Raw genomic sequence first — 115,343 nt, 5'->3', positions numbered from 1 at the left:
GCCGCCCAGCGACGAGCTGATAATGGCGCCGCTGCGACCAATGCCATGCATCCAGCACACGCCGGTGGCGCGCATTTCGGTGGGATAAAAGGCCGGGGAGAAGGCCTGCAATCCGGTTTGCGCACCGTTGATGCAGACGCCAGCGAAGAACACCAGCAGCGCCAGCACATTCGGGCCAAAGCTCCAGATGCCCTGCGACACCAGGCAGAAGCTGCCCAGCAGATAGAACAGGGCGATCACATATTTCGCTTTGAAACGGTCCATCAGCCCACCAACCATTAAGCCGCCAAAGGTGCCGCCCAGCTGGAATAAGCCCGCCACAATCGCCGCACGCTCCAGCGTCACGCCGCCTGAACGCAGGATGGTTGGCAGCCAGCCGTTAAGCAGGTAGATGACGAATAGCCCCATGAAGTAGGTGAGCCATAACACCACCGTGCCGCCTGCATAGCCGCGGCTGAACAGCTGCAGCACCTGCGCCTTTTTCGGGATGATTGGCGCATTGAGCACAAAGGCGGTGCCAGCGGAGAATTCGCCGCCCAAACGTTTGAGCACGGCGGCAATCTTGTCGCGACTGACTTTGCGCACCACCATATACATCGCCGATTCCGGGAGCAGCCACAGCAGCAGCGGTAACATCAGTAGCGGCAGCAAGCCCCCTAAACCCAGCACCGCTTGCCAGCCAAAGTGTGGCAGCATGCCGGCGGCAATGAATCCGCCCAATCCGGAACCGATATTAAATCCGCTGTACATCACGGTGATCATCAGGCTGCGACGGCGTTCCGGCATATATTCCGACACCAGCGTGACGCAGTTGGGCATCACTGCACCGAGACCGAGACCGGTGAGAAAACGTAACACACCCATTTCCAGCGGCGTGCGCGCGAAGGCGCTCATCAGGCTGAAGCAGGCGAAGACGGCAATCGACAGCAGCAGCACGCGTTTGCGGCCAAATTTGTCGGACCACGGACCGGCAATCAGCGCGCCAATCGCCACGCCAAACATCGCGGCACCGAGAATCGGCCCCATTTCCGCATGGCTGATGCCCCAGTCTTCAATCAACGCGGGCGCAATGAAGCCCATCGCTGCCGCGTCGTAGCCATCAAACATGATGATGATGAAACACAGGCTGAGGGTCAGCCACTGGTATCCGGTGATCGGGCGGGCGTCGATCCAGCCTTTTACATCGATAATGTCGTGATTGCTCATAGGATACGCTCTGATTTTTTTATTAATAACGTTATCGGGTTGAGATTTTATTCTGCCCTGACATTGGCCGGGGGCATCACTTTAACCCGATTGCAGGGGATAAGTTTTATAGTTTTTAGCTGTTAAAACAGCTTGTTGCATGTTTTTGTGTTCTTGCTTCCATAACCAAATTAGGGATGGCGTGCGAGTTTGTCTGCCATAAAATGGTTATGAAGGTATGAGTTTTGTTTATTTGGTGAGCTGTGTCGGAAAAATGAGAAGGCGTATCGAGGCTGAGGAATGGCGGGTATTGGGCACGGCAGAAGCGCTATTCAGAGCGGGCTGAAGAGCAGAATTTTGTCAGAGGGGGAAAAAGGGGGAAAGCAAGCGGAGAGCCGTTTGCGGCGCTCTCCGCCAGAGGTATTACATGCGTTCGACGGTTTTAATGCCCAGCGTATCCAGACCTTGCTTCAGCGTTTTCGCGGTTAACGCGGCCAGCTGCAGGCGGCTCTGACGGATGTTCTCGTCCTCGGCGGAGAGAATAGGGCAGTGTTCGTAGAAGCCAGAGAACTGGCCGGCCAGATCGTACAGATAAGCACACATCACATGTGGCGTACCGTCGCGCGCGACCTGCGTTATCACTTCTTCGAACTGCAGCAGACGCGTAGCCAACTGCGCTTCACGCTCTTCAGTCAGCACGATGTCACCGCTCAGGCTATCGGCATCAATGCCGGCTTTACGGAACACCGACAGCACGCGCGTGTAGGCGTATTGCATGTAAGGCGCCGTGTTGCCTTCGAAGGCCAGCATGTTGTCCCAGTCGAAGATGTAATCTGTGGTGCGGCTTTTTGACAGGTCAGCATATTTCACTGCGCCGATGCCGACCACTTCCGACAGATCCTTCAACTCTTGCGCTGACATCTCTGGATTCTTTTCGCTGACCAACGCATGCGCGCGTTCAACCGCTTCATCCAGCAAATCGGCGAGGCGAATAGTGCCGCCGCTGCGGGTTTTAAATGGACGACCATCTTTACCCAGCATCATGCCGAAGGCGTGATGCTCAAGCGGTACCGATTCCGGCACGTAACCGGCTTTACGCACGATGGTCCACGCCTGCTGCAGATGCTGGTGCTGACGGGAATCGATGTAATAGAGCACGCGATCGGCATGCAGGGTTTCGAAACGGTATTTGGCGCAGGCGATGTCGGTGGTGGTGTAGAGATAGCCGCCATCTTTCTTCTGAATGATCACGCCCATCGGTTCGCCTTCCTTGTTTTTGAACTCATCAAGGAAAACTACCGTGGCGCCTTCGCTGGTCACCGCCAGGCCTTTTTCGCGCAGATCGGCGACGATGCCCGGCAGCATGTCGTTGTACAGGCTTTCACCCATCACATCTTTGCGCGTCAGCGTCACGTTAAGGCGGTCATACACCTGCTGATTCTGGCTCATGGTGATATCAACCAGCTTCTTCCACATGCTGCGGCAATATTCGTCGCCACCCTGCAGCTTCACCACGTAATTACGCGCGCGCTCGGCGAAGGCTTCGTCGGCATCGTAGGTCACTTTGGCTTCGCGGTAGAAAGCTTCCAGGTCAGCCAGTGCGATCTCTTCGTGATGTTCGTTCTGCTGCTTTTCCAGATAGGCAATCAGCATACCGAACTGCGTGCCCCAGTCGCCGACGTGGTTGGCGCGGATCACGTTATGGCCAAGGAACTCCAGCGTACGCACTGCGGCATCACCAATGATGGTGGAGCGGACGTGACCGACGTGCATCTGCTTCGCTACGTTAGGCGCGGAGTAATCCACCACGACAGTTTGTGGCGCAACCGCACTCACGCCAAGACGCGGCAGCTGCAGCGCCTGCGCGGTTTCCGCCGCCAGCCATGCACGATCGAGGAAGATATTGATAAAACCGGGACCGGCGATTTCGACTTTGCTGGCGATGCCGTTAAGATCCAGATGCTGAATCACCTGCTCAGCCAGTTGTCGCGGTGCCTGACCGAGCTTTTTCGCTACGGCCATCATACCGTTTGCCTGGTAATCACCGAACTGTACCTTCGCAGACTGGCGAACCTGGGGTTCGCAATCGGCAGGCGCACCCGCCGCAATCATTGCCTGACTGACTTTGTCGGAAAGAAGAGCCTGAATATTCACCGCGTTACCTTCATATGCTGAAAAGGCCCGCCTGTAGGCGGCGAGCCGATGTCGTCATCCCGCAACTGCGCGGCGGGACGGAAAAATAAGAGGGGAAGTATACGTGAAATGTTAAAGTGAGTCAGCTATTCGGTATCTGATGACAGGCAACATCGGGCCCCCAGCGCCGATTAACGGCGCCGCGGGTGACGACGAGGATTTTTAACGCTTTTGTCTTCACGCACCTTCCAATGGCGGGAAATTGCAAATCCCATTAATGCAATCAGGACTGCGACAACAATGAGCATAGACATAAGGCCGTTCCTTGTAGTTGTGAAACCCAAATTTATAAGAAAGGGTTTCAAGCTGCAATTGTTTGCAATTTAAATAAGATTTATCTCATTGTATTAACTATCATCATTAAAAACATATATTTAGCCTACTTTCATAAAGTAACTGCTGGACCTGATTAGGTGATAAATCTGAAATGAATGGTCTATTTATGCGGTTTTTAGCCTTTTTGGCGCCTAAATCGGATGAATCCGACAATTTTGTCAAGCGGAATCAACGGTTAGCAAATTTCATATTGATTAGTAAACCTGAACTGAATTAGAGGTAAGGCATGATGCAGACCCACTTTCCTGTGGAATTGGATGATTTAAAACAAGACATGGCGCGTTTTGAACAATCGCTGATGAATTTTTCTGAGCGTTTAGGCATTAACCTGGCTGAACATGAAGCCGATCACGTCGCGGTGCGCTGCCACCAGTTTGCAACGGCAGAACGCTGGAAATCTGGCTTATTGCAGATCGGCACACAGTTTTCCGAGGCAATGATCAATGGTCGCCCGATTTGTCTGTTCAAACTGCATCAGCCACTGAACCTGGCGGGCTGGCAAATTGATGTGATTGAATTGCCGTGGCCAGGCGAAAAGCTGTATCGCCACGAAGGGTGGGAACATGTAGAGATTGTACTGCGTGGAGAACCGGAAACGCTGGGCATGCGGGCGATGGCGCTGCTTTCTGATGATGCGCTGACACAGCCGGGCATCTCGTTTAAAACCAGCGCGCCCAAAGGCGAGAACGAGCGGTTGCCCAATCCGACGCTGGCGGTGACGGACGGGCAAACCACCATTAAGTTTCATCCATGGCGACTGGAAGAGATTGTCGCCAGTGAGCAGGCTTAACGCCGCGCCGCGACCGCTTTTTGCAAACGCGCGACCGCCTGTTCCAGCGTGGCGCGCGTACAGCCAAAGTTGAAGCGCACGAAATTATCATCGCCAAAATCGTGGCCCGGTGAAAAACCGAGGCCGTGCTGCTCGAAATACGCCATCGGATTGGCAACATCCAGTTTGCTGGCGTCGATCCACCCCAAATAGGTCGCTTCCGGCGCGGCCATCTGCAATTCTGGCAGTGCATTCACCTGCGCCACCAGCCAGTCGCGATTGGCGCGCAGATAATCCAGCTGCGCTGCCAGCCATGCATCGCCATCGCGCCACGCCGCTTCGGCTGCCACCAGCGCCAGAATATCCACGCCAGGCACGATGCCTTCACGCACGCGTTTGAACCGCGCACGCAACTCCGGATTGGGAATGATCGCCAGCGACGCGCCCAATCCGGCAATATTGAAGGTTTTCGACGGCGACAGCAGCGTGATGCTCCGCTGTGCGGCATCTTCACTTAACGCCGCAAAGGGAATGTGCTGTGCGCCGGGTGACAGCAATAAATCGCAGTGGATTTCATCGGAGCAGACGATCAAATCATGCTGCTGCGCAAACGCCAGCTGCGCTTCCAGCTCGTCACGACGATAAACCGTGCCGCCCGGATTCTGCGGATTACACAGCATCAGCAGGCGTTCATTGCCCTGCATCGCGCTATTATCCAGATTCATCACCCAGCGATCGTCTTGTAAACGCAGCGGTAAATTTACCTGTGCGCGGTCGGCCAGCTTTGCTGCACCGCGAAACGGCGGATAGATCGGCGTGGGGGAAACGGTGGATTCGCCAGACTCCGTGAATGCGCGGACCGAAAGATTCAAACCGCACACTACGCCAGGCAATAACACAATCCAGTCCGGCTCAATCTGCCAGTTGTAGCGCTGCGCTAAACGCGAAAGGGTGATATCAATCAATCCGGTTGGCGTTGCGCCATAGCCAAATACACCGTGCTCAGCGCGCTGTTTAATGGCCTCAATCACACTCGGCGGTGAACGAAAGTCGCTGTCTGCGACCCAGAGCGGCAGCACATCGCGATCACCATATTTGTGCCATTTCAAACTATCGCTGTGACGACGGTCTATCCATTGATTAAAATCGAATGCCATAGTGCGAGTTCCACGTAAACTGTCCAATTAAGTAGACTAACTGAAGCATTCATCCCGAGCCAGAAGTCATGAGAAGGAGCATGGTATGACGAAACTGGAAATTTGTTGCTACGGCATCGACTGCGCAATGACTGCGCAGCTGTCCGGTGCCGATCGCGTGGAGCTGTGCAGTGCACCGCGCGAAGGTGGGTTGACGCCTTCAGCCGGCGTGCTGGAAGCGGCACGACGTGAAATTTCGATCCCGGTACATCCTATCGTCCGTCCGCGCGGCGGCGATTTTTGCTACACCCACTTTGAGTTTGAGTCGATGAAATCGGACGTTGCGCTAATGCGTGAACTCGGTTTTCCCGGCTTAGTGATTGGCATGCTGGATGAAGATGCGCATGTCGATATTGCTCGTATGCAGCAGATTATGAAGCTGTGTGATGGCATGGACGTCACCTTCCATCGCGCCTTTGATTTATGCCACAGCCCGAAACGCTCACTTGAGGTGCTGGCTGATTTAGGCATCGCGCGGATCCTGACGTCTGGTCAGCAGCAGAGTGCCGAAGCAGGAATTGCATTATTAAGGGAACTAAATGAACACAGCACAGGTCCGATTATTATGGCCGGTGCGGGCGTACGTTTGAGCAACATCCAGAAGTTCATCGACAGTGGATTGCAGGAAGTCCACAGCTCCGCCAGCCGTTTAGTCGCTTCGCCGATGCGCTACCGTAAAGCCGGTGTTTCCATGTGCTCCGAAGCGGAAACCGATGAATTCAGTCGCTATTGCGTTGATGGTGATGTGGTTGAAGCCATGAAAAGCATGACGCAGTTGAGCGCCGTCCGGGTAGCCTGAATTCCCCCCCTGATTTTGCCGCGCAGCACGCCAGCTCAAATGACGTGATGTTTGCAAGTACCAACCCCAGTTCTTCTAACTGGGGTTCTTTTTATCTGCAATTCCCGCGGAGATAGCGTGATCGCGTAAATGATGCTTTGATTACTCTATGGCTTCATACGGATAACCTTCATGAAATCCATCCCTTATACCTTTTTAATGCTGCTACTCCCGTACTGCGGCGTCGCGCTGGCGGTCAGCACCGCGTGTCCGCCGATGAGCAAAAATATCACCAGCAGCAACAACTGGATTATGCTGGGCGGCGATGCCAAAGGCGCGGTGCGTCAGGTGGTGGCAGGCGAATTTGGCAAAGATGTGAACTCGCAAAAGCGCGTACTCGGCCAGTTTGATCAGTGCGGCGATTTGATGGTGGCTGACATCTCCTACGACAAAAATGAAGGCAATGTTCTATTGACGATGGAACAGCATATCGCCCGCGTTCAACGCGGCTGGGTGGCGGAATATGCCTACATGGTTAAAGTGATCAAAGCAGGGCAAGAGGAAGTGGTCGACAACCGCCAGGGCACCATCAGCTGGCAAATCGGCCAGCATGGCAACATCGTCAGCTCATCCGATAAATTCACCAGCATGGGCAAAGATGGCTTTACCGATACCACTTATCGCTATGACAAACAGTTCAGAGTGGAAAAAAGCGTGGCGCGCGGCAGCGATAATATGACCAACGGCGAAAGCAGCTGGCGCTGGAATCCACAAGGATTGGTAACCTTATCCACCAGCGCGCGCAGCAAAGATACTTATAGCTATGATAACCAGTGGCGGGAACTGCGTTTGAACAGCACCGCGACCACGCCAGTCAGCACGCTGCGCTCGGTGGATGAGTGTCAGCTGTGGGATGAAGTGGGCAACTGCACGCTCAGTTATCTGCATGAAACCGAAGTGTTCGCCAAAGGCACCATTGAACGCCATCTCAGCTCCGCTTATAAATACCAATACTGGAACGCACCCAACGAAACCGCCGCACAAGATTAAAGCAAAACGAACAAAACCCACAAAACCCACAAAACCCACATAAAGGCTGGAAACAAGGGCCGCGAAGTAAAGCTTCCGCCGCATGGATGCGGCGGCAGAGTCCACAGGGATGTGTCCACGACGCCTTTACGCAGCGGCCCTTGTTTTCAGCCTGAAACGCACCGGAGCAATTGAGAACATCGCATGACACTAATTTTATCTTTCCTCTTCGCCATCACCATCCTCACACTCACGCCCGGTTTTGATACTGCATTAGTGTTGCGTTCCGCCGCCGCGCAAGGCTGGAAACGTGCCTGGGCTACGGCATTTGGCGTTACGCTGGGTTGTCTGGTGTGGGGCGTTGCGGTGGGTTTAGGCTTGGGCGCGCTGCTGCTGGCCTCGGAAATGGCGTATAACCTGCTGAAATGGATCGGTGCGGCCTATCTGCTCTATCTCGGTGTCAAATTACTCATCAACCCACGCACCCAAGCGGAAGGAGGGCAGCACGCGCAGAGTAAAGAGCAAAGCTATGTTGCCTGCTTCACGCGCGGACTCTTTGGTAACCTGTTAAATCCTAAAGTCGGCGTATTCTACGTGACCTTTCTGCCGCAGTTTATTCCGGCGGGCGCGTCGGTGCCGCTGTGGTGTACGCTGATGGCGCTCACGCACATGGTGATTGGTTTGGTGTGGAATGCGGTGCTAATTGGCAGCAGCCAATACTTTGCGGCGCATCTGCGTCGCCCAGCGGTGCTGAAAGTAATGGATCGCCTGACGGGCTGCGTGTTTATTGGCTTCGCCGCGAAGCTGGCGCTATCGCGGCGTTAAACATTACGGCTTGCGCGCGACTAGCACGGCGCGCAGCGGGGCGGGATAACCTTCCACGGTTTTGGTGCTGTCGTTAGGATCAAGAAACTCGGCCAGCGACTCGCTGGTCATCCAACTGGTGCGACGCTGCTCTTCCACGGACGTCACCGCGTAATCCGCGATGCGCACATCGACAAATCCGCACTTCTCCAGCCAGCTCTTCAGCGCTGCGGCAGAAGGGATAAAGTAGACGTTACGCATCTGCGCATAACGCTCACCCGGCACCAACACCGCGTTCTCATCGCCTTCATTCACCAGCGTCTCCAGCACCAGCTCGCCGTCACTGACTAACTGATTTTTCAGCTGCATCAAGTGGTCGAGCGGCGAACGGCGGTGATAAAGCACGCCCATGGAAAACACGGTATCAAACGCTTGTAACGCCGGCAGTTGCTCAATGCCCAGCGGCAGCAAATGCGCACGACGATCGTCACCCAACAGCTTACGCACCGCTTCGAACTGACACAAAAACAGCTGCATTGGATCGATGCCGACCACCAGCTTCGCGCCCGCGCCAATCATGCGCCACATGTGATAGCCGCTACCGCAGCCGACATCCAGCACCGTACGATGCTGCAACGGCGAAATGTGCGGCAACACGCGATCCCATTTCCAGTCGGAACGCCATTCGGTATCGATCTCGGTACCGTAAAGCGAATAAGGACCTTTTCGCCACGGCATCAAATTGCGCAGCAGATTCTCAATGCCCAGACGCTGACGATCGGTCAGATCCTCAACATCCGCGCTCACGCTGTGCACTAAATCCAGCTTTTGCGGCGTCAGCAGCGGCAAATAATCAACTGACTTCTCCCAGTCGCGGAACTTACCGTGCAAATTTTCACGCTGCCATGCGGCGACTTGCGCCGGTAACACTTCCAGCCAGCTGGCGAGCGGGCCGGTGGCAATCTGCTGATAAAAACGGCCAAACTCAATCATTTCAACGCCACCAACGAACCAAAGTTAAAGCACTGGAACCACAACTCCGCATGTTGGAACCCGGCGGTTTTCAGGCGCGCTTTGTGCGCTTCAACGCTATCGGTCAGCATCACGTTCTCCAGCATGCTGCGTTTCTGGCTGATCTCCAGCTCGCTGTAACCGTTAGCGCGTTTGAAATCGTGATGCATGTTAAACAGCAACTCGCCGACATCGGCATCTTCAAAACTGAACTTCTCCGACAACACCAGCGCGCCGCCCGGATTTAATCCGTCAACAATCTTCTTCAGCAGCTCGAGGCGTGCCGGTGGCTCAAGGAATTGCAGGGTAAAGTTCAGCACCACCAATGAGGCGTTCTCAATGTGGATGTCCTGAATATCTGCTTCGATCACCTGCACCGGCGTATCCGCGCGGAAGGCGTCGATATGGCGACGGCAGCGCTCCACCATCGCCGGTGAATTATCCACGGCAATAATCTGGCAACCGGGCACATGAATATTGCGGCGCACCGACAGCGTGGCGGCACCCAGTGAACAGCCGAGATCGTAAACCTGGCTATTCGGCTGAACGAAGCGTTCCGCCAGCATGCCAATCATCGAAATGATGTTGGAATAACCCGGCACCGAGCGCTGAATCATATCGGGAAAAACTTCAGCTACGCGCTCGTCAAAGGTCCAGTCGCCCAGCTTATCGATGGGCGCGGAAAATAGCGTATCGCGATCAGACATAATGAAAAGGTCCGGAGAGAAAACGGAAAGGGCGCTATTTTGGCAGAAACGCGGGCAGGCTGCACCCTTTGCGTTGCGTCTAGAACAGGCTCGATTGCTGCGGCCAGTCGGGCAGATCGCGTAAGGTTGGTTCCAGCTGCTGTAACTGTGGCCACAACGCCTGAAGCAGCGGAAACACCTCGCCCATATCCGGCGTATGGATAAACAGCAGCGGATCGCTATCCCGCTGCCACGCTTGCAGCTTGCTGTGCCACGGCTGAAACAGCGGCACGCTCTCCGCCACGCTATCACTGCCAATGAAACGCACCATCGGTTGCGCACCGGTACGCACCACATGCAGCGGCACGCGCGGCTTTTGCGATCGAGCGTGCACCGCTGCGGCCGACTGTGAGGTGGAGGCATGCACCGGACGACTATCCAGCATCACCCGATTAATTTGACGCTCCAGCAAACCGCGATTCAGCGCGCGTTCAGCATCACCTTTGGCGAAAAATGCCTGATGCCGCACCTCGACGCCATAACGGAAATTGCGCGGCAAACTATCGAGAAAAGACCACAAATCGCCGAGCTGAGCCGGTGAAAACGCTGCCGGCAGCTGCAGCCAGTATTGACCGATGCGCGTGCTGAGCGGATCGAGCAGACGGAAAAACTCATTCAGCAACTCATCACAGTCGCGCAGCGCCGCTTTATGGCTGATGCTTTCGGGAAACTTGAAGCAGAAACGGAAATCGTCGTGCGTCATGTCGCGCCAGCGCAGCACCACTTCCGGCTTTGGCAGCGCATACAACGTGGTATTGCCCTCCACACAACCAAACAGCTGCGCGTAATCGGCTAAGGTCTCAATACCGAACTGTTTCCATTGCGCGTGCTGCCATTGCGGTAATCCAATACGAAGTGTCAACGCGAACTCCTGAATCCTTTAGGGCGGGAAAGGGCGGCTTAATGTAACCTGTTTTGATGTCGGCAGGAAAAACAGCGCGATAAAGCATAATGTTTTGTCCGCTTTGATCGGGCTCCACTTATCCTGCCTGGGTTTTTCCATTATAATAGTCGCCTTTTTTGCGACAGCATCTCAGAAGGTTACGCGGCCTGATGCTGTTTGGCAGCAGCGGCGAAGTTAAAAGGATACGTTATGCGTACAGAATATTGCGGACAGCTCAATCTGTCTCACGTGGGTCAGCAAGTCACTCTCTGCGGCTGGGTAAATCGCCGTCGCGATCTGGGTAGCCTGATTTTTATCGATATGCGTGACCGTGAAGGTATCGCGCAGGTGTTCTTTGATGCCGATCGTCAGGACGCTTTCCAGCTGGCATCTGAGCTGCGTAACGAATTCTGTATCCAGATCACCGGCACCGTGCGTGCACGTGACGAAAAGAACAAAAACAGCGATATGGCGACCGGCGAAGTGGAAGTGTTTGCCCACGAGCTGAATATCATCAACCGCGCTGAACCGCTGCCGCTGGACTCTAACCAGGTCAACAGCGAAGAAGCGCGCCTGACCTATCGTTACCTGGACCTGCGTCGTCCGGAAATGGCGCAGCGTTTGAAAACCCGCGCTAAAATTACCAGCTTCGTGCGTCGCTTTATGGACGACCAGGGTTTCCTCGATATCGAAACGCCGATGCTGACCAAAGCCACGCCTGAAGGCGCGCGTGACTATCTGGTGCCAAGCCGCGTGCATAAAGGCAAGTTCTACGCGCTGCCGCAGTCGCCACAGCTGTTCAAACAGCTGCTGATGATGTCGGGTTTTGACCGCTACTATCAGATCGTTAAGTGTTTTCGTGACGAAGATCTGCGTGCCGATCGTCAGCCAGAATTCACCCAGATCGACGTGGAGACCTCTTTCATGACCGCAGAGCAGGTGCGTGAAAAGATGGAACGTCTGATTCGTGAACTGTGGATCGATATCAAAGGCGTGGATCTCGGTGACTTCCCGCAGATGACTTTTGCGGAAGCGATGAACCGTTACGGCTCAGATAAGCCAGACCTGCGTAACCCAATGGAGCTGGTCGACGTTGCCGATCTGCTGAAAAACGTAGAATTCCAGGTGTTTGCTGGCCCAGCCAATGATGCCAAAGGCCGCGTGGCTGCCCTGCGCGTACCGGGCGGTGCAGCGCTGACGCGTAAGCAAATTGATGAGTATGGCGAATTTGTCAAAATCTATGGCGCCAAAGGTTTGGCGTGGATGAAGATCAACGAACGCGCGAAAGGCTTCGAAGGTGTACAAAGCCCGGTTGCCAAGTTCCTCAGCGCAGAAATCGTTGAAGACATTCTCAACCGTACTGGCGCCCAAGATGGCGACCTGATCTTCTTCGGTGCGGACCGCGCCAAAGTGGTGGCGGATGCGCTGGGCGCGCTGCGTCTGAAAGTGGGCCGCGATCTGCAGATTACTGATGACAAAGCCTGGGCGCCGCTGTGGGTGATCGACTTCCCAATGTTTGAGGAAGATGAAGAGGGCGGCCTGGCAGCGATGCACCATCCGTTCACGTCGCCGAAAGACCTGAGCGCAGAACAGCTGGCAACCGATCCGGTACAAGCGGTAGCGAATGCCTACGATATGGTGATTAACGGCTACGAAGTGGGTGGCGGTTCCGTACGTATTCATAATGGTAAAATGCAGCAGACGGTATTCAGCATCCTCGGCATCACCGAAGAAGAGCAGCGTGAGAAGTTTGGCTTCCTGCTCGACGCACTGAAATACGGTACGCCGCCGCACGCCGGCCTGGCGTTCGGCCTGGATCGTCTGACCATGCTGTTGACCGGCACCGATAACATCCGTGATGTGATCGCGTTCCCGAAAACGACCGCCGCCGCGTGCATGATGACCGAAGCCCCAAGCGAAGCGAATCCCGCTGCGTTGCTGGACCTCGGCATTATGGTGGCACCGAAGAAAGAAAAAACAGAGAACAAATAATGGGCTTTAAACATCCGGTTTCGGTGCTGGTGGTGATTTTTGCCCGCGATACCGGCCGGGTGTTAATGCTGCAGCGACGTGATGATGACAGCTTCTGGCAATCGGTCACTGGCAGCCTGGAAGCGGGCGAAACCCCGCGCCAGGCAGCTCAGCGCGAAGTGTTAGAAGAACTCGCCATCGATATTGCGCACGAAAAGTTAGTGCTGGACGATTGCCACAAGCAAATTGAGTTTGAGATCTTCCCGCACTATCGCCATCGTTACGCACCGGGCACCACGCACAATCGCGAACACTGGTTCAGGTTGGCTATACCCGCAGAACGCGACCTGCTGCTCACCGAGCATCTTGCCGCGCGCTGGCTCGAACCCGCCGCTGCCGCAGCCCTCACCAAGTCCTGGAGTAACCGCCAGGCGATTGAAGAATTTATCTGAATGCTTGCCGCCGCGCGTTTTTCCGGTGGCGAATGCATTAAGTTTTATGAATCTGGTGAGTTTTCAATGAACGCACCGAACAATATCGAACAGTCAGGCGTAATCGGCGCCGCGAGGTTGTTCACCGCCAGCGCACAGCAACCGGAGCGTACTTATGTACGTGAGGATTGCGAGCACTGCCGGGGGACAAGATCGCAAGTAAGATAGCCTGCACCCAGTAAAAGATCGGAGATAAAGTAAGATGGCTGGACACAGTAAATGGGCGAACACCAAGCATCGTAAAGCTGCTCAGGACGCTAAGCGCGGTAAAATCTTCACCAAAATCATTCGTGAGCTGGTCACCGCCGCGAAACTGGGCGGTGGCGATGCGGGTTCTAATCCACGTCTGCGCGCAGCGATGGACAAAGCGCTGTCTAACAACATGACGCGCGACACCATGAACCGTGCCATCGCACGCGGCGTGGGCGGTGAAGATGATTCCAACATGGAAACCATCATTTATGAAGGTTACGGCCCGGGCGGCTCAGCAGTGATGATTGAGTGCCTGAGCGACAACCGCAACCGTACCGTGGGCGAAGTGCGTCATGCCTTCACCAAAACCGGCGGCAACCTCGGTACCGACGGTTCGGTTTCTTACCTGTTCAGCAAGAAGGGCGTAATCTCCTTCGCGCCAGGTCAGGACGAAGATGCGGTGATGGAAGCGGCGCTGGAAGCAGGTGCAGAAGACGTTGTGGCCTATGACGACGGCGCGATTGATGTCTTTACCGCGTGGGAAGAGATGGGTGCGGTGCGTGATGCGCTGGAAGCGGGCGGTCTGAAAGCCGACTCGGCTGAAGTCTCGATGATCCCTTCCACTAAAGCCGAAATGGATGCCGAAACCGCGCCGAAACTGCTGCGCCTGATCGACATGCTGGAAGACTGTGACGACGTGCAGGAAGTTTACCATAACGGTGAAATCTCTGATGAGATCGCAGAAACGCTGTAATGGCGTTGCTTAAAACCCCACTCACCGGAGACGCGCCGTGGCGATAATTCTCGGGATCGATCCCGGCTCGCGCGTCACCGGTTACGGTGTTATTCGCCAAACCGGCCGCCAGCTTACCTATTTGGGCAGCGGCTGTATCCGCACCAGCGTCACCGATCTGCCGACGCGCCTCAAACTGATCTACGCGGGCGTCAGCGAAATTATCACCCAGTTCTCACCCGACTATTTCGCCATCGAGCAGGTATTTATGGCCAAGAATGCGGACTCAGCGCTGAAGCTGGGCCAGGCGCGCGGTGCGGCGATTGTCGCGGCGGTGAATCATGATTTGCCGGTGTTTGAATATGCGGCGCGCCAGGTGAAGCAAACCGTTACCGGTACCGGCGGCGCAGAGAAAAGTCAGGTGCAGCATATGGTACGAACCTTGCTAAAACTGCCAGCCAATCCGCAGGCGGATGCCGCCGATGCGCTGGCCATCGCCATTACGCATTGCCATATGAGCCAAAACGCGGCGCGTATCAGCGATACGAAACTGGTGATGACGCGCGGACGTATGCGATCGGGTTAGCGGAAACGAAACGCAGTATGAGGCTGGATATTCATCCAGCCTTTTTTATGGTATATAAACAGGCTTACTTATCAGATTAAGGAATTGCTCAGGTGATTGGTCGTTTACGAGGCAACATTCTGGAAAAACAGCCGCCGCTGGTGTTGATTGAGGCGCACGGTGTCGGTTATGAAGTGCACATGCCAATGACCTGCTTTTACGAGCTGCCGGAGATCAATCAGGAAGCGATTATCTTTACGCAGTTTGTGGTACGCGAAGATGCGCAACTGCTGTTCGGTTTCAATAACAAGCAGGAACGCACGCTGTTCCGCGAGCTGGTGAAGGTGAATGGCGTTGGGCCAAAACTGGCGCTGGCAATTCTGTCTGGCATGTCAGCCCAGCAGTTCGTGACCGCCGTTGAGCGACAAGAGATTGCCTCGCTGATCAAACTGCCGGGCGTGGGTAAAAAAACCGCCGAGCGTTTGATTGTGGAGATGAAAGACCGCTTTATCGGCATGCACGGCGATCTGTTTGGTGGTGATTCAACCTTTACGTTGACCACGCCATCCGCTGCACAAGACAATAACGATGCTGAAGCCGAAGCGGTTTCAGCGCTGGTGGCTCTGGGCTATAAACCGCAGGAAGCCAGCCGTATGATCAGCAAAGTCGGTAAACCGGATGCGGATTGCGAAACCCTGATTCGTGAAGCCCTGCGCGCAGCTATTTGAGGTAAAGCATGATTGAAGCCGATCGTCTGGTCTCGGGCAGTTCCTTTAATGAAGAAGAAACGCTCGACCGTGCCATTCGTCCCAAGCTGCTCACGGAATATGTTGGCCAGCCGCAGGTGCGCGAGCAAATGGAGATTTTCATCCAGGCTGCGAAACTGCGTGGCGATGCACTCGATCATCTGCTGATTTTCGGCCCGCCGGGACTGGGTAAAACCACGCTGGCTAACATCGTCGCTAACGAAATGGGCGTCAATCTGCGCACCACGTCCGGCCCGGTGCTGGAAAAAGCCGGCGATCTGGCGGCGATGCTCACTAACCTCGAACCGCATGATGTGCTGTTTATTGATGAGATCCATCGACTGTCGCCAGTGGTGGAAGAAGTGCTGTATCCAGCGATGGAAGATTATCAGCTGGATATCATGATTGGTGAAGGTCCGGCAGCGCGTTCGATTAAGCTCGATCTGCCGCCGTTTACCCTGATTGGTGCCACGACGCGCGCCGGTTCTTTAACTTCGCCGCTGCGCGACCGTTTCGGCATCGTGCAGCGCCTTGAGTTCTATAACGTGCCCGATCTGCAGCATATCGTGGGTCGTAGCGCGGCCTGTCTTGGCCTGGCGCTGAGCGAAGAGGGCGCGCTGGAGATAGCGCGTCGTGCACGCGGAACGCCGCGTATCGCTAACCGCCTGCTGCGCCGCGTGCGTGACTTTGCGGAAGTGCGCGCCAACGGCAATCTGAGCGGCGAAGTATCAGCCAGCGCGCTAGATATGCTTAACGTCGACAGTCAGGGTTTTGATTATATGGACCGCAAACTGCTGCTGGCGATTATCGATAAGTTCTCGGGTGGTCCGGTTGGCTTAGATAACCTGGCAGCGGCGATTGGCGAAGAGCGGGAAACTATTGAGGATGTGATTGAACCCTTCCTGATCCAGCAAGGATTTATTCAACGCACGCCGCGTGGCCGGATGGCCACGCAGCATGCTTACAAACACTTTGGTATCAGTCGCGAAGAGTAAACCGGCGTTATGCCGCCGGTTTTTTTGCCATGCTAATGATGAACAATACTGCCGCGCATAACACCACTGAAGGACCGGCTGGCGTATCGTAGCTGGCGGAGAAGGTCAGTCCACCGGTCACTGCGATAATACCGGCAATTACCGCAAAACCGGCCATCTGTTCCGGCGAGCGCGAGAAGCGACGTGCCGTCGCCGCCGGGATAATCAGCAACGACGTAATAATCAAAGCACCGACAAACTTCATCGCTACGCCGATGGTTAATGCGGTGACCAGCATCAACATCAAACGCGTGCGCTGAATGTTAACGCCATCCACCTGCGCCAGCTCCGGGCTAATGGTCATCGACAACAGCGAATTCCACTGCCACGCCATCACCGCCAGTACAATCGCCACGCCGCCGCCCATCATCCACAAATCATCGGGCGTCACCGCCAGCAGATCGCCAAACAGGTAAGCCATCAGATCGACACGCACGCCTTGCATCAGACTGACGACCACTAAACCCAGCGACAGCGCACTGTGCGCCATAATGCCGAGCAGCGTATCAATAGCCAGATGCGGGCGTCGCTCCAGCCACACCAATCCCAACGCCAGACACACGGTCACCAAAATCACCGCATAGTAAGGATTCACGTTGAGCAGCAAACCAAACGCCACGCCCAGTAAGGACGCATGCGCGAGTGTATCGCCGAAGTAAGACATGCGGCGCCAAACCACAAACGAGCCAAGTGGACCGGCCGCCAGCGCCAGCAACACGCCGCCCAGCCAGCCAGGTAATAACAGTTCAATCATGACGGGCCATTTCCCTTGCGCAGAACAATGCGTCCCTGTAAATCGTGACGGTGATTATGATGATGACGATAAATCGCCAGCTGCTGCGCGCCGCGTGGGCCAAACATCGCAATAAACTCGGGATGTTGTGACACCGCTTCCGGCGTGCCGGAACAGCAGATGTGATGGTTGAGACACAGCACTTCGTCGGTTTTCGCCATCACCAGATGCAGGTCGTGTGAAACCATCAGCACACCGCAGTTCAGTTCGCGACGCAGCTGATCGATCAAATCGTACAGCGCGACCTGGCCGTTGACATCAACGCCTTGTGTCGGCTCATCCAGTACCAAAAGCTGCGGTTCATTGAGTAATGCACGCGCCAGCAAAACACGTTGTGTCTCACCGCCGGAAAGTTTTTGCAGCGTTGCATGCAGCAGATGCCCGGCCTGCACGCGCTTGAGCGCCGGCAAAATGGCATCGCGTTTGGTGCCGCGCGACAGGCGCATAAAGCGTTCCACGGTGATCGGCAACGTTGGGTCGATGTGCAGTTTTTGCGGCACGTAGCCGATACGCAAATCAGCGGCGCGCGTGACGCTGCCGCTGGTGGGTTTGAGTAGCCCCAACACCGCGCGAACCAGCGTGGATTTACCGGCGCCGTTCGGGCCGAGCAGGGTGAGAATTTTCCCCGGCTCAAGTGCGAGGCTAATACCTGCAAGCACCGGACGCTGGGAGAACTTCACAGAAATGTTTTCAAGGGTAACAAGTGGCGACATGTTATTTACGGGTTGCATTGAATTTCGAATGTTATAATATCACATTCCATCAACGGGTCACGATGGAATGACGTATTATGTTACACAATAAAAAGCGCCTGATTTTCACCCTTACTGCTGCGGCAATTGGCGCGGCAAGCGCATTACCCGCGCACTCCGCAGTTGTCGCTTCAATCAAACCTATCGGATTTATCGCAGCGGCTATCGCAGAGGGTATTACGCCGGTTGAAGTATTGCTGCCTGATGGCGCCTCAGAGCATGATTATGCCTTGCGTCCCTCTGATGTAAAACGTATTAAAAACGCAGACTTAGTGGTGTGGACAGGCCCAGAGATGGAAGCCTTTCTTACTAAGTCAGCGGCCGAATTACCTGCCAGTAAAAACCTCGAAATTGCCGCATTGCCGGGCATAAAACCGCTATTGATTAGCGGCGATGATGAAGATGAGGAACATGAGCATGGTCACGATCACGATCACGACTCAGAAAATTCCGAAGACCAGGACGGGTCTCATGCGCATCACCACCACGGACAGTTTAATATGCACCTGTGGATGTCCCCTGACATGGCCTTACAATCTGCGGTTGCAATCCATGGAAAATTATTGGAACTTATGCCGCAAAGCAAAGCCAAACTTGACGCTAATCTGCAGGAATTTAAGGCAGAATTAGCCGATGCAGACAAACACATCGGCGCGCAACTCGCGCCTGTGCGGAACAAGGGTTATTTCGTTTTTCACGATGCTTACAGCTACTTTGAAAAACATTACGGTTTGTCACCTTTAGGTCATTTTACCGTCAATCCTGAAATCCAGCCGGGCGCCCAGCGTTTACATCAAATACGAACACAGTTGGTTGAGCAGAAAGCCGTTTGCGTTTTCGCTGAACCACAATTCAGACCGGCCGTCATCGATGCCGTGTCCCGTGGAACTTCCGTACGTAAAGGCACGTTAGATCCGTTGGGTATGGACATCAGCTTATCCAAAGACAGCTACGTGAAATTTCTTTCACAGCTGTCGAGCCAGTATGCGAGCTGCCTGAATGGAGCATGAGGAATAGGTAAAAGTGCAGCAGATAGCCCGCTCTGTCGCCCTCGCATTTAACAATTTGCCGCGCCCCCACCGCGTTATGCTGGGTTCATTAACCGTTGTCACATTGGCCGTCGCAGTATGGCGGCCTTACGTTTACCATCCGCGTGATGTTGCCCCCATCGTGAAAACCATTACGTTGGATAAAGACGAACTGCGCACGCTTTTGCCCGAAGCCAGCGAGCCGATTGACCAGACAACGGAAGAACCGTCCGACGATATTCCTGCTGACGACATTGATAATGACGTTCCGGACAATCCCAACGTACATGAGTACACCGTCTCTTCAGGTGATACGCTGAGCAGCGCGTTAAATCAGTACGGTATTGAGATGGGCGATATCAACGCATTAGTCAGTAGCGATAAAGATCTGCGCAACATGCGCGTTGGTCAGCAACTGAGCTGGACGCTGGATACTGATGGACAACTGCAAACCTTCAGCTGGGAAATTGATCGTCGTGAAACCCGTACTTATCAGCGCGCCGACAACGGCAGCTTTAAGATGCAGCAGGAGCTGCAAAAGGGTGAGTGGCAAAACAACGTACTGAAAGGTGAAGTGCGCGGCAGTTTTGCTGCCAGTGCCCAGCGTGCGGGTTTAACCAGCGCAGAAACCAGCAACGTCATCAAAGCGATGCAGTGGCAGATGGATTTCCGCAAACTACGCGCCGGTGATGACTTCAGTGTGCTGATGTCTCGTGAAATGCTCGATGGCAAAAGTGCCCAAAGCCAATTGCTTGGCGTGCGTTTACGCACCGGCGGTAAAGACTACTACGCGTTCCGTGCGGAAGACGGCAAGTTCTACGATCGCAACGCGTCTGGTTTAGCGCGTGGCTTTATGCGTTTCCCTACGGTTAAGCAGTATCGTGTCTCTTCCAACTTCAATCCGCGTCGCCTTAATCCGGTAACCGGCCGCATTGCACCGCATAAAGGTGTCGATTTCGCGCTGCCTATTGGTACGCCTGTGTTAGCCGTGGGCGATGGTGAAGTGGTGATGGCGAAAAACGGCGGTGCTGCCGGGAATTACGTAGCAATTCGTCACGGTCGTCAGTACATGACGCGTTATATGCACCTGAGTAAAGCGTTGGTGAAACCGGGGCAAAAAGTGAAACGCGGCGATCGTATTGCGTTGTCGGGTAACACCGGACGTTCGACCGGTCCGCATTTGCATTATGAAGTATGGATCAACAATCAGGCGGTGAATCCATTGACTGCAAAACTGCCGCGCATGGAGGGTCTGACGGGTAAAGATCGCAGCACTTACATGGCGCAAGTCAAAACCTGGTTGCCGCAGTTGACGCTGAAATAGCGCATAATTGCGCATAACACTTAAAAACCGACGGATTCTTCGTCGGTTTTTTGCTATCTGGCGCATGAAGATTGCAAAATTAACCACCGTCACTATTATTGACCGGTCATTGTCAGAGGCGAGTGCATGGAAACCCGAAAGAAAAATAACAGCGAGTTTATTCCCGTTTTTCAACGTTCTTTTTTTAAGCCGAAATACTGGGGAAGTTGGTTGGCGGTTGGCGCGCTGGCCGGCATGGCATTGCTTCCCGCTAAAGTGCGCGATCCGATTCTGGGCGGATTGGGCAAGTTCGCCGGTAAGCTGGCGAAAAGTGCGCGCCGCCGTGCGCTGATCAATCTCTATTATTGCCTGCCGGAATTGAGTGAAGCGCAGCGCGAAGAGATTGCTGATCGTATGTTTGCCACCGCACCGCAGGCGATGGCGATGATGGCCGAATTGGGCATGCGTAATCCTGAGCATGTGCGCAAGCGTGTTGACTGGTACGGCCGGGAAATCATTGAGCAACTGCAGGCCAATAAAGAAAATGTCATTTTCCTGGTGCCGCATGGTTGGGGCGTGGATATTCCAGCGATGCTGCTGGCGTCTGAAGGTCAGATGATGGCGGCGATGTTCCACAATCAAAGCGATCCGTTAATGGATTATCTGTGGAATACCGTGCGACGCCGTTTTGGTGGCCGTATGCATGCGCGAAATGACGGCATTAAGCCGTTTATCGCGTCGGTGCGTCAGGGTTATTACGGCTATTATCTGCCGGACCAGGATCACGGCCCGGAACACAGCGAATTTGTGGATTTCTTTGCTACTTACAAAGCCACATTGCCCGCAGTGGGCCGCCTGATGAAAGTATGTCGCGCTCGCGTTGTACCGCTGTTCCCGGTGTACAACAGTGAAACCCATCGTCTGGAAATCTATGTGCGTCCGCCAATGGATGACCTGCTGGATGCCGATGACAATACGCTTGCGCGTCGCATGAATGAAGAAGTTGAAGTGTTCGTGCGCCCGCATCCAGAACAGTACACCTGGATTCTGAAGCTGCTGAAAACGCGTAAGGAAGGGGATATCGAACCTTATGCGCGCAAAGATCTTTATCCTCGTAGGAAATAAACATGGGGCCGTCTGGCCCCTTTATCATTCTATTGCCGCCACGTGACTGCGACGTTTACGTTCGCGCAGGAACAGGGTCACCAGACCAAACCACAGCACGCCAGCGGCGAAGTTAATCCCGCTAAACCACGGTGTGCCGCCGCTGAAGTAGCCACTTTTCGCCAGCTCAATGCCTACCGCTAAGGTCAGAATACTGATCATCCCGAGCATCGCCGCCACGCTGCCTTTGCCTTCGTTGCTGGAGTAAAGCGTCAAACGGTACAGACCGGCATTCACCATGCCTGCGCCGAAAGCGTACAAGCTTAACCCGGCGGTCAGCAGCAGATAGGTGTGACTATCGAGCAAATTAGCCAGCAGCGAAATACTCAAACCAATCAGAATCGGCCAGGCGGCAAACTTCACCGGCTGCTCAATCGGCACGCGTCCAGCCAGTTTGCCGAGCGTGATGTTGCCGGCAATCATCGCCAGAAACACCGGTAGCTGCAGCAGCGCATACTGCATGCGTGACAATCCTTCATCGTGCATCAGAATCACTGGCGACAGCGCTACCCACGTCAGGATCGGAATAAACACCAAACCAATGGCAAAGGAGCCGTACATCACCTGACGATCGCGCGCCAAACGCGCATAGCCGCGCGCCAGCGTTGGCAGGGCGATAGAGTGACTGCGATCGCCAGCGGTTTCCGGCATGACGCGCCACAGCAGGGCAAACGCAATCACGCTGCAGATGGCAAACAGCCAGAACATGCTGCGCCACTCGCCAACGGTGAGCCACGCGGCTCCGGCCAGCGGACCAGCGAGCGGTGCCAGCAGCGCGACGTTGGCCATCAGCGCCATCATGCGTACTGCCAGCGCCTCGTCAAAGGCTTCCTGCACCGCTGCATAGCTGACGGCGCCAATAAAGCACAGGCTAATACCCTGCACAAAGCGCAGCGCGACAAACTCCTCAATGCTGCTCACCCACGTTGTCAGAATACAGGCGGCGGCAAAGAACAGGATGCCAAACAGCAGCACCGGCCGGCGGCCATATTTGTCAGAGAGCGGACCGAGCAGCCATTGCAGCACCACGCCGCCCATCAGATACGCGGTCAGCGAGGTCGAAACCCATTCCGGGCCGACGCTGAATTCAGACGTCACCAGCAGCATGCCGGGCTGAATCATGTCATGCGCGATATAGGTGGCGAACTCGAAGAGTACCAGCGCGAGCGGGAACAGCAGCACGCGCCCGGTGAGTTGAGTGATAGGTTGATAGCGGGCCATCTGGCCTCCTTGTCAAAAAAATAAAAACGCGACTGCCAGGCAGTCGCGTTTGTCCATGTTGTTACAGCCGCTGTGGGTGGTGCGTATTAATCTACGCGCAGTACACGGCTGGTATTGGTGGTACCGGTGGTCGACATCACGTCGCCCTGGGTGACAATCACCAGGTCGCCTGAAACCAGGAAACCTTTTTCGCGCAGCAAATTCACTGCATCGTGCGCGGCAGCAACACCATCGTTGTTGCTGTCGAAGAACACTGGCGTAACACCACGGTACAGCGCCGTCAGATTCAGCGTACGTTCGTGACGTGACATGGCGAAGATCGGCAAGCCGGACGTGATACGTGAGGTCATCAGCGCGGTACGGCCCGATTCGGTCATGGTGATGATCGCTGAAACCCCTTGCAGATGGTTGGCAGCATACATCGCCGACATGGCAATCGCTTCTTCGACGTTATCGAACTGTACTTCCAGGCGGTGCTTAGAAACGTTAACGCTCGGGATTTTCTCTGCGCCGAGGCACACTTTCGCCATCGCTGAGACGGTTTCAGCCGGATACTGGCCAGCAGCGGTTTCCGCCGACAGCATCACCGCATCGGTACCATCCAGCACGGCGTTCGCCACGTCCATGACTTCGGCACGCGTTGGCATTGGATTGGTAATCATCGACTCCATCATCTGCGTGGCGGTGATGATGGTGCGGTTCAGCTGACGAGCGCGACGGATCAACGCTTTCTGAATACCCACCAGCTCAGGATCGCCAATCTCCACACCCAAATCGCCACGTGCAACCATCACCACGTCAGAAGCGAGGATGATGTCATCCATCGCTTCCTGTGAGGCAACGGCTTCAGCACGTTCTACTTTCGCCACCAATTTGGCGTCGCAGCCGGCGTCGCGCGCCAGACGGCGGGCATAATTCATATCTTCGCCGTTACGCGGGAAGGAGACCGCCAGATAATCCACGCCGATTTTCGCGGCGGTAACGATATCAACTTTGTCTTTTTCGGTCAGCGCATCGGCAGAGAGACCGCCGCCGAGTTTGTTGATGCCTTTATTGTTGGAGAGCGGGCCGCCGACGGTGACTTCGGTGAACACTTTTACCCCCTGAACTTCCAGCACTTTCAGCTGCACGCGACCGTCGTCCAGCAGCAGGATATCGCCGGGCACTACATCTTCTGGCAGGCCTTTATAGTCGATACCGACTTTTTCTTTATCGCCTTCGCCTTTGGTTAAATCAGCATCCAGCAGGAAACGATCGCCGACGTTGAGAAACACTTTGCCTTCTTTGAAGGTCGATACGCGAATTTTTGGGCCTTGCAGGTCGCCAAGGATCGCTACGTGACGACCCAGTTTCGCCGCGATTTCACGGACTTTATTGGCGCGCTGCTGATGATCTTCCGGTGTGCCGTGGGAGAAGTTGAGTCGTACAACGTTAGCACCCGCCGCGATGATTTTTTCGAGGTTGTTGTCGCGATCGGTGGCTGGACCGAGGGTTGTAACGATCTTGGTTCTTCTGAGACGTCTGGACATGAAGGACTCCGTTAGCAAAGTATCGTGTCGCTCTCAAGTGACACGTAGTGTTCATCTATTCTATATGATCGATGGGCTGTGATTCGACTCACATTGTGAATGTGATGTTAATTATTTTCCTGCGCCTGTTTCTCCAGGCGTGAATCTTTCAGCGCTTCTTTCACCCGTTTTAAATTTTCACGGAAAGCAGCGCCGCGCTCAAGGGTAAACCCTGTCGCCAGAACATCAATCACGGTTAATTGTGCGAGGCGGGAAACCATTGGCAGGTAGATATCGGTATCTTCGGGTACGTCGAGCGTCAAAGCCAGCGTGGCTTCCGCCGCCAGCGGGGAACCCGGAGAAGTGATAGCCAGCACAGTGGAAGCGTTTACACGCGCCAGGCGAGCCAGTTCTACCATATTTTTGGTGCGACCAGTATGTGAGATGAGAACAAACACATCGTTTGGACCACTATTTATGCAACTCATGCGCTGGATCACAATATCCTCTGACCAGATGACCGGCAGATTAAATCGCAAAAATTTATTGGTGGCGTCATGTGCCACCACGGCGGAGGCACCAAGGCCAAAAAAGGCAATTTTATGCGCCTTTGACAGCGCCTGAACCGCCTGACGAATCACCTGAGAGTCGAGTTGCTGGCGGATGCGGCTGAGGCCGGCTAATGCGGAATCAAAAATTTTGTGGCTATAGCTTTCCACACTGTCATTTTCTTCCACATCGCGGCTCACCCAGTTCGGGCTTTTGACCAGGCTCTGCGCGAGTTGCAATTTGAAGTCAGGAAAGCCGCGCGTGCCCATACGATGGCAGAAGCGATTCACCGTCGGTTCGCTGACGTCAGCGGCGCGTGCCAGCGTGGCGATGCTGGAGTGCATCGCCTGTTGCGGCGCGGCAAGAATCTGCTCTGCGACTTTACGTTCTGATTTGCTTAACGCATCGAGTTGCGCCTGAATCTGTTCCAGCATGGTTTAACCTAATGAGCGTCAATCACTTTTTCGCGTTCATCAATCAATGAAATCGCTGCCAATTCACAAGAATATACCGTGTAATAGCCCCTCGCACGCAGCGGAGGACAAATGTAAACGCGATTTTTTTGCGATACTTTGATCGCTGACGTGTTTTGCCACGACAAATATCGAAACAGAAAATGTGCTCAAATGGCACGCTACAACACACTTAACACCTTTATTACGTTCACAGTTAACGCCAGCAAAACACTGCGTTCGGGTTGTCCTAAACCCGCTAAAAACGTACATTGTGCTGTAAGAAAATTACAATAAGGACCTGGCGTGATGAGAACGCTCAAGCCGGGTATATCCTGCAACGAGGAGAGGAAAATGGCGGTTACACAAACAGCCCAGGCATGCGATCTGGTGATTTTCGGTGCCAAAGGCGATCTCGCGCGCCGTAAACTGTTGCCATCACTGTATCAGCTGGAAAAAGCCGGTCAGATTCATGAAACCACTCGCATTATTGGCGTGGGTCGCGCGGATTGGGATAAAGCCGCGTATACCAAAGTGGTACGTGAAGCGCTGGAAACCTTCATGAAAGAGAAGATCGATGAAGCGCTGTGGGACACCCTCAGCAGCCGTCTCGACTTCTGTAACCTCGACGTAAATGACACCTCGCATTTCACCAAACTGGGCAAAATGCTTGACCAGAAAAACCGCGTCACCATTAACTACTTCGCCATGCCGCCAAGCACCTTTGGCGCGATTTGCGACGGTCTGGGCGCCGCCAAGCTGAACGCCAAACCGGCACGCGTAGTAATGGAAAAGCCGCTCGGCACCTCATTGGAAACCTCACAAGAGATCAATGACAGCGTCGGCAAATACTTCGAAGAAGGCCAGGTTTTCCGTATTGACCACTATCTCGGTAAAGAGACGGTGCTCAACCTGCTGGCGCTGCGTTTTGCCAACTCCATCTTCGTCAACAACTGGGACAATCGCACCATCGATCACGTGCAGATCACCGTGGCAGAAGAGGTGGGCATCGAAGGCCGTTGGGGTTACTTCGACAAAGCCGGCCAGATGCGTGACATGATTCAGAACCACCTGTTGCAGATCCTCACCATGATTGCCATGTCGCCGCCGTCCGATCTGAGCGCGGATGCGATTCGTGATGAGAAAGTGAAAGTGCTGCGCTCACTGCGTCGTATCGATCAAACCAACGTGCGCGAGAAAACCGTACGCGGTCAGTACACCGCCGGCTTTGTGCAGGGCAAGAAAGTGCCAGGTTATCTGGAAGAAGAGGGCGCTAACAAGCAGAGCGCCACGGAAAGCTTTGTTGCTATTCGCGTGGATATCGATAACTGGCGTTGGGCTGGTGTGCCGTTCTATCTGCGTACCGGCAAGCGCTTGCCAACCAAATGCTCTGAAGTGGTGGTGTATTTCAAGAATCCTGAGATGAACCTGTTTAAGGATTCGTACGCTGAACTGCCGCAGAACAAGCTGACCATTCGTCTGCAGCCGGACGAAGGCGTGGATATCGAAATACTGAACAAAGTGCCGGGACTTGACCACAAGCATAAACTGCAGACCACCAAGCTGGATTTGAGCTACTCCGAAACCTTCAACCAGTCGCATCTGGCCGATGCTTACGAGCGTCTGCTGCTGGAAACCATGCGCGGTATTCAGGCGCTGTTTGTGCGTCGTGATGAAGTTGAAGCAGCGTGGGGCTGGGTGGATTCGATCATTGATGCCTGGAGCGCCGATGCCGAAGCGCCGAAGCCGTATCAGGCGGGAACATGGGGACCGGTTGCCTCTGTCGCGATGATTACTCGCGATGGCCGTTCCTGGAACGAGTTCGAATAGAAACCTAATATTGAGCCCGCCAAATGTGCGGGCTTTTTTACGTCCAGAATTCATTTTTCTGAAAAGTGAACCAGAGTTTCAAAAAATTCTGATATCCGATGGACGCCGCTCCAGACGATCTTGTATGGTAGAGCCCAATTATTGACAGCGTGGCTAAACGCCGGGCTGATGCAACTAAGGAAACGTGATGAAGAACTGGAAAACAAGTGCTGAACAGATCCTGAAAACTGGCCCGGTCGTGCCGGTCATTGTGGTGAACAAGCTGGAACACGCGGTGCCGATGGCGAAAGCGCTGGTGGCTGGCGGTGTGCGCGTGCTGGAAGTGACGCTGCGTACCCCGGTGGCGATGGACGCGCTGCGTGCCATGATTAAAGAAGTACCGGAAGCGATTGTCGGTGCGGGCACGGTGATCAACACCCAGCAACTGAAAGAAGTCACTGACGCCGGTGCGCAGTTTGTCATCAGCCCAGGATTGACGGAATCGCTGCTGAAAGCCGCGGTTGAAGGTCCGGTGCCATTGATTCCAGGTATCAGCACGGTTTCAGAACTGATGACCGGCATGGATTACGGCCTGCGTGAGTTCAAATTCTTCCCGGCGGAAGCCAATGGTGGCGTGAAAGCATTATCCGCGATTGGCGGTCCGTTCCCGCAGGTGCGTTTCTGTCCAACTGGCGGCATCTCGCCAGCCAACTATCGAGACTATCTGGCGCTGAAAAGCGTGCTGTGCATTGGCGGTTCGTGGCTGGTACCGAATGATGCGTTGGAAAGCGGTGACTGGGATCGTATTACGCGTCTGGCGCGTGAAGCGGTTGAAGGCGCTCGCGCATAAGTTCATGAATCGGTCGCCATTGATGGCGACCACTTAGTCTTACTTAACCTACCACTTTTACCGCTGCCGCACTCGCCACGGCGCGCGCGATAGCGTCATCGGTGTTTTCACCGGTTGCCAAAGCCACGCCTAATCGGCGCTGACCGGCGATTTCCGGCTTACCAAACAGGCGCAGCTGCAATCCGGCACCCAGCGCGGCTTCGATATTTCCGAACACGACGTTCTGGCTGTTCAGCTCAGGCAAAATCACTGCCGACGCAGCGGGACCGTATTGACGAATGCCGCCAATCGGCAGGCCGAGGAAAGCGCGCACATGCAGCGCAAACTCGGACAGATCCTGCGAAATCAGCGTGACCATGCCGGTATCATGCGGACGCGGTGACACTTCGCTGAACACCACTTCATCACCGCACACGAACAGCTCCACGCCAAACAGGCCGTATCCACCGAGCGCTTTTACCACGTTAGCGGCGATATCCTGTGCGCGTTGCAGCGCCAGTTCACTCATCTGCTGCGGCTGCCATGATTCACGATAATCGCCATCTTCCTGACGATGACCAATCGGCGCGCAGAAGTGAATGCCATCTACTGCGCTGATGGTCAGCAGGGTGATTTCGAAATCAAACTTCACCACGCCTTCAACGATCACGCGGCCCGCACCGGCACGTCCGCCTTGCTGCGCATAATCCCAGGCTTTTTCCAGCTGGCTGGCTTCGCGAATAAAGCTCTGGCCTTTACCTGATGAGCTCATCACCGGCTTAACGATGCACGGGAATCCAATCGCCTCAGCCGCAGCCACAAAATTCTCTTTGCTGTCAGCAAACTGGTAAGTCGAGGTTGGTAAGGACAACTCTTCCGCCGCCAGACGGCGAATGCCTTCGCGGTTCATGGTCAGACGTGCGGCGCGTGCGGTCGGCACCACTTTCTGACCTTGCGCTTCCAGCTCCAGCAGTTTTTCGGTGGCAATGGCTTCAATTTCTGGTACCACGAAGTGCGGCTTTTCCTCGGCAATCAGCGCGGCCAGCGCGTCGCCGTCCAGCATGTTGATCACATAGCTGCGATGCGCCACGTGCATCGCCGGAGCATCGGCGTAACGATCCACCGCGATCACTTCCACACCAAGACGCTGGCACTCAAGTGCCACTTCTTTGCCTAATTCGCCTGAACCTAACAGCATGACACGCGTAGCGGCAGGGCGCAGCGCGGTTCCGAGAGTCGTCATAATTTCACCTTAGCAGTCAAAATGCGCGCGCAGTATAAACGAAAACGTTTGCGTACTCACGCTTTCGCCGCGATCAGGTTTGCCATACTTTTCCCGCTCTGACGTTAACTGACACAGCCTGCGGCAGCATGGAGAACGGAAAAGTAAACAGGAGTTAAACGATGAGCAATTGGCTGCAGCAAATTCAATCGGTGCTGGCGAAAAAGGGTGGAGACGGAAAATCGGGCGGTTTAAGTGACATGCTGGCCCCGGGCGCATTAGGCGGGCTGGCGGGATTGCTGGTCGGCAGCAAATCCACGCGTAAGCTGCTGACCAAATATGGCGGCAAAGCCTTGCTGTTGGGCGGCGGCGCGGCGGCGGGCGCACTGTTGTGGAACAAATACAAACAGCGCATACGTGAAACCCATCAGGACGATGCGGGCTTTGGCCAGCTGCAAACGCCGATGGATCAACGCGCAGAGCGTTTAGTCACGGCGCTGGTGTTCGCGGCGAAAAGTGATGGTCACATTGACGATCAAGAGCGTGCCGCAATTGAGCAAAATATCCAGCAGGCCGGCTACGGCGCACAAGCCGAAGCGCTGATTCAGCAGGCGATGAATCGCCCGCTCGATCCCAACTGGCTGGCCGCTGACGTTAAAAACGAAGAAGAGGCGCTGGAACTCTATTTCCTCAGCTGTGCAGCCATTGATGTCGACCACTTTATGGAGCGTAGCTATCTCTCCGCGCTCGGCGATGCGCTGAAAATTCCCCAGGATGTGCGCGACGGTATTCAGCGCGATATCGACGCGGAAAAAGCTGCTTAATTCCGTGCGAAGGTTGCATCCGCAGCCTTCGCTTTTCATCTTTTGCTTACCCTGCGTAAAGTGATGCTGCGTGTAGCTTGGCATCGTGCGTGATTAGTGCCACGCTTGCTGAATGTTGTCCTTCAGGGAGAAGAGCCTAATGAATCAGCCACACGCGAAAAAAATTCCCCATGTCATGAAGCTGCACGGTGAAACGCGCATCGATAATTATCACTGGTTACGTGATGACGACCGCGAGAATCCAGAGGTGCTGGCCCATCTGCACGCCGAAAATGATTACGGCCGTGCGATGATGGCGTCGCAGAATCCGCTGCAGGAACGGGTGTTGAAAGAGATCGTTGACCGCATTCCACCGCAGGATCACTCGGTGCCCTATGTGAAAAACGGTTATCGCTATCAAAGCCGCTATGAAGTGGGCAACGAGTATCCGGCTTATTTCCGGCAGCCCGTTGACGCGCCAGCTGATGAGCCCTGGCAGCTATTGCTCGATGGAAACCAGCGGGCTGCGCACAGTGATTTTTACACCATGGGCGCGCTGGCGATTACACCGGACAATCAGGTGATGGCCTTAGCGGAAGACTTCCTGTCGCGCCGCCAATACGGCATTCGCTTCCGTAATTTGCAGAGCGGTAGCTGGTATCCGGAAGTGCTGACCAATGCGTCATCCAGCGTTGCCTGGGCCAACGATTCCCGCACGCTCTATTACGTGCGTAAGCATCCGAAAACGCTGCTGGCGTATCAGGTGTGGCGCCATGAGCTGGGCCATCCGCAATCTGACGATCAGCTGGTGTATGAAGAGAAGGATGACTCTTTTCACCTCAGCGTGCATAAAACCACCTCCGAGCACTTCATTCTGATTGCGTTGTACAGCACCAACACCAGCGAGATTCTGCTGATCGACGCCGAATATCCGGATGCGCAGCCGCAAGCCTTTTGTCCACGTCGCCGCGACCACGAATACAGCATCGATCACTACAATCATCAGTTCTATATCCGCTCAAATCGCGATGGCAAAAATTTCGGGCTCTATCGCAGCGCGTGGCTGGCGGAAGCACGCTGGCAATCGCTGATCCCGGCGCGTGACAACGTGGTGCTGGAAGATTTTCAGCTGTTTCGTCATTGGCTGGTAGTCGAAGAGCGTCAGCACGGCGTAAACACCTTGCGGCAGATAAACTGGGAGAGCGGCGAAAGCTTTGGTATCGCCTTCGACGATCCCGCCTATGTCACCTGGCTTGCCTACAATCCTTCGCCAGAAAGCGACACCTTGCGCTACGGCTACTCTTCCATGACCACGCCGACCACCTTGTTTGAACTGAACATGGAAACCGGCGATCGTCGCGTGCTGAAGCGCTCGCCGGTGCCGGGCTTCAAATCGGAGGATTACAAAAGTGAGCACCTGTGGATCACGGTGCGTGATGGCACAGAGGTTCCGGTTTCGCTGGTCTATCACCGCAAGCATTTCCAGCGCGGCAACAATCCGTTGCTGGTGTACGGTTATGGCGCTTACGGCAGCAGCATGGATGCCAGCTTTGGCACCAGCCGCATCAGCTTGCTGGAGCGCGGCTTCGTCTACGCGATAATTCACGTGCGTGGCGGCGGCGAGCTCGGCCAGCAATGGTACGACGGTGGCCGCCTGAAGAATAAAATCAACAGCTTCACCGACTTTATTGATGTCACCGAAGCGCTGGTGGCGAAGGGTTATGGTCATCGCCAGCAGCTCTACGCGATGGGCGGCAGCGCCGGCGGATTACTGATGGGCGGCGTGGTGAACATGGCGCCGGAGCTGTTCCACGGCGTGGTGGCGCAGGTGCCATTTGTCGATGTGGTAACGACCATGCTCGATCCGACGATTCCGCTGACCACCGGCGAATACGATGAGTGGGGCAATCCCGAACAGGCGGAGTTCTATCACACCATTCGCCAATACAGTCCGTATGACAACATCGAGGCCAAAGCCTATCCGCATTTGCTGGTTACCACCGGTTTGCACGATTCGCAGGTGCAGTATTGGGAACCGGCTAAGTGGGTGGCGAAACTGCGTGAGCTGAAAACCAACGATTCACTGCTGTTGCTCTGCACCGAGATGGATTCTGGCCACGGCGGTAAATCGGGCCGCTTCAAAGCGTATGAAGGGGTGGCGCAGGAGTTCACTTTCCTGATTGGCCTGGCGCAGGGCAGCTTGCCAGACCGCGTCGATTACTGATCGCTCTTCACATACTTGCGCAGCGCCTGCCGTAACGGTGGGCGCAAATCACGCACATTTTCCAGCACCCAACGCAGATAGCCGGGATCTTTACGCGCGATACTGCCAATACTCTGACCGCGATATTTGCCGAACGGGAACACATCGCCGCTCACGGGCGCGGGCTGGCACAAATTCGCCATCTGCTCGGCGTTCCAGCCGGAGGTTTCCATAATGCGGATCAGCAGCGCAGCGGTGACGTAGCAGTCATACAATGCGCGGTGCGCATGCAGTTCGGCCGGTGGCGTGACATCCAGCTTCAGGCTGTGGCGCAGCGCCTGATTGCCATATTTGATGCCTGGCCACAGCTGACGCGCCAGCGTCATGGTGCAGATCCATTCGCCCGGCATAGTGGGCAACATGCGGCGATCAAAACTGGCGTTGTGCGCCACGTAATGCGGACTGCCGTGATAGCGGCCAATCGCTTCTTCGATAGTGGGTTTTCCCATCACCATCGCTTCCGTAATGCGATGTACCGCCATTGCCTGACGACTGATGGGGCGATCCGGGCAGATTAAGTCGCTCATCGGATTGACGATCTGACCGTCAATGACATCCACCGACGCCACTTCCACCACGCCACCCTGCAGGCCGCAGGTTTCGGTATCAATTACTCGTAACATAAATTACTTCTGCTTCGGTTCGTAGGGCAGGCGTGACAGGCTAAGCGAAGCCTGGCGATAGTTCATTAAGCGCTGACGAAACCAGTCACGCAGCGCTTCGGGCTGCTCGCGCTCCACCATTTCGGCAATCACCGGCATATTGTAGCGCTCTTTGAATGCAACGCCCGCGGCGGCCAGATCGACATTGACTTTGTCTTTCTCTTCCTGCGAGAGCAGGGCAAGGTTTTGGCTCATGCTTTTCTCCTGATAAACAGGGGCAAAAGTAATGGTTTCGGACCCTGGGATCAAGCGGATTGGATCGCACCGCAAGTCTCGACACCTGCGGATCGGCGGCGTATCCTGCTGCCACGTTTGCGGTGGTTTGCCGCATTTAATAGGGAAGAAGTCATGAAGAAAACTGCGTTCAACGCTGTCGTCGCGCTACTTCTGGCGTCATCAACGCTGGCCTTCAGCCAGGTTGCTATGGCACACGCTCACCTGAAAACCCCGGTCCCAGCCGACAAAGCGGTGGTGGAAACCTCCCCGCAGAATTTAACGTTGACCTTTACCGAGGATGTTGAAGCGGCATTCAGTGGCGTGGATGTGCTCAATGCACAACATCAACCGGTGGCGGTTGGAAAAGCCAAACTCAACGATAAACAACACGATCAGCTGATTGTACCGATCAACCAGCCGCTGCCGTCGGGCAATTACCAGGTGAACTGGCATGTGCTGTCCGTTGATGGGCATAAAACCAAAGGCAGCTATACCTTCAGCGTGAAGTGATTGATGAGTTTGAGTACGCTGTGGATTGGCCTGCGAGCGCTGCATTTTATGTCGGTGCTGCTGCTCGCCGGTAGCGCCTTTTATACCGCGCTACTGGCGCCGCGCCGCTATCGTCCGCTGCTATCACAGCGTTTAGCTTTACTTCTCCGTACCAGCGCGCTGCTGAGTTTATTCAGCGCCCTGTTGATGCTGGCAACGCAAACCGGCTTGATGAGCGGCGACTGGCGTAATGTCAGTGACAGCGCAACCTGGCAGGCGGTGCTCAGCACGCGCTTCGGCCGGGTTTGGCGTTGGGAAATCACGTTCGCACTGCTGAGCACGTTAGCGCTGCTGCTGCGTGGCACACTGCGGCAAAATCTGCTGCTGTGCAGCGGCCTGTTACAGTTGGTGGCGTTAGCCGGTGTTGGGCATGCCGCGATGCGTGATGGCTGGCCCGGATTGCTGCAACAAGGCAATCACGCGCTGCATTTGATTGCGGCTGCATTCTGGGCGGGCGGATTACTGCCGTTGTTATTACTGATGCGTGAAGCGCGGCAGATCGCTTTTCGCACCGATGCGATTCGCTGCATGATGCGCTTCTCGCGTTACGGTCACCTGGCGGTGGCGCTCGCGCTGCTGACGGGCATCATTAATAGCGTGCTGATTGCCGGTTCGCCGTTGCATTGGCAAGCCACGCTGTGGAGCGAACTGCTGGTGGTGAAAGTGCTGCTAGTCATGCTGATGATCGCTATTGCGCTGACCAATCGCTATCTGCTGGTGCCGCGCTTTCGCCTGGCGGCCAGTAACGCAGCGCATCTGTTTATTCGCCTGACGCAGCTTGAGCTGCTGCTGGCCATTATTGTAATTGGGTTGGTGAGCGTGTTTGCCACGCTGTCACCGGCCTGAATGTGACATTCAAGAAGATGAAATGAGGTCGATATTTTGCTGAAGAAACTGATTCCAGCTTGCGTATTGATGGCGCTGTGCAGCCAGGCGATGGCGGCACAGATTATTACCGTCAGCCGTTTTGAGATTGGAAAAGACAAATGGCCCTTCACCCGCGAAGAGGTGATGTTGACCTGCGAGAAAGACGGCGCGCTGTTCGCGATTAACCCGGGCACTTTGTTGCAGTATCCGCTCAACGATAAAGCCTTTGCGCGCAAAACGGCCGGGCAGGGCACACTGCAATCGATCGACACCATTGTCGCCGTTGATAAAGCCCATCCAGGCCAGAAAATGAGTCTGCAACCGATCATCGACCGCGCGCAGCAACTGTGCGGTAAGTAATCCCTATATTCTCAGGCGTAGCGCACAATTCTGCCGCTACGCTTGCTTCCTCGTTCTGTCACCACGATCACAGAGTTGTCACCTTTCGCAACCAAACCGCATGATTGGCTGGAAAACCAGCAATCCTGGTCTACCTTTAAATGGCAAGGCGTCCTCGCCTGCAAAAATGCCAACTTTTAGCGCACGGCTCCCAAAGAGCCATTTCCCTGGACCCGATACAGGAATCGTATTGGGTCTTTTTTTATCTGCATAATAATGAATTGTCTGCACGCGCCAGGCTTACCTTTATGCCGGCATCTACACTTAATTCTCTAAGCAACTCAGGAGGATTTATGTCTGATAGACCGATTGAAGCGGATGAGCTTGAAGAAGATACCAAGGTGAAGCCGGATGAGCATGAAAAAGACGATGAGAGTCTGGCACCGGAGTCGGGCGACAAGCAACCTGATTGATGATTAAACCCACTTCGGTGGGTTTTTTTATTTTCTGTTTTTCTTTTTTATATGAATTAAAAATTTTTTTACCTTGCTACCTGGTAAGATAAATGCGTTAATGCGTCGTCGGTCTGAATAGCAGACAGTTAGAAGGTTAGTTCCCATTGTATTTCTCATCCCGGTTAGTGCCGCTTCAAGCCCTTTCTCTTTGAGTCTTAGCCTAAGTTCTGATTCGTATCTGCAACTCGGCCCTTACGCCAATAGGCTCATTTAAAAGGTAAAAATTATGTCTAATAAAATTCTTGGAACGGTAAAATGGTTCAACTCAGAAAAAGGCTTCGGCTTTATTTCTCCTGAAAATGGCAGCAAGGACGTTTTCGTTCACTTCTCAGCCATTCAGGGCACTGATTATCGCTCACTTGATGAAGGTCAGCGTGTTGAGTTTTCAGTTGAAGATGGTCCAAAAGGTCCGTCTGCAACAAATGTATTAGGTCTGTAATTATTCGCATTTATCATCGTTTAAGATGTCCGCATTGCCAGAGTTCACAATATCGTACCTCCGCGTTCGATATTACGAAAATGAACCCACATGGCGCTAAATGTATTTTCTGCAAATCATCAATGATTGTGTTGAAAACTGCTTGATAGCGGATATTCTGCCCTGATAATTATCAGGGCTTATCAGGCAATTGCCTGATATCAGAATCATTAGCACTGCTCAGGCAGTGCTTTTTTATTTTAAATACCCCCGCATATCTTCACTTATTCCCACGTTTACCATCTTACCCACATGCTACTTTTTCTCTTATTCCGAAATAAATTACCGTCATAGAGAGAATCTTGCGAGATGCACAAGCCCGTTATCCTGATCGCCTTGCTGCTGAGTGGTTGCGCACTGAAACAGTATCCGCAGTCCGCCAAAGTGAGCGATGCCGAAGCGCAAACCTATGACTGTGCAGCACTGAATCAGGAGATCGCTAAAAGCCAAAGCGTTCAGCAGCAGATTGATAAAACCGGCGAGTTTGATGCGCTAACGGTATTGGGATTCATCGGGGATTTTGGTATCGGTAACGGCATTGCAAAGGCCAGCGCTAACAATAAAGCTGCGGCGCGTTTGCAACAGCTGGAAAATCTCAAAACAGTGCGTTGTGCGCATAACGCGACTTGATCGTTAACGGGTGGCAAATAACCTGCAAAAAAGATGCGGTCATATAGCAGCAGTCAGCCTGTGCGAAAAATGGTATAACGTTGGCGCATCTGATTAATGGCCGGATAAGGATCCTTCATGGCAAATACACAATATCTACTTTGGGTAATGATTGGCACACTCACGCTGCTTTGTATCTTTATTGGTGTGGTGGTTGGCCGCGCCAAAACGCCGCGCATTGGAACGCTGACATTCGCCGGTTTATTAGCCTTCTTCTTGATAGCGATCTTTTTAATCACACGCTAGTACGCAATGCGCGCTCAATGCCGTAAATAGCGCTGCAGAGATTTGTATAAGGCTGCAGTGCGCAGCCTCAATTCAACGTCACAGCGGTTTACGCGCGGCCAGCAAGAACATCATCGGACGATCGCGTTCTTCCGCCAGCGCGGGATTGTGTGCAACCATCTCTTCGCTCGGGCCCCATTCATCAAGATGCACGATCTCAAATCCTGCGCCAATTAACGCATTGATCCAGGTTGCCAGCTTGCGATGTTGCTTCTTCACGCCATCGGCAAACCAGTTGCTGATGCGTTCCCCTTCCTGCTGGTAATGATTAACTGGCCAGCTGCGCTGCTGCTGTTCATCCACAATCCACTGCTGTTGAGTAGGTGCAGTGTAAATCGGATGCTCACAGGAAAACACCAGCGCGCCGCCCGGCGTTAGCGCCTCAAACACGGTTGCGAAGAGTGCGTCAATATTGCTGAGGTAGTGCAGCGCCAGCGAACTGTAGGCGAGATCATAGGATTCGTTCAGTTGCAGCGATTCTAAATCGGCGCGCTGATAGCGAATCCCGGTTCCCTGCGTCATGGTGGCGGCTTGCGCTAACATCTTCTCGGAAACGTCCAGACCCAGCACCTCACGCGCGCCTTGCTGCTGCGCGTAGCGGCAAAACCAGCCGTAACCGCAGCCGAGATCGAGAATACGTTTATCATGCAGGTCGGGTAGTAGCGCACGCAGTGCGGGCCACTCTGGCGCGCCGTCTAATCCCTTAACGGAACGTGGCAAGGTGGCGTAACCGGCAAAAAAAGTGGGGTTGTCGTAAATATTCTGGCTCATACAGGCTCCTTTATATGATGCGCAAAGGAGTTTAGGCGTTTAGCGCGGAATGTAAAGTCGCGTAATTATCCCACAAATAACAGATGTACCAGACGAGCGAGTGATTCCAGCAGCAGCAAGCTACCGATGAAAATAACGATTAATACACCAATGAATTGCTTCCGTCCGCTCATGCTGTTCCCTCCGCTGGCTAACGTTGCCGGACTATACTTTAAGCCGGGCTCACTAAACTTCCAGTCAACCGGGGAAGATTACATGCTTTACCAAAAGGTGAACGCGCAAATGTGGCGAAATATTTGGGTGGTTGGCGATCTGCACGGTTGCCGCGCCCAACTCGATGCGCAACTGCTCAAGCGGGATTTCGATAAGCAGCAGGATCTACTGCTGTCGGTGGGCGATTTAATCGATCGTGGCCCGGACAGCCCCGGCTGTTTAGCGCTGGTGCAGGAGCCCTGGTTTCGCTGCGTGCGCGGCAATCATGAGCAGATGGCGCTCGCTGCGCTGGATGGGCGCGACCAAACCTTGTGGATGATGAACGGCGGCGAGTGGTTCTGGCAGCTCAAAGGCGCAGCGTTGATTGCTGCGCGCCATGCGTTGAAGCGCTGTGCTGAGTTACCGTTGATCCTGCATCTGGATTTCGGCGATCGCGTGGTGGTGATTGCCCACGCCGATTATCCCGCCAGTCATTATGCTTTAGGGCAAGATGTTGACTGGCAGCAAGTGGTGTGGAGTCGCGATCGACTGGGACGCCATCAACGCGGCAGTTCAGCCAGCATCGATGGCGCCAGTGATTTCTACTTCGGCCACACGCCGTTAGAACAACCGCTCAATGTGGCGAATCAGCATTACATCGATACCGGCGCGGTCTTCGGCAATCGCCTCACCCTGGTGCAGTTGCAGTAACGCTTAGCGGAACAGACGTCCGTCGCGCACCAGTTCACGCGGATAGCTGTTTTTAATCCGATTACCCACTTTCTTCGCCAATCCCAGCGGCTGCTGCTGGTAGGTGACGATCACCTCATCCCGGCTGGGCAACGTTTCCGGATGAATATCCTGACCGCGATACCAGGTTTCCGCTTCTGCATCAGTGAGTTCGAAATCCAGCGCGCTGCCTGGCTGCGTCAACGCCACGACCGCTTCATGCTGCCAGCGATAGCCTTTCGGGAAGGTTTCGGCCAACTTGAGGCCGATGCGCGAGAAGCGCACTTTACCCAGCCAACCCTCCAGCGCCGCGGGGAACAGCCACAGCTCTTTATCGCGCTGCCATAGCGTGTGATTTTCATCCCACTGCAAGCCGACTTTGGCCGCGGCCTGTTGCACTTCGGCGCTCAGCTTGCGGCTGGCTGGTGAGAAGGGCAGTTTGCCGACTTTGTAGGTTGGCGTTGGCAGCGCGGGAATACTGGCGGTTTTACGCAGACGCGCAACGAAGAAACCTTCACTATCGAAAATCTGCGGGAATACGTGCAGGAAACCTTCGGCGGTTAACGCCTGATCGGCTCCGTCGAATAAACCGTTCAGCGGCACGATTTCAACCGCGTCGGGATAACGCTGCTGCAACCAATGAATCACCTGCTGATTCTCGATTTGATTCAGTGTGCAGGTAGAGTAAATCAGCGTGCCGCCTGGCTGTAAGGCATGGAAAGCGCTGTCGAGCAGATCGCGTTGGGTTTCCGCAATCGCTTCGGTGCTGGCCAGCGTCCAGTTACGCAACGCATCAGCATCTTTGCGCACCACGCCTTCGCCAGAGCAGGGCGCATCGAGCAGAATGGCATCGAAACGCTCCGGCAGCGCGGCGCCAAATACACGGCCATCAAAATGGGTCAGCGCAACATTGCTGACGCCACAGCGGCTGATGTTAGCGTGCAGCACTTTAACGCGGCTGGCCGAGTATTCGTTCGCCAGAATGGCGCCTTCATTGCGCATCAGCGCGGCCATCTGGGTGGTTTTAGAACCGGGCGCAGCAGCCACATCCATCACCTGACGCGCATCGGGTGCGGCGTCAAACAGCGCGGTAACCGGCAGCATCGAGCTGGCTTCCTGAATGTAGAACAGTCCGCTCAGATGCTCCGCCACGCTACCCAGCGGCAGCGATTCGTCGTCACGCTCGATCCAAAACCCTTCGGCGCACCACGGAATGGGCGATAAGCGCCAGCCATAGTCGGCGGTGCGGGCGAGGAAATCATCCACGCTAATTTTTAAGGTGTTGACGCGTAAGCTGCGACGCAGCGGTTGCTGGCTAATGGCGAGAAAGCGCTGCAGTTCGGCGTCGTCAGCAAGGCTGGCGCGCATCAGCGCGAGGAAATCTTCGGGAAAGCGATCGGACACGGGCATCTACCGGGAAACGAAATGAGCGCGAAGTGTAACACGCGAAAAAGAATCGGGCAGCCAGGCTGCCCGATTTGCTTAAGGTTGATGAGGGTCCGGAATCGCCGTGCCCCAGTCGCGCCACGCTTTCGGCGCTTCATCCTGTAGCAGGAAATGTTTGTTGGCGCCGGCCTGCGGTGCTAATGGCACCGTCGGCGGCGTGGCAAACTGTACGCCGCCGCGAATGAACTGCTGGAAGGTGCCGGTTTTCAACACGCCGCCTATCAGACCGAAATCGAAGTTATAGCCGGAAGCCAGCCAGAACACCGAATTGTTGCGCACCAGATGCTGGTACTTTTTGCTGATACGCAGCGCGATCTGCACGCGATCCGCCATATTGCCCAGCGACGTTCCGGTGACGGTGCCCACTTCAACGCCCCGGAACAGCACTGGCGTGCCCACCGACAGCGATCCCGCGTCAGCGGCATCGACATATATTGTCAAGCCGTTCAGGTAGCGTGAATCGGTGATGGTGCTTTCCTGTAGTTCAAAGGTGCGCGCCGGCGAACCTTTGCCCGGATCGACGTTGAGATAAGGCTGCAGCAGCGTTTCGATATGGTTAACCCCCGCCGCAGAAATCTCCGGCGACACCACTGAGAAGCGGCTGCCGATGCGCGCGAAGTCCTGCACGTATTCCGGATAAAGCACCGCTTTGGCGACAACCTGATTGTTATCAGAACTCAGCGCCAGTGATTCAACCTGACCAATGTTGATGCCGAGATAGCGAATCGGCATGCCCGCCGCCAGTTTGCTGGCATCGAAGGTGTGCAGCGTAATCTGGCTGCCAACTGCACGCGCCGCGGTTTCAGACGAGTAGAGCACGCGTTTCACGCCTTTCGCTGCCTGCGCGCCGGTGAGATTATCGAAACTGATCGCGCCTTTGAGCGCGCGGTTGAGCGGGGACGCTTGCACCGTCAAACCGCTGCCGTTGAGCTGCACTTTCGCGCCACCTTCGGCCCAGAACACGCTCTCGCTGGTCAGCAGCTTGCGATACTGCGGCTGAATATGAATCGAGATTTCAAACGCATCCGCGCGCGGCACTACATCCACCACTTCACCGACCTGGAATTTGCGGTACAGCAGCACTGAACCGGCCTGTACATCCGGCAAGCTTTTGGCGGTAAGTTTCAGCGTGGTTGGCGGCTGTTCACCCACGATGCCTTCTTCGGCACGTTCCGCATCCGCATATAAAGGATAACGACTGGAAGGATTACCTTTCGCGCCAGGAATCAGGCGAATGCCGCCATCTACCCACTCGCGCGCGCTGGCGCCCAGCACTTTCATCCCGTCGAGTCCAAACTTCACATCAAGGCGGCTATTCACCACAAACTTGCTGTCAGCGTGCACCAGATTACGGTGCTCCGGATTGATGGCCGCCACAAAGCTGATGCCATTTTCATCCAGCGTGCGTGAAATCACCTGACCGATTTTCATGCCATACAACATCACCGGCTGGCCGGCATCGATACCGTAGGTTTCCGGCGCGCTGAGTTTTACCGTCAGCACGTCAGGTTTCTGCAGCAATGTTTCGCTGGCTGGCAACACGGTAAAGTGATCCTGCGGTTCGCCTTCGCCTGGCACCAGTTCAAAAGTATTACCGGTTAACAGGCTGCTGAGATTGGTGTCGGTCAGGCTGATCTTCGGCGTGCGCATTTCAATGCGCGTCCCGCTGCGCATCAAACCGGTTACTGAAGGATCGACCGTCAGCTCGCCGGTGACTTTGCCGCCATCCAGCAGGTTGAGTTTGGTTAAGGTGCCGACTTCCAGTCCCTGATACATCAGCGGTGTGCTATCGGCTTTCAGGTTATCGCCGCTCGGCAGGTTCAGTTTCACTTGCACGCCGCGCTGACTGCGCGCCAAATCCGGATAGAGCTGGTAGTTGGCATCCACCTGAGCTTGCTCGCCGTCATTGGGTGAATCGAAGGCAATCGCGCCATTCACTAACGCGGCCAGGCTTTCCAGCTTCACTTTGGCACCGCTCAGGCTGACATCCGCATCAACGCCGGAAACATTCCAGAAGCGGCTCTGCTTTTTCACCAGATTGATAAAGCGGCGCTCAATCAGCACATCAATGGTAACGCCGTCGGTGCTGTTGTTGAGGCTGTAATCGTAAACGCGACCCACCGGAATTTTGCGGTAATAAACCAGCGAACCGGTGTTGAGCGAGCCGAGGTCGGGCGCGCGCAGGTGGATAAGCAGTTCGCCGGTATTAACGCGATACTTCGGTTGGGTATCGAGTGCGGTGAAGTGATCGCTCTCTTTACCTTTACCCGGCATCATGCCGATGTAGTTACCGCCGACCAGCGCATCAAGCCCGGAGACGCCCGCCAATGACGCTTTCGGCGTCACCAGCCAGAACTGAGTGTCTTCACGCAGTGCATCGCGCATGTCGCTTTTGATGCTGGCTTTAATCTGGATGCTGCGATAGTCATCACTCAGCACAATGCCTTGCACCGTACCCACTTCCACGCCCTGATAACGAATCGGCGTACGGCCTGGCACAATCCCGTCGGCAGTCTGGAAGTTAATGGTGATCGTCGTACCGCGCTCCTGATAGTTGGTCCACAGCAGCCAGCCGGCAATCAGCAGGGCGATGATGGGCAATAACCAGAATGGCGAAATCTTGCGCTTGTTGCGCAGATTGGCGCTAGTCGGTGTAGTCGGCGTTTCCTGTTGCATGTGCATCCCAGATCAGGCGGCTATCAAGCCACTCTACAGCCATAATGGTCAGGACAACGGCGGCACCAAAATAGAAGGCGGCCGGTCCCATGGTGAAAGCCAGCAGCTGATCACGATTGACCAGCGACATGGTTACAGCAATGACGAACAGATCCAGCATCGACCAGCGGCCCACCCAGGTGACGGCGCGCAGCAGGCGAATGCGGGTTTTTAAGCCCTGTTCGCATTTAAAGTGAATGCTGAGTAACAGAGTCAACATCACTAACACTTTGGTAAAGGGCACCAGAATGCTGGCGATAAACACCACCGCGGCCACCGGTATATTGCCCGATGCCAATCCCAGAATGCCGGAGAAGATGGTGTCTTCACGGCGTGCGCCATTAACATAGACCACCGAAATCGGCAGCAAATTGGCGGGGATCAGCAGCACAATCGAGGCGATGAGCGCTGCCCAGGATTTCTGCAAACTGTGGCGTCGGCGGTAGTCAAGCGGCGTGTGGCAACGCGTGCAGCGCCCACGCTCATCAGCTACACCGGTTTGATGGCAATTCAGGCACACTTGCCACTCTTCAGGCGGGGAAGTGGGCATCGCTTGCGGATAATAGTGTTCCCACAGTTGCTCGACGTTCAGGTGGATCAGCGTCAGCAGGCTCAGCACCGTCAGCGCAATATAGGCCACTAAACCGTAGCCCACTTCCAGTGAGGCGTAATCCTGCACTTTGATCGATGCCACCGCCACGCCGACCAGATAGATATCCAGCATCACCCACTCTTTGAGCTTGTCCATCATCAGCAGGACCGGGCGCAGGTTCATTCCGAGCGCGTTGCCCACCCACAGATAGAGAATGCCGATGACCAGCGTAACCGGCGCGCCAATGGTGCAAAACGCCACCATTGAAGCGGTGAGGATGTTGCCTTGCTGCGTCATTTGGATTACGCCCTCCAGCAGGCTGGCGTTAATACGCATGCCCAGCAGGCGAATATCAACCAACGGCAAGCTAAAGGCGAACGGCATCAATACGATCATGACCACCGCCATGGCGGTGAGTCGCGTCATCGACCAGTCACGACCGCTCTGAATTTGTGCATGGCAGCGCGGGCAATAGGCTGTCTGATGCGATTTCACATCCGGTAAGGAAAAAAGGGTATCGCATTGCGGACAACGCTGATAACGTGCGTGGGGCAACGTCTGGCTGATAGCGTGAATTTTCATAGGTGACGCAAGTGCCCATCGTTCGTTACGGTTACCGGCATGCTGAGTAGCGCAAAGTTGCCTGCAATATTCGGTGGTACCAGAATACGCTTATCCACCGACTGCTAAGGGTATAGTAACTAACAGAATGATTCACCTTCTGCGCCTGGATTATTAGTGCTTATTTTAACAACTGAGTGACAACAAGGTCACCCCAGTGACGAGTTATGGTTGAACAATGAACAAAAAAGCTTTTTACGAGGATTTGAATCGCGATGTCCGCGCCCTGTTGGCGGGTGAAACCTCGTTCCTGGCCGCGCTCGGCAATTGCAGTGCACTGCTTTTCGAACGCCTGGAAGGCGTGAACTGGGCTGGATTCTATTTACTGACGGAACCGAACACGCTGGTGCTGGGCCCGTTCCAGGGCAAAATCGCCTGCGTACGTATTCCGGTTGGCAAAGGCGTGTGTGGAACCGCGGTAGCCGAGGACAAAGTGCAATTGGTGGAAGACGTGCACGCGTTCCCTGGCCATATCGCGTGTGACGCCGCCAGTAATGCCGAAATCGTGATTCCTCTGAAAGTAAATGGCACCCTCGTGGGTGTTTTAGACATTGATAGTACGGTTTATTCTCGCTTCGATAGCGAGGACGAAGCGGGGCTGATGGCCCTTACCGACGGGCTTTGTGAAGTGCTGGCGGGCAGCGACATCGTAAAATTTATTCAGCTGACGCACAGCTAATCGACTGGATCACATAGCATTTGGCGATGTTGTCATTATAATGTCGCCTGTTCATGCCTGCTCTGGTCGGCAAATCCGTTGTAATCAGGAAATTTCATGGAAAATCAACCTAAGTTGAATAGCAGTAAAGAAGTCATCGCCTTTTTGGCGGAACGTTTTCCGCAATGCTTTAGCGCCGAAGGCGAGGCGCGTCCGCTCAAAATCGGCATTTTTCAAGATCTGGTCGAGCGTGTTCAAGGCGAACTGAGCCTGAGCAAGACGCAACTGCGTTCTGCCTTACGTCTTTATACCTCTAGCTGGCGTTATCTTTATGGCATCAAAGCGGGTGCCATTCGTGTCGATCTCGATGGCAACGCCTGTGGCGTGCTGGATGAGCAACACGTAGAACATGCGCGCAAGCAACTGGAAGAAGCGAAAGCCCGCGTTCAGGCGCAGCGCGATCAGCAGAAAGCGAAGAAGCGTGAAGCCGGTGAAGAGACCGCTGAACGTCGTCCGCGCAAGCCTGCTCCGCGTAAAGCTGCCGAAGGTGATGCAGCGCGTAAGCCACGTCCTCAGGCGCCGCGTGCGGCCGCGACTGAGCGTGCAGCCGCACCGCAGCCACCGCGGGCCAAACCTGTCACTGATACCTCAACGTTGCAGCCCGGCCAGAACATCAAAGTGACTGCAGGCAAAGGTGCAATGGACGCTACCATTCTTGAAATTACTAAAGATGGCGTTCGGGTTCAGCTCGCTTCCGGCATGGCTATGATTGTGCGCGCAGAACATTTGCAGTTCTGAAACGGAGGCTGACCCTGGCATGAACAACATTTTAAAGATCGGTATGATCGCGGGCCTGCTTTTAGCAGGCCCCACCTTTGGTGCAGATAATATTACCCGCGCCGACCAGATTCCCCAGCTACACGAAGAGCCACAGCATCCCACCGTCAGCGAACGCGTTACCTCGCGTTTCACCCGCTCTCACTATCGTCAGTTCGATTTGAATCAGGACTTCTCCGCGAAAATTTTTGATCGCTACCTGAATCTGCTCGACTACAGCCATAACGTGTTGCTGGCATCGGATATCGCGCAGTTCGCCGATAAGAAAACCACCGTGGGTGATGAGTTCCGCAGCGGTAAGCTGGATGTGTTTTACGATCTCTACAATCTGGCGCAGAAACGCCGCTTTGAGCGCTATCAATATGCGCTGAGCGTGCTGAATCGCCCAATGAATTTCACCGGCAATGACACCATTGACATTGACCGGGCAAAATCGCCATGGCCAAAGAGCGTCGATGAGCTCAACGCGCTGTGGGATGCCAAAGTTAAATATGACGAACTGAGCCTGAAACTGGCCGGTAAAGATGAGAAAGAGATCCGCGAAACGCTGACCAAGCGTTACAACTTTGCCATCCGTCGTCTGGCGCAAAGCAACAGTGAAGATGTGTTCCAGCTGGCGATGACTGCGTTCGCGCATGAAATCGACCCGCACACTAACTATCTTTCGCCGCGCAACACCGAGCAATTCAACACCGAAATGAGCCTGTCGCTGGAAGGTATCGGCGCTGTGCTGCAGATGGATGACGATTACACGGTGATCAACTCGATGGTCGCAGGCGGTCCGGCGGCGAAGAGCAAAGCGATCAGCGTGGGCGACCGCATTGTCGGTGTCGCTCAGCCGGGCAAACCGATGGAAGATGTGATTGGCTGGCGTCTGGATGATGTGGTTTCAAAAATCAAAGGACCGAAAGGCAGCAAAGTACGCCTGGAAATCCTGCCTGCTGGCAAGGGCACCAAAACCCGCACCGTGACGCTGACGCGTGAAAAAATCCGTCTGGAAGATCGCGCGGTAAAAGGCACCGTGCATAACGTCGGCAAACAGAAAGTTGGCGTGCTCGACATTCCTGGCTTCTACGTTGGCCTGACTGACGATGTGAAGGTGCAGCTGCAGAAACTGCAGAAGCAAAACGTCGACAGCGTGGTGATCGATCTGCGTACCAACGGCGGTGGCGCTTTGACCGAAGCCGTTTCACTTTCGGGCCTGTTTATTCCAAGCGGTCCGGTGGTACAGGTGCGTGATAACAATGGCCGCGTGCGTGAAGACAGCGATAACGACGGCATCGTCTATTACAAAGGTCCGCTGGTGGTGCTGGTCGATCGCTTCAGTGCTTCAGCTTCTGAGATCTTCGCTGCGGCGATGCAGGATTACGGCCGTGCGCTGATTGTTGGTGAACCGACCTTTGGTAAAGGCACCGTGCAGCAGTATCGTTCGCTGAACCGTATCTACGATCAGATGCTGCGTCCAGAGTGGCCAGCGCTGGGTTCTGTACAGTACACCATTCAGAAGTTCTACCGCATTAACGGTGGCAGCACCCAGCGTAAAGGCGTAACGCCAGATCTGCTGATGCCAACCGGCGTTGAAGCGGCAGAAACCGGCGAGAAGTTCGAGGACAACGCGCTGCCTTGGGACAGTGTGAATGCGGCAAGCTACACCAAAACCGGCGATATCGCGCCGCTGGTACCGCAGCTGACCAAAGAGCACGCCGATCGCATCGCTAAAGATCGCGAGTTCCAGTACATCATGAAAGATATTGCGCGTTTCGATGCGATGAAAGACAAGCGTAATATCGTGTCGCTCAATCTTGCCCAACGTGAGAAAGAGAACCGTGAAGATGATGCACTGCGTCTGGAGCGCATCAACGCGCGCTATCAGGCGGAAGGTAAAGCGCCGCTGAAGAGCATCGAAGATCTGCCGAAAGACTATAAAGAGCCGGATCCGTATCTGGATGAAACGGTGAAAATCGCTAACGATATGGCGCAGCTGGAGAAATCTCAGCCGGCAGCCGCAAACGCGAAGTAACCGTCTGGCTTGTGAAATAGCACCGCTTCGGCGGTGCTTTTTTTTACGCTAAAATCGTTGTTAAGCGTTACTGATGCAGCGAACGTCGCACTTCACTGCCTAATGTAAAGTTATGTCTTTTTAGGCACTTAAAGATTAAGGTTGCTTGAAATGCACGGCGATGACCATAGGATAGATATCCGCGCATATGCGCGTGCACAACTGAGGAAGATTAACGTTTATGATGCGTATTGCTCTTTTCCTGCTCACCAACCTGGCGGTGATGTTGGTATTCGGACTGATTTTGAGTCTGACAGGAATCCAGTCAAGCAGTGTTATGGGTCTGATGATTATGGCAGGTCTGTTTGGCTTCGGCGGTGCGTTTGTTTCACTGCTGATGTCTAAATGGATGGCGTTACGATCCGTTGGCGGTGAAGTCATTGAACAACCGCGTAATGAGACGGAACGCTGGCTGATGGATACCGTCGGCCGCCAGGCACAACAGGCTGGCATTGCAATGCCGCAGGTGGCGATTTATCACGCGCCCGACATTAACGCCTTTGCGACAGGCGCACGCCGTGACGCGTCGCTGGTCGCTGTTTCCACCGGCCTGTTGCAAAACATGAGCCGTGATGAAGCGGAAGCGGTGCTGGCGCACGAAATCGCCCATATCGCCAATGGTGACATGATCACCATGACGCTGATTCAGGGTGTGGTGAACACCTTTGTCATCTTCATCTCGCGCATTTTGGCACAGATCGCTTCCGGCTTCCTGTCGGGTAACCGCGACGGTGAAGAGAGCAGCAACGGAAATCCGATGGTGTATTTCGCGGTCTCGATGGTGTTAGAACTGCTGTTCGGCTTCCTCGCCAGCATCATCACCATGTGGTTCTCACGTCACCGTGAATTCCACGCCGATGCGGGTTCTGCCAAACTGGTTGGACGCGAGAAGATGATTGCCGCACTGCAGCGTCTGAAAACCAGTTACGAGCCGCAGGAGCCAAGCAGCATGATGGCATTCTGCATCAACGGTAAAAACAAATCGTTGAGCGAGCTGTTCATGTCGCATCCGCCGCTCGATAAACGTATCGAAGCGCTGCGTAGCGGTGAATACCTGAAGTAGTCGGTAATAAACAGAAAAAAGGGCGCCAGATGGCGCCCTTGCTGTTTCTATGACTCAGCAGCCTGCCTCGACTGCGTCATGCGCGCCAGGCTCACTACGGCAGCGACGCTGGCAAAGCTACCCGCTAGCAGCAGTGAGGCGTGTGTACCGCTGTCGTTAAATAGATTAAACATTAGCGCCACTAGCGCCGCGCCGCTGCTTTGTCCCACCAGACGCGCGGTACCCAGCATTCCGCTGGCACCACCGCTGCGGTTACGCGGTGCTGCGGTGATGATGGTGTGATTGTTAGGCGACTGGAACAGGCCGAAACCGGCACCGCACAGCATCATGCGCCAGATGATATCCACGTCAGTTGGCTGCGTCGGTAAAAGCGCCAGCAGGAATAGCCCGGCAGCGAACATCGCTAATCCCAATCCGCCTAATAATCCGGCATGGAACTTCTCGATCAGGCGACCTGCAATGGGTGCCATCACCATGGTTGCCAGCGGCCACGGCGTGAGCAGCAAGCCGGTTGCCACTTCATCCCGGCCCAGCACGTTTTGCAGGAAGAACGGCAACGCCACCATCGCCAGCATCTGCGCGCAGAACGAGCAAATTGAGGTGCCTATCGACAGCGAAAAGATCGGAATGCGCAGCAAGTCCACCGGCAGCAATGGCACCGGCATCGCTAACTGGCGACGAACGAAAACAATGCCCACCAACACCAATGCCACCAATTCGGCCACAATCAGCCAGCCGTTTTGTCCCTGCGAGAAACCGCTCAGTGCAGATATGAGCAGGCCAAAGAACAGCGCATTCATCACCGCGCTTGGCACGTCGAATTTCTGTTGTTTGGCTTTCTGGGTGTTATCCGGCAGGAAACGCAACGCCAGCCACAGCGCAACGATGCCGAGCGGAATGTTGATCAGGAACAGCCATTTCCAGCTGGCGACAGACAGAATCGCCGCCGCTACGGTTGGACCGGCCGCGCTGGAGACCGCGACAATCAGCGAATTGATCGCCATACCGCGCCCGAGGAAGCGCTGCGGATAGATGATGCGGATCAGCGCCGTGTTCACGCTCATCAACGCGGCACCACCAAAGCCTTGCAGCACACGCGCCACGGTCAGCGTATTCAACGTTGAGGAGAGGGCGCAAAACAGTGAGGTAGCGATAAACAGCGCGAGTCCAACCTGATAGACGCGGCGGTAGCCGAGCATATCGCCGAGAAACGACAGCGACAGCAGCGAAATAACGATGGCGATTTGGTAGGCGTTAACAATCCAGATCGATTCGGCTGGGCTGGCATTCAATTCACGCGCAATGGTTGGCAAGGCCACGTTGGCGATAGCTCCATCCAGCACCGCCATCATAATACCGAGCGCAATGGTGATGATCGCGCCATAGCGCTGTGGAAGGGGTAATCCATCCTGGGCAACAGTAGAAGGCATAAGTAAAGTAAGTAAAGAGAGTGAATATCATCATGCTAATCAATTCGCTGCCGAAAAGCACCGCATTCATTGACATAAAATTACGTGTGGATGTGTCACTTAGCGTCAGTCGTTGCCGCCATCAGGCTGAAACGCATATACTGGCGCTTCTGTTCCGTTTTTTTTGAAACACTGTCAAAAAGGATACGCGCCATGGCGAGCAGTGATAATGATAAACAGCCAGACTCGGTTTCATCAGTGATGAAAGTGTTTGGCATTCTGCAGGCGCTGGGCGAAGAGCGCGATCACGGCATCACCGAACTGTCCCAACGCGTGATGATGTCAAAAAGTACCGTTTATCGCTTTTTACAGACCATGAAATCGCTTGGCTATGTGGCGCAGGAAGGAGAAAGTGAGAAATACTCGCTGACGCTCAAGCTGTTCGAACTCGGCGCCAAAGCGTTGCAGAACGTCGATCTGATTCGTAGCGCCGATATTGAGATGCGTGAGCTGTCGCGTCTGACTAAAGAAACCATTCACCTCGGCGCGCTGGAAGAAGACAGCATCGTCTACATCCATAAAATCGATTCTCTTTATAACCTGCGTATGTATTCGCGCATCGGCCGCCGTAATCCACTGCACACCACCGCGATTGGTAAAGTGCTGCTGGCATGGCGCGATCGCGCTGAAGTGCAGGAGATCCTGAGCGAAGTGGAATTCCGCCGCAGTACCGCGAAAACCATTGTCACTGCAGAAGCATTGCTGGCGGTGTTGGATCAGGTAAAAGTACAGGGATTTGGTGAAGATAATGAAGAGCAGGAAGAGGGCTTACGTTGCATCGCGGTGCCGGTATTTGACCGTTTTGGCGTGGTGATTGCGGGGCTAAGCATCTCGTTCCCCACCATTCGTTTTTCCGAAGAAGCCAAAAATGAGTATGTGGCGATGCTGCATCGTGCGGCGCGCAATCTGTCTGAACAAATGGGCTACCACAACTATCCTTTCTGAAATGAAAAACGGGCTGTTGCCAGCCCGTTTCAACGCTTAATTGTCGACCACTTCGCCACTTTTCTTCAGCAGTGGACAATCCGTTACGCCGACGATACCGCTGTCTGTATGCAGATACTGTGCCGTAATCATACCGCGTGCGGTCAGATAGCTGCATTGCAGCCCCAGTCCCGCCGCATTCTTATTGCTGCCGGTGAGTACGCCATAGCCGGTCAGCAGCATCGCTAACCAAATTAATGCCACCAGCATAATCGTCCGAATAAGTAGTTTCATCTTATCTCCTTGTGATACACAACGCAGCGCATCCAACCTTGCTGCGAATCTACTGTAACAGCATGCCGCGCTTTAGCCATCGAATCGATCAGAGATAACTGAAAGAGAGGGCAGGCGGGATAATCTGCTTTCCGTCGCTACCCATTATCTTTTGCGTCGGCAGCGAGTAGAATCAGCGGCGGAGTAGATGTTTGATTTTTGACTATAGAGGCAGTTATGAACGAATTAGCCGCAAACACCAGCCCGCTGTTTAACTATGGCGTTCTGGCCATCATCATTCTTGTGGCCTTTATTGTCTGGTTCTTTGTCAACCGGGCTAGCGTGCGCGCCAGTGAGCAGATCCGTTTGCTGGAAGCCGTTATCGAAGAGCAAAAGAAACAGAATGCGCTCCTGCGCCGTCTGGTTGACGCACAGCCATCCACAGCAAAACCACCAGCGGATGAAGACGCGGATGAAAAACGCGATTTTATTCGGATGATCCCGGAACGTTAAGCCGTTAAAAGGGGTGAAATAATCGCCATTATGGCAACCGCTGCGCACTGAAATGGTGCGTGGCGGGATAATGACTTTTAGTAAATTCCCTTCTAAGCCAGGTATGAATAGCAACAATCCCTGCCCGAATGAATATCAACTAAGATTTATCCTAAGGAGTTTTTGTTAAATCAAGCTCTTCAATGTTCTTTTTAACATTTAATTGTTGGGTAGATAGTTAAAATTGAGATAAATGCCACCTAATGTTAATGCGTTTATATGGGGCGCATATTATTGGTTTCTCCTGATTTTGGTGCAAAGCAATTAATAACTTATACCTGAGAAAACTATTTGTACAAGATTTGAACGGCGCGCAGTTGTTGTGTGGCGAGCGAAGTTTTCAGTGGAATATCTTATTGATGCCATATTAGTGCAATATTTTTGTCGTACAGTTAACCCCTAAAATTGTACCAATATAGACATTACCGCTGCGCTTGACTAAGCGGCAATTTGACGCTAACTATACTGACTGATAACCCTTTTTTGCGCACCTTCCGCGCTGGGTGTCAATATGTTGATTGATGAAGTGCCGCGCCAATTAACTAATTATGTGCGTCACGTCGATCACCGTTTAAAAATGGCTTGCCATTAATTTACGGATATGTGATAACAAATCGTAGGTCAAACGAGGTACAGTTCTGTTTATGTATGGCATCTTCAGTAAAGAAGTTACGAGTAAAGACGTTGACGTTGAATACCGCTTCCTTGCCGAACCTTAAATTAGTGCCTCATTCAGTAATGTCTCTGGTTTATCTGTAAGTCTGCCTGCGGGCAATATAATCATTGAAAGGAAATTTGCGAAATGGCAAAGATTAAAGGTCAGGTTAAGTGGTTTAACGAGTCTAAAGGTTTTGGTTTTATTACTCCTGCTGATGGTAGCAAAGATGTGTTCGTACACTTCTCTGCAATCCAGGGCAATGGTTTTAAAACTCTGGCCGAAGGCCAAAGCGTTGAGTTCGAAATCCAGGATGGCCAGAAAGGTCCTGCTGCGGTCAACGTTACCCCAATCTGATTTCGCCCTCAGGCTCGGTGCCATGCACCACTGAAACGAATCCTAAAGCCCCGTTCACTGAACGGGGCTTTTTCTTTTATCCTTTCTGTAGCCAGATGATCAGGGTAAACTGCGCCGCGAATTGCTAACCCGGAGTTGTCTATGTCTTTGATTTGCCCACTTTGTCATCAGCCTTTATTGCAGCAGGTGAATAGCTTCCGCTGTGATGCAGGTCATCAGTTTGATCAGGCGAAAGAAGGGTACGTCAATTTACTGCCGGTGCAGCACAAAGGTTCGCGCGAACCGGGCGATAGCGCCGAGATGCTGCAGGCACGACGCGCCTTCCTCGATGCCGGACACTATCAGCCGTTGCGCGCGGCTGTCGCCGGGATCCTCGCTCAGCATCTGGGTGAGCAAGGTGCGCAGCTGTTAGACCTCGGATGCGGAGAAGGTTATTACACTGCGGCGATGGCCGATGCGTTACCGCAGGCGCAACTCTTTGGTCTGGATGTGGCGAAAGCAGCGATTCGCATGGCCGCTAAACGCTATCGTGCGGTGAAATTTTGCGTGGCGTCCAGCCAGCGTTTGCCTTTTGCTGATGCTTCTCTGGATGGCGTGGTGCGCATCTATGCGCCCTGTAATGAAGATGAGCTGAGCCGCGCGATCAAAGCGGGGGGTTACCTGCTAACGGTGACGCCGGGACCGCATCACTTGCAGCAGTTCAAGGCACTGATTTATCGCGAAGTGCAGCTGCACGCGGCGGAAGAGAAGGTGTATGCCGGCTTCAGGCAGGTCGATCAACAAAACCTGAATTACAGCATGACGTTGAGCGGAAGTGAGGCGGTGAGCTTATTGCAGATGACGCCATTTGCCTGGCGTGCACGCGAAGAAGTGTGGCAGAACCTGGCGGCATCCAGCGAGTTTAACTGTGATGCCGACTTTATGCTGACGTTATGGCAGCGCGATTAACGCGCTTCCACCAGCGTATTGTAGATCCGTTCCAGGTCATCAAGCTGTTTGACAGCAATCAGCAGGCGGCGCTGCTCCAGCTGCATCACCAGAATGCCATCCTCTGACAGATTCATACTCTGAATGCGACCGTAGTCGATCCACACGCTGCCAAAAAACAGTCCATTTTCCTTCATCAACAGCTTCGGGCTGCGCACCCAGAATAGCCAAATCGCCATAAAGCACAGCACCATCAGCAAATTGGTGGTGAGTTGTGTGCCATGTTTATCTATGTTGTTCCACAGCAGAATCAGCAGCAGCACCACGAAAATGGCGCTATCGATTTTATGGCGACGGCGCAGTGCGACGCGCAGTTTTGTAGGGCCATTGCGGCGCGGCAGGATCGCTTCATCATAGATGGCGAACAGAATGAAGCCTGCAATCAGCAGGGCGATCAGGGCGTCAGTCAGTGACATTAGGTGTTCTTCCTCAAGCGAAATTATCTCAACGTGGGCGCTCAGATAATGCCGCTCAATAATAGCCGGGAGCAGGGCTCCCGGCGGGGTGATTACAGACCGAGCAGGCCGATCCAGTAACCGAAGATACCGAGGGCGAAGAAGCCGACGATAATCCACAACGCATTCACCTTACGACGCAGCAGCCACATACAGCCAAAGGTTAGCAGCAGTGGAATCAGGCCTGGCATCAGCTGATCGAGGATAGATTGCACCGTAGTAACCGTGGTTTTACCGGTCTGGTCGGTGATGCGTGACACCACCAGCGGCACATTCACATGCGTCCACTTGTTAACCAAGGCCCCCATGACAAAGAGGCCGAGAATCGACGCGCCCTCCGTCAGTTTCTGCAGGAAACCGCCGCCCATATCGCTGACAATATCCACGCCTTTACGGTAGCCATACGCCACACCGTAATAACGCGTCAACAGACGCACGGCGTTAAACAGGATGAAGAACAGCAATGGACCCAGCAGGCTACCGCTCATCGCGATACCGGCACCCAGCGCAGCAAACACCGGACGCACGGTACCCCAGAAAATCGGGTCGCCCACACCCGCCAGCGGACCCATCAGACCCACTTTGATGCCGTTAATCGCTGCATCATCAATCGGCGCACCGTTGGCACGCTGCTCTTCCATCGCCATGGTAACGCCGAGTACCGGCGCTGCTACGTAAGGATGGGTGTTGAAGAACTCGAGGTGACGTTTAATCGCCTGTTTACGTTCGTCGTTGTTTTCTGGATAGAGGCGACGAATCACCGGCACCATTGAGTAGCAAAAACCCAGCGCCTGCATACGTTCAAAGTTCCACGAACCCTGAAACAGGTTAGAGCGCAGGAACACACCGCGGACATCGCCGGGGGTGAGTTTCTTTGGAGTGTTAGTTGTATCAACCATGATTTCACCTGTTCCTAGTCGAGTTCGTTATCGAGGTCATTGTTTGCAGGACCGCTGGTTGCAGCACCTGCAACGCGGTTATATTTCGGTGCCAGCTGGATATACAGCACCGCCATCACCACGCCAATCACGCCAAGCGCAACCAGGTTAAAGTTGGTGAAGGCTGCAGTAACGAAGCCAAGGTAGAAGAACGGCATCAGGTAGCCCGCGCGCATCATGTTGATGACCATCGCGTAACCCACCACCACGATCATGCCGCCGGCGATGTTCAGGCCGTTGGTGACCACGTCTGGAATTGAGTTCAGCAGTTCCTGAACCACGTGAGTACCGACAGAAATCGCCACGATCAGTGCTGGGATGGCAATACGCATCGCCTGCAATACCAGCGCGGATACGTGGATCCAGCTGATCGCCGTCAGGTTGCCTTTCTCGGCTGCCTTATCGGCGGCATGCTGGAAGGCCACGGTAATGGTACGCACGATGATGGTCAGAACCTGACCGGCCGCAGCCAGCGGAATCGCCAGCGCGATACCGGCGCCCACGCTTTGACCACCGGCAATAACCAGAATGGTTGAGATAATCGAAGCCAGCGCCGCATCCGGTGCAACGGCCGCACCGATGTTCATCCAGCCCAGTGCAATCATCTCCAGCGTACCGCCGATGATGATACCGGTTTTCATATCACCGAGGACCGCACCAATTAAGGTACAAGCCACCAGCGGACGGTGGAACTGGAACTCATCAAGAATCGATCCCATCCCGGCAATACAGGCCACAATAAATATCAAAATGATTTGTAGCGTGGTTATCTCCATTGCATTTCTCCTCTGCAAGGTCTCTAAAATTCGCCCACGTATGCAGGCAAAGGGCGAACTACGGATTGACCTTGGCGATCAGGTCCATCATTTTCAGTCGCTGATCGCTGGACACTTTACGTACTTCCAGTTCGATACCGCGCTCATTAAGTTTGCGGAACGCCGTGATATCTTTTTCATCCACCGATACCGCGTTGTTCACCTGCGTTTTGCCCTGACGGAACGCCATGCCGCCAATATTGACCGACTTAATGTCCACGCCTTGCTCGACAATCCTCACCACATCGGTGGGATTGGTGAACAGCAGCATCACCTTGTCATTGCCATATTTCGGGTTGTTCCACACGCGAACCATCTTATCGATATCCACCACGTGCGCGGTAACGCCTGGCGGTGCCACCTGCGTCAGCAGCGTTTTGCGCACATGATCGTTCGCCACTTCATCAGACACCACGATGATGCGGGTAACGTTGGTCTCTTTGGTCCAGCGCGTGGCCACTTGCCCGTGAATCAAGCGGTCATCAATACGCGCCAGTCCGATTTTCATGTGATCGCCTGCAGCCATTGGTTTTTGCGGCTGAGCAGGCGCTTTCGCTGCAACCGGAGCAGGCGCAGCTGCGGCTTGCGCTGGCGTTTCAGTTTTGAGGGCTTTAACGCCTTCACGACCGGCCTCTACCGCGATGTGAATCAGTTCTTCCAGCGATGGGTTGTCATCACGTCCCATCAAGGTTTCCACCAGCATCGGGATGTTGACGCCAGCGATGACATCATAGCCATCCTTATCCACCACAATGCGGCTGGCCGCATTAAATGGACTGCCACCCCAGGTATCGACCAGGAACAACACGCCCTTTGACGTGTCGAGATCGGCCAGCCGTGCCTGATACTTTTCGATTAGCGTTTCTGCATTTTCGCCGGGAACGAAATCAATCCATCCGACATTTTCCTGCTCACCCAACAGCATCTCTGCTGTTTTAAGCAACTGTTCTGCCGCCCAGCCATGTGTACCAATTACAATAGCAATGGTCACTTGCTACCTCCGTTCGCGTGAGAGATTCTCTGGCATTGCCGGGAATCATTGAATATTACCGTTAGTGTTTCAGGTGGATCGTTGATGATGTGATAGAGAAAAAGCATCAATAAATAAAACGCAACAATCCGCTGCACAGCGATAAGGTCGCGATTTATTTTAGTGATCGAAAAAATAAATTATGTGATGTTTGTCAGCTATTTCGCGCGTAACGGCGCTAATGTGCACTTTTGTTCGATATTCCTGCGTTAACGTAGATATTTGTAAATGTAATAAATTTTTTTGACGTCGTTGATGTAACTGATACATTAGCGTTCTGTTTTTTATTCAGGAGTACCGGGCTTCAGCTCACCTTTATGGACCGTCACCGACGTCGCTCAACATGTTCTCAGCGCTTTTCCGCGCCCGCTTCCACGCTCTTCAGCGTTATCACCGCCTGTAACGATCTCTCGTCTCGCCCTCTGGTGCAGACTCAACTTCGTGCGCCTTTACGTCCGGTAAGGAGTCATTGATGGAATTTCTCTTCGACCCCTCAATTTGGGCGGGTTTGCTCACGCTGATCGTGCTGGAAATTGTTCTCGGCATTGATAACCTGGTGTTTATCGCCATCCTCGCGGACAAATTGCCGCCGAAGCAGCGCGATAAAGCCCGTCTAATCGGATTGTCGCTCGCCCTGGTGATGCGTCTTGGCTTGCTGTCGCTGATCTCCTGGATCGTGACGCTGACGAGGCCCCTATTCAGCGTAGGCGATTTCAGCTTTTCCGGACGAGATTTAATTCTGTTGTTTGGTGGTTTGTTCCTGTTATTCAAGGGAACCATGGAACTGCATGAGCGGCTTGAGAACCGCGGGCTCGAACATCAGGGCAATAAAAGCTACGCCAGTTTCTGGGCGGTGGTGATTCAGATTGTGGTGCTGGATGCGGTGTTCTCACTCGACGCGGTAATTACTGCGGTCGGTATGGTGAACCATCTGCCGGTGATGATGACCGCCGTGGTGATCGCCATGGGCGTCATGCTGCTGGCCTCGAAACCGCTGACGCGTTTTGTGAATGAACACCCAACGGTGGTGGTGCTGTGTCTGAGCTTCCTGCTGATGATTGGTTTGTCGCTGGTGGCCGAAGGCTTTGGTTTCCACATTCCCAAAGGTTACCTGTACGCTGCGATCGGCTTCTCGATCATCATCGAGCTGTTTAACCAGATTGCGCGCCGTAACTTTATCAAGCATCAGGAACATCGCCCGATGCGTGAACGCACCGCCGAAGCGATTCTGCGTTTGATGGGCGGACGCCAGCGTAAGCAAGCGACGACAACTGAAGAAACCTCATTGACCGAAGCGATGCCGCAGGAAGCGTTTAAGGACGAAGAGCGCTACATGATCAACGGCGTATTGACGTTATCTCAGCGTTCAATCCGTAGCATCATGACGCCGCGCGGTAACATTTCGTGGGTGGATGTTTCGCGTCCACTGGATGAAATTCGTATTCAGCTGCTGGATACGCCACACAGCTTGTTCCCGGTATGTCGCGGTGAGCTGGATGAAATCATCGGCGTGGTGCGTGCCAAAGAGCTTCTGGTGGCGCTGGAACACGGCATGGATGTGGCAACCTTTGCTGCTAACACGCCGGCGATTGTGGTTCCGGAAACCCTGGACCCAATCAATCTGCTGGGCGTGTTGCGCCGTGCTAAAGGTAGCTTCGTAATTGTCACCAACGAATTTGGTGTGGTGCAGGGCTTAATCACGCCGCTGGACGTGCTGGAAGCGATTGCCGGTGAGTTCCCGGATGAAGACGAAACACCAGACATCATTGCCGATGGCGACGGTTGGTTAGTGAAGGGCGGGACCGATTTACACTCGCTGCAACAGCTGCTGGATCATCACGAGTTGGTGAAAGCCGATGAAGATCACGCCTCGCTAGCCGGTTTGTTGATTGCACAGAAAGGCCAGTTGCCGCTGCCCGGCGAAGTGATTGATTTGCCGCCGCTGCACTTCCAGGTGATTGAGGCGACCGATTACCGTATCGATCTGGTGCGCGTCACCAAAGATAAGCCATTCGATCACGAAGAACACGCTGGGTAAGTCATCGGACTGAAGTAAGCAATAACGGCCACGCCAAAAGGAGTGGCCGTTTTTTTATGCGCTTAGCTGCGCCTGATGCTGCTCCAGCCATTGCGGGAAATCCTCAATCGGCATCGGGCGCGCGTAGAAATAGCCTTGCAGATGGTCGACGCCGCGCTCACGCAGATAGTGTGCCTGCTCGGCAGTTTCCACACCTTCCGCCACCAGTGAAATATTCAGGCGCTGCGCCAGCGAGATCACCATATCGGTAACGGTCGCGTTAATCGCATCGGTGCCAATGGCGGCGGTGAAAATCTTGTCGATTTTAAGCACATCCGGTTGGAGGTCTTTCAGATAAGCCAGCGAACTGTGGCCGGTGCCGAAATCATCAATCGCCAGACGCACACCAATTTCATGCAGTTGCGACACCACCGATTGATCGATGATGGGCAAAGCGTCACGCTCCGTCAGCTCAACCACCAGTTTTGGCATGGGATTGGCCGGCCACCAGATATTTTGCAGATCTTCCACAATGGCGCGATCGCGAAAATGGCTGGCGGCAACGTTAATCGCAATGTGGAACGACGGACATTGCGGCAGATTGGGCAGCTCAGCCACGACTTTCGCCAGCACGAAGCGGGTCAACGGCGCGATCAGGTTTTGCCGCTCGGCCAACGGAATAAACACGTCCGGCGCAATCCAGCCCTGACGCTGGTTATGCCAGCGCAGCAGCAGCTCCATGCCGTCACACTCGCCGCTTTTGGCGTTAATCAGCGGCTGGCAATAAACCATAAATTCGTTAGCGGTGATGCCATAACTGATCTGCCAACTGAGGCTCATGCGATTGGCGGTCGCCAGCCAGACGATGTACCCCATCAGCAGGCTGAGCATGAGCGCCAGCGGCAGCTGTGAAGGTAGCGTGTTAAGCGCCAGCCGGGCGGGAGAAGGGCCGTACAAGGTGATGCTAAACGGATAGCGCAGTGATGCCTGATCGTACGCCACTTCATCTTCAGACGGTTCAGTTTGTTCAATCAGCGGATTACCGTATTCAAGGCTCTGACCACCCACGTTGAAAATGGCGCGCTCAACCCACGGCAACTGCGGCTCCAGCAGATAATTGGTCATCAATTCAATATTAATGACTTGCAGCAGACCTTCGCGATTATCCAGCGATTTTGGCGTCCACAGCAGCAGCACCGGCGATCCTTTCAACAGATCACTGTCCGTGGCCAACATCATACGCTGATTATTGATAGCTAATTCAGGATAGGTTTGGCTGAAGGAGAGGTTTTGCGGGCCGAAAATGCTGGAGCAGTAGAGCGCGTCGTCCTTAACCAGCAGCACGGTGCGCACGGTTTGCAGCGCGGCAATTTTCTCAATCAGCGGATAACGCACTTGCGCACAAGGTACGCCAACCAGACCGAGTGTGTTGTTGGCGGAAACATCCAGCGGCGAGAACATACGATCAAAGCGTTCAATCGCGCGGGTGGCGAAATTCAGCGACTGCTGCTCAATGCGCGATTTCTCTTCGATATAACGAAAAGTTAGCGTCAGGACCAGAACCAGCGAGGCGATCACTAACGCAATAAGCAGTCGCTTACGGCGAAATTGACCCACAAATTGCTGGGGAATGAGCATCAGTAACCACCTTGCAAAACAAAGATTGAAGCCAAATTAACGTGTAGGTTATCGGCATTGAGGCGGCCAGGTTTAGCGCGGCTGAATAAAAAATACGGCACTAAAAAAAGCGCGGCCACAAAGGGCCGCGCTCGAAATCAATGTATCTGTTTTACTCAGTTGGAGGTAGCTACAGATGAATAAAAATAGCCAACTGTTGTTTAAATCACCAGCGAAGCGTTAATCGCACTGGACCTTTATCGCTAATCCGCCGCGAGAGGTTTCACGGTATTTAGCGTTCATGTCCTTACCGGTTTCGTACATGGTCTCAATCACTTTATCCAGCGACACGCGTGGTTCGCTGGTACGGCGCAGCGCCATGCGCGCGGAGTTAATGGCTTTTACGGAAGCGATGGCGTTACGCTCAATGCACGGCACCTGAACCTGGCCGGCGACTGGATCGCAGGTTAATCCCAGATTGTGTTCCATGCCGATTTCCGCCGCCACGCACACCTGTTCCGGGCTGCCGCCCAGCAGTTCCGCCAGACCGGCGGCTGCCATGGAACACGCCACGCCTACCTCGCCCTGACAACCCACTTCGGCACCCGAAATAGAGGCGTTCATTTTATACAGCACGCCAATCGCACCAGAAGAGAGGAAGTACCGGATGAAGATATCGGGCGTAACGGGTTCGATAAAGTGATCGTAATAGGCCAGCACCGCTGGCACGATGCCGCAGGCACCGTTAGTAGGCGCCGTCACCACACGACCGCCGGCCGCGTTCTCTTCATTCACTGCCAGCGCAAACATATTCACCCAGTCGATCACATCCATCGGATCTTTCGAGTGCTTTGAGGATGACACCAGTAAACGGCGCAGTGAAGCCGCACGACGAGGTACGCGCAACGGACCCGGCAGCACGCCTTCGGTATTCAGACCTCGATCGATACAGGCCTGCATGGTTTGCCACACGTTGCCAAAATAGGCGTAAATCTCGTCGCGAGTATGCAGCGCCAGTTCGTTTTTCATTACCAAACCGGACAGCGACAGCCCACTCTCCCGACAGTGGCTGAGCAGCTCTTTAGCAGAGTGGAAAGGCCACGGCACGGAAACTTCGTTCAACACCGGTTGGCCGAAATGCTCTTCATCGACGATGAAACCGCCGCCGATGGAGTAGTAGGTTTTACTCAGAATCAGCAGATCGCCCGCGAAGGCAAATACCGTCATGCCGTTTTCATGCAGCGACAGGTTTTCGCTGCGGAACACCATGCCGCCTTCACGCGGGAAATCCACTTCGCGCGCGCCGTTGGCTAACAGCAAGCGTTCGCGCTGCTCCACATCTTTGATGAACGCGGGAATGCCATCGATATCGACGGTGGCCGGTTCGAAGCCCGCCAGGCCCATGATAATCGCGATATCAGTGTGGTGACCTTTGCCCGTGAGCGACAGCGAACCATAGACGTCAACCGCCACGCGCGTCACGTCCTGCAGTTTGCCTTGTTCGGCCAGCAGATCAACAAACTGCTTGCCCGCTTTCATCGGGCCGACGGTATGTGAACTGGATGGGCCGATGCCCACTTTAAACATGTCAAAAACACTAATCACCGGTGATACTCCTCACAAATCTTATTCTGCACGGCATAAGCCGTTTATGCGGCTAATAGTAATCGCCCATGCCGTATAACGAGCAGCTTTTCGCATGAAATAAACTAATTATAAACCCCAGAAATAGTTATCCGTTTGTACAGTTGTGAAGCGGATCGGTTTTCCCGGCGAAAGGCTAACGTTCATCGCTGCGGATTGCCTGCCCAAAAGTGGCCACGGCCTGCTCCGAAGCTTCAGTGTGTGCTGCTGAAAAGGGCACCTTTGCCAGAGCCCGCACCAGATCTAAAGCAAAAAGATATTTTAACTGGCAAGCATTAGGTGATTTACGGCAGGGCGATTTGTTGACCGAGCGCACGAATAATCCCGGCGGTCATGCCCCAGATAAAATAATCCTCATACCAGGATAACCAAACCTGATGTTGGCGATGACCACGGCGCAAGGTGAGATCGCTGTAGCGGCTCAAACGCAATGCTTCCGCCAGCGGCATGGCAAAGGCGCTTTCCACTTCGTCCGGATTGAGCTGCAAAGCAAAATCAGCCGGAATAATGCCCACTACCGGCGTCACAGCGAAACCGGTGCTGCTGGTCACCGGCGGCAGAACGCCGATGATCTGCACCTGTTCCGGCTGGATTCCCACTTCTTCCTGCGCTTCACGCAGTGCGGTGTGGATCAGCGAGGTATCAGTGGCATCCTGCATGCCGCCGGGAAAGGCGACTTGCCCGGCGTGTTTACGCAGGTGTGATGAGCGACGCGTGAGCAGCAAGCCAGGTTCTGCGCCGTCGATCACCGGCACCAGTACCGCCGCACGGCGTCCGCTGATGGCACTTTTCGGCGCATGCAGCGGCGGTTGCAGGACAAAGCGGCTGAGGAACTGCTCAAGGGTTAAATTCATTTCAGGTCCCATCACGCAGGCTGGGCAAAATACGGTTCACCTTATGGAAGGTTTCCTGATATTCGGCATCAAGGTCGCTGTCTGCCACTAATCCGCCACCGGCGGCGCAGTAAAGCTGATGGTTTTCCGCAATCAGCGTGCGAATGGTGATGCTGGTATCCATACGGCCACACAGGCTGATGTAGCCGATGCTGCCACACCACGCATTGCGGCGATGCGGCTCTAACTCTTCGATGATCTCCATCGCGCGGATCTTCGGTGCGCCGGTGATGGAACCACCGGGGAAGCAAGCACGCAGCAGATCGGTTGCGCTCAGCGTCTCAGGCAAACGTGCACGTACAGTGCTGACCAGATGATGCACCGCCGGGAAAGGTTCAACCACGAACAGTTCCGGTACGCTGACGCTGCCGGGCACGGCCACGCGGCCAATATCATTGCGCAGCAGATCGACAATCATCAGGTTCTCAGCGCGATCTTTCTGCGAGTTGGCGAGCTTCTCTGCCTGCAAACGGTCGGCCTCGGCATCAGCAAGACGCGGCAAAGTGCCTTTAATCGGACGTGTTTCAATCTCCTGCTGCTGTAAAGCGAGGAAGCGCTCTGGCGATAAACTCAGCAGCACGCTATCCGGCAAACGCAGGAAGGCGCTGAACGGCGCGCGATTCGCCTGCGTCAGACGCAAAAAGGCCTGCCACTCATCACCGCGATAGCCCGCCTGAAAACGCTGTGCCAGATTCACCTGATAACAATCACCGGCTTGAATATAGGCCTGCACCGCGTGGAACCGCTGCGCATACTGGTCATAACTGAGGTTGGATTGCCACTCGCTGGTCAAGGCGAAAGGCTCGGCGGGCGGCGCGGTTTGTGCTTGCAGCCAGTGCCAGCGCTGCCCGGCATCGGTGAGCGAAACCAGCGTCAGTTTTTGCAGATGGTGATCGGCGATCAGCGCCCAGTCATAAATGCCCACCGCCATATCCGGCGTGGTGAGATCCTGCAGCGCGCGCTGCGGCAGGTTTTCAAAGCGTCGTCCTAAATCGTAACCGAACAGGCCGAGGGCGCCGCCCTGAAACGGTAATCCGGCATCAAAAGCCGGCGTGAAGCCCAGCGCGGCACATTGCTGTTGCACCAGCAGCAGCGGATCGGCGGCGGAGTGAATGACGTCATCACCGCAGATAATTTCGGTGCTGGCACCGCGTGTGGTCAGCGTCGCGCGCGGATCGGCGGTGAGGATATCAAAGCGATTATCCGCATGATCGGCCTGGCCGGAGGTCAGCAACATCGCCCAGCGTTGGTGGGCTAGCGGAGCAAAAAGGTCTAACAGCGTTTCGGGCGTATACTTCAGAACGAGGCTTTTTACCATCATGGGACAAATCACTTCAGCAAGCAGGTCGCTAGCCTGACATATTTTTTTGTTGCTGGCACCCGTTTGTTCCACGTGGTAATAATGCGTCCCCCATGCACCAGGAGTGAATTATGTTTACAGGTCTTCCAGCGTTATCCCATGAGCAACAGCAGCAAGCGGTTGAACGCATCCAGGAATTAATGGCGGGCGGTATGTCGAGCGGACAGGCGATTGCGCAGGTGGCGCAGGAGATTCGTCAAACCTATAAAGGTGAAGCCATTCGGGCGATGTTCGAAGACGACGAGGATGAAGAAGACGACAACGAATAACGCCCGAACGTATTTTACAGCGCGGCGATGATTTTAATTTCGACTTTATACTTCGGGTTCATCAAACCGGCCTGCACGGTGCAACGCACCGGCGCATTGCCTGGCGAAACCCACGCATCCCAGGCGCGATTCATCGCCGGAAAATCGCTTTTCTCCACCAGAAAAATGGTGGCGTCGAGGATCTTGCTCTTATCCGATCCCACGCGCGTCAGAATGGCGTCAATCACCGCCAACGCATTGGCGGTTTGCGCTTCCGCATCTTCATCCAGGTTTTCCGGTACGCTGGTGTAATAGACGGTTTGGTTATGCACCACGGCTTCCGACATACGGTGCTCTGGATCAATACGCGTAATGGTCATGCTGTTCTCCTTTAATTTTGCTGCGCTAGCCTGCCATATCCCAGGGGCGCATGTCATCTGTTGTGGTTGCCCGCCGGGAATCCTGACATAATTACAGTGGTTTTAATTTTTGATGTGAGGAAGTGTGGCAGACGATTTTGCAGCTGATGGCGCACTGGCGCAGGCAATTCCGGGCTTTAAACCGCGTGAAGCACAGCGCCAAATGGCCAAAGCGGTAACCGAGGCGGTGAAAACAGGCGGCGAGCTGGTAGTAGAAGCGGGCACCGGAACCGGTAAAACCTATGCCTATCTGGCGCCGGCATTGCGGGCAAAGAAAAAAGTCATTGTTTCCACCGGATCCAAAGCGTTGCAGGATCAGCTCTATAATCGCGATCTGCCTACCATCGCGCGTGCCCTGAAGTTCAGCGGCAAAACTGCGCTGCTGAAAGGGCGCTCCAACTATTTATGCCTCGAACGTCTTGAGCAGCAGAATCAAACCGGCGGCGATCTCAGCGTTCAGGCGCTAGGCGATTTGATCAGCGTGCGCGGCTGGTCGTCAGAAACCACCGATGGCGACGTCAGCAACTGCAACGGCGTGGCCGAAGACAGCCCGATCTGGCCGTTTGTCACCAGCACCAACGATAACTGCCTCGGCAGCGATTGCCCGCTGTATAAAGATTGCTTCGTGGTCAAAGCGCGCAAAAAAGCCATGGACGCCGATGTGGTGGTGGTGAACCATCATCTGTTTCTTGCCGATCTGGTGGTGAAAGAGGGCGGCTTTGGCGAACTGATTCCGGAGGCCGATGTGATGATCTTCGATGAAGCGCATCAGCTCCCCGATATCGCCAGCCAGTATTTCGGTCAGCAGCTGTCGAGCCGTCAACTGCAGGACCTCGCCAAAGACATCATCATCGCCTATCGCACCGAAGTGCGGGATGTGCAGCAGCTACAGAAATCTGCCGATCGTCTGGCGCAGTGCGCGCAGGATTTTCGTTTGACGCTCGGCGAACCGGGTTTTCGCGGCAATCTGCGCGATCTGCTGAGCGATAACAACATCATGCGCATGTTTACCTTGCTGGATGATGCGCTCGAACTCTGTTACGACGTGATCAAACTGTCGCTGGGGCGCTCCGCGCTGCTGGACGCCGCCTTTGAGCGCGCGGCGTTGTATCGCACGCGCCTGAAACGGCTGCGCGCCATTGACGAGCCCGGCTTCAGCTATTGGTATGAGTGCAATAGCCGCCATTTCACGCTGGCGCTGACGCCGCTGTCGGTGGCGGAACGCTTCCGGGAAGTGATGGATAACCGCAAAGCTGCGTGGATTTTCACGTCAGCCACGCTGGCGGTGAATGAGCAGATGAGCCATTTCTCCAGCCGCCTCGGGGTGGATAACGCTACTACGATGATCCTCGACAGCCCGTTCGATTACACCCAGCAAGCGCTGCTGTGTGTGCCACGCAACATGCCGGAACCCAATCATCCCGGCGGCGCGCGCCAGCTGGCGCGCATGATGAAGCCGCTGATTGATGCCAACAAAGGCCGCTGCTTCTTCCTCTGCACCTCGCACAAGATGATGCGCGAGTTAGCCATTGAGTTTCGTGCTTCCATGACGTTGCCGGTATTGCTGCAAGGTGAAACCAGTAAAGGACAGCTGCTAAAGCAGTTCCTGGAAGCCGGTAACGCGCTGTTGGTCGCCACCAGCAGCTTCTGGGAAGGTGTCGATGTACGCGGCGATGCGCTGTCGCTGGTGATCATCGACAAGCTGCCATTTACCTCGCCGGAAGATCCGCTGCTCAAAGCCCGCATGGAAGATTGCCGCCTGCGCGGCGGCGATCCCTTCAATGATGTGCAACTGCCCGATGCGGTAATCACCCTGAAACAGGGCGTGGGGCGTTTGATTCGTGATACCGAAGATCGCGGGGTACTGGTGATTTGCGATCAGCGCCTGGTTTCTCGCCCCTACGGCGGCCTGTTCCTGAACAGTTTGCCACCCACGCCGCGCACCCGCGATATTGCGCGTGCCATCGAATTTGTCCGTCAGCCAGTGGATCACTAATTGTGCCAGGCTGTGATAAGATGCGCGCCATTTTGACTCTCTGAGGTTGTTATGTCCGCCCGAATTTTAGCCCTGGACACGGCGACAGAAGCCTGTTCTGCCGCGCTGCAAAATCTGCAGCAGATTGATGCCCGCTTTGAAATCGCCCCGCGCGATCATACCCAACGTATTCTGCCGCTGGTGCAGGAGCTGTTGCAGGCGCAGCAGCTGGAGCTGACCGCGCTTGACGTGCTGGCGTTTGGCCGTGGACCGGGCAGTTTTACCGGTGTGCGTATCGGCATTGGCATTGCTCAAGGGCTGGCGCTTGGCGCGAATCTGCCGATGATTGGCGTCTCCTCGTTAGCGACCATGGCGCAGGGCGCGTGGCGTTTGACCGGCGCGACGCGCGTGCTGGCCGCAATCGACGCGCGCATGGGCGAACTCTATTGGGCTGAATATCAGCGCGACGAAAACGGTGAATGGCAGGGCGCGGAAACCGAAGCGGTGATCAAACCCGACGTGGCGCAGCAACGTATTGCCGCATTAGGTGGCGAATGGACGGCTGTTGGCACCGGCTGGCAAGCCTATCCGCATCTGCTCACCTCGCCAGGCGCGCAGCTTATCGCCTCAGAGGTATTGTTACCCGCAGCAGAAGATATGCTGCCGCTGGCGCTCAGCGCCTGGCAGCGTGATGAAGCAGTTGCGGTGGAGAATGCCGAGCCGGTTTATCTGCGCAATGAAGTGGCATGGAAAAAGTTGCCGGGACGCTAAGCCGCGCGCAACTTATCTTCGCGTGCTCAGTCTAATCAGAGAAATAACAGGAGAAGTGCTATGCCAATAAGTCGTAAAGGGATGTCTGGCGCTCTGTTAGCCTGCGCAATGCTGCTCAGCGGCTGTGTTTCGGTGCCAGATTCAATTAAAGGAAGTTCTGAGCTTCCACAGCAAGATTTACTGCGCGTGATGAACGCGCCGCAACTGTTTGTCGGTCAGGAATCACGCTTCGGCGGGAAAGTGGTGAAGGTCACCAATCTCAACGGCTTAACGCGCGTGGAAATTGCGACCCAGCCGCTGGATGAGAGCGCGCGTCCGCGTTTAGGCGCAGCTTCGGTTGGCCGCATCTTTGCTGACATCCGCGGCTTTGTCGATCCGGTCGATTTGAATAACCAATACATCACGGTGCTGGGCAACATCAAAGGCACCGAGAAAGGCGATATTGGTAAGGCCAGCTACAACTTTGTGGTGATCGATGTGCGCGGCTATCAGCGCTGGCATCTGACGCAACAGGTGATGACGCCGCCGCAGCCGATTGATCCCTACATCTGGTATGGCCCAACGCGCCATCGTCCGGGATATTGGGGACCCAATCCGTATTGGGGTATGAACCTCGGCCAACCGGCGCAGGTACAAACTATCCTCACCGAATAAGCTATTAATGGTGTTATTTACGGCCCGGTCGCGGTGCGTGCGAACGGGCCTTTTTATTGGGCGCGCAACCGATGCGCGAAATTTAGTGATGCGCTTCGCAACCTGAAAATGCCGAAACAGGCAAACTGGTACAATCAGTTAAAATATTGTTAACAACATTGATTGTCGAGGCGGCGATGGCTACGCAACAGGATTATCGGGGTGATTCTTTGAATAAGGTTTGGCTCAAACGCTATCCGGCAGATGTTCCTGCGGAAATTAATGCGGATCGTTACGCTTCTCTGGTCGATCTTTTCGAGCACGCAACAGAGCAATACGCCGATCAGGTGGCTTTCATCAATATGGGCCAGCCGATGACCTATCGGCAGCTGGAAAAGCAAAGCCGCGCCTTTGCCGCCTGGCTGCAGCAAGGTTTGGGCTTAAAGCAGGGCGATCGCGTGGCGCTAATGATGCCCAATCTGCTGCAATATCCCGTCGCGCTGTTTGGCGTACTGCGCGCTGGCATGGTGGTGGTCAACGTCAATCCGCTCTATACGCCGCGTGAACTCAAGCATCAGCTTGTTGATAGCGGTGCCAGCGCCATAGTGATCGTCTCGAACTTTGCCCACACGCTGGAAAAAGTGGTGGCCGAAACGCCGATCAAACATGTGATGTTAACGCGTATGGGCGATCAGCTGGCGCCGGTGAAAGCCACGCTGGTGAACTTCGTCGTCAAATACGTTAAAAAGCTGGTGCCAAAATACCATCTGCCGGGTGCGGTCCCGTTCCGCAGCGCCTTGTCGCAGGGCGAACAGATGACCTATCAACGCCCGACCGTGACCAACGACGATCTCGCTTTCCTGCAATACACCGGCGGTACCACCGGCGTGGCCAAAGGCGCGATGCTGACGCACCGCAATATGCAGGCTAATCTGCAACAGACTAAAGCTACTTACGGCAAGCTGCTGCGTCCGGGCAAAGAGCAAGTGGTGACCGCGCTGCCGCTCTATCACATCTTCGCGCTGACGGTGAACGGGCTGTTGTTCCTTGACCTTGGCGGCACCAACCTGCTGATCACTAATCCGCGCGATATTCCCGGCTTTGTTAAAGAGCTCAGCAAGTTCCCGTTTACCGCCATTACCGGCGTGAACACCTTGTTCAATGCGCTGCTGAATGATGCCAATTTCAATAAGCTCGATTTCTCTACGCTGCGCCTGTCAGCCGGCGGCGGCATGGCGGTGCAAAAAGCGGTTGCCGAGCGCTGGGAAAAACTCACCGGACACTATCTGCTGGAAGGTTACGGCCTGACCGAGTGTTCGCCGCTGGTGTCAGTGAATCCGTATGACATTACCTGTCATACCGGCAGCATCGGTTTGCCGGTGCCTTCCACCGATGTGCGCATCGTCGATGATGAAGACAAGGATGTGGCGCCAGGTGAACCGGGCGAGCTGTGTATTCGCGGTCCGCAGGTGATGACCGGCTACTGGCAGCGCGCCGACGCTACCGATGAAGTGCTGAAAAATGGCTGGCTGCATACTGGTGATATTGTTACCGTTGATAGCGAAGGCTTTATTCGCATCGTCGATCGTAAGAAAGACATGATTCTGGTGTCAGGCTTTAACGTGTATCCTAACGAGATCGAAGATGTGCTGATGCAGCATGAGAAAGTGCGTGAAGCCGCGGCGATTGGCGTTCCCAGCGATCTGTCGGGCGAAGCGGTAAAAGTGTGCATCGTGAAGAAAGATCCGTCACTGACGAAAGAAGAAGTGCTGGATCATTGCCGTCGCCAGCTCACCGGCTACAAAGTGCCGAAGATTATCGAGTTTCGTGACGAGTTGCCGAAGACCAACGTGGGCAAAATTTTGCGTCGCGAATTGCGTGATGAGGCGAAGCGAGAAGGGCAGTAACGCGCCATTCTCCTCAGGTTAACGCCGGCACAGTCCGGCGTTTTTATTGCTTTTAACATGGAGCGCTGCGCGTAGTTTGCCGCAGCGAGAAAGACAACGTGAATTACACCCTGATCGACCAAAATGACCAACTGGCCGCCGTGTGCGAGAAAGCACGCCAGCACGCCGCCGTGGCGCTGGATACTGAATTCGTGCGCACCCGCACCTACTATCCGCAGCTCGGCCTGATTCAGCTGTTTGATGGCGACCAGCTGATCCTGATCGATCCGCTTAATATCAGTGACTGGACGCCGTTTGTGGCGCTATTGCAGGACAAGCAGGTCACCAAATTCCTGCACGCCGGTGGCGAAGATCTGGAAGTGTTCCTGCATCGCTTTAAATGCCTGCCCGACCCAATGATTGATACGCAAATTCTGGCGGCGTTTACCGGCCAGGCGCTGTCGTGGGGCTTTGCCTCAATGGTGATGCATTTCAACCAGATCGAGCTGGATAAAAGTGAATCGCGTACCGATTGGCTGGCGCGTCCGTTAACCGAACGTCAATGTGAATATGCCGCTGCCGATGTCGCCTATCTGCTGCCGATTGCCCATCAGCTGGTGGCGCAAACTGAAGAAGCCGGCAACATGGCGGCGGCGTTAAGCGAATGCAATATGCTGTGCCAGCGCCGCCTGGATGTGCTGCAACCGGAAGAAGCCTGGCGCGACATCACCAATGCGTGGCAACTGCGTCCGCGTCAGCTGGCGGCGTTGCAGCGCCTGGCCGCGTGGCGTTTAAACCTCGCGCGTCAGAAAGATATGGCGGTGAACTTCGTGGTGCGCGAAGAGAATCTGTGGAAAGTGGCGCGCTTTATGCCGGGCAGCCTTGGCGAGCTGGATCATTTAGGGCTGAACGGCCACGAAATCCGCTTCCACGGTAAAGCGATGGTGGCGCTGGTGGCTGAAGCGCAGGCGCAGGATGAAGCGACTTTGCCACAGCCGCTGCCCAATCTGATCGATCATCCGCACTACAAACAGGCGTTCAAAGCCATTAAAGCGCTGGTGCAACAGGTGAGTGAAGAGAGTGGTTTCAGCCAGGAACTGCTGGCATCACGTCGGCAGATTAATCAGGTGCTGAGCGTGCATTGGGGATTGAAAAACGCGTCGCGCACACCTGAGTTACAGACAGGCTGGCGGGGCGACTTGCTGAAAGCGGGTATCAGCGAGATTCTGCAGGCACTTTAATGCGAGCATTTTCCCCTGCGCAACACCGCAGGGGAAAATCAGGAAACCGCTTTAATCATTTAGGAACGTCTTCCGGCTCCGGCAGTGTCACGTTGAGCTCGAGGATCGAGATATCATCCCCTTTCTGATCCAGCTGAACGGTCACCATATCCGGGTCAATTTTTACGTATTTACAGATCACTTCCAAAATATCGCGCTTCAGCTGCGGCAGATAGTGGGGCTCACTGTCGCCCCTTCTGCGTTCGGCTACGATAATCTGCAGCCTTTCCTTGGCTATATTGGCTGTGTTCTTCTTACGGGATAAAAAGAAATCAAGTAATGCCATTGGTTATCCCCCGAACAGGCGTTTAAGGAAACCCTTCTTCTCTTCTTCGATAAAGCGGAAGGGGCGTTCTTCGCCAAGCAGGCGATCTACGGTATCAGCATAGGCTTTACCGGCGTCAGCGTTTGCGTCAAGGATCACCGGCTCACCCTGGTTAGAGGCGCGCAGGACAGATTGATCTTCCGGGATGACGCCAACCAGAGGAATGCGCAGAATTTCCAGCACATCTTCCATGCTCAGCATATCGCCACGGGTTACGCGGCCAGGATTGTAACGGGTCAGCAGCAGATGCTCTTTCACCGGATCCTGGCTGTTCTCTGCACGACGGGATTTCGAAGAGATGATGCCGAGAATACGGTCGGAGTCACGTACTGAAGAGACTTCCGGGTTGGTGGTGATGATGGCTTCATCGGCGAAGTACAATGCCATCAGCGCGCCGGTTTCGATACCTGCTGGTGAGTCACAGACGATAAAGTCGAACTCCATCGCCGCCAGATCGTTCAGCACTTTTTCAACGCCTTCACGCGTCAGTGCATCTTTATCGCGCGTCTGTGAAGCCGGCAGAATGTAGAGTTGCTCTGTGCGCTTGTCACGAATTAGCGCTTGATTCAGCGTTGCATCGCCCTGAATGACGTTTACAAAGTCATATACCACGCGGCGTTCACAGCCCATGATCAAATCCAGGTTACGCAGACCGATATCGAAATCGATGACGACGGTTTTTTTGCCTTTCTGCGCTAACCCGGTAGCGATGGCCGCGCTTGACGTGGTCTTGCCAACGCCCCCTTTACCCGATGTAACTACAATAATGCGTGCCATAAATGTTGATTTCCTTAACGAAAGAAAAGGGGCTTAATTAAGTGTCTGAATGGTAAGCGCGCCCTCTATCAGGCTGAGGCGCGCCGCTTTACCAAAGAATTCCGCCGGGATTTGATCGATCATCCAATATTCCCCGGCAATAGAGACCAACTCTGCGGCGAGGTTGGTGCAAAAAATCTGGCTGTCGCGTTGTCCGCCGACGCCGGCTAACGCGCGACCGCGCATCATGCCGTAAATATGGATGTTACCGTCGGCGACCAGTTCGGCCCCGGCGCTGACGCTACTGGTGACGATGAGATCGGCATTGCGCGCATAAATTTGCTGGCCCGAACGCACCGGCGTATTAATGATGCGGGTTTTACTGGCGGCATCCGCCACCACCGCCGGAACAACTGGCGCGGCTTCAGCGACCGGCGCCGCGACTTGTTTGCGGCTCTCTTTACCTTCAGAGAGCACCGGCAAGCCCGCGCGGGCAATCATTTTTTTCAGGGCTTCATCTTTGCATCCGCTGACACCCACGATACGCAGACCGGTCGCCATCACCGCTTGTTGCATTTGTTTCCAGTTAATGTCGCCGGTTAACGCTGATACATTTAGCACCACCGGCGCATTCAGCAAAAAGGCCGGTGCCTGATCGATTTTGTCCTGTAGCGCCTGACGAATCACCTCGGGTTGCGAATGATGCAGATGAACGACTGACAGGGTAAAACTGCTTCCCTTGAATTCGATTGGCGTTTGCGACATCTGTGCTGACTCAGTCCTGTTTTACGACCCTTAAATGTACGCCGATAAAATCGGCAATAACATCAAACGGTCAATATTCGAAGTTCTGCAAGCATGTTATAGTTACTGCTATATCCAGGCAAGTGACGCCATCGGTTAATTCGAGTAAAAAATATGTTTTGTGTGATCTACAGAAGCCCGCAACGTGAACAGACTTATCTGTATGTTGAAAAAAAAGACGATTTCTCACGGGTGCCGGAAGAACTGCTGCGTGGCTTCGGCAAACCCCAGCTGGCCATGGTGCTGTCACTGGATAAGCGTGACAAGCTGGCTAACGCGGATATCAATAAAGTTAAGCAAGGTTTAAGCGACCACGGCTTTTATTTGCAAATTCCACCGCCGGTTGAAAGTCTGCTCAACATTCATCTCGATCAGGGTAAAAAAGATTAATTCAGATTCCTCTGTAAATATATCCTGTAGAAATAATCAGTGCTATTTGCGTTAATTAACTGCCCGCTTTAACCCTTTATTGCGGGCAATTATCCCGGCGTTTAGCTGATTTTGTTGTATACGATTAATGACTTTTGACAATTTCCGCCACGCCTGCCGCCATAAACCCGCTAATATATTCCACCTCAGCGTGCCGCATTCCGGCTCTGAGCCAGACTTCATCGCCAGATGCACTGGCGGCAAACACAACCAAAGCAGGGGAATAGCATGTATCAGCATCGTAACTGGCAGGGCGCTCTGTTGGATTATCCGGTCAGCAAAGTGGTTTGCGTCGGCAGCAACTATGCAAAGCACATAAAGGAAATGGGAAGTGCCACGCCAACCGAACCGGTAGTGTTTATCAAACCGGAAACCGCGGTGTGCGATCTGCGCCAGCCGCTGTCAATCCCGGCAAATTTTGGTGAAGTGCATCATGAAGTGGAGCTGGCGGTGTTGATTGGCTCGACGCTGAAGCAGGCGAGCGAAGAGCATGTGGCGAAGGCGATTGCCGGTTATGGCGTCGCGCTGGATTTGACCTTACGTGACGTGCAGGCCGGGTTGAAGAAAGCGGGCCAACCGTGGGAAAAATCCAAAGGTTTCGATAACTCGTGTCCGCTGTCAGGTTTTATTCCGGTTGCCGAGTTCAGCGGCGATCCCCAGAACACCGAACTGAAGCTGATGGTTAACGGCGAAGTGCGTCAGCACGGGACGACCGCCGATATGATCCACAAAATTCTGCCGCTGATTGCCTATATGAGCCAGTATTTCACCCTGCGCGCGGGCGATGTGGTGCTGACCGGTACGCCTGAAGGCGTTGGCCCGATGCGTTCTGGCGACAAGCTGGAAGTATCGCTGGCGGGTCACGGTATTTCGACGCGCGTTCTGTAAAACTTGCATCACCGCACCTGAACCTTTATAAGGTGCGGTCTCTTTGCTAACCCGGACCGCCATCATGACTGAACAACCTTTCTGGCAGACTAAACGCCTTGACCAAATGAACGACGCAGAGTGGGAATCCCTGTGCGACGGCTGCGGCCAATGTTGCTTGAATAAGTTGCAGGATGCGGATACCGACGAAATCTACTTCACTAATGTGGCCTGCAATCAGCTGAATATCAAAACCTGCCAATGCCGTAACTACGAGCATCGTTTTGAGTTAGAAGAGAATTGCATCAAGTTGACGCGTGAAAACCTCACCAGTTTTGAATGGCTGCCGCGTACCTGCGCCTATCGCGTGTTAGGGGAAGGGAAAACCTTGCCGGCCTGGCATCCGCTGATCGCCGGTTCTAAAAAGGCGATGCATGCGCAGCGCATTTCAGTGCGTTTTATTGCGGTGCGTGAGAGTGAAGTGCGGGATTGGGAAGAGCATATAATCGATCGACCGGATCGCAACGGTTAAACATAAAACAGGCAGCCAGGGCTGCCTGTTTTTTTGTGTTTAACGTCCGAACAGATCGCGGCGTTTCGGTTTGAACGGTTGTGCAATCAACACCAGCAGCGCCACCAGCAGATAAGCGCCGAATATCACGATCATCCACTGCGGCATGCTCCAGGTCAGGAAAGTCCAGCCGCGCTCGGCGCAGTCACCGCTGGCCACAAACACCGAGGGCAACCATTTATCCAGTGGCAACCAGGCTGGGAAACGTGCGGCAAAGTCGCAGGTGACAAACGGATTGGGATGCAGCTGAATCATGGTGTGATCGTAAGAGAGACGAGTGCCTTCAATCGCGCTATAAATCCAGATGAGGATCGCCGCCCAGCGCAGCGGGGTTTTCGGTGCAATCGCACCCACGATGCCCGCGCCCATCACGCCAAACAGCGCGCAACGCTCATAAATACACATTACGCAGGGTTGCAGCCCCATGACATGCTGAAAATACAACGCCGTCAATTCAAACGCTAGCGCCGTTAGGGCCAGCAGAAGCCAGGCACCGCGTCCACGCGAGCATTGATTCAAATATCGCAACATATTGCTTTTCCTGTAACCGTTAATGTTTCGCAGTGTAAACCAAAAGCGCAACCGTGCCAGCCAGGTAAAGGGAAAAAATCATGTACAAAAATGACTTAAGTCGCGTTGAGGCCAAAAAAGATCCGGCCATGCGCTTCATCCGATAAGTGCAAGCCACGGGCGCAGCGCAAACGTGTGCTTGCCTGCGTTGTTTCATCTGAATTCACGGCTGAATTTTGCGCCAGCGCGCGCTTTTAATCGGTTGGCAGGCTATTTCCGCTATAGCCGCTCTGGTATGATGAGTCGCATTACGATAAAGAAAGCAACGAGAAATAAATGCTATGGTGATTAAGGCGCAGAGCCCCGCGGGATTTGCGGAAGAGTATATTATTGAAAGCATCTGGAACAGTCGTTTTCCGCCGGGATCCATTCTACCTGCCGAACGTGAGCTTTCTGAACTGATTGGCGTGACCCGCACCACGTTGCGTGAAGTCTTGCAGCGTCTGGCGCGCGATGGCTGGTTGACCATTCAACATGGTAAACCGACGCGCGTTAACGATTTTTGGGAAACCTCCGGTTTAAACATCCTCGAAACCCTGGCCCGACTCGATCACGATAGCGTCCCCCAGTTGATTGATAATCTGCTGTCGGTGCGGACTAACATCTCTTCGATTTTTATCAGCCGTGCGCTGCGTCATCATCCAGAGAAAGCGCGCGAAGTGCTGGAAAATGCGCTGATCGAGGAAGACAAAGCCGAAGCCTATACTGAGCTGGATTATCGCGTGTTCCGCGGCCTGGCGTTTGCATCAGGTAACCCGATTTATGGTCTGATTTTGAATGGCCTGAAAGGGTTGTATACCCGCGTGGGTCGTCACTACTTCTCCAGTCTGGAAGCGCGTGAACTGGCGCGTAACTTCTATCGCCAGCTGGCTGACCTGTGCGTGGCTAATCCTTCGCAGGAGCAGATTGTCGATAGCGTGCGTGAATACGGACGCCGCAGCGGTGAGATTTGGCACAAGATGCAGAAAAGCATGCCGGACGATTTAGCCAGCAAGCGATAAAAGAAAAACCGGACTTCGACAGTCCGGTTTTTTTGCCTTACAACGTTGGGCCGCGCGTGGGCGAACGATCCAGCAACTCGACGCTGCCGTCTTCATTCTGCTGTTCCAGAATCACATCAAAGCCCCACAAACGGTGCACATGCTTCAACACTTCTTTGCGGCTTTTATCGAGCGGCGCACGCTGTTGCGGCACATAACGCAGCGTCAGTGAGCGATCGCCACGCAAATCCACGTTATAGACCTGAATGTTAGGTTCCAGATTGCTCAGATTGTACTGCGCCGACAGCTGCTGACGAATGGCGCGGTAACCCGCTTCATCATGGATCGCCGCAATTTCGAGGAAATTGTTGCGGTCATCATCCATCACCGTGAACAAGCGGAAATCACGCATCACTTTTGGTGACAAGAACTGGCTGATAAAGCTTTCGTCCTTGAATTCACGCATGGCGAAATGAAGGGTTTTCAGCCAATCGGAACCGGCAATGTCCGGGAACCAGTAGCGATCTTCTTCGGTCGGTGTCTGACAGATGCGTTTGATGTCCTGGAACATCGCGAAGCCCAGCGCATATGGGTTGATGCCGTTATACCACTGGCTGTTATACGGTGGCTGATACACCACGTTGGTATGGCTGTGCAGGAACTCCATCATAAAGCGTTCCGACACTTTGCCTTCGTCATACAGATGATTAAGGATGGTGTAGTGCCAGAAAGTGGCCCAGCCTTCGTTCATCACCTGCGTCTGTTTCTGCGGATAAAAATACTGGCTAACTTTGCGCACAATGCGCAGCACTTCACGTTGCCAGGATTCCAGCAGCGGCGCATTTTTTTCCATGAAATAGAGCAGGTTTTCCTGCGGTTCAGAAGGGTAGCGCGATGCCTCAACGTGCACCGACTCTTTCTCTTTACGCGGCAGGGTGCGCCACAGCGTATTCACCTGACTCTGCAAATACTCTTCGCGGCTCTGCTGGCGCGCCTTCTCTTCCTGCAGCGAAATTTTCTGCGGACGCTTATAGCGATCCACACCGTAGTTCATCAACGCATGGCAGGAATCGAGCAGCCGCTCAACTTCCTCCACGCCATAGCGCTCTTCGCAGTCGGTAATGTAATTTCGCGCAAACAGCAGGTAATCCACAATCGAACTGGCATCGGTCCAGCTGCGGAACAGATAGTTATTTTTAAAGAAAGAGTTGTGACCGTAACAGGCGTGCGCCATTACCAGCGCCTGCATGGTCATGGTGTTCTCTTCCATCAAATAGGCGATACACGGATTGGAGTTGATGACGATCTCATACGCCAGGCCTTGCTGACCATGCTTGTAGCGCTGTTCCGTTTCGATGAATTTCTTGCCAAACGACCAGTGCGCATAGTTGATCGGCATCCCCACGCTGGAGTAGGCATCCATCATCTGCTCGGAGGTGATCACTTCAATTTGGTGCGGATAGGTTTCCAGTCCGTAACTTTTGGCTACGCGGTCAATTTCCGCCAGATAATCATCCAGCAGTTCGAAGGTCCAGTCGGGACCATCACTGAGTCGTTTACTGTTGCGGGTTGGCTCGTCAAAGATTGTCGTCATAGCGCACCTCTGTTTTGCAAGCGGCAGGAGTTACCTGTCACGATCGTTTAAGGCCTCATCCTGAGTAAAGATGGCCCAAAAAACTGAGCGAACACTTCAATGATAGTCCACTGTCGCCTATCCGAAACTGAATCTCAATCGAATTCTTTTGGCAGAAAATCATTCAAAAAGCGTTAGTTAAGCCAATACTGATGGCAAATGTTGGCTATTATTCATTTAGCAGAATAATGCTCTGTTTATAAGTGGATTGTATGACTGCGGCGCTTTCTCCTGAAAAAAGTCAAAACCGCTCCCTTCCGCATAATAAATGGCTGATTAAGGGATTTAAGGCATAAAAAATCCTGATTTTGCCGCTGTTGCATGATTTCAGTGTGCAGTCAGGTAAAAAACATGTGAAATAAGTCGGTCGAATGTAAGATTTCAATAGCGGTCGGGTTATGCTGTGTTGGGCTGGGTTAATAGTTAATTATTCTTTTGCTGCGACGAGGGGCTTATGCGCGTAGTGATTCTTGGTAGTGGTGTGGTTGGGGTAGCGAGCGCATGGTATCTGGCGCAGGCCGGACATGAGGTCACGGTTATCGATCGTCAACCTGCCGCCGCGCTGGAAACCAGCGCTGGTAATGCGGGACAGATTTCACCGGGCTATGCTGCGCCCTGGGCGGCGCCGGGCGTTCCGCTGAAAGCGGTTAAATGGATGTTCCAGCGTCACGCGCCGCTGGCGGTACGTCTCGATGGCAGCAAATTCCAGCTGGAATGGATGTGGAATATGCTGCGAAACTGCGACATGCAGCACTATCAAGAGAATAAAAGCCGCATGGTGCGCATCGCGGAGTACAGCCGCGACTGCCTGAAAACGCTGCGCGCCAGCACCGGCATTGCCTATGAAGGTCGGCAGGGCGGCACGCTGCAGCTGTTCCGCACTCAGCAACAGTTCGAAAGTGCCAGCAAAGATATCGCCGTGCTTCGCGATGCGGGCGTGCCCTATGAGTTGCTGGAAGCGCATCAGCTCAAAAATGTCGAACCTGCGCTGGCGGCCACGGCGCATAAACTCACCGGCGGTTTGCGTCTCCCTAACGACGAAACCGGCGACTGCCAACTGTTCACCCAACGTCTGGCTGCGATGGCAGCGGCGGCGGGCGTAACCTTCCGCTACAACACCTCGGTTGATCAGTTGTTGCGTGAGGGCAATCGCATTTATGGCGTGAAGTGTGGCGATGAAGTGATCAAAGCCGATGCTTACGTGGTGGCATTCGGTTCCTATTCAACCGCGCTGCTGAAAGACATTCTCGCCATCCCGGTTTACCCGTTGAAAGGCTATTCGCTGACGATTCCAATCAAGAATGCCGACGCCGCACCGGTTTCCACCATCCTCGATGAAACTTACAAAGTGGCGGTGACGCGCTTTGACGATCGCATTCGCGTGGGCGGTATGGCAGAAATTGTTGGTTTTAACACCAAACTGTTGCCAGCACGACGTGAAACGCTGGAGATGGTGGTCCGCGATCTCTATCCTGAAGGCGGATTTGTCGAACAGGCCACGTTCTGGACCGGACTGCGTCCAATGACGCCAGACGGTACGCCGATTGTCGGGCGCACGCCGCTCTCCAATCTCTATCTCAATACTGGTCACGGTACGCTGGGATGGACGATGGCTTGTGGTTCCGGTCAGCTTCTGGCTGATTTAATTTCCGGTCAGAAACCGGCGATTGCCGCAGATGATTTGTCAGTGCTGCGCTACCTGCCAGGTTTTGAGCCACATTCTTCGCCACTGCGTAACGCCAGCGCGGCGCGCTGAGACCTCAGGGAGAGTAAAAGCATGTCACGTCCAACCGGTGCCACCATCAATCAACAGGCACTGCGTCATAATCTGGCCGTTGTTCGCCGGGCGGCCCCGCAATCACGCGTCTGGTCGGTGGTAAAAGCGAATGCGTATGGTCACGGTGTGGCTCGCGTGTGGCAAAGCCTGGCGGAAACCGATGGTTTCGCGCTGCTGAATATGGAAGAGGCGATCCTGCTGCGTGAGCAGGGCTGGAAAAAACCGATCCTGCTGCTGGAAGGTTTCTTTCATGCCGAGGATTTAGCGCTAATCGATCGTTACCGCCTCACCACCAGCGTGCACAGCAACTGGCAGATTCAGGCGCTGGCAAAAGCGCAGCTGTCGGCACCGGTGGATGTGTACCTCAAAATCAACAGCGGTATGAACCGGCTTGGTTTCCGTCCTGAGCAGGCTCATGCGGCGTGGCAAAAACTGCACGCTCTGCCGAACGTCGGTGCAATGACGTTGATGGCGCACTTCGCTAATGCGGAGAATCCGCAAGGAGTCGTTGAGCCGATGAAGCGCGTCGAACTGGCGGCGGAAGGGCTCAATTGTCCGCGTTCTCTGTCTAACTCTGCGGCTACGCTGTGGCATCCTGAAGCGCATTTTGACTGGGTGCGTCCCGGCATTATTCTCTATGGCGCGTCACCGAGCGGCGACTGGCAGGATATCGCCAGCACCGGATTGCAGCCGGTGATGACGCTCACCAGCGAAATCATTGGCGTGCAGCAGCTGAATGCCGGTGACGGCGTGGGTTACGGTTATCGCTATCACGCCAGCGGCGCCCAGCGTATCGGCATCGTCGCCTGTGGTTACGCCGATGGCTATCCACGTCATGCGCCCACCGGCACGCCAGTCAGCGTGGATGGCATACGCACGCAAACGCTGGGCGCCATCTCCATGGACATGATGATGATCGATTTAGAACCTTGCCCGCAGGCCGGCATCGGTTCAAAGGTGGAGCTGTGGGGCAATCAGGTGAAGATCGATGAGGTGGCAAAAGCCGCCGGAACGGTGGGCTACGAGCTGATGTGCGCGCTCGCGCCACGCGTTCCGGTTGAGGTTATTTAAGCGCGGTCACGCGACCGTGCATTTTCTTACTGCAGCGCCAGGCGGTCAGTGCCAGCGCTGCACCCAGCAGCATCATCAATGCCAGTGACGACTTCTCAGCAACGGGCAATGCCACGATTGCCATGCTGCCGCCCGCACCACACGCCATCTGAATAAATCCCTGCAGTGCTGAGGCCACGCCCGCTTGCTGCTGATACGGCTCCAGCGCGTAGCTGGTGGCGGGACCGACCGTGAAGGCCAGGCCGGCAACGGAAACCGCCACGGGAATCATGTACAGCGCCCAATGGTTTTGCCACGCCGCCGGTAACAGCGTGGTGCCCATCATCAACAGGATCGCGCCGATCAACATCGTGGCGAAACCCATCGCCAGGCAGAACGGGCGTCCCGCTTTGCGAATGGTTTTGTTCACGAACGCGCTAACCAGCATGATCCAAAACCCGTTGGCGCCAAAGGCGAAAGAGAATTGCAACGGCGTCAGGCCGCCTTCGGTCATCAGCACGTGTGGCGCCAGCGACACATAGGTCAGCACCATGCCCAGCGCGCCGGCATTGGCAAAGGCAAAGGCGAGAAAGCGCGGTTCACGGGCGATGGCAGCATACTGCGCCAGCGGTAAACCTTTAACGCGTAGGGTGTCCGCCGGGCGCGTTTCCGGCAGCCACAGCAGGACGATCAAGCCGATCACCACCGCATAGCCGCACAGGAACCAGAACGGCATCCGCCAGCCGTAGGCTTCGGCGAGGATCCCACCCAGCAGTGGCGCCAGCGCGGGAACGATATTCAGCGCACCATTGAGAAAGCCGTAAGCGCGTGCGGCATCCTCGCCACTGAGACGGTCACGCACGCCGCTGAAGGCCACCACCGCCGTGCAGCACACCGCGCAACCCTGAATGATGCGGGCGAGAAAGAACACCGGCCACAGCGTGCTCGTGGCGGCAATCGCGCTGCCAATGATGTAAAGCGCAAGACCAATTAACGCGAGCGGCTTACGACCAAAATTATCCACCAGCGGACCGGTAATCAATTGGCCAATGCCCATCACCAATAAAAACAGAGGAATCGTGATTTGGATGAGGCTCACCGGGCTGTTAAGACCTTCGGCGATTTGCGGCAATGTCGGGAGGTAAAGATCAATGCCAAGCGGCGCCAGCAGCACCAGGCTAAGAAGTATTAAGGTGAATTTTTGCATTACGAACCGGACGACCTGTTAAACAATCCGGAAGGGTAATGACTCTTAGGGGAAAAAGAAAGGGATAATAAAAGCGATGCCTGCCGAAATGCACAAGCATCGCCTCGAGGGTATTAGTAAGCGCCGTCGCGACGAACCACTACGCCAGCGGTTTTGAACAGAATCGCAATGTCAGTCCATAACGCCCAGTTTTTCACGTACCAGGAATCGAAGTAGACGCGCGTATCGTAGTCAATGTCGTTACGTCCGCTGACCTGCCACAAGCCGGTCATGCCCGGTTTCGCCATCAGGTAGTAATCCACATCACCGGCATAACGCTCCAGTTCTGCTTCAATCACCGGACGCGGACCGACCAGACTCATTTCGCCACGAATCACATTCCACAACTGTGGCAGCTCATCAAGGCTGGTTTTGCGCAGGAAGTTACCAATTTTGGTCACACGCGGATCGTTTTTCAGTTTGAAATCACGGTCCCATTCGGCACGCGCTTCCTCGCTGGTCGCCAGCAGGTTTTGCAGCACTTCCTGCGAGTTGGTCACCATTGAGCGGAACTTCAGGCACTTAAACTTCACGCCATCTTGCCCAACGCGTTCATGGCCATAAATCGCATTGCCGCCGTCACGTTTCACCATCGCACACAGCAGACCAAATACCGGTCCGAGGAACAGCAGCAGCATGGATGCCACCACGATATCGAAGGTGCGTTTCAGGAAGCGCGAAGAGCGTTTCGCCAGGTTGTTGCTGACGCGCAAAATCATCACTTCATGGCTGAAGATGAATGACATATCGGTGCCATACAGCGGCACGCCGCGCAGCGTTGGGATCACGGAGATTGAACGGCACTTCATTTTGGACAGGAACTTCAGCCATTTATCGCGCACCACTTGCTGCTCAAATTCGGTGGCGACGATAAATTGCGTGTTGTCACGGTCCATGGTTTGCCAGTTGATGTCTTTCCAGGTGATCACCGGAACGCCATTAACCTTCTCATGCTGTTGGTCATCATCCAGCGAGATAAACGCCTGCACGTTATAACCGAGGATCTCCTCGCTCTGCAGCGCCGCATAAGCTTCCATGGCATTTTTACCGGAACCAATGATGATGGTTTCCTTCTGCCACTGACCTGCGCGGTTGATGGCGCGTTTTACCACGGCACGCATTAGCGGCAGCAGCAGCAGGGCGTAAGTCCAGCTGAATACCCAAACCATGCGCGAGAAGTCCCATTTTGAAAAGGCAATCAACGCCAGATCAAGCAGAGAGAAGACGAACAGGGTTTTAATCACTTCTTTCAGTTCAAACCAAAACGGCTTGCGATAAGTGTAGTGACGCATACGCACCCAGAACCAGGCGGTGCAAAGAATAGAAAGGCTAAATTGGGCAATAAACCGGTATTCAATCTGCTGGGGCGGAATAAAGGTATCCAGTTCGCCCCAAATACCTTGAACGGTGGCGGCAGATAAAAACAATGCCAGATTTAATGCAATTAAATCCGAGAAACTAAGTGCGACTTTTGCGATGAGGTTTTTGCGCAGTCCGCTCCACGAGCGGGTTGCATCATTCATTATCAAAGTACTTGCCATAAAACCTGCTCTCTTTTCTTAAGTAAAAGATGGCCTGACCAGAATCAAGTACGCGCTCAGGAGTGGTCCGCTGAAAAATGGAAAGAAGTATTCTTTCAGCGAGATATAAGTCAGTGCTGCCACAAGCGCTGCAAGGAAAGGACCGTTTGAGACGTGATGCACGTCACGAAAAGCTGCAGCAACGTTTAAGAGTATGCAGGAGTTATTTGACAGAGTTAATATGGAAATAGTCTGAAAAGGAAATAAATGACTAAAGAAATAATTGGCTATTTAATTGAAATGTATGGTTAAAAGTTAATTAATCGCGAATATTACGCTTCATTTTAAGACAGCTTTTCGGAATGACCGCCATTCACATCAATGGCGGCGCCAGCCAATCAGGCGGGTTTTTTTAATACCCACAGGTCCTGCTGCTTGTCATAGTGTCCGATTTGCAGATCGACAGCCTCTTCATCAATCCATGCCGGTACACTGGTATCCACATCCCAGCCGTCGAGTTGGTCACTCAGGCCGGGATTGGTATGGCAGGGAATACTGACAGTGTCGCCATTGTCACTATTGAACTCTGCATCAACGATTTCATATTGACCAATCTTCACCACGCGTCCCATTACATTCTCCCGTATTTGCTGGGTTGAATAGTGAGCATAGTCGTTCACACGCAGTTTACGAGCGATAAAGCCTCGGATTAATCCTTGTCTTCGCTGACGCGCACGCCGACCTTCACAATCTGGTTATCTTCTTTCTCTGCTACCGTCCAGGTTAACTGCTTCCATTCCACCTGATCGCCAACCACTGGCGTGCTGCCGAGCAAACTCATTACCAGCTGTCCAAGCGACTGCTGATCGTTGGTCTGTTCATCTAACTCCAGGCCGTAAATTTGCGCCACGTCGCGCAGGCGCGCTTCGGCATCCAGAATAAAGTCGCCGAAGAAGCGTTGATCCAGCGATACCGGCGGCGATTGGCTGAACATTTTACCTAAGGCGGGGAGATCACGTTCACGGCCAATCACACACAGCACATCGCCTTCTTTCAGGCGCGTATTGCCGTTGGGATGCATTAACGCGTTATCCCGGAACAGGGCGGCGATGCGGGTTTCGCGCGGCATCTGTAAATCACGCAGCGCCGCGCCGACGCACCATTTGTCGGCGCTCAGCTGGTAAATAAATTGTTCCCACGGATTCTCCGGATGGATATCCAGCCCAACCCGGCTAATCGGCGAGGCGGTTGGTGGCACCACCACTTTGGCGCGTTTGGCGGCATAGCCCAGCGAGGTACCTTGCAGCATCAACGACACCAACACTACAAAGAAAGCGATGTTGAAGTAGAGCTTGGCGTTCTCCAGCCCGGCCATCATCGGAAATACGGCGAGGATGATCGGCACTGCGCCACGTAAGCCCACCCAACTGATGAAGATACGTTCGCGCCCGGTGAAGCCCTTGAAAGGTAACAGACCAACCAGAATCGACAGCGGGCGCGCTACCAGAATCAACCACAGCGACAGAATCATCGCCGGCACCGCGATGTGCCACAAATCGGAGGGTGTCACCAGCAAGCCCAGCACAATGAACATGCCGATTTGGCTCAGCCATGCCATGCCGTCAAAGGTTTGCAAAATACCGTGGCGGTTGCGAATCGGGCTGTTGCCCAGCAGGAAGCCGCAAAGATAAACCGCCAGAATGCCGCTGCCTTCCATCACGGTGGTGAGCGCAAACACGATGATGCCGCCACTCACCGCCAGCAGCGGATATAAACCCTGCGCCAGATTGATACGGTTAATCAACTGCTGCAGCGCCCAGCCGCCGCCCAGGCCTAATACGATGCCAAGACCAAACTGCTGCACCAGATGCACCACAAACATCCAGCTCAGGCCGGACTGGCCTTGCTGAATCATGTCGATCAGCGTGATGGTGAGAAACACCGCCATCGGATCGTTGCTGCCGGATTCAATCTCCAGCGTGGAGCTGACACGTTCATTGAGGCCTTTATCACCCAGCAGCGAAAATACGGCGGCGGCATCGGTAGAACCGATAATCGCGCCAATCAGAAAGCCCTGCATCAGATCGAGCTTAAACAGCCAGGCAGCGGCAACGCCGGTTAACCCTGCGGTGATCATCACGCCAACCGTCGCCAGCGATAATGCCGGGCCGAGCGCCACCTTTAGCGAAGACGCTTTGGTGCGCATCCCGCCATCAAGCAAGATGATGGCTAGAGCGAGGTTGGAGACCAGATAGGCGACGGGATAGTTATCAAAGGCGATGCCACCGATACCATCAATCCCGGCCAACATGCCGAGAGCGAGGAAGATCACCAGAATCGGAATGCCAAGGCGTGATGAAAAGGAACTGAGCAAAATACTTGCTGCTACCAGCACGGACCCAATAATGAACAAACTGTAAATCATGCTGGTATTCAACGGCGTTCTCCTGCGGTGGGGCAAAAAAGACAAACTGCGGGCGATTCACGCAGACAAGGTGGAAAGATAATGCCTTATCAATAGCTTGTCAGCGCTTAATTGCACATTTTTTCATTCTGTGGGGCCGCATCCCATACACAGCTAAATTTGTATGAAAAAACAACAGGAAATGGCGCGAAGTGAGTGGGGCTGCTGCAAAGAAAAAGCCGGTCAGTGACCGGCTTATAAACTCAGGCTTCTGCAGCCTGTTTGTGGAAAAGTTCTCTAAATACCGGATAGATGTCTTCTGGCTCGCGAATATGTTGGATTGCGAAGTTATCAAACATTGCCTGCAGATGTTCATACTCGCGCCATAAGGTCTGATGCGCGCGACGCGTGATCTCGATATAGCTGTAATAACGCACAACCGGCAGAATATGTTTGGCTAAGATCTCGTGGCAGAGCGGTGAATCATCGGCCCAGTTATCACCATCCGACGCTTGCGCCGCATAGATGTTCCACTGTGACGGGTCATAACGCTCTTTAACTACTTCATCCATCAACTTCAGTGCACTGGAAACAATGGTGCCGCCCGTTTCCTGCGAGTAGAAGAACTCCTGTTCGTCGACCTCTTTCGCCTGAGTGTGATGGCGAATGTACACCACGTCGACGTTCTTGTAGGTACGGCTCAGGAACAGATACAGCAGAATGTAGAAACGCTTCGCCATATCTTTGGTGGCTTGATCCATCGAACCTGACACGTCCATCAGGCAGAACATCACGGCCTGGCTGGAAGGTTCTGGTCGCTTCTCGAAGTTTTTGTAGCGCAGGTCAAAGGTATCGATAAACGGCACGCGGTCGATGCGCGCACGCAACTCAGCGATCTCTTTACGTAAACGCTCCTCTTCCAGTAATTGCGCCGGTTCGCTGGTTTCCACTTCGGATAGCGTAGCTTCCAGTTCGTTTAACATGCGGCGTTTACCCGCCGTCATCGCTGTACGACGAGCCAGCGAGTTCTGCAGCGAGCGCACCACGCTGATATTAGCCGGCGTACCGTTTGAGGTGTAGCCCGCGCGATGGGTTTTGTACTCGTTTAACTGACGATGTTGATTCTTACGCAGGTTTGGCAACGCCAAATCTTCGAACAGAAGATCGAGATATTCATCTTTAGATATCTGGAAGCTGAATTCATCCTGGCCTTCACCATCCTGACTGGCGTTGCCCTGGCCGCTACCGCCGCTGCCGCCGCCACCTTGCGGACGTTCAATGCGATCGTTTTGCACGAAATGATCATTCCCAGGATGCACGCGATGACGACTGCCGCCGCGGCCCTGATGGAAGCTCGGTTCGTTGATATCGTCAATTGGAATCGAGACCGATTCGCCGCTCTCGACATCGGTCACCGAACGCTTGTTGATGGCCTCGGAGATCGATTGCTTAATTTGCGACTTGTAACGGCGCAGAAAGCGCTGCCGATTTACGGCGCTTTTGTTCTTACCGTTGAGACGCCGATCGATAAAATAGGCCATAAAAATCCCCCAAACTGCATTGCAAGCTTAGGCCGGGAAACCCGGCCTCCTGTTGCAGCACCGTAGCGCCGCAACGCTTACAGATAACGATTATGAAGATTTACGCACGCGCAGATACCACTCGCACAGCAGGCGTACTTGCTTGCGGGTATAGCCTTTTTCCATCATGCGATCGACAAAATCATCGTGTTTTTTCTGCTCGTCCGTTGAGGTTTTGGTATTGAACGAAATCACCGGCAGCAACTCTTCGGTGTTCGAGAACATTTTCTTCTCGATGACCGTGCGCAGTTTTTCGTAGCTGGTCCAGTTCGGATTGCGTCCGCTATTCTGCGCACGGGCACGCAGCACAAAGTTGACAATCTCGTTACGGAAATCTTTCGGGTTACTGATCCCGGCAGGTTTCTCGATCTTTTCCAACTCGGCGTTCAGCGATTCGCGGTCAAACAGCTGTCCGGTGTCAGGATCGCGGTACTCTTGATCCTGAATCCAGAAATCAGCGTAGGTGACGTAGCGATCAAAGATGTTTTGACCGTATTCCGAGTAGGACTCCAGATACGCGGTCTGAATCTCTTTACCGATAAACTCGGCGTATTTCGGAATCAGGTAGCCTTTCAGGTGCTCCAGATACTTCTCGGCTTGATCCTGAGGGAACTGCTCGCGCTCAATTTGCTGCTCCAGCACGTAGAACAGATGCACCGGATTGGCCGCTACTTCGGCATGGTCGAAGTTGAATACGCGTGAAAGGATTTTAAACGCGAAGCGGGTTGAAAGGCCGTTCATGCCCTCATCAACGCCCGCGTAATCGTGATACTCCTGCCAGGATTTGGCTTTTGGATCGGTATCTTTCAGGCTTTCGCCATCATAAACGCGCATTTTCGAGTAGATGCTGGAGTTTTCCGGCTCTTTCAAACGCGACAGAATCGAGAAGCGGGCCAGGGTTTCCAGCGTGCCCGGCGCGCATGGCGCCGTGGTCAACTCACTGTGATCCAACAGTTTGTTATAGATCTTAATCTCTTCGGAAACGCGTAAGCAGTAAGGCACTTTGACAATGTAAACACGGTCAAGGAACGCCTCATTATTTTTGTTATTACGGAAGGTGACCCATTCTGATTCGTTGGAGTGCGCCAGAATGATGCCGTTGAACGGCAGGGCAGAGATCCCTTCGGTACCGTTGTAATTACCTTCCTGCGTGGCGGTCAGCAGTGGATGTAGCACTTTGATCGGTGCTTTAAACATCTCAACGAATTCCATCACGCCTTGGTTTGCGCGGCAAAGGGCACCTGAATAGCCGTAAGCGTCAGGATCGTTTTGCGCGTGATTTTCCAGTTTGCGGATATCCACTTTACCGACCAACGCAGAAATATCCTGGTTGTTCTCATCGCCCGGTTCTGTTTTGGCAATCGCTACCTGCTCCAGAATCGACGGCCACACTTTCACCACTTTGAAGCGGGTGATATCGCCGCCAAACTCATGCAGGCGTTTCGCCGCCCAGGGCGACATGATGGTGCCCAGATAACGCCGTGGCACGCCATACTCTTTTTCCAGAATATTGGCGTCTTCCTGCGGGTTAAACAGGCAGAGTGGATGATCGTTTACCGGGCTGCGCTCGCCGTCGGCGCTCAGCACATAGATCGGCACACGCTGCATCAGCGCTTTCAGGCGCTCGGCCAATGAGGATTTACCGCCACCCACCGGGCCCAGTAAGTAAAGGATCTGTTTCTTCTCTTCCAAACCCTGCGCGGCGTGTTTCAGGTAGGAGACGATTTGCTCAATCGCTTCCTCCATACCGTAAAACTCTTCGAAGGCCGGGTAGCGTCCCATGACTCGGTTGGAAAAGATTCGGGAAAGGCGAGGCTCTTGCGCAGTGTCAACCATCACCGGCTCACCGATGGCCATTAATAGTCGCTCGGCAGCGTTGGCGTATGCACTGCGATCCTGTTTACAGATGGCGAGGAATTCCTGCAATGAGAACTCTTCGTCCTTGGCAGCTTCATAACGCTGACGATAGTGATCGAATATATTCATAGCGATGCCCGTCCTTTCGTTTTTAGCACAGGTAAAGGAGCGTAATAAAAGTTTGTAGCAGCTCCCGGAAGATATTCTTTATTGAGTACAGCAACCCTTATGCCAACCTGACGTTTTTTTATCGGGATACACAATTCTTATGGTTACTCTGCTCGTACAAAAAAGTCTCGTCTTACATTTAACTGTAGAAGGCATTCAGAAAACCTGCAGCCACTTTTCTCCTTATTCAGCGATATATCAATAACAAAGTCTCATAAGCACTGAGGCAATCAACCTAAGCCGTGAGAGCGATGAAGCCACTGAGAATATTTCGCTATGCTGGTTAGAGAGCATCATTAAACGTTAACCGATAGCAAAAATTTGGTTAGACTCTGCGTGTGATTGTTATATTAATGGACTGAATAAATTGTGAACCAATTCAAACTTAAAGCGCTTACTCTGGCTATTCCTTGTTATTTTGCGGCGTTCGGCACTCATGCAGAACCCTTATCTCTTGGCGCTTCGGTGATTTATGCGCAGTCACCTTATCGGGGCGGACAAGACCGCTATCTGCCGATTCCGGTGATTAATTATGAAGGTGAAAACTTCTGGTTCCGTAGCCTGCAAGGCGGCTATTACCTGTGGAAAGACCCGCAGAATCAGCTGTCGCTGACGGTGCTGGGATCGCCGCAGCAGTACGATCCGAAAGACAACGATTTGGGTGACATGAAAGCGCTGGATAAGCGCCGTATGACGCTGATGGCCGGCGCCAACTATCGCCACGTTGCCGATTGGGGTATCGTGCGCACCGCTCTGCTGGGTGATGTGCTCAATAACAGCAATGGGTTGATCTGGGATCTCACCTATCTATATCGCTTTGATTTCGGCGCATTCAGCCTGACGCCGGGCATTGGTGCCATGTGGAACAGCGCCAATCAGAACCGTTATTACTACGGTGTTTCATCCCATGAAAGCGCGCGAACCGGCATCGCTGAGTATCATCCAGACGACAGCTGGTCGCCGTATGTCGAGATGAATGCCAGCTACCAAATCAGCCAAAGCTGGAACGCCAGCTTGTCTGGTCGTTACACGCGCTTCGACAGCGAAATCAAAGAAAGCCCGATGGTCGATAAGAGTGGCCAGTTCACACTCTGGACCGGCATCAGTTACAGCTTCTGATGATCAAATAAACGCCTCGTAATGAGGCGTTTTTCTTACATTGCACCAATTCAGATCCCCATATCAGCGCAACAGGAGGAGTGATGAAGACTATCCAATTTCACGGTGAATCAGCTTTACCCGCTATTGGCCAGGGAACCTGGTATATGGGTGAGAATGCAGCGCTGCGCAGCCAGGAAGTGGCGGCACTGCAGGCGGGATTAGATCTTGGACTTAAGGTTATCGACACGGCAGAAATGTATGCGGAAGGCGCTGCCGAAGAGGTGGTCGGCGAAGCGTTACGCGGCCGTCGCGATCAAGCCTGGCTGGTATCGAAGGTGTATCCCTGGAATGCCGGTGAAGTCGATGCTATCGAGGCCTGCGAGCGCAGTCTGCGCCGTCTGCAAACCGATTACCTCGATCTCTACCTGCTGCACTGGCGCGGCAATGTGCCCTTAGAAGAAACCATTCGCGCGATGAAATCCTTGCAGCAGCAGGGCAAAATCCGCCATTGGGGCGTCTCGAACTTTGACCATGACGATATGCTGGAACTGTGGCAAGAGCCCGGCGGCAAATCCTGTTTAACCAATCAGGTGCTGTACCACTTAGCGTCACGCGGGATCGAGTACGATCTGTTGCCGCAGTGTCAGCAGCGCGAGATGCCGATTATGGCCTATTGCCCGTTAGCGCAGGCTGGACGACTGCGACAGGCGCTGTTTGACGATGCGCATCTTAAACAGATTGCACAACAGAAGGGCATCAGCGTGGCGCAAGTGCTATTGGCTTGGGTGATCCGTCAACAAGGCGTTTTGGCCATTCCTAAAGCCAGCAGCGTTGCACATGTGCAGCAAAACGCGGCCGCGCTTAGCATCAATTTGACTGATGAAGAGCTGAGCATCATTGATCGGGCGTTTCCTGCGCCTCAATCTAAAACTGCATTAGATGTGGTTTAGCGGCGCAACGGCGCCGCATTTTATTACTTATTAACGATACGAATTGTGGTGCCCAAACGCGCAGGGGATTCACCCGCGCTTTTTAACGGCTTGCTAATGCGCGCCGTTTCCACGCACACCATGGTTTTATAGCCTTCATTTGGCATGTCCCCCATGCTGCATGATAACTCCGGACCTGGATTCCACGTGACAACGTCACTCTGGTAGTGGTGATAGACTTCAATCTGGCGTTTGCCCGCTTTATCGTGAATCACGCTGCAGTCATCCGCTGCGGTGTGAATACGATCCACGCGGTTGGGATAGGTCTGCTTGCCGTCGGATGCGCCAACAGCATTATCGTTAACCTTATCGATAAAACTGTTACCTAATCCGCTCACTTCGACCTGTGAGATATCCGCAATCTGGAAGTAGCTGTGCAGCGCTGCGGTGGCTTCATAGTCGCCGTAAGCTTCCAGCTCAATTTCACAATGCTCAGCAATCCGGAAGCGAGCAAGCAGGGTGAAATCGTGCGGCCAGAGCTTTTTGGTTTGTGCGTTGCTTTCCAGCGTAAAAGTCAGCATTACCGCATCTTCGTTTTCGTCATGGGCGGTCAGCGTCCACGGCATATTGCGTGCAAAACCGTGCGCCGGTTCACCTGCCGGACCAAACCACGGCCAGCAAATCGGCACGCCGCCGCGGATTGCTTTACCTGTGGTAAACGGGTTTTTTTCACTGAGCCAAATCACCGGTTTTTGGCCGCTAGGCTGCCACGAAAGCAGATGCGCACCTTGCAGGGCAATCGCCGCACGCACTTTAGGATGGCTGATTACCACAATCGGCAAATCACCCTGCTGGCGCTGTGACAGATAAGGGGTGATTTGATTCACTACCGGAAGGGTATAAAGCGTATCTTGCATGGTCAGACCTTCTCTTTTATCCAGTCGAAAAAAAGGGGCGACCGAAGTCACCCCTTGTCTGTGTAGCCGGTTAGCTTACTTAGAAGCAACCAGTGCAATCAGATCCAGAACTTTGTGTGAGTAACCAGTTTCGTTATCGTACCAGGAAACCAGTTTCACGAAGTTGTCGTTCAGAGCGATACCTGCTTTAGCATCGAATACTGAAGTCAGGGTTTCGCCGTTGAAGTCGGTAGAAACCACGTCGTCTTCAATGTAGCCCAGAACGCCTTTCATTTTGCCTTCTGACTCAGCTTTGATCACTGCACAAATTTCTTTGTAGGTCGCTGGTTTTTCCAGGCGAACAGTCAGGTCAACAACAGACACGTTTGGAGTAGGAACGCGGAACGCCATACCGGTCAGTTTGCCGTTCAGCTCTGGCAGAACAACGCCAACTGCTTTAGCTGCACCGGTAGAAGATGGGATGATGTTCTGCGCTGCGCCACGGCCGCCGCGCCAGTCTTTGTGAGACGGGCCATCAACGGTTTTCTGCGTCGCGGTGGTTGCGTGAACGGTGGTCATCAGACCTTCAACGATACCGAAGTTGTCGTTGATAACTTTAGCCAGTGGAGCCAGGCAGTTGGTGGTGCAAGACGCGTTAGAAACGATGTCCTGGCCAGCATATTTGTCAAAGTTAGCGCCACGTACGAACATCGGGGTGCTGTCTTTAGATGGACCAGTCAGAACCACTTTCTTCGCGCCAGCGGTGATGTGTTTACGTGCAGTTTCGTCGGTCAGGAAGATACCGGTCGCTTCAGCAACAACGTCAACACCCACTTCGTCCCACTTCAGGTTAGCCGGGTCTTTCTCAGCGGTAACACGGATTTTCTTACCGTTAACAATCAGTGCACCGTCTTTCACTTCTACAGTGCCGTCAAAACGACCGTGAGTAGAGTCATACTTCAGCATGTATGCCATGTAATCGGCGTCGAGCAGATCGTTGATCGCGACGATTTCGATGTCAGAACGCTGCTGCGCAGCACGGAAAACGATGCGACCGATACGGCCAAAACCGTTAATACCTACTTTGATAGTCATATATTCCACCAGCTATTTGTTAGTGAATAAAAGGTTGGCTGTAAAATTACAAAAACCTTACCAGGCGTCAAGCGGAATCGTGTCAATTGTTGCGACAGGTCAATTCCAACACCAGGAATAATTCGTTGCGCAATCGCTTACGCAGCACCCTTATTGCGCGCCTATGTTACGCCGAATGCGGGCTGAAAAGGGATGACTTTTGCAAAGGGTGATCGCCATCACAAAATCGTGCTGTGGAACAGATGTCGGAGGCGTTAGCACGAAAAAAGACCCGATAGATGTTGTACGTTTGTTAGAATACTAGTCGATTTTTTCAGAATGACACTCCGGAACTCAAAATGGCTAAAGACACCGCACCCGACGCAAAAATTGCGCAGCTTTCCGAAATGCAGCGCTATGTCACTCAGCATCGTGGAACGGAGCCCCCTTTCTCGGGCGCCTTGCTGCACAACAAGCAGGAAGGGATTTACCACTGCTTAGTTTGTAATTCGCCGCTGTTTCTATCCGAAACCAAATACGATTCAGGCTGTGGCTGGCCAAGTTTCTATCAGCCTTTCAGTGACGACGCCATACGCTATCTGGAAGATGATTCTCACGGCATGCACCGGGTTGAGATTCGCTGTGGCAACTGTGATGCACATTTGGGACATGTGTTCCCGGATGGCCCACAGCCGAGCGGCGAGCGCTACTGCGTGAACTCCGCCTCGCTAAACTTCACTGATGAGCAGGGCAATCAGCAAGAGGGTTAAGCATGAAACAGGAACTGGAAGCGATGCTGGAGGCGATGACGCCGGAAGTGTACGAGCGGCTCTCCACGGCGGTTGAAATCGGCAAATGGCCAGATGGCGTCGCGCTGACGCCAGAGCAGAAAGAGAATTGTCTGCAGCTGGTGATGTTGTGGCAGGCTCGCCACAATGACGATCCGCAACATATGACCATTAGCAAAGGTGGGGATATGGTGATGAAATCGAAGAAACAGCTGAAAGAAGAGTTTGGCATTGAGCCCGACGTCACGCGCATCAACCTGCACTAAAAATCAAAAGGGCTGGTTCTCACCAGCCCCTTATTTTCAGATTAATACCGCACCTTGTGCTTCCATCTGAGCGAAAGCAATTTCACTGTCATCCGGATTCAGGTTCACACCGCGGCAGCCCTCTTTAACCACCTCCACGTTGTAACCTAACTCCAGCGCATCCAGCACGCTGTATTTGACGCAGTAATCGGTCGCAATACCCAGCATCACTAAATCGCTAATGCCGCGCTCGCGCAGCCAACTGTCGAGTTCTGTCTTGCGTCGATGGCCGTTATCAAAGAAGGCGCTGTAGCTATCCACCTCAACATCGCCCCCTTTATGGAACACGGCATCTATCAGAGAGCGATCGAGATCGGGATGAAAATCCGCCCCGACAGAATTCTCAATACCGTGATCGGGCCACCAGATCTGCGCTAAACCGTTTAATTCGCCGAGCGTGTAGACCGGCTCGCCGGAGATCGAGGCGAAGCTGCCGTGATTGGCTGGATGCCAGTCTTGCAATGCCACCACACATTCACCCCGATCGTGAAACTCACGCGCAAATCGATTGGCGACGGCAACCGTTTGGTCACCCTCACGCACCGCCATTGGGCCGCCGGGGCAAAAATCGTTCTGAATATCGATGATTATCAATGCCCGCTTCATTGGTTTCGCTCCGTATCAATCTTCGGTCAGTTCGCCGCGTAAATTCTGCTGCATTTTGGCACGAATTTCCGCGCTGGTAAGGTTCTGACTCAATAAAAAATGCAGTTTGGTTAATGTGGCCTCAACGGTGAGATCAAAACCGCTGATCACACCCGCATGCTCAAGCGCATTGCCGGTGGCATAGCCGCCCATATTCACTTTGCCGGACATACACTGCGTCAGATTCACCACCACGATGCCGCGATCGCTGGCCTGTTGCAGTTCCGAAAGAAACTCAGCATTTTGCGGCGCGTTGCCAACGCCGTAAGAGCGCAGGATCAAGGCTTTCACCGGTTGACGCAGGAAATTACCCACCACGTCGGCAGAGATACCCGGATAAATCGTTACCACGCCAATCGGCTGTGGTGTTATCGGATGCACAATCAGCTCGCCGTGACCTTGCGGTGCGGGCGGGGTGTTTAACCGGCGGATATGAATACCCGCTTCCAGCAAGGGCGCCAGGTTTGGCGATGCGAAGGCATTAAAGCCGTCAGCATGTGCCTTAGTGGTACGGTTGCCGCGGAACAGCGTGTTATTGAAAAACAGGGCAACTTCACTGATCGGATAATTGGCCGCCACATACAGCGAGTTCAGCAGGTTTTGCTGCCCATCAGAACGCAATTCTGCCAGGGGAATTTGCGAGCCGGTGACAATCACCGGCTTAGCGAGGTTCTCCAGCATAAAGGAGAGCGCCGAAGCGGTGAAGGCCATGGTGTCGGTACCATGCAAAATTACAAAGCCATCGTAACGATCGTAGTTTTGCTTAATATCGTTCGCAATCGATTGCCAATCCTGCGGCGTCATGTCCGAGGAGTCCATCAGCGGCTGATATTCATGGATGGTGAAATCCGGCATTTCAGGCCGATGGAATTCGGGCATGTTTGCCAGCTGCTGTTGCAGATGACCCGATACCGGAATGTAGCCCTGCGCAGAGCGCTGCATCCCGATGGTGCCGCCGGTGTAGGCTACGTAGATATTTTTCTTTTGCATGAAGGAACTCAGACTTGCCGTAAAACGCGCAGTATAAGGGGATTGCGAACGAAAAGCAGCCCGACCAGCGGCCGGGCTGTAAAGATTAGCGTACGTTGCCGCAGTTCAGGCAGAAAGCGTAGCGATTTTGCGGATCGTTGAGGTTATTCAGTAAGCCAGGTTGCTGTTTCATTGCGCTCATTACGTCCAGCATTGGCGCAGGCAGCCAGACTTTCAGCGCAGCCGGCAACACCGCCTGAACCGACGCGTTCATCTGATTCAGCAGCAGATCGATCATGCCCGGATCGTCCTGATACCAGCTCAACTCCGGCTTAGCGACTTTCGCCAGCTCAGCGGCTTTCGCCACGGCATCGTCAAAGTCACCCAACGCATCGACCAAACCATTGGCTTTGGCATCACTACCGGTCCAGACGTGACCCTGCGCAATCGCATTGATCTCCTCAGGCGTTTTGTGACGCGAGGCCGCTACCAGGCCCACGAAGTTACGATAGCCGTTCTCAATGGTCAGCTGCATCAGCTGCTGCACTTCGGTTGGCAGCGCTTTGGTGGTAGCGACGTCCGCTAGCGGCGATGTGGCAACGCCGTCAGTATGCACACCCACCGAACTCAGGCTGTTTTCAACGGTGTTAATCACGCCAAAGATACCGATGGAACCGGTCAGCGTGCTGGGTGCCGCCACGATGTAATCGGCAGGCGTTGAAATCCAGTAACCGCCGGAAGCCGCCATGCCACCCATTGAGACCACCACCGGTTTACCCGCATCGTGGGCTGCCGCCAGCTCTTCACGAATCGCTTCCGATGCCGTGACGCTGCCGCCAGGGCTGTTGACACGCAACACAATGGCTTTGATTTTAGCATCCAGGCGCGCATCGCGGATTTGCGACGCCGTGGTATCACCGCCGACGTTTCCGGCACTCTCTTCACCGTCCATAATCGCACCGCTGGCGAGGATCACGGCGATATTGCCATCCTGGCTCTGCGGCGGCTGTTTAACGGTGTAATCGTAGATACTCACGCTACGGTAATCGTTATTCGCCTTATCCCAGCCGAAGGTTTTCACCAGTTCCTGATCGGCGGCTGCACGCGTATCCAGTACATCCACCAATTTATTATTCAGCGCATATTTCGCGGTATCACCTTGCACCGCTTGCAAGCCGCTAATGATGCCGGCTGCACCTGGGAACAGCTGTTCTGGTGTAATTTGACGATTGGCTGCCACAGTATTCAGGTAATTCTGCCACAGCTGGCCAATCCAGCGCCCATCAGCGTCGCGCGCTTCCGGTGACATATCGTCACGCAGGAACGGCTCAACCGCAGACTTATAAGTGCCTACACGGAATACATGCGAATTAACTTTCAGCTTTTCCAGCAAAGTCTTGTAGTACAGGCCGTTGGTGGCGAAACCGTGTAGATCAACCGTGCCCTGAGGTGAGAGATACACCTTGTTGGCGTAACTGGCGATGTAGTATTGCGCCTGGCTGTAACTGTCGCCGACTGCATAAATAGGTTTGCCGGCGTCACGGAATTCGCGCAGTGCTTTACCCACATATTGCAGCGAAGGTTGATCGCCACCGGCAAAGTCACGCAGCTCCAGCACGATGCCAGTGATGTTTTTATCGGTTTTTGCCTGGCGGATCGCATCGACGACATCGAACAGGGAATTCTCCTGCAGGCGATCGCTATTTGCGCCTAACAGTTGACGGCTGATACGACTTAGACGATTGCTGACGGAAGGTTTATCGACCAGCACTCCACTCAGATCGATTTTCAATGCGCCTTGCTGTACAGGCTCACTGTTGTTGGAACTGGAAACCTGCAGCCAAATCCCGACGCCCGCCAGGATCAAAACAATAAGAAATAAATTAAGAATAAATTCCCGAATAAAATTCAGTACCCGCCAGGTCCAGCGGAACAGACCGGAAATAATTCGCCACAAAGTGCGCATAAACTCTCCATATTCACGTAGCAGGGCAGCCAGCACGCGGTCTGCCCCGATGTCGGGTTCATCCTAAAGAGCGGCGTGCGAAAAGTCAGCAGGAAATCGCGCCAGACTGTTACAAAAGATCGTGCTGTGCCAGGATTAGCCCACGCTTTTTATTCACGGGAGAAGAATAATGGATGCATTGGATTTATTAGTTAATCGCCGCTCGGCGTCTCGTCTGGCAGAACCGGCTCCGGCAGGTGAAGCGTTGCAAAATATTCTGCACGCCGCGATGCGCGCCCCCGATCACGGTACGCTGCAGCCATGGCGTTTCATTATTGTCGAAAATGAGGGGCGCGAGCGCTTTGCTAACTTGCTGGAACAGGCCGCGCGTGACAGCAATCTTGAGCAGAAGGCGATTGACAAAGCAGCCTCCGCGCCTTATCGCGCGCCGATGATCATCACCGTGGTGGCGCATTGTGAAGAGAACGCCAAAGTGCCGCAGTGGGAGCAACTGGCGTCTGCCAGCTGTGCAGTGATGGCGATGCAGATGGCCGCCGTGGCGCAAGGTTTTAATGGCATCTGGCGCAGCGGTCCGTGGACCGATCATCCGTCCGTGCGCGAAGCCTTTGGCTGCCGCGAGCAAGATGCGATTGTCGGTTTCCTCTATCTCGGCACGCCGCAGTTGAAAGCCAACACCACCGTGGTTGCGCCGGACACCGCGCAGTTTGTCAGTTATTTCTGACAGACAATGCTGGACTTTTGCGGCAGGTTAGGCGCCGTTGCAAAGATTGCACAGAGCCTGTGCGAAAGATCGAGGTTAGGTCGTGCAACACTTACTCCCAACTGACAGCCAGGCTAACATAGCGCCTCCTGTTCATCGCATAAGGAAGTCGCCATGAGTGAACCTGTTCGTTTAACGCAATACAGCCACGGTGCGGGTTGTGGGTGCAAGATTTCGCCGCAGGTGTTGGAAACCATTCTGCGCAGTGAGCTCAGCCCGTTTCACGATCCGCAACTGCTGGTTGGCAATGAAACGCGTGATGATGCTGCAGTCTACGATCTCGGCAACGGTACTGCGGTGGTAAGCACCACCGACTTCTTTATGCCGATCGTCGACGATCCTTTTACCTTTGGTCGTATCGCCGCCACTAACGCCATCAGCGATATTTACGCCATGGGCGGGAAACCCATCATGGCGATCGCTATATTAGGCTGGCCGGTGAATCTACTGAGTCCGGAAGTGGCGCAGCAGGTGGTCGAGGGCGGGCGTGCCGCTTGTCAGGCGGCGGGAATCGCCCTGGCGGGCGGTCATTCGATTGATGCGCCAGAGCCGATCTTCGGCCTGGCCGTGACCGGTATCGTCGATGTGGCACGGGTGAAAAAGAACAGCGCGGCGCAGGCCGGTTGTCAGCTTTTCCTCACCAAACCATTAGGCATTGGCATTCTCACTACCGCCGAGAAAAAAGGCCTGCTGCGGCCTGAACACCGTTCGCTGGCTGCCGATGTGATGTGCCAGCTGAATAAAGCCGGAGCGGAGTTCGCCAAACTGGCGGGCATCAGCGCGATGACCGATGTCACCGGTTTTGGCTTGCTCGGCCATTTAAGTGAAATCTGCCAGGGTTCAGGATTGCGTGCCGAAGTGATTGCAGCGCAGGTACCGCGCCTGGCGGGCGTCGATGACTATATCGCTGCGGGAGCGGTGCCCGGTGGCACCAGCCGCAACTTCGCCAGCTATGGCGAGCAGGTTTCACCCTTAGATGATGCCACCCGCGCGTTGCTGTGCGATCCACAAACCTCCGGTGGTCTGCTGGTGGCGGTTCAACCCGGCGCCATTGAGGCATTCCAGCGCTGCGCCTCTGCAGCAGGCGTGCAAGCAACGTCGATTGGCGAACTGTTTGCCGCTAGAGCCGATCGTCCACTGATTACCGTAGTTACCTGACGTTAAGGAACGACGCCATCCATGCGTTTGTTTATTGCCGAAAAACCCAGCTTAGCGCGTGCGATTGCCGACGTGTTGCCAAAACCGCATCGACGCGGAGACGGCTATATTGCCTGCGGGAATGACCAGGTTGTGACCTGGTGTGTTGGGCACCTGCTGGAGCAGGCGCAGCCCGACAGTTATGACAGCCGCTATGCGCGCTGGAATCTGGCTGATTTACCGATTATTCCGGAAAAATGGCGCCTGCAGCCACGTCCATCCGTAGCGAAGCAGTTGAAAGTGATTGAAGGCCTGCTGCAACAAGCTAGCATGGTGGTGCATGCGGGTGACCCCGATCGTGAAGGTCAACTGCTGGTGGATGAAGTGCTGGATTACCTGCAGCTCGCACCAGAGAAACGTAAAGCGGTGCAGCGCTGCCTGATTAACGATCTTAATCCTTCGGCGGTTGAACGTGCGGTTGGGCGCTTACGTGAGAACCGCGAATTCATTCCGCTGTGTGTGTCTGCGTTAGCGCGTGCGCGCGCCGACTGGCTGTACGGCATCAACATGACGCGCGCCTTTACCTTGCTGGGCCGTAACGCCGGTTACGACGGCGTGCTGTCGGTTGGCCGCGTGCAGACGCCGGTGCTGGGTTTAGTGGTGCGCCGCGATGAAGAGATCGAAAACTTTATCCCTAAGGACTATTTCGAAGTTAAAGCGCACATCGTCACGCCAAAAGACGAGCGTTTTGTCGCGACATGGGTGCCAAGCGATGCTTGCGAGCCGTGGCAGGATGAAGAGGGGCGTTTGCTGCATCGTCCGCTGGCGGATCACGTGCTTGAGCGCATTAATGGTAAGCCGGCGCTGGTCACCGGATATAACGACAAACGTGAATCCGATACCGCACCGCTGCCATTTTCGCTTTCTGGCCTGCAGATCGAAGCCGGTAAGCGCTTTGGCCTCAGCGCGCAGAACGTACTGGATTGCTGTCAGCGGCTGTATGAAACCCATAAGCTGATCACCTACCCGCGTTCCGATAGCCGCTATCTGCCCGATGAGCACTTTGCCGGACGCCATGCGGTGCTGAACGCCATTCAGGCGCATCAGCCCAATCTGACACCGCCAGCGGATTTCAATTCCGATCAGAAGAACCGCTGCTGGGACGACAAAAAGGTCGATGCGCACCATGCCATCATTCCCACTGCGCGTGCCAGTAAGGTTAGTCTGACCGAAAATGAGGCCAATATTTACGGATTGATCGCCCGCCAGTATTTAATGCAGTTTTGCCCGGATGCGGTGTTCCGCAAATGCGTTATTGATCTTGATATCGGCGGCGGAAAATTTATCGCCAAAGCGCGTTTTCTGGCCGAAGCCGGCTGGCGTGCGCTGCTCGGCAGCAAAGAGCGTGACGAGGAGAACGATGGCACGCCGCTGCCGGTCGTCGCTAAAGGTGATGAGCTGCTGTGCGAGCGCGGCGAAGTGCTGGCGAAGCAGACGCAACCGCCGCGTCCGTTTACCGATGCGACGCTGTTGTCTGCGATGACCGGCATCGCCCGCTTTGTGCAGGATAAAGAATTAAAGAAAGTGCTGCGTGCAACCGATGGTTTAGGTACGGAAGCGACGCGTGCGGGCATTATCGAATTGCTGTTCCGCCGCACTTTCCTGGTGAAAAAAGGCCGCTATATTCATTCGACGGATGCGGGCAGGGCGTTGATCCATGCACTGCCAGAAATGGCCGCCCGGCCCGATATGACGGCGCAATGGGAATCGACGCTTACCCGGATTAGCGAGAAGTCTTGTCGCTATGATGAGTTTATGCAGCCGCTGGTCAGCACCTTGATTGGGCTGATTGGTGAAGCACGCCAGCGACCGTCGTTACAGGCCTTTCGCGGATTGACAGCGCCTGGGGCCAAAAAGAAAGCCAAACCGAAAACGGCTCGTCGCAAAACCAAGGAGACAGAGTGATGCGTTATGCAATGATGTTGCTGGGCGGATTGTTGTTATGCAGCACCTCGGCGCTGGCCAACCGCCAGCCGGAAAACAATCGTATGGGCAATACCGATGTGGTGGTGGATCTGCCGCCAGAAGTGTGGACACAAGGGCAAAATAATCGTCAGAGCAACTGCATGCAATGCTGTACCTATGAGAACCGCAGTTATTCTGAAGGTGCGGTAGTCAAAGCGGAAGGCGTGTTATTGCAGTGCGGCAGGGATGAGAAGGTATTGGGAACCAATCCGCTTATCTGGAAGATCATCAAATAAAAGCGCGTGGCGCTAGACGCCACGCTGCTTCATCACAGCTTAAATGTCGACCAAACCGGGGCGTGATCCGACGGTTTCTCCATGCTGCGGATATCGTAATCGATGCCACTCTCAACACAGCGCGAGGCAAGCGGCTGGCTCGCCAGCAGCAGATCGATGCGCAGACCACGATTGTCGTCAAAGCCTTTCGAACGGTAGTCAAACCATGAGAAACGATCGTTGGTTTCCGGGAACTTATCGCGCCAGGTATCAACCAAACCCCACTTAAGCAAGCGATCCATCCACTCGCGCTCTTCAGGCAGGAACGAGCATTTTCCGGTACGCAGCCAGCGCTTACGATTATCTTCACCAATGCCGATGTCAAAATCGGTGCTGCTGATGTTCATGTCGCCCATGATCAATATCGGTTTATCCACGGCTAGCTGTTGCTCAAGATAGCTTTGCAGATCGCGATAAAACTTCTCTTTCGCCGGGAACTTGGTGGGATGGTCGCGGCTTTCACCCTGCGGAAAATAACCGTTGATCACCGTGATATCACCAATCGGACTCGGGATTTCCGCCATGATCAAACGACGCTGTGCATCTTCCTCATCGTCAGGGAAACCACGGTAGACGTTGACAGGCTCAGCTTTGGTCAGCAGCGCGACGCCGTAGTGACCTTTCTGCCCGTGATAAAACACGTGATAACCCAGTTTGCTGACGTCTTCGAGCGGGAACATATCGTCATGCACTTTGGTTTCCTGCAAGCCGATGACATCGGGTTGATGCTGTTCAACCAGCGCGGCTAATTGATGAGGACGCGCACGCAAGCCGTTGATGTTGAAAGAGACAAATTTCATTTCGCTGCCATTTTTATCCGCAAAAGTATGGCGCGATGGTAACGAGTTTTTGGGGAAAAGTCATGGTGTGAATCAGGAGGTTACAACGATTAAAACAAGTGGGAAAAACAGGAGAATGGTATTAATGGTGGTGGGAGAAGGATTCGAACCTTCGAAGTCTGTGACGGCAGATTTACAGTCTGCTCCCTTTGGCCGCTCGGGAATCCCACCGGGGATATGACATATTGTGGCTTCAGGCAGAGACGATTCAGATGGTGGTGGGAGAAGGATTCGAACCTTCGAAGTCTGTGACGGCAGATTTACAGTCTGCTCCCTTTGGCCGCTCGGGAATCCCACCACTGGCCTGAATCATTGCGTCTTAAAGCGGGGCGCATCATAACAAATGCGCTCAGTCTGTAAAGCGCCGTCACTGAAAATAAAAACTGTTTGCCCACTTTTTATGCGTGGCGCTGAAGAGTTGTGCAGTTCAGCGCCAAAGTGGTTAAAGAATGATCGTGCGGTTGCCGTAAACGAACACGCGCTGGCCTAACACTTTATACAGCGCGCGGCTCAACACATTCTTCTCAACGTCTCGTCCTGCACGCATCATCTCTTCTGCGGTGTAGCTATGATCGACGTTGATCACGTCCTGCATGATAATTGGACCTTCATCGAGGTTATCGTTCACGTAGTGCGCGGTGGCGCCGATGATTTTCACGCCACGCTCATAAGCCTGATGATACGGACGCGCGCCAATGAACGCCGGCAAGAATGAGTGGTGAATATTGATGATCTGGTTTGGATAACGTTGCACAAAGGCGGGCGTCAACACGCGCATATATTTTGCCAGCACCACATAATCAGGCTGATAACGGTCAATTTCATCCGCCATGCGGTTGTCGTGCTCTTCACGCGTGTGGCCTTCGTGGCTCACCATCACAAACGGAATATCGAAACGTTCAACCAGTGAGCGCAGCGTTTCGTGGTTACCGATGACTGCAGCAATCTCCATATCCAGACCGCCAAACGCGCTTTTCATTAGCAGATCGCCCAGGCAATGCGCCTCTTTGGTCACCAGAATCACGACACGGCGACGACCGGCACTTTGCAGTTCACGCACTGAACCGACGGGCAGCGCGCTATCGAGATCGGCCAGCAAGGTGTTGTCGTTGAAAATGCCTTCCAGCTCGGTGCGCATGAAAAAGCGTCCGGTGCGGTGATCGACAAACTCATTGTTCTGCACAATATTGAGTTCGTGCTTATAGCAAATGTTGGTGATCTTGGCGATCAAACCTTTCGCATCAGGGCAAATGGTTCGTAAAACTTTTCGTTGGATGGTTTGCGCTTGCATCTCGATCAGAGTCCTGTCAAAGCGATGAATGGTAAAGCCGTTGTGTATCTGTCCAGATTACCCACAACATTTTTTGTATTTTTTATCGGCGCCACAAGGACAGCGATCGTTACGTCCCAACTCAGGCGTTGTTCCGTCGACATAGTACCAGCGTTGATCCTCGCGAAGAAAGCGCGAACATTCATAGATGGCTGAAGTCCGGCCTTTTTCGAGGTAACGCGCAAAAAACGTCACGAAGGCTTCATTCTCATGGCTTCCATGATTACAACGAGTTACATTCAAGCCCAGCCATTCAGTACCGGCAAAACTTTCGGATAATAACGTCTCAAGGTCGGCCACGCGTTTACTGGAGTGCCAGGTTTTCGCCAACCACGCGGCATCTTTCACGACGTAGGCGGTGTAACGTGAGCGCATTAATTGTTCCGCGCTGGACGGGTTCGCTTGGCCATTCAGAAAGGGTTGGCAACATACGCTATACTCCTTTCCGCTGCAGCAAGGGCACTTTTCAGACACGTCATCTCCTGGAAGTGATTAAAGTAAATTTAAGCGTGCGCTATGGTAGCCGACTGTCAGGCGTGATGCTACGTACCATGCCAATCATGAGGTGAGATGAGAAAGGTCAGGATTGGGCTGGCACTGGGTTCAGGTGCTGCCAAAGGTTGGTCGCACATCGGCGTGATCAATGCGCTGGAACGCGCAGGGATTGAAATCGATGTGGTGGCCGGATGTTCTGTAGGCGCGTTGGTCGGTTCGGCTTACGTGAATGGACGGCTGGGCGTGATGGAGAAGTGGGTGAGTGCATTCCGCTATTGGGATGTCATTCGATTAATGGATCTGTCGTGGCAGCGCGGTGGTTTATTGCGCGGCGACCGGGTGTTTAGCCACATCCGCCAGCTGATTCCCAACGACCTCATCGATGAGTGCGATAAGCCATTTGGCGTCGTCGCAACCAATCTCAGTACCGGACGAGAAGTGTGGTTGACCGAAGGCGATTTGCATCAAGCTGTGCGTGCGTCCTGTAGTATGCCAGGCTTATTGCCACCCATTGCTTACAATGGATACTGGTTGGTGGATGGCGCGGTGGTGAATCCCGTGCCGATCTCATTAACCCGCGCATTGGGTGCTGACATCGTTATCGCCGTGGATTTACAGCATGACGCACATCTGATGCAACAGGATTTATTGTCAGTTACGCCGCAGAGCGGTGAAGAAGCGGCGGCAGTAGAAGCGCTGAGCTGGGGAAAGAAACTGCGTCAACGCCTGATTGGCCTGACGCATCGCCGTGCTAATCAAACGCCGGGTGCGATGGAGATTATGTCGACATCTATCCAGGTTCTGGAAAATCGCCTGAAACGTAACCGCATGGCGGGCGATCCGCCGGATGTGCTGATTCAGCCGTTTTGTCCACAAATTTCCACACTGGACTTCCATCGTGCAGAAGAAGCCATTGCGGCTGGCAAGGCCGCCGTTGAGAAAAAAATGGATGAACTATTACCGCTGGTCCGTGGCAGATAGTCAGGTTGTTCATTCACAGGTGTTGCGACTTCAGCCAATTCTGAAAGGCGCAACGGCATTTTATGAACCACTATTGAATTGTCTGGTACGCAGGGGGAGAGAATGGAAAAACCGCTAATCGGCAAAAAGATACTCATTGTCGAAGATGAGGTCGTTTTCCGTTCATTGATAGACAATTTATTAACCAGCTTAGGTGCAACAACGCTTGAGGCAGGTGATGGTGTTGATGGCTTAACCTTGTTGTCGGCGCAGTCAGTGGATCTGGTTATTTGCGATCTTGAAATGCCGCGTATGGGCGGTATCCCGTTCGTTGAGCGTCTTCGCACGCGCGGCAACAATGTGCCCATTCTGATTATCTCCGCCACACAAAATATGGCGGACATCGCGCATGTGTTGCGTTTGGGCGTGCAAGACGTATTGCTAAAACCGCTCAAAAATATGGAACGTTTCCGTGAAGCGGTGTTTGAGTGTCTCTATCCATCAATGTTTACCTCCAAAGTCGAGGAGGATGAACAACTCTTTCAGGATTGGGATGCGCTGGTCAGCGATCCGCTGGCGGCCTCTAAATTACTTAAACAGCTCCAGCCGCCGGTGCAGCAAACCATTGCCAATTGCCGTATCAATTACCGTCAGCTCACCATGGCGGAACAGCCGGGCTTAGTACTGGATATCGCGGCGCTGTCAGATAACGATTTGGCATTCTATTGCCTTGATGTAACGCGCGCTGGCGATAATGGCGTGTTAGCCGCGCTGTTACTGCGCGCACTATTTAATGGTTTGCTGCAGGAGCAGCTCTCCGGCCAGAAGCAGCGACTGCCTGAGTTAAATGGGCTGCTGCGACAGGTCAACATGCTGTTAAGGCAGGCGAATCTCAGCGGGCAGTTCCCGTTGCTGGTGGGCTATTATCATCGCCAGTTAAAAAACCTAATCCTGGTTTCAGCAGGGCTCAACGCGACGTTGCATGTCAATACTCATCAAATCCAACTCAGTAATGGTGTGCCGCTTGGTACTATGGGCAGCACTCATCTTAATCAAATCAGCCAACGTGCCGACGCCTGGCAGTGTCATATTTGGGGCGCCGGAGGCAGGTTACGTTTGATGCTTTCAGCCGAAGAATAACCGGTTAGATCTAATTTTTCCGTGTGTTAAAGACAGGACCAGGAGCAAGCTTTACACTTGGGTAATAGTCCTAAATTCCGTGGATTAACTTCTTCCAGGATAATTCCACCTGATAGTAACTGATATACTCATTTCGTTTTTAAACCGACATATCAAGTATTAACTTGAACGGCCTATTAAGAGAGGTATTTTTGATGTCTGCCTATAAGACTAAAGTTAAAAAAGCGGTAATCCCAGTTGCAGGCCTCGGCACGCGTATGCTGCCTGCGACCAAAGCTATTCCAAAAGAGATGTTACCGTTGGTCGATAAGCCGTTGATCCAGTATGTCGTAAATGAGTGCATTGCAGCAGGCATTAACGAGATTGTGCTGGTTACGCACTCTTCTAAAAACGCCATCGAAAACCACTTTGATACCAGTTTTGAGCTTGAATCTATGCTGGAAAAACGTGTTAAGCGTCAGCTGCTGGACGAAATCCAGTCAATCTGCCCTCCACACGTCACCATCATGCAGGTTCGTCAGGGTATCGCGAAAGGTCTGGGCCACGCAGTAATGTGCGCACATCCACTGATTGGTGATGAGCCGTTCGCCGTAATCCTGCCAGACGTAATCATCGACGAATACGAATCTGATCCAACCAAAGACAACCTGGCAGAGATGCTGGCTCGTTACGAAGAGAGCGGCCGCAGCCAGATCATGGTCGAGCCGGTTGCTGATGTAACCGCTTACGGTGTGGTTGATTGCCAGGGTGCCGAACTCTCTGCAGGTCAGAGCGCGCCAATGGTTGGCGTGGTTGAGAAGCCTAAAGCTTCAGAAGCCCCATCAAATCTGGCCGTTGTGGGACGTTACGTGTTGTCTGCTGAAATCTGGCCGCTGCTGGCGAAAACGCCTCCAGGTGCAGGTGGCGAAGTTCAGCTGACTGACTCCATTGCGATGCTGATGGAAAAAGAGACCGTTGAAGCTTATCACCTGAACGGTGTCAGCCATGACTGCGGTAACAAACTGGGTTACATGCAAGCGTTTGTTGAGTACGGCGTTCGCCATCCAGTGCTGGGTAAAGATTTCACCCAGTGGCTTGAAGGCGCGGTAGGCAACAAAAAGTAACTCAATAAACACAGGATAATTCAATGAAAGTCACTGTATTTGGTATCGGCTATGTCGGTCTGGTTCAGGCTGCGGTGTTGGCCGAAGTCGGACATGACGTTCTCTGCATTGATGTCGACGAAAAGAAAGTCGAGAACTTAAAGAAAGGCAATATTCCGATCTTTGAACCAGGCCTGACGCCGCTTGTTATGTCTAATTACGAGTCGGGTCGCCTGAAGTTCAGTACGAATGCGGAAGAAGGCGTTAATCATGGCGTGATGCAATTTATCGCCGTGGGTACGCCACCGGATGAAGACGGTTCTGCCGATCTGAAGTATGTGACTGCCGTTGCGCGCACGATTGCGCAGCACATGAACGATCACAAAGTTGTTATCGACAAATCTACTGTACCAGTGGGTACCGCAGATCGTGTGCGAGCGGTAATGACGGAAACCCTGCAAAAGCGTGATGCAAACATCGCCTTTGACGTGGTATCAAACCCGGAATTCCTCAAAGAAGGTGCGGCAGTCAATGACTGCATGCGTCCTGAACGTATCGTTGTCGGTACCGATAATGATGAAGTGGTTGAGCTGTTACGCGAGCTGTACGAGCCGTTCAACCGTAATCATGATCGTATGATTTTGATGGATATCCGCAGTGCAGAGCTGACCAAATATGCGGCTAACTGCATGCTGGCAACCAAAATTAGCTTCATGAACGAGATCTCTAACCTGGCAGAACGTCTGGGAGCCGACGTCGAGAAAGTTCGCCAGGGTATTGGTTCAGATTCACGTATTGGTTATCACTTCATCTATCCAGGCTGCGGCTATGGCGGTTCTTGTTTCCCGAAAGACGTGCAGGCGCTGATTCGCACTGCTGAGTCAATTGGTTACACTCCGCGTCTACTGCAGGCGGTTGAAGACGTCAACGATTCGCAGAAGAACAAGCTGCCAACCTTTATTAAACGCCATTTTGGCGACGATCTGCGCGGCAAAACCTTTGCTCTGTGGGGACTGGCGTTCAAACCGAACACTGACGATATGCGTGAAGCCTCCAGCCGCGTGCTGATGGAGACGCTGTGGGAAGCAGGGGCAACGGTTCAGGCGTTCGACCCAGAAGCGATGGACGAAGCGCAACGCATTTACGGCCATCGTAACGATCTGAAGTTGATGGGTACCAAGGAAGCAGCGCTGCAGGGTGCGGATGGCTTAGTGATCTGTACTGAGTGGCAAAACTTCCGTGCGCCAGACTTTGACGTCATCAAAAGTGCGTTAAAAGAACCCGTGATTTTTGATGGTCGTAACCTGTATGATCCTGAGCGTATCAGCAAGCGCGGTTTCACGTACTATGCAATCGGCCGCGGAGCGTCAATTAAAATCGTAGAATAATGAGGGATGTATGAAGTTTCTGGTCACCGGCGCGGCAGGTTTTATTGGATTTCACGTCAGTCAGCGTTTGCTGGCCGCTGGTCACCAGGTTGTCGGTATCGATAACCTGAATGACTATTATGATGTCAGCCTAAAACAGGCTCGTTTAGACCATAACACCCAACATCCTGATTTTATTTTCGTAAAAATGGACCTGGCGGATCGCCAGGCCATTTCCTCTTTATTCGCTGAGCATGCGTTTGAACGCGTTATTCATTTGGGCGCTCAAGCCGGCGTGCGTTATTCAATCGAAAATCCCCATGCTTATGCCGAAGCAAATCTAATCGGCCACCTCAATATTCTTGAAGGTTGCCGCCATCATAAAATCGGCCACCTTTTGTATGCCTCATCCAGTTCAGTTTATGGCCTGAATCGCAAAATGCCTTTTTCAACGGACGATTCCGTTGACCATCCGGTTTCACTTTATGCGGCCACAAAAAAAGCCAACGAATTGATGTCGCATACCTATTCACACCTTTATCAATTGCCCACTACGGGATTACGTTTCTTCACCGTGTATGGCCCATGGGGCCGTCCGGATATGGCATTGTTCAAATTTACACGCGCGATGTTAGCGGGTGAGCAAATTGACGTCTATAACAACGGACAAATGACGCGTGACTTTACGTATATCGATGATATTGCTGAAGCAATCGTGCGCTTGCAGGATGTGATTCCTCAACCGGATGAAAAGTGGACGGTGGAAGCAGGTTCTCCCGCCAGCAGCTCGGCTCCTTACCGCGTTTACAACATTGGTAATAGCCAGCCGACCAGCTTAATGACGTATATTGAATCGCTGGAAAAAGCATTGGGCATTGAAGCGAAAAAAAATATGCTGCCCATGCAACCTGGCGACGTACTGGGCACCAGCGCTGACACGCAACCTTTGTACGACGCGATCAATTTCCGTCCTCAAACTAGCGTAGAGCAAGGTGTGCAGCATTTTGTTGATTGGTATCGCCGCTTCTATCAACAATAATTAAGCATGAAAAAAGGAAGCCATTGGCTTCCTTTTTCTTACCTGGTCAAAGTGAATTAGCGATGAACTAATTACAATGCTGAGCGCTGGAATGATTACAGTAGGAAATCGTCCAGTTGTTTACCTTGTTCTTCAATTGCTTTTTTAATCACAGCAGGAGTGCGGCCCTGGCCAGTCCAGGTACGGTTTTCACCGTTTTCATCAACGTAAGAATATTTAGCTGGACGCGCAGCGCGCTTAGCTTTGCCCGGAACTTTCGTTTCAGATAATGCCTGTAACAGATCATTTGGGTCAATACCATCGGCAATTAGCATCTCGCGGTATTGTTCAAGTTTGCGTGTGCGTTCTGCATTTTCCGCTTGTGCATGAGTATCATCTTCACGACGCTCATTGACCACAACTTCGAGTTTTTCTAGCATCTCTTCCAATGTTTCCAGAGAGCATTCCCGAGCTTGTGCGCGCAATGTACGGATATTATTAAGAATTTTAAGTGCTTCGCTCATTGTCCTAATCTCAAAATATAATAAATGGGAGTTGTTCTGCCGACTCATAATAATGGTGCAAAAAAATAACTGCAATAGCCAGATTTAAAAGCAAAACGTAAAAATAAAAAAGAAGGGCAGATTGATAACGCTCTTCAGAATATATTTACTTATTTGGTAATCTTTTCTAACTTGCTGACCAGGCTGAACGCTAATCCTGACGCTTCGGCTTTAATTTAAATGAATAAAATATCGGCGTAATCGCTATTTTGTCAAAACGTGCTTTCTTTCTATAGTGACTGTGATATCCATCTTAATGGTGATGTTATTTTGAGCAGATGATAAAAATAATGCATCGCTACAGCTATACAGGTTTATGGTAAACTGCGCCGCAACAGATATAGGCTGCGATGAGATTTTCTAATGGCTCAACTTTATTTTTATTACTCTGCGATGAATGCGGGTAAATCAACGGCTTTGCTACAGTCTTCTTATAATTATCATGAACGTGGTATGCGATCATTGGTTTATACCGCCGAGATCGACAACCGCTTTGGTGCAGGCAAAGTCAGTTCACGTATCGGGCTTTCGTCTCCTGCATTTTTATATAACGATGAGACAAAGCTCGATGAGGAAATAGCTGCAGAGCATGCGAAGCAACCCGTGCATTGCGTGTTGGTCGATGAAAGCCAGTTCCTTACGCGCGAACAGGTCAAAGCATTATCTGATGTTGTCGACAATCTGGATATTCCGGTGCTTTGCTATGGCCTGCGCACAGATTTCCGTGGAGAGCTGTTTGTTGGCAGCCAATATTTACTGGCATGGGCGGATAAGCTGGTTGAGCTTAAAACCATCTGCCACTGTGGCAGAAAAGCCAGCATGGTGCTTCGTCTTGATGCAAAGGGTAAACCTTTCAGCGAAGGCGAGCAGGTGGTGATTGGTGGCAATGAGCGTTATATATCGGTCTGCCGTAAACACTATAAGCAGGCAATCGATGAGGGTTCACTTCAGGCGATATATGGCTCACAATCGCCGCAGGTTTAACTCATCAGCAAGCCATAAAAAAACCCGCCGTAGCGGGTTTTTTGTTTAAAGCGGTTTAGGCTTTTTTGGTTTTCTTGTCAATTTTCACTTCGGCTTTAACTTCTTGAGCATTCTCACTCAATGACTCAGAGAATTCACGACCGTAGAAGGTATCCAGCATGATTTGTTTTAACTCAGCAATCAGCGGATAGCGTGGGTTCGCACCGGTACATTGGTCATCGAATGCATCCTCAGCCAGTTTGTCCACTTTCGCGAGGAAATCAGCTTCCTGCACGCCCGCTTCGCGGATTGAGGTTGGGATGCCCAACTGCGTTTTCATCTCTTCAAGCCAGGCGAGCAGTTTTTCAATTTTCTGCGCGGTGCGGTCGCCAGCGGCGGAGAGTCCCAGATGGTCAGCAATCTCAGCATAACGACGACGTGCTTGTGGGCGGTCGTACTGGCTGAAAGCCGTTTGCTTAGTCGGGTTGTCATTGGCGTTATAGCGAATGACGTTTGAAATCAGCAGGGCGTTTGCCAGACCGTGTGGAATGTGGAACTCAGAGCCCAGTTTATGCGCCATTGAGTGACACACACCCAGGAAGGCGTTTGCGAACGCAATCCCCGCGATAGTTGCCGCATTGTGAACGCGTTCACGTGCTACCGGATTTTTTGCGCCATCGCGATAACTGGCTGGCAGATTCTCTTTCAACAGTTTCAGTGCTTGCAAGGCCTGACCATCAGAATACTCATTCGCTAATACGGAGACGTATGCTTCAAGTGAGTGCGTTACCGCATCGAGGCCACCGAAGGCGCAAAGTGAACGCGGCATATCCATCACCAGGTTGGCATCAACTATGGCCATATCTGGCGTCAGTGCATAATCCGCTAATGGATATTTCTGGCCGGTCGCATCGTCCGTCACCACGGCAAACGGCGTTACTTCAGAACCCGTACCGGAAGTGGTAGTGATGGCCACCATACGCGCTTTAACACCCATTTTCGGGAACTTATAGATGCGTTTACGGATGTCCATAAAGCGCAGTGCCAGCTCTTCGAAATGCGTCTCAGGATGTTCGTACATCACCCACATGATTTTTGCTGCATCCATCGGTGAACCACCGCCGAGTGCGATAATCACATCAGGTTTAAAGCTGTTCATCTGCTCTGCACCTTTACGGACAATGCTCAGCGTTGGGTCAGCTTCTACTTCGAAGAAGACTTCGGTTTCAATACCGTGAGATTTCAGTACGCGAGTCACCTGATCGGCATAGCCATTATTGAACAGGAAGCGGTCGGTAACGATAAAGGCGCGTTTGGCACCATCAGTTGCCACTTCTTCCAGAGCAATCGGCAGTGAGCCGCGACGGAAGTAAATAGACTTCGGAAGTTTATGCCACAACATATTCTCAGCTCGCTTGGCCACGGTTTTCTTGTTGATGAGATGTTTTGGTCCCACGTTCTCAGAAATGGAGTTACCGCCCCATGAACCACAGCCCAACGTCAGTGATGGAGCCAATTTGAAGTTGTACAGGTCACCGATCCCACCTTGTGACGCCGGCGTGTTAATCAGAATACGCGCGGTCTTCATTTTGTCGCCGAAGTAATGCACACGCTCGATCTGATTATCCTGATCGGTATACAGACATGAGGTGTGGCCAATACCGCCCATGGTTACCAGTTTTTCAGCTTTATCGACCGCGTCGTGGTAATCCTTCGCCCGGTACATCGCTAAGGTTGGAGAGAGTTTTTCATGCGCGAAAGGCTCTGATTCATCAACCAGTTTCACTTCACCAATCAGAATCTTGGTGGTTGCCGGCACGCTAATTCCCGCCAATTCGGCAATCTTCGTCGCTGGCTGGCCGACAATCGCCGCATTCAACGCGCCATTCTTCAGAATGATATCCTGAATCGCTTTAAGCTCTTTACCTTGCAGCAGATAGCCGCCGTGGCTGGCAAAACGCTCACGTACCGCATCATAAGCCGAATCAACCACAATTACGGATTGCTCAGACGCACAAATCACACCGTTATCGAAGGTCTTCGACATCAGGATGGATGCGACAGCGCGTTTGATATCCGCTGTTTCATCAATTACCACTGGCGTGTTACCGGCACCAACACCAATTGCGGGCTTACCGGAACTGTAAGCGGCTTTGACCATGCCCGGACCGCCGGTTGCAAGGATCAGGTTGATATCAGGGTGATGCATTAACTGATTAGAAAGTTCGACAGATGGGGTGTCGATCCAGCCGATGATATCTTTTGGTGCGCCCGCCGCAATCGCTGCCTGCAGCACAATGTCGGCGGCTTTGTTAGTGGCATCTTTCGCACGTGGATGCGGAGAGAAGATAATGCCGTTG

The 115,343-nt window shown here is 53.7% G+C and carries 111 protein-coding genes, 2 tRNA genes and 1 pseudogene (2 of these 114 only partly in view); 61 read left to right on the top strand and 53 right to left on the bottom strand.

Annotated features, from left to right (window positions below; genetic code table 11):
• The 3 genes from P6287_RS11000 to P6287_RS10990 form a co-directional block, all read right to left on the bottom strand.
• Window positions 1–1,206: the 5' portion of an aromatic acid/H+ symport family MFS transporter gene (locus tag P6287_RS11000; RefSeq protein WP_110866319.1), read on the bottom strand. It extends 174 nt beyond the left edge of the window; the window shows 1,206 of its 1,380 coding nt (coding positions 1–1,206); the start codon lies at window positions 1,204–1,206; the stop codon falls past the left edge of the window.
• A gap of 402 nt (window positions 1,207–1,608) precedes the next feature.
• A complete protein-coding gene (gene argS / locus P6287_RS10995) occupies window positions 1,609–3,339 on the bottom strand; it encodes an arginine--tRNA ligase (protein ID WP_277973693.1) in 1,731 nt (576 codons plus the stop codon).
• A 170-nt stretch (window positions 3,340–3,509) separates the two neighbouring features.
• On the bottom strand, window positions 3,510–3,632 hold the full coding sequence (locus P6287_RS10990) for a hypothetical protein (RefSeq protein ID WP_007889544.1): 123 nt from the start codon (window positions 3,630–3,632) through the stop codon (window positions 3,510–3,512).
• Window positions 3,633–3,943: 311 nt separating this feature from the next.
• Between P6287_RS10990 and P6287_RS10985 the strand changes: the two genes are divergently transcribed.
• On the top strand, window positions 3,944–4,504 hold the full coding sequence (locus P6287_RS10985; protein ID WP_222233321.1) for a VOC family protein: 561 nt from the start codon (window positions 3,944–3,946) through the stop codon (window positions 4,502–4,504).
• On the opposite strand, the gene P6287_RS10980 is transcribed toward P6287_RS10985, so the two are convergent.
• A complete protein-coding gene (locus P6287_RS10980) occupies window positions 4,501–5,640 on the bottom strand; it encodes a PatB family C-S lyase (RefSeq protein WP_277973692.1) in 1,140 nt (379 codons plus the stop codon). The genes P6287_RS10985 and P6287_RS10980 overlap by 4 nt on opposite strands.
• Window positions 5,641–5,725: 85 nt before the next feature.
• Here P6287_RS10980 and cutC point away from each other — a divergent pair, with 85 nt between their 5' ends.
• The 3 genes from cutC (at window position 5,726) to P6287_RS10965 (ending at window position 8,311) form a co-directional block, all read left to right on the top strand.
• The gene (cutC, locus tag P6287_RS10975) at window positions 5,726–6,478 is read left to right on the top strand and encodes a copper homeostasis protein CutC (protein ID WP_101764150.1); all 753 of its coding nucleotides are present in this window, start codon (window positions 5,726–5,728) and stop codon (window positions 6,476–6,478) included.
• Window positions 6,479–6,676: 198 nt separating this feature from the next.
• Entirely contained in the window at window positions 6,677–7,507 is an 831-nt protein-coding gene (locus tag P6287_RS10970) for a hypothetical protein (RefSeq protein WP_277974926.1), read from the top strand.
• A 183-nt stretch (window positions 7,508–7,690) separates the two neighbouring features.
• A complete protein-coding gene (locus P6287_RS10965; protein ID WP_277973691.1) occupies window positions 7,691–8,311 on the top strand; it encodes a LysE family translocator in 621 nt (206 codons plus the stop codon).
• A 3-nt stretch (window positions 8,312–8,314) separates the two neighbouring features.
• Here the strand turns inward: P6287_RS10965 and cmoB are convergent, their stop codons facing one another.
• The 3 genes from cmoB to P6287_RS10950 all read right to left on the bottom strand — a co-directional run bounded on the left by cmoB (window position 8,315) and on the right by P6287_RS10950 (window position 10,909).
• On the bottom strand, window positions 8,315–9,283 hold the full coding sequence (gene cmoB, locus P6287_RS10960; protein WP_277973690.1) for a tRNA 5-methoxyuridine(34)/uridine 5-oxyacetic acid(34) synthase CmoB: 969 nt from the start codon (window positions 9,281–9,283) through the stop codon (window positions 8,315–8,317).
• Window positions 9,280–10,008: a carboxy-S-adenosyl-L-methionine synthase CmoA gene (gene cmoA / locus P6287_RS10955; RefSeq protein WP_192234114.1), complete on the bottom strand. Its 729-nt coding sequence runs from the start codon at window positions 10,006–10,008 to the stop codon at window positions 9,280–9,282. Before cmoA ends, cmoB begins: the two co-directional genes overlap by 4 nt.
• A 79-nt stretch (window positions 10,009–10,087) precedes the next feature.
• The gene (locus P6287_RS10950) at window positions 10,088–10,909 is read right to left on the bottom strand and encodes a DUF72 domain-containing protein (RefSeq protein ID WP_277973689.1); all 822 of its coding nucleotides are present in this window, start codon (window positions 10,907–10,909) and stop codon (window positions 10,088–10,090) included.
• Window positions 10,910–11,140: 231 nt separating this feature from the next.
• Here P6287_RS10950 and aspS point away from each other — a divergent pair, with 231 nt between their 5' ends.
• The 6 genes from aspS (at window position 11,141) to ruvB (ending at window position 16,623) form a co-directional block, all read left to right on the top strand.
• Window positions 11,141–12,922: an aspartate--tRNA ligase gene (aspS, locus tag P6287_RS10945; RefSeq protein ID WP_277973688.1), complete on the top strand. Its 1,782-nt coding sequence runs from the start codon at window positions 11,141–11,143 to the stop codon at window positions 12,920–12,922.
• On the top strand, window positions 12,922–13,353 hold the full coding sequence (nudB, locus tag P6287_RS10940) for a dihydroneopterin triphosphate diphosphatase (RefSeq protein WP_008110490.1): 432 nt from the start codon (window positions 12,922–12,924) through the stop codon (window positions 13,351–13,353). Before aspS ends, nudB begins: the two co-directional genes overlap by 1 nt.
• A 241-nt stretch (window positions 13,354–13,594) precedes the next feature.
• Window positions 13,595–14,338: a YebC/PmpR family DNA-binding transcriptional regulator gene (locus P6287_RS10935; RefSeq protein WP_007889557.1), complete on the top strand. Its 744-nt coding sequence runs from the start codon at window positions 13,595–13,597 to the stop codon at window positions 14,336–14,338.
• Window positions 14,339–14,375: 37 nt separating this feature from the next.
• Window positions 14,376–14,903, top strand: a complete 528-nt coding sequence (gene ruvC, locus P6287_RS10930) for a crossover junction endodeoxyribonuclease RuvC (RefSeq protein ID WP_008110486.1) — start codon at window positions 14,376–14,378, stop codon at window positions 14,901–14,903.
• 92 nt (window positions 14,904–14,995) lie between these two features.
• Entirely contained in the window at window positions 14,996–15,610 is a 615-nt protein-coding gene (gene ruvA / locus P6287_RS10925) for a Holliday junction branch migration protein RuvA (RefSeq protein WP_007889559.1), read from the top strand.
• Window positions 15,611–15,618: 8 nt separating this feature from the next.
• Window positions 15,619–16,623 (top strand): Holliday junction branch migration DNA helicase RuvB, encoded by a 1,005-nt coding sequence (ruvB, locus tag P6287_RS10920; RefSeq protein ID WP_007889560.1) that lies wholly within the window; start codon window positions 15,619–15,621, stop codon window positions 16,621–16,623.
• Between the two features lie 7 nt (window positions 16,624–16,630).
• Here ruvB and znuB read toward each other — a convergent pair whose 3' ends face one another.
• Window positions 16,631–17,416 (bottom strand): zinc ABC transporter permease subunit ZnuB, encoded by a 786-nt coding sequence (gene znuB, locus P6287_RS10915; RefSeq protein ID WP_101764158.1) that lies wholly within the window; start codon window positions 17,414–17,416, stop codon window positions 16,631–16,633.
• On the bottom strand, window positions 17,413–18,168 hold the full coding sequence (znuC, locus tag P6287_RS10910) for a zinc ABC transporter ATP-binding protein ZnuC (protein WP_277973687.1): 756 nt from the start codon (window positions 18,166–18,168) through the stop codon (window positions 17,413–17,415). The genes znuB and znuC overlap by 4 nt, the downstream gene beginning before the upstream one ends.
• Window positions 18,169–18,245: 77 nt before the next feature.
• Here znuC and znuA point away from each other — a divergent pair, with 77 nt between their 5' ends.
• The 3 genes from znuA to lpxM all read left to right on the top strand — a co-directional run bounded on the left by znuA (window position 18,246) and on the right by lpxM (window position 21,663).
• A complete protein-coding gene (gene znuA / locus P6287_RS10905; RefSeq protein WP_137385939.1) occupies window positions 18,246–19,217 on the top strand; it encodes a zinc ABC transporter substrate-binding protein ZnuA in 972 nt (323 codons plus the stop codon).
• Window positions 19,218–19,230: 13 nt separating this feature from the next.
• Window positions 19,231–20,559, top strand: a complete 1,329-nt coding sequence (mepM, locus tag P6287_RS10900) for a murein DD-endopeptidase MepM (RefSeq protein ID WP_271459670.1) — start codon at window positions 19,231–19,233, stop codon at window positions 20,557–20,559.
• A 126-nt stretch (window positions 20,560–20,685) separates the two neighbouring features.
• Window positions 20,686–21,663 carry a lauroyl-Kdo(2)-lipid IV(A) myristoyltransferase gene (gene lpxM / locus P6287_RS10895; RefSeq protein WP_277973686.1) on the top strand — a complete coding sequence of 326 codons (978 nt, stop codon included), beginning with the start codon at window positions 20,686–20,688 and terminating at the stop codon, window positions 21,661–21,663.
• A 24-nt stretch (window positions 21,664–21,687) separates the two neighbouring features.
• Here lpxM and P6287_RS10890 read toward each other — a convergent pair whose 3' ends face one another.
• The 3 genes from P6287_RS10890 to P6287_RS10880 form a co-directional block, all read right to left on the bottom strand.
• Window positions 21,688–22,923: an MFS transporter gene (locus tag P6287_RS10890; protein ID WP_101764162.1), complete on the bottom strand. Its 1,236-nt coding sequence runs from the start codon at window positions 22,921–22,923 to the stop codon at window positions 21,688–21,690.
• Between the two features lie 86 nt (window positions 22,924–23,009).
• Window positions 23,010–24,452, bottom strand: a complete 1,443-nt coding sequence (gene pyk / locus P6287_RS10885) for a pyruvate kinase (RefSeq protein WP_101764163.1) — start codon at window positions 24,450–24,452, stop codon at window positions 23,010–23,012.
• A gap of 107 nt (window positions 24,453–24,559) precedes the next feature.
• Window positions 24,560–25,414, bottom strand: coding sequence for a MurR/RpiR family transcriptional regulator (locus tag P6287_RS10880; protein ID WP_277973685.1), 855 nt, complete (start codon window positions 25,412–25,414; stop codon window positions 24,560–24,562).
• 372 nt (window positions 25,415–25,786) lie between these two features.
• On the opposite strand from P6287_RS10880, the gene zwf reads away from it, so the two are divergent.
• Window positions 25,787–27,262: a glucose-6-phosphate dehydrogenase gene (gene zwf / locus P6287_RS10875; RefSeq protein ID WP_064738913.1), complete on the top strand. Its 1,476-nt coding sequence runs from the start codon at window positions 25,787–25,789 to the stop codon at window positions 27,260–27,262.
• A 187-nt stretch (window positions 27,263–27,449) separates the two neighbouring features.
• Window positions 27,450–28,091 (top strand): bifunctional 4-hydroxy-2-oxoglutarate aldolase/2-dehydro-3-deoxy-phosphogluconate aldolase, encoded by a 642-nt coding sequence (locus tag P6287_RS10870; RefSeq protein WP_008110463.1) that lies wholly within the window; start codon window positions 27,450–27,452, stop codon window positions 28,089–28,091.
• 43 nt (window positions 28,092–28,134) lie between these two features.
• Here the strand turns inward: P6287_RS10870 and purT are convergent, their stop codons facing one another.
• A complete protein-coding gene (gene purT / locus P6287_RS10865) occupies window positions 28,135–29,313 on the bottom strand; it encodes a formate-dependent phosphoribosylglycinamide formyltransferase (RefSeq protein ID WP_192411688.1) in 1,179 nt (392 codons plus the stop codon).
• A 161-nt stretch (window positions 29,314–29,474) separates the two neighbouring features.
• Here purT and P6287_RS10860 point away from each other — a divergent pair, with 161 nt between their 5' ends.
• Together P6287_RS10860 and P6287_RS10855 are read left to right on the top strand one after the other, a co-directional pair.
• The gene (locus P6287_RS10860) at window positions 29,475–30,116 is read left to right on the top strand and encodes a DUF533 domain-containing protein (RefSeq protein WP_137385935.1); all 642 of its coding nucleotides are present in this window, start codon (window positions 29,475–29,477) and stop codon (window positions 30,114–30,116) included.
• A 139-nt stretch (window positions 30,117–30,255) separates the two neighbouring features.
• Window positions 30,256–32,319 (top strand): prolyl oligopeptidase family serine peptidase, encoded by a 2,064-nt coding sequence (locus tag P6287_RS10855; protein WP_277973684.1) that lies wholly within the window; start codon window positions 30,256–30,258, stop codon window positions 32,317–32,319.
• Here P6287_RS10855 and exoX read toward each other — a convergent pair.
• Both exoX and P6287_RS10845 read right to left on the bottom strand, forming a co-directional pair.
• On the bottom strand, window positions 32,313–32,981 hold the full coding sequence (gene exoX, locus P6287_RS10850) for an exodeoxyribonuclease X (RefSeq protein ID WP_101764169.1): 669 nt from the start codon (window positions 32,979–32,981) through the stop codon (window positions 32,313–32,315). The two genes, P6287_RS10855 and exoX, sit on opposite strands and share 7 nt — an antisense overlap.
• Before the next feature lie 3 nt (window positions 32,982–32,984).
• A complete protein-coding gene (locus tag P6287_RS10845; RefSeq protein WP_008110458.1) occupies window positions 32,985–33,215 on the bottom strand; it encodes a DNA polymerase III subunit theta in 231 nt (76 codons plus the stop codon).
• A gap of 153 nt (window positions 33,216–33,368) precedes the next feature.
• On the opposite strand from P6287_RS10845, the gene copC reads away from it, so the two are divergent.
• From copC to P6287_RS10810, 7 genes are all read left to right on the top strand, one after another.
• Window positions 33,369–33,746 carry a copper homeostasis periplasmic binding protein CopC gene (gene copC, locus P6287_RS10840; RefSeq protein WP_277973683.1) on the top strand — a complete coding sequence of 126 codons (378 nt, stop codon included), beginning with the start codon at window positions 33,369–33,371 and terminating at the stop codon, window positions 33,744–33,746.
• Window positions 33,747–33,749: 3 nt separating this feature from the next.
• Entirely contained in the window at window positions 33,750–34,631 is an 882-nt protein-coding gene (gene copD / locus P6287_RS10835; RefSeq protein WP_277973682.1) for a copper homeostasis membrane protein CopD, read from the top strand.
• Window positions 34,632–34,664: 33 nt separating this feature from the next.
• Window positions 34,665–35,012 carry a YebY family protein gene (locus tag P6287_RS10830; protein ID WP_061718597.1) on the top strand — a complete coding sequence of 116 codons (348 nt, stop codon included), beginning with the start codon at window positions 34,665–34,667 and terminating at the stop codon, window positions 35,010–35,012.
• Between the two features lie 720 nt (window positions 35,013–35,732).
• Window positions 35,733–35,945 carry a cold-shock protein gene (locus P6287_RS10825; RefSeq protein ID WP_007889586.1) on the top strand — a complete coding sequence of 71 codons (213 nt, stop codon included), beginning with the start codon at window positions 35,733–35,735 and terminating at the stop codon, window positions 35,943–35,945.
• A gap of 2 nt (window positions 35,946–35,947) precedes the next feature.
• Complete coding sequence (locus tag P6287_RS10820; RefSeq protein ID WP_110866453.1) at window positions 35,948–36,091, top strand: cold-shock protein; 144 nt, start codon at window positions 35,948–35,950, stop codon at window positions 36,089–36,091.
• A 202-nt stretch (window positions 36,092–36,293) separates the two neighbouring features.
• Complete coding sequence (locus P6287_RS10815) at window positions 36,294–36,614, top strand: hypothetical protein (RefSeq protein ID WP_277973681.1); 321 nt, start codon at window positions 36,294–36,296, stop codon at window positions 36,612–36,614.
• A 117-nt stretch (window positions 36,615–36,731) separates the two neighbouring features.
• On the top strand, window positions 36,732–36,899 hold the full coding sequence (locus tag P6287_RS10810; RefSeq protein WP_210080775.1) for a hypothetical protein: 168 nt from the start codon (window positions 36,732–36,734) through the stop codon (window positions 36,897–36,899).
• Window positions 36,900–36,977: 78 nt separating this feature from the next.
• Here the strand turns inward: P6287_RS10810 and P6287_RS10805 are convergent, their stop codons facing one another.
• The gene (locus P6287_RS10805) at window positions 36,978–37,709 is read right to left on the bottom strand and encodes a class I SAM-dependent methyltransferase (RefSeq protein ID WP_277973680.1); all 732 of its coding nucleotides are present in this window, start codon (window positions 37,707–37,709) and stop codon (window positions 36,978–36,980) included.
• Between the two features lie 255 nt (window positions 37,710–37,964).
• On the opposite strand from P6287_RS10805, the gene P6287_RS10800 reads away from it, so the two are divergent.
• Window positions 37,965–38,612 (top strand): metallophosphoesterase, encoded by a 648-nt coding sequence (locus P6287_RS10800; RefSeq protein WP_277973679.1) that lies wholly within the window; start codon window positions 37,965–37,967, stop codon window positions 38,610–38,612.
• A 3-nt stretch (window positions 38,613–38,615) separates the two neighbouring features.
• On the opposite strand, the gene rsmF is transcribed toward P6287_RS10800, so the two are convergent.
• The 3 genes from rsmF to yebS all read right to left on the bottom strand — a co-directional run bounded on the left by rsmF (window position 38,616) and on the right by yebS (window position 43,965).
• Window positions 38,616–40,040 carry a 16S rRNA (cytosine(1407)-C(5))-methyltransferase RsmF gene (gene rsmF / locus P6287_RS10795; RefSeq protein WP_277973678.1) on the bottom strand — a complete coding sequence of 475 codons (1,425 nt, stop codon included), beginning with the start codon at window positions 40,038–40,040 and terminating at the stop codon, window positions 38,616–38,618.
• A 72-nt stretch (window positions 40,041–40,112) separates the two neighbouring features.
• Window positions 40,113–42,752, bottom strand: a complete 2,640-nt coding sequence (locus tag P6287_RS10790) for a PqiB family protein (RefSeq protein WP_222182326.1) — start codon at window positions 42,750–42,752, stop codon at window positions 40,113–40,115.
• Entirely contained in the window at window positions 42,721–43,965 is a 1,245-nt protein-coding gene (yebS, locus tag P6287_RS10785) for a membrane integrity lipid transport subunit YebS (RefSeq protein ID WP_137385925.1), read from the bottom strand. The genes P6287_RS10790 and yebS overlap by 32 nt, the downstream gene beginning before the upstream one ends.
• Before the next feature lie 217 nt (window positions 43,966–44,182).
• Here yebS and P6287_RS10780 point away from each other — a divergent pair, with 217 nt between their 5' ends.
• From P6287_RS10780 to htpX, 4 genes are all read left to right on the top strand, one after another.
• Window positions 44,183–44,683 carry a GAF domain-containing protein gene (locus P6287_RS10780; protein ID WP_101764180.1) on the top strand — a complete coding sequence of 167 codons (501 nt, stop codon included), beginning with the start codon at window positions 44,183–44,185 and terminating at the stop codon, window positions 44,681–44,683.
• A 96-nt stretch (window positions 44,684–44,779) separates the two neighbouring features.
• On the top strand, window positions 44,780–45,460 hold the full coding sequence (proQ, locus tag P6287_RS10775) for an RNA chaperone ProQ (protein WP_110866294.1): 681 nt from the start codon (window positions 44,780–44,782) through the stop codon (window positions 45,458–45,460).
• A gap of 19 nt (window positions 45,461–45,479) precedes the next feature.
• Complete coding sequence (gene prc, locus P6287_RS10770) at window positions 45,480–47,519, top strand: carboxy terminal-processing peptidase (RefSeq protein ID WP_277973677.1); 2,040 nt, start codon at window positions 45,480–45,482, stop codon at window positions 47,517–47,519.
• A gap of 220 nt (window positions 47,520–47,739) precedes the next feature.
• The gene (htpX, locus tag P6287_RS10765) at window positions 47,740–48,621 is read left to right on the top strand and encodes a protease HtpX (RefSeq protein WP_101764183.1); all 882 of its coding nucleotides are present in this window, start codon (window positions 47,740–47,742) and stop codon (window positions 48,619–48,621) included.
• Between the two features lie 47 nt (window positions 48,622–48,668).
• On the opposite strand, the gene P6287_RS10760 is transcribed toward htpX, so the two are convergent.
• Window positions 48,669–50,051 (bottom strand): MFS transporter, encoded by a 1,383-nt coding sequence (locus P6287_RS10760; protein ID WP_217546459.1) that lies wholly within the window; start codon window positions 50,049–50,051, stop codon window positions 48,669–48,671.
• A 192-nt stretch (window positions 50,052–50,243) separates the two neighbouring features.
• On the opposite strand from P6287_RS10760, the gene kdgR reads away from it, so the two are divergent.
• The gene (gene kdgR / locus P6287_RS10755; protein WP_101764185.1) at window positions 50,244–51,035 is read left to right on the top strand and encodes a DNA-binding transcriptional regulator KdgR; all 792 of its coding nucleotides are present in this window, start codon (window positions 50,244–50,246) and stop codon (window positions 51,033–51,035) included.
• A gap of 36 nt (window positions 51,036–51,071) precedes the next feature.
• Here the strand turns inward: kdgR and P6287_RS10750 are convergent, their stop codons facing one another.
• Complete coding sequence (locus P6287_RS10750; protein ID WP_008110416.1) at window positions 51,072–51,308, bottom strand: YobH family protein; 237 nt, start codon at window positions 51,306–51,308, stop codon at window positions 51,072–51,074.
• 216 nt (window positions 51,309–51,524) lie between these two features.
• Here P6287_RS10750 and P6287_RS10745 point away from each other — a divergent pair, with 216 nt between their 5' ends.
• The 4 genes and pseudogenes from P6287_RS10745 to rlmA all read left to right on the top strand — a co-directional run bounded on the left by P6287_RS10745 (window position 51,525) and on the right by rlmA (window position 53,799).
• A complete protein-coding gene (locus P6287_RS10745) occupies window positions 51,525–51,800 on the top strand; it encodes a YebO family protein (RefSeq protein WP_008110415.1) in 276 nt (91 codons plus the stop codon).
• Window positions 51,801–52,483: 683 nt separating this feature from the next.
• A pseudogene (locus tag P6287_RS10740) lies at window positions 52,484–52,555 on the top strand (DUF2627 domain-containing protein); the annotation flags it as partial.
• 86 nt (window positions 52,556–52,641) lie between these two features.
• Entirely contained in the window at window positions 52,642–52,851 is a 210-nt protein-coding gene (gene cspE / locus P6287_RS10735) for a transcription antiterminator/RNA stability regulator CspE (protein WP_008110414.1), read from the top strand.
• A gap of 141 nt (window positions 52,852–52,992) precedes the next feature.
• Window positions 52,993–53,799: a 23S rRNA (guanine(745)-N(1))-methyltransferase gene (gene rlmA, locus P6287_RS10730; protein WP_277973676.1), complete on the top strand. Its 807-nt coding sequence runs from the start codon at window positions 52,993–52,995 to the stop codon at window positions 53,797–53,799.
• Here the strand turns inward: rlmA and P6287_RS10725 are convergent.
• From P6287_RS10725 to manX, 4 genes are all read right to left on the bottom strand, one after another.
• A complete protein-coding gene (locus P6287_RS10725) occupies window positions 53,796–54,254 on the bottom strand; it encodes a DUF986 family protein (RefSeq protein WP_110866290.1) in 459 nt (152 codons plus the stop codon). The two genes, rlmA and P6287_RS10725, sit on opposite strands and share 4 nt — an antisense overlap.
• A 92-nt stretch (window positions 54,255–54,346) precedes the next feature.
• Window positions 54,347–55,192 (bottom strand): PTS mannose transporter subunit IID, encoded by an 846-nt coding sequence (locus tag P6287_RS10720; RefSeq protein ID WP_008110411.1) that lies wholly within the window; start codon window positions 55,190–55,192, stop codon window positions 54,347–54,349.
• Between the two features lie 14 nt (window positions 55,193–55,206).
• The gene (locus P6287_RS10715; protein ID WP_064738889.1) at window positions 55,207–56,007 is read right to left on the bottom strand and encodes a PTS mannose/fructose/sorbose transporter subunit IIC; all 801 of its coding nucleotides are present in this window, start codon (window positions 56,005–56,007) and stop codon (window positions 55,207–55,209) included.
• A gap of 58 nt (window positions 56,008–56,065) precedes the next feature.
• Complete coding sequence (gene manX, locus P6287_RS10710) at window positions 56,066–57,037, bottom strand: PTS mannose transporter subunit IIAB (protein WP_222182319.1); 972 nt, start codon at window positions 57,035–57,037, stop codon at window positions 56,066–56,068.
• Between the two features lie 511 nt (window positions 57,038–57,548).
• Here manX and P6287_RS10705 point away from each other — a divergent pair.
• Complete coding sequence (locus P6287_RS10705; protein ID WP_101764189.1) at window positions 57,549–59,114, top strand: TerC family protein; 1,566 nt, start codon at window positions 57,549–57,551, stop codon at window positions 59,112–59,114.
• 54 nt (window positions 59,115–59,168) lie between these two features.
• Here the strand turns inward: P6287_RS10705 and P6287_RS10700 are convergent, their stop codons facing one another.
• The 4 genes from P6287_RS10700 to pabB form a co-directional block, all read right to left on the bottom strand.
• A complete protein-coding gene (locus P6287_RS10700) occupies window positions 59,169–60,731 on the bottom strand; it encodes an EAL domain-containing protein (RefSeq protein ID WP_192234061.1) in 1,563 nt (520 codons plus the stop codon).
• A 219-nt stretch (window positions 60,732–60,950) separates the two neighbouring features.
• Window positions 60,951–62,315: an L-serine ammonia-lyase gene (locus tag P6287_RS10695; RefSeq protein ID WP_101764191.1), complete on the bottom strand. Its 1,365-nt coding sequence runs from the start codon at window positions 62,313–62,315 to the stop codon at window positions 60,951–60,953.
• 323 nt (window positions 62,316–62,638) lie between these two features.
• On the bottom strand, window positions 62,639–63,208 hold the full coding sequence (locus P6287_RS10690; RefSeq protein WP_137385915.1) for a CoA pyrophosphatase: 570 nt from the start codon (window positions 63,206–63,208) through the stop codon (window positions 62,639–62,641).
• A 1-nt stretch (window position 63,209) separates the two neighbouring features.
• Window positions 63,210–64,568, bottom strand: a complete 1,359-nt coding sequence (gene pabB / locus P6287_RS10685; RefSeq protein WP_277973675.1) for an aminodeoxychorismate synthase component 1 — start codon at window positions 64,566–64,568, stop codon at window positions 63,210–63,212.
• A 110-nt stretch (window positions 64,569–64,678) separates the two neighbouring features.
• Between pabB and P6287_RS10680 the strand changes: the two genes are divergently transcribed.
• Entirely contained in the window at window positions 64,679–64,876 is a 198-nt protein-coding gene (locus P6287_RS10680) for a YoaH family protein (RefSeq protein WP_008110398.1), read from the top strand.
• 14 nt (window positions 64,877–64,890) lie between these two features.
• Here P6287_RS10680 and P6287_RS10675 read toward each other — a convergent pair whose 3' ends face one another.
• On the bottom strand, window positions 64,891–65,235 hold the full coding sequence (locus P6287_RS10675; protein WP_061718729.1) for a RidA family protein: 345 nt from the start codon (window positions 65,233–65,235) through the stop codon (window positions 64,891–64,893).
• Window positions 65,236–65,359: 124 nt separating this feature from the next.
• Between P6287_RS10675 and P6287_RS10670 the strand changes: the two genes are divergently transcribed.
• From P6287_RS10670 to rnd, 5 genes are all read left to right on the top strand, one after another.
• Window positions 65,360–67,270, top strand: a complete 1,911-nt coding sequence (locus P6287_RS10670; RefSeq protein WP_176970030.1) for an ATP-dependent DNA helicase — start codon at window positions 65,360–65,362, stop codon at window positions 67,268–67,270.
• Between the two features lie 51 nt (window positions 67,271–67,321).
• Window positions 67,322–68,020, top strand: coding sequence for a tRNA (adenosine(37)-N6)-threonylcarbamoyltransferase complex dimerization subunit type 1 TsaB (gene tsaB / locus P6287_RS10665; RefSeq protein ID WP_101764196.1), 699 nt, complete (start codon window positions 67,322–67,324; stop codon window positions 68,018–68,020).
• A gap of 60 nt (window positions 68,021–68,080) precedes the next feature.
• Window positions 68,081–68,674 carry a Slp family lipoprotein gene (locus tag P6287_RS10660; RefSeq protein WP_101764197.1) on the top strand — a complete coding sequence of 198 codons (594 nt, stop codon included), beginning with the start codon at window positions 68,081–68,083 and terminating at the stop codon, window positions 68,672–68,674.
• 209 nt (window positions 68,675–68,883) lie between these two features.
• Window positions 68,884–70,560 (top strand): long-chain-fatty-acid--CoA ligase FadD, encoded by a 1,677-nt coding sequence (gene fadD, locus P6287_RS10655; RefSeq protein ID WP_277973674.1) that lies wholly within the window; start codon window positions 68,884–68,886, stop codon window positions 70,558–70,560.
• A 98-nt stretch (window positions 70,561–70,658) separates the two neighbouring features.
• A complete protein-coding gene (gene rnd, locus P6287_RS10650; protein ID WP_192411700.1) occupies window positions 70,659–71,780 on the top strand; it encodes a ribonuclease D in 1,122 nt (373 codons plus the stop codon).
• 55 nt (window positions 71,781–71,835) lie between these two features.
• On the opposite strand, the gene minE is transcribed toward rnd, so the two are convergent.
• From minE to minC, 3 genes are read right to left on the bottom strand one after another with little or no spacing between them, the layout of a single operon-like run.
• Window positions 71,836–72,105: a cell division topological specificity factor MinE gene (gene minE, locus P6287_RS10645; RefSeq protein WP_007889661.1), complete on the bottom strand. Its 270-nt coding sequence runs from the start codon at window positions 72,103–72,105 to the stop codon at window positions 71,836–71,838.
• Window positions 72,106–72,108: 3 nt separating this feature from the next.
• Window positions 72,109–72,921, bottom strand: a complete 813-nt coding sequence (gene minD, locus P6287_RS10640) for a septum site-determining protein MinD (RefSeq protein ID WP_007889662.1) — start codon at window positions 72,919–72,921, stop codon at window positions 72,109–72,111.
• Between the two features lie 33 nt (window positions 72,922–72,954).
• A complete protein-coding gene (minC, locus tag P6287_RS10635; RefSeq protein WP_110866281.1) occupies window positions 72,955–73,665 on the bottom strand; it encodes a septum site-determining protein MinC in 711 nt (236 codons plus the stop codon).
• A 153-nt stretch (window positions 73,666–73,818) separates the two neighbouring features.
• Here minC and P6287_RS10630 point away from each other — a divergent pair, with 153 nt between their 5' ends.
• From P6287_RS10630 to P6287_RS10620, 3 genes are all read left to right on the top strand, one after another.
• Window positions 73,819–74,094: a YcgL domain-containing protein gene (locus P6287_RS10630; protein ID WP_110866280.1), complete on the top strand. Its 276-nt coding sequence runs from the start codon at window positions 73,819–73,821 to the stop codon at window positions 74,092–74,094.
• Between the two features lie 267 nt (window positions 74,095–74,361).
• On the top strand, window positions 74,362–75,021 hold the full coding sequence (locus P6287_RS10625) for a fumarylacetoacetate hydrolase family protein (protein WP_101764202.1): 660 nt from the start codon (window positions 74,362–74,364) through the stop codon (window positions 75,019–75,021).
• A 64-nt stretch (window positions 75,022–75,085) separates the two neighbouring features.
• Window positions 75,086–75,532, top strand: a complete 447-nt coding sequence (locus tag P6287_RS10620) for a YcgN family cysteine cluster protein (protein WP_008110381.1) — start codon at window positions 75,086–75,088, stop codon at window positions 75,530–75,532.
• A 39-nt stretch (window positions 75,533–75,571) separates the two neighbouring features.
• On the opposite strand, the gene dsbB is transcribed toward P6287_RS10620, so the two are convergent.
• Window positions 75,572–76,102: a disulfide bond formation protein DsbB gene (gene dsbB, locus P6287_RS10615; RefSeq protein WP_101764203.1), complete on the bottom strand. Its 531-nt coding sequence runs from the start codon at window positions 76,100–76,102 to the stop codon at window positions 75,572–75,574.
• A 320-nt stretch (window positions 76,103–76,422) separates the two neighbouring features.
• Between dsbB and fadR the strand changes: the two genes are divergently transcribed.
• A complete protein-coding gene (gene fadR / locus P6287_RS10610) occupies window positions 76,423–77,142 on the top strand; it encodes a fatty acid metabolism transcriptional regulator FadR (RefSeq protein ID WP_008110376.1) in 720 nt (239 codons plus the stop codon).
• A gap of 37 nt (window positions 77,143–77,179) precedes the next feature.
• Here fadR and P6287_RS10605 read toward each other — a convergent pair whose 3' ends face one another.
• The gene (locus tag P6287_RS10605) at window positions 77,180–78,715 is read right to left on the bottom strand and encodes a SpoVR family protein (protein ID WP_101764205.1); all 1,536 of its coding nucleotides are present in this window, start codon (window positions 78,713–78,715) and stop codon (window positions 77,180–77,182) included.
• Between the two features lie 493 nt (window positions 78,716–79,208).
• Between P6287_RS10605 and P6287_RS10600 the strand changes: the two genes are divergently transcribed.
• Together P6287_RS10600 and dadX are read left to right on the top strand one after the other, a co-directional pair.
• A complete protein-coding gene (locus P6287_RS10600; RefSeq protein ID WP_101764206.1) occupies window positions 79,209–80,510 on the top strand; it encodes a D-amino acid dehydrogenase in 1,302 nt (433 codons plus the stop codon).
• 21 nt (window positions 80,511–80,531) lie between these two features.
• Complete coding sequence (gene dadX, locus P6287_RS10595) at window positions 80,532–81,602, top strand: catabolic alanine racemase DadX (RefSeq protein ID WP_277973673.1); 1,071 nt, start codon at window positions 80,532–80,534, stop codon at window positions 81,600–81,602.
• Here dadX and P6287_RS10590 read toward each other — a convergent pair.
• From P6287_RS10590 to yeaG, 6 genes are all read right to left on the bottom strand, one after another.
• On the bottom strand, window positions 81,595–82,788 hold the full coding sequence (locus P6287_RS10590) for a multidrug effflux MFS transporter (RefSeq protein WP_101764208.1): 1,194 nt from the start codon (window positions 82,786–82,788) through the stop codon (window positions 81,595–81,597). The two genes, dadX and P6287_RS10590, sit on opposite strands and share 8 nt — an antisense overlap.
• Window positions 82,789–82,901: 113 nt before the next feature.
• Window positions 82,902–84,368, bottom strand: coding sequence for an undecaprenyl-phosphate galactose phosphotransferase WbaP (gene wbaP, locus P6287_RS10585; protein WP_008110368.1), 1,467 nt, complete (start codon window positions 84,366–84,368; stop codon window positions 82,902–82,904).
• Window positions 84,369–84,745: 377 nt separating this feature from the next.
• A complete protein-coding gene (locus P6287_RS10580; RefSeq protein WP_110866277.1) occupies window positions 84,746–84,979 on the bottom strand; it encodes a DUF1480 family protein in 234 nt (77 codons plus the stop codon).
• Between the two features lie 77 nt (window positions 84,980–85,056).
• A complete protein-coding gene (locus P6287_RS10575; RefSeq protein WP_101764211.1) occupies window positions 85,057–86,784 on the bottom strand; it encodes a potassium/proton antiporter in 1,728 nt (575 codons plus the stop codon).
• Between the two features lie 230 nt (window positions 86,785–87,014).
• A complete protein-coding gene (locus tag P6287_RS10570) occupies window positions 87,015–88,292 on the bottom strand; it encodes a YeaH/YhbH family protein (RefSeq protein ID WP_137385905.1) in 1,278 nt (425 codons plus the stop codon).
• 90 nt (window positions 88,293–88,382) lie between these two features.
• On the bottom strand, window positions 88,383–90,317 hold the full coding sequence (gene yeaG, locus P6287_RS10565; protein ID WP_008110364.1) for a protein kinase YeaG: 1,935 nt from the start codon (window positions 90,315–90,317) through the stop codon (window positions 88,383–88,385).
• Between the two features lie 408 nt (window positions 90,318–90,725).
• Here yeaG and P6287_RS10560 point away from each other — a divergent pair, with 408 nt between their 5' ends.
• Window positions 90,726–91,475: a MipA/OmpV family protein gene (locus P6287_RS10560; RefSeq protein ID WP_277973672.1), complete on the top strand. Its 750-nt coding sequence runs from the start codon at window positions 90,726–90,728 to the stop codon at window positions 91,473–91,475.
• 80 nt (window positions 91,476–91,555) lie between these two features.
• Complete coding sequence (locus P6287_RS10555; protein ID WP_277973671.1) at window positions 91,556–92,407, top strand: aldo/keto reductase; 852 nt, start codon at window positions 91,556–91,558, stop codon at window positions 92,405–92,407.
• Window positions 92,408–92,430: 23 nt separating this feature from the next.
• On the opposite strand, the gene P6287_RS10550 is transcribed toward P6287_RS10555, so the two are convergent.
• Both P6287_RS10550 and gapA read right to left on the bottom strand, forming a co-directional pair.
• A complete protein-coding gene (locus P6287_RS10550; protein ID WP_277973670.1) occupies window positions 92,431–93,303 on the bottom strand; it encodes a D-hexose-6-phosphate mutarotase in 873 nt (290 codons plus the stop codon).
• 75 nt (window positions 93,304–93,378) lie between these two features.
• A complete protein-coding gene (gapA, locus tag P6287_RS10545; protein ID WP_007889697.1) occupies window positions 93,379–94,377 on the bottom strand; it encodes a glyceraldehyde-3-phosphate dehydrogenase in 999 nt (332 codons plus the stop codon).
• Window positions 94,378–94,715: 338 nt separating this feature from the next.
• Between gapA and msrB the strand changes: the two genes are divergently transcribed.
• Window positions 94,716–95,126 carry a peptide-methionine (R)-S-oxide reductase MsrB gene (gene msrB, locus P6287_RS10540; protein ID WP_110866272.1) on the top strand — a complete coding sequence of 137 codons (411 nt, stop codon included), beginning with the start codon at window positions 94,716–94,718 and terminating at the stop codon, window positions 95,124–95,126.
• A gap of 2 nt (window positions 95,127–95,128) precedes the next feature.
• Window positions 95,129–95,410 carry a DUF1315 family protein gene (locus P6287_RS10535; RefSeq protein ID WP_101764217.1) on the top strand — a complete coding sequence of 94 codons (282 nt, stop codon included), beginning with the start codon at window positions 95,129–95,131 and terminating at the stop codon, window positions 95,408–95,410.
• A 36-nt stretch (window positions 95,411–95,446) separates the two neighbouring features.
• On the opposite strand, the gene pncA is transcribed toward P6287_RS10535, so the two are convergent.
• From pncA to sppA, 3 genes are all read right to left on the bottom strand, one after another.
• Window positions 95,447–96,055, bottom strand: coding sequence for a bifunctional nicotinamidase/pyrazinamidase (pncA, locus tag P6287_RS10530; protein ID WP_101764218.1), 609 nt, complete (start codon window positions 96,053–96,055; stop codon window positions 95,447–95,449).
• A 15-nt stretch (window positions 96,056–96,070) separates the two neighbouring features.
• Window positions 96,071–97,084 (bottom strand): asparaginase, encoded by a 1,014-nt coding sequence (ansA, locus tag P6287_RS10525; protein ID WP_101764219.1) that lies wholly within the window; start codon window positions 97,082–97,084, stop codon window positions 96,071–96,073.
• An 85-nt stretch (window positions 97,085–97,169) separates the two neighbouring features.
• Window positions 97,170–99,029 (bottom strand): signal peptide peptidase SppA, encoded by a 1,860-nt coding sequence (gene sppA, locus P6287_RS10520; protein ID WP_277973669.1) that lies wholly within the window; start codon window positions 99,027–99,029, stop codon window positions 97,170–97,172.
• 169 nt (window positions 99,030–99,198) lie between these two features.
• Between sppA and P6287_RS10515 the strand changes: the two genes are divergently transcribed.
• The 4 genes from P6287_RS10515 to P6287_RS10500 all read left to right on the top strand — a co-directional run bounded on the left by P6287_RS10515 (window position 99,199) and on the right by P6287_RS10500 (window position 103,187).
• Window positions 99,199–99,750 (top strand): NAD(P)H nitroreductase, encoded by a 552-nt coding sequence (locus tag P6287_RS10515; protein ID WP_110866269.1) that lies wholly within the window; start codon window positions 99,199–99,201, stop codon window positions 99,748–99,750.
• Window positions 99,751–99,903: 153 nt separating this feature from the next.
• Complete coding sequence (gene selD, locus P6287_RS10510; protein WP_277973668.1) at window positions 99,904–100,947, top strand: selenide, water dikinase SelD; 1,044 nt, start codon at window positions 99,904–99,906, stop codon at window positions 100,945–100,947.
• Between the two features lie 21 nt (window positions 100,948–100,968).
• Window positions 100,969–102,891: a DNA topoisomerase III gene (locus P6287_RS10505; RefSeq protein WP_277973667.1), complete on the top strand. Its 1,923-nt coding sequence runs from the start codon at window positions 100,969–100,971 to the stop codon at window positions 102,889–102,891.
• On the top strand, window positions 102,891–103,187 hold the full coding sequence (locus P6287_RS10500; protein ID WP_192234039.1) for a YnjH family protein: 297 nt from the start codon (window positions 102,891–102,893) through the stop codon (window positions 103,185–103,187). The genes P6287_RS10505 and P6287_RS10500 overlap by 1 nt, the downstream gene beginning before the upstream one ends.
• Window positions 103,188–103,219: 32 nt before the next feature.
• Here the strand turns inward: P6287_RS10500 and xthA are convergent, their stop codons facing one another.
• The 5 genes from xthA to P6287_RS10475 form a co-directional block, all read right to left on the bottom strand.
• On the bottom strand, window positions 103,220–104,026 hold the full coding sequence (gene xthA / locus P6287_RS10495; RefSeq protein ID WP_277973666.1) for an exodeoxyribonuclease III: 807 nt from the start codon (window positions 104,024–104,026) through the stop codon (window positions 103,220–103,222).
• A gap of 125 nt (window positions 104,027–104,151) precedes the next feature.
• Window positions 104,152–104,236 (bottom strand) — tRNA-Tyr (locus tag P6287_RS10490).
• A 42-nt stretch (window positions 104,237–104,278) separates the two neighbouring features.
• A tRNA-Tyr gene (locus P6287_RS10485) sits at window positions 104,279–104,363 on the bottom strand.
• Window positions 104,364–104,507: 144 nt separating this feature from the next.
• On the bottom strand, window positions 104,508–105,356 hold the full coding sequence (purU, locus tag P6287_RS10480) for a formyltetrahydrofolate deformylase (protein ID WP_101764236.1): 849 nt from the start codon (window positions 105,354–105,356) through the stop codon (window positions 104,508–104,510).
• Window positions 105,357–105,413: 57 nt separating this feature from the next.
• Window positions 105,414–105,869, bottom strand: coding sequence for a YchJ family metal-binding protein (locus tag P6287_RS10475; RefSeq protein WP_101764237.1), 456 nt, complete (start codon window positions 105,867–105,869; stop codon window positions 105,414–105,416).
• 96 nt (window positions 105,870–105,965) lie between these two features.
• On the opposite strand from P6287_RS10475, the gene rssA reads away from it, so the two are divergent.
• The 5 genes from rssA (at window position 105,966) to P6287_RS10450 (ending at window position 111,478) form a co-directional block, all read left to right on the top strand.
• Window positions 105,966–106,871 (top strand): patatin-like phospholipase RssA, encoded by a 906-nt coding sequence (rssA, locus tag P6287_RS10470; protein ID WP_101764238.1) that lies wholly within the window; start codon window positions 105,966–105,968, stop codon window positions 106,869–106,871.
• Window positions 106,872–106,973: 102 nt separating this feature from the next.
• Complete coding sequence (gene rssB / locus P6287_RS10465; RefSeq protein WP_101764239.1) at window positions 106,974–107,990, top strand: two-component system response regulator RssB; 1,017 nt, start codon at window positions 106,974–106,976, stop codon at window positions 107,988–107,990.
• A 194-nt stretch (window positions 107,991–108,184) separates the two neighbouring features.
• Entirely contained in the window at window positions 108,185–109,093 is a 909-nt protein-coding gene (gene galU, locus P6287_RS10460) for a UTP--glucose-1-phosphate uridylyltransferase GalU (RefSeq protein WP_101764240.1), read from the top strand.
• A 23-nt stretch (window positions 109,094–109,116) separates the two neighbouring features.
• The gene (locus P6287_RS10455; protein ID WP_137385896.1) at window positions 109,117–110,460 is read left to right on the top strand and encodes a UDP-glucose/GDP-mannose dehydrogenase family protein; all 1,344 of its coding nucleotides are present in this window, start codon (window positions 109,117–109,119) and stop codon (window positions 110,458–110,460) included.
• Between the two features lie 10 nt (window positions 110,461–110,470).
• Window positions 110,471–111,478: an NAD-dependent epimerase gene (locus tag P6287_RS10450; protein ID WP_110866263.1), complete on the top strand. Its 1,008-nt coding sequence runs from the start codon at window positions 110,471–110,473 to the stop codon at window positions 111,476–111,478.
• A gap of 95 nt (window positions 111,479–111,573) precedes the next feature.
• Here P6287_RS10450 and hns read toward each other — a convergent pair whose 3' ends face one another.
• Complete coding sequence (gene hns / locus P6287_RS10445; protein ID WP_101764243.1) at window positions 111,574–111,981, bottom strand: histone-like nucleoid-structuring protein H-NS; 408 nt, start codon at window positions 111,979–111,981, stop codon at window positions 111,574–111,576.
• Between the two features lie 402 nt (window positions 111,982–112,383).
• Between hns and tdk the strand changes: the two genes are divergently transcribed.
• Entirely contained in the window at window positions 112,384–113,004 is a 621-nt protein-coding gene (gene tdk / locus P6287_RS10440) for a thymidine kinase (protein ID WP_101764244.1), read from the top strand.
• Window positions 113,005–113,059: 55 nt separating this feature from the next.
• Here the strand turns inward: tdk and adhE are convergent, their stop codons facing one another.
• Window positions 113,060–115,343: the 3' portion of a bifunctional acetaldehyde-CoA/alcohol dehydrogenase gene (adhE, locus tag P6287_RS10435; protein WP_101764245.1), read on the bottom strand. 392 nt of this gene lie beyond the right edge of the window; the window shows 2,284 of its 2,676 coding nt (coding positions 393–2,676); its start codon lies off the right edge, out of view — the gene reads right to left on this strand; its stop codon occupies window positions 113,060–113,062.

The sequence above is a fragment of the Pantoea sp. X85 genome (assembly GCF_029623675.1).
Lineage (GTDB): Bacteria > Pseudomonadota > Gammaproteobacteria > Enterobacterales > Enterobacteriaceae > Pantoea > Pantoea leporis.
Note: the sequence above shows the minus strand (reverse complement) of the source record. Positions and strands in the feature narration are given on the sequence as shown.

Coding starts and splice junctions, on each gene's coding strand:
- P6287_RS10990 (WP_007889544.1), bottom strand. CDS start 3,632: ATGTCTATGCTCATTGTTGTCGCAGTCCTGATTGCATTAATGGGATTT.
- P6287_RS10985 (WP_222233321.1), top strand. CDS start 3,944: ATGCAGACCCACTTTCCTGTGGAATTGGATGATTTAAAACAAGACATG.
- P6287_RS10980 (WP_277973692.1), bottom strand. CDS start 5,640: ATGGCATTCGATTTTAATCAATGGATAGACCGTCGTCACAGCGATAGT.
- cutC (WP_101764150.1), top strand. CDS start 5,726: ATGACGAAACTGGAAATTTGTTGCTACGGCATCGACTGCGCAATGACT.
- P6287_RS10970 (WP_277974926.1), top strand. CDS start 6,677: ATGCTGCTACTCCCGTACTGCGGCGTCGCGCTGGCGGTCAGCACCGCG.
- P6287_RS10965 (WP_277973691.1), top strand. CDS start 7,691: ATGACACTAATTTTATCTTTCCTCTTCGCCATCACCATCCTCACACTC.
- cmoB (WP_277973690.1), bottom strand. CDS start 9,283: ATGATTGAGTTTGGCCGTTTTTATCAGCAGATTGCCACCGGCCCGCTC.
- cmoA (WP_192234114.1), bottom strand. CDS start 10,008: ATGTCTGATCGCGATACGCTATTTTCCGCGCCCATCGATAAGCTGGGC.
- aspS (WP_277973688.1), top strand. CDS start 11,141: ATGCGTACAGAATATTGCGGACAGCTCAATCTGTCTCACGTGGGTCAG.
- nudB (WP_008110490.1), top strand. CDS start 12,922: ATGGGCTTTAAACATCCGGTTTCGGTGCTGGTGGTGATTTTTGCCCGC.
- P6287_RS10935 (WP_007889557.1), top strand. CDS start 13,595: ATGGCTGGACACAGTAAATGGGCGAACACCAAGCATCGTAAAGCTGCT.
- ruvB (WP_007889560.1), top strand. CDS start 15,619: ATGATTGAAGCCGATCGTCTGGTCTCGGGCAGTTCCTTTAATGAAGAA.
- znuB (WP_101764158.1), bottom strand. CDS start 17,416: ATGATTGAACTGTTATTACCTGGCTGGCTGGGCGGCGTGTTGCTGGCG.
- znuC (WP_277973687.1), bottom strand. CDS start 18,168: ATGTCGCCACTTGTTACCCTTGAAAACATTTCTGTGAAGTTCTCCCAG.
- znuA (WP_137385939.1), top strand. CDS start 18,246: ATGTTACACAATAAAAAGCGCCTGATTTTCACCCTTACTGCTGCGGCA.
- lpxM (WP_277973686.1), top strand. CDS start 20,686: ATGGAAACCCGAAAGAAAAATAACAGCGAGTTTATTCCCGTTTTTCAA.
- P6287_RS10890 (WP_101764162.1), bottom strand. CDS start 22,923: ATGGCCCGCTATCAACCTATCACTCAACTCACCGGGCGCGTGCTGCTG.
- pyk (WP_101764163.1), bottom strand. CDS start 24,452: ATGTCCAGACGTCTCAGAAGAACCAAGATCGTTACAACCCTCGGTCCA.
- P6287_RS10880 (WP_277973685.1), bottom strand. CDS start 25,414: ATGCTGGAACAGATTCAGGCGCAACTCGATGCGTTAAGCAAATCAGAA.
- zwf (WP_064738913.1), top strand. CDS start 25,787: ATGGCGGTTACACAAACAGCCCAGGCATGCGATCTGGTGATTTTCGGT.
- P6287_RS10870 (WP_008110463.1), top strand. CDS start 27,450: ATGAAGAACTGGAAAACAAGTGCTGAACAGATCCTGAAAACTGGCCCG.
- purT (WP_192411688.1), bottom strand. CDS start 29,313: ATGACGACTCTCGGAACCGCGCTGCGCCCTGCCGCTACGCGTGTCATG.
- P6287_RS10860 (WP_137385935.1), top strand. CDS start 29,475: ATGAGCAATTGGCTGCAGCAAATTCAATCGGTGCTGGCGAAAAAGGGT.
- P6287_RS10855 (WP_277973684.1), top strand. CDS start 30,256: ATGAATCAGCCACACGCGAAAAAAATTCCCCATGTCATGAAGCTGCAC.
- exoX (WP_101764169.1), bottom strand. CDS start 32,981: ATGTTACGAGTAATTGATACCGAAACCTGCGGCCTGCAGGGTGGCGTG.
- P6287_RS10845 (WP_008110458.1), bottom strand. CDS start 33,215: ATGAGCCAAAACCTTGCCCTGCTCTCGCAGGAAGAGAAAGACAAAGTC.
- copC (WP_277973683.1), top strand. CDS start 33,369: ATGAAGAAAACTGCGTTCAACGCTGTCGTCGCGCTACTTCTGGCGTCA.
- copD (WP_277973682.1), top strand. CDS start 33,750: ATGAGTTTGAGTACGCTGTGGATTGGCCTGCGAGCGCTGCATTTTATG.
- P6287_RS10825 (WP_007889586.1), top strand. CDS start 35,733: ATGTCTAATAAAATTCTTGGAACGGTAAAATGGTTCAACTCAGAAAAA.
- P6287_RS10815 (WP_277973681.1), top strand. CDS start 36,294: ATGCACAAGCCCGTTATCCTGATCGCCTTGCTGCTGAGTGGTTGCGCA.
- P6287_RS10810 (WP_210080775.1), top strand. CDS start 36,732: ATGGCAAATACACAATATCTACTTTGGGTAATGATTGGCACACTCACG.
- P6287_RS10805 (WP_277973680.1), bottom strand. CDS start 37,709: ATGAGCCAGAATATTTACGACAACCCCACTTTTTTTGCCGGTTACGCC.
- P6287_RS10800 (WP_277973679.1), top strand. CDS start 37,965: ATGCTTTACCAAAAGGTGAACGCGCAAATGTGGCGAAATATTTGGGTG.
- rsmF (WP_277973678.1), bottom strand. CDS start 40,040: ATGCCCGTGTCCGATCGCTTTCCCGAAGATTTCCTCGCGCTGATGCGC.
- P6287_RS10790 (WP_222182326.1), bottom strand. CDS start 42,752: ATGCAACAGGAAACGCCGACTACACCGACTAGCGCCAATCTGCGCAAC.
- yebS (WP_137385925.1), bottom strand. CDS start 43,965: ATGAAAATTCACGCTATCAGCCAGACGTTGCCCCACGCACGTTATCAG.
- P6287_RS10780 (WP_101764180.1), top strand. CDS start 44,183: ATGAACAAAAAAGCTTTTTACGAGGATTTGAATCGCGATGTCCGCGCC.
- proQ (WP_110866294.1), top strand. CDS start 44,780: ATGGAAAATCAACCTAAGTTGAATAGCAGTAAAGAAGTCATCGCCTTT.
- prc (WP_277973677.1), top strand. CDS start 45,480: ATGAACAACATTTTAAAGATCGGTATGATCGCGGGCCTGCTTTTAGCA.
- htpX (WP_101764183.1), top strand. CDS start 47,740: ATGATGCGTATTGCTCTTTTCCTGCTCACCAACCTGGCGGTGATGTTG.
- P6287_RS10760 (WP_217546459.1), bottom strand. CDS start 50,051: ATGCCTTCTACTGTTGCCCAGGATGGATTACCCCTTCCACAGCGCTAT.
- kdgR (WP_101764185.1), top strand. CDS start 50,244: ATGGCGAGCAGTGATAATGATAAACAGCCAGACTCGGTTTCATCAGTG.
- P6287_RS10750 (WP_008110416.1), bottom strand. CDS start 51,308: ATGAAACTACTTATTCGGACGATTATGCTGGTGGCATTAATTTGGTTA.
- P6287_RS10745 (WP_008110415.1), top strand. CDS start 51,525: ATGAACGAATTAGCCGCAAACACCAGCCCGCTGTTTAACTATGGCGTT.
- cspE (WP_008110414.1), top strand. CDS start 52,642: ATGGCAAAGATTAAAGGTCAGGTTAAGTGGTTTAACGAGTCTAAAGGT.
- rlmA (WP_277973676.1), top strand. CDS start 52,993: ATGTCTTTGATTTGCCCACTTTGTCATCAGCCTTTATTGCAGCAGGTG.
- P6287_RS10725 (WP_110866290.1), bottom strand. CDS start 54,254: ATGTCACTGACTGACGCCCTGATCGCCCTGCTGATTGCAGGCTTCATT.
- P6287_RS10720 (WP_008110411.1), bottom strand. CDS start 55,192: ATGGTTGATACAACTAACACTCCAAAGAAACTCACCCCCGGCGATGTC.
- P6287_RS10715 (WP_064738889.1), bottom strand. CDS start 56,007: ATGGAGATAACCACGCTACAAATCATTTTGATATTTATTGTGGCCTGT.
- P6287_RS10705 (WP_101764189.1), top strand. CDS start 57,549: ATGGAATTTCTCTTCGACCCCTCAATTTGGGCGGGTTTGCTCACGCTG.
- P6287_RS10700 (WP_192234061.1), bottom strand. CDS start 60,731: ATGCTCATTCCCCAGCAATTTGTGGGTCAATTTCGCCGTAAGCGACTG.
- P6287_RS10690 (WP_137385915.1), bottom strand. CDS start 63,208: ATGAATTTAACCCTTGAGCAGTTCCTCAGCCGCTTTGTCCTGCAACCG.
- pabB (WP_277973675.1), bottom strand. CDS start 64,568: ATGATGGTAAAAAGCCTCGTTCTGAAGTATACGCCCGAAACGCTGTTA.
- P6287_RS10680 (WP_008110398.1), top strand. CDS start 64,679: ATGTTTACAGGTCTTCCAGCGTTATCCCATGAGCAACAGCAGCAAGCG.
- P6287_RS10675 (WP_061718729.1), bottom strand. CDS start 65,235: ATGACCATTACGCGTATTGATCCAGAGCACCGTATGTCGGAAGCCGTG.
- tsaB (WP_101764196.1), top strand. CDS start 67,322: ATGTCCGCCCGAATTTTAGCCCTGGACACGGCGACAGAAGCCTGTTCT.
- P6287_RS10660 (WP_101764197.1), top strand. CDS start 68,081: ATGCCAATAAGTCGTAAAGGGATGTCTGGCGCTCTGTTAGCCTGCGCA.
- minE (WP_007889661.1), bottom strand. CDS start 72,105: ATGGCATTACTTGATTTCTTTTTATCCCGTAAGAAGAACACAGCCAAT.
- minD (WP_007889662.1), bottom strand. CDS start 72,921: ATGGCACGCATTATTGTAGTTACATCGGGTAAAGGGGGCGTTGGCAAG.
- minC (WP_110866281.1), bottom strand. CDS start 73,665: ATGTCGCAAACGCCAATCGAATTCAAGGGAAGCAGTTTTACCCTGTCA.
- P6287_RS10630 (WP_110866280.1), top strand. CDS start 73,819: ATGTTTTGTGTGATCTACAGAAGCCCGCAACGTGAACAGACTTATCTG.
- P6287_RS10625 (WP_101764202.1), top strand. CDS start 74,362: ATGTATCAGCATCGTAACTGGCAGGGCGCTCTGTTGGATTATCCGGTC.
- P6287_RS10620 (WP_008110381.1), top strand. CDS start 75,086: ATGACTGAACAACCTTTCTGGCAGACTAAACGCCTTGACCAAATGAAC.
- dsbB (WP_101764203.1), bottom strand. CDS start 76,102: ATGTTGCGATATTTGAATCAATGCTCGCGTGGACGCGGTGCCTGGCTT.
- fadR (WP_008110376.1), top strand. CDS start 76,423: ATGGTGATTAAGGCGCAGAGCCCCGCGGGATTTGCGGAAGAGTATATT.
- P6287_RS10605 (WP_101764205.1), bottom strand. CDS start 78,715: ATGACGACAATCTTTGACGAGCCAACCCGCAACAGTAAACGACTCAGT.
- P6287_RS10600 (WP_101764206.1), top strand. CDS start 79,209: ATGCGCGTAGTGATTCTTGGTAGTGGTGTGGTTGGGGTAGCGAGCGCA.
- dadX (WP_277973673.1), top strand. CDS start 80,532: ATGTCACGTCCAACCGGTGCCACCATCAATCAACAGGCACTGCGTCAT.
- P6287_RS10590 (WP_101764208.1), bottom strand. CDS start 82,788: ATGCAAAAATTCACCTTAATACTTCTTAGCCTGGTGCTGCTGGCGCCG.
- wbaP (WP_008110368.1), bottom strand. CDS start 84,368: ATGGCAAGTACTTTGATAATGAATGATGCAACCCGCTCGTGGAGCGGA.
- P6287_RS10580 (WP_110866277.1), bottom strand. CDS start 84,979: ATGGGACGCGTGGTGAAGATTGGTCAATATGAAATCGTTGATGCAGAG.
- P6287_RS10570 (WP_137385905.1), bottom strand. CDS start 88,292: ATGGCCTATTTTATCGATCGGCGTCTCAACGGTAAGAACAAAAGCGCC.
- yeaG (WP_008110364.1), bottom strand. CDS start 90,317: ATGAATATATTCGATCACTATCGTCAGCGTTATGAAGCTGCCAAGGAC.
- P6287_RS10550 (WP_277973670.1), bottom strand. CDS start 93,303: ATGCAAGATACGCTTTATACCCTTCCGGTAGTGAATCAAATCACCCCT.
- gapA (WP_007889697.1), bottom strand. CDS start 94,377: ATGACTATCAAAGTAGGTATTAACGGTTTTGGCCGTATCGGTCGCATC.
- msrB (WP_110866272.1), top strand. CDS start 94,716: ATGGCTAAAGACACCGCACCCGACGCAAAAATTGCGCAGCTTTCCGAA.
- P6287_RS10535 (WP_101764217.1), top strand. CDS start 95,129: ATGAAACAGGAACTGGAAGCGATGCTGGAGGCGATGACGCCGGAAGTG.
- pncA (WP_101764218.1), bottom strand. CDS start 96,055: ATGAAGCGGGCATTGATAATCATCGATATTCAGAACGATTTTTGCCCC.
- ansA (WP_101764219.1), bottom strand. CDS start 97,084: ATGCAAAAGAAAAATATCTACGTAGCCTACACCGGCGGCACCATCGGG.
- sppA (WP_277973669.1), bottom strand. CDS start 99,029: ATGCGCACTTTGTGGCGAATTATTTCCGGTCTGTTCCGCTGGACCTGG.
- P6287_RS10515 (WP_110866269.1), top strand. CDS start 99,199: ATGGATGCATTGGATTTATTAGTTAATCGCCGCTCGGCGTCTCGTCTG.
- selD (WP_277973668.1), top strand. CDS start 99,904: ATGAGTGAACCTGTTCGTTTAACGCAATACAGCCACGGTGCGGGTTGT.
- P6287_RS10505 (WP_277973667.1), top strand. CDS start 100,969: ATGCGTTTGTTTATTGCCGAAAAACCCAGCTTAGCGCGTGCGATTGCC.
- P6287_RS10500 (WP_192234039.1), top strand. CDS start 102,891: ATGCGTTATGCAATGATGTTGCTGGGCGGATTGTTGTTATGCAGCACC.
- xthA (WP_277973666.1), bottom strand. CDS start 104,026: ATGAAATTTGTCTCTTTCAACATCAACGGCTTGCGTGCGCGTCCTCAT.
- purU (WP_101764236.1), bottom strand. CDS start 105,356: ATGCAAGCGCAAACCATCCAACGAAAAGTTTTACGAACCATTTGCCCT.
- rssA (WP_101764238.1), top strand. CDS start 105,966: ATGAGAAAGGTCAGGATTGGGCTGGCACTGGGTTCAGGTGCTGCCAAA.
- rssB (WP_101764239.1), top strand. CDS start 106,974: ATGGAAAAACCGCTAATCGGCAAAAAGATACTCATTGTCGAAGATGAG.
- galU (WP_101764240.1), top strand. CDS start 108,185: ATGTCTGCCTATAAGACTAAAGTTAAAAAAGCGGTAATCCCAGTTGCA.
- P6287_RS10455 (WP_137385896.1), top strand. CDS start 109,117: ATGAAAGTCACTGTATTTGGTATCGGCTATGTCGGTCTGGTTCAGGCT.
- P6287_RS10450 (WP_110866263.1), top strand. CDS start 110,471: ATGAAGTTTCTGGTCACCGGCGCGGCAGGTTTTATTGGATTTCACGTC.
- hns (WP_101764243.1), bottom strand. CDS start 111,981: ATGAGCGAAGCACTTAAAATTCTTAATAATATCCGTACATTGCGCGCA.
- tdk (WP_101764244.1), top strand. CDS start 112,384: ATGGCTCAACTTTATTTTTATTACTCTGCGATGAATGCGGGTAAATCA.